At 56.4% G+C, this 113,581-nt stretch carries 109 protein-coding genes and 2 tRNA genes (2 of these 111 only partly in view); 51 read left to right on the top strand and 60 right to left on the bottom strand.

Annotation, left to right across the window (positions count from 1 at the left end):
* From MUY35_RS04125 to MUY35_RS04115, 3 genes are all read right to left on the bottom strand, one after another.
* Nucleotides 1-663 carry the 5' portion of an ABC transporter permease subunit gene (locus tag MUY35_RS04125; protein WP_248364131.1) on the bottom strand. 228 nt of this gene lie to the left of the window's left edge, so the window shows 663 of its 891 coding nt (coding positions 1-663); the start codon lies at nt 661-663; its stop codon lies beyond the left edge, outside the window.
* Nucleotides 660-1,805 (bottom strand): ABC transporter ATP-binding protein, encoded by a 1,146-nt coding sequence (locus MUY35_RS04120; RefSeq protein WP_248364129.1) that lies wholly within the window; start codon nt 1,803-1,805, stop codon nt 660-662. Before MUY35_RS04120 ends, MUY35_RS04125 begins: the two co-directional genes overlap by 4 nt.
* Nucleotides 1,806-1,877: 72 nt before the next feature.
* Entirely contained in the window at nt 1,878-2,963 is a 1,086-nt protein-coding gene (locus MUY35_RS04115; protein ID WP_248364127.1) for a polyamine ABC transporter substrate-binding protein, read from the bottom strand.
* A 164-nt stretch (nt 2,964-3,127) separates the two neighbouring features.
* Between MUY35_RS04115 and MUY35_RS04110 the strand changes: the two genes are divergently transcribed.
* The 3 genes from MUY35_RS04110 (at nt 3,128) to MUY35_RS04100 (ending at nt 6,677) form a co-directional block, all read left to right on the top strand.
* A complete protein-coding gene (locus MUY35_RS04110) occupies nt 3,128-3,787 on the top strand; it encodes a GntR family transcriptional regulator (RefSeq protein WP_248364125.1) in 660 nt (219 codons plus the stop codon).
* Nucleotides 3,788-3,917: 130 nt separating this feature from the next.
* Nucleotides 3,918-5,312, top strand: coding sequence for an aspartate aminotransferase family protein (locus MUY35_RS04105; RefSeq protein WP_248364123.1), 1,395 nt, complete (start codon nt 3,918-3,920; stop codon nt 5,310-5,312).
* A gap of 63 nt (nt 5,313-5,375) precedes the next feature.
* Nucleotides 5,376-6,677 (top strand): FAD-binding oxidoreductase, encoded by a 1,302-nt coding sequence (locus MUY35_RS04100; RefSeq protein WP_248364122.1) that lies wholly within the window; start codon nt 5,376-5,378, stop codon nt 6,675-6,677.
* Here MUY35_RS04100 and modC read toward each other — a convergent pair.
* From modC to msrB, 5 genes are all read right to left on the bottom strand, one after another.
* Nucleotides 6,674-7,774 carry a molybdenum ABC transporter ATP-binding protein gene (gene modC, locus MUY35_RS04095; protein ID WP_248364121.1) on the bottom strand — a complete coding sequence of 367 codons (1,101 nt, stop codon included), beginning with the start codon at nt 7,772-7,774 and terminating at the stop codon, nt 6,674-6,676. The genes MUY35_RS04100 and modC overlap by 4 nt on opposite strands.
* A complete protein-coding gene (gene modB, locus MUY35_RS04090; RefSeq protein ID WP_248364120.1) occupies nt 7,771-8,466 on the bottom strand; it encodes a molybdate ABC transporter permease subunit in 696 nt (231 codons plus the stop codon). Before modB ends, modC begins: the two co-directional genes overlap by 4 nt.
* Complete coding sequence (gene modA, locus MUY35_RS04085) at nt 8,463-9,281, bottom strand: molybdate ABC transporter substrate-binding protein (RefSeq protein ID WP_248364119.1); 819 nt, start codon at nt 9,279-9,281, stop codon at nt 8,463-8,465. Before modA ends, modB begins: the two co-directional genes overlap by 4 nt.
* A gap of 124 nt (nt 9,282-9,405) precedes the next feature.
* The gene (msrA, locus tag MUY35_RS04080; protein WP_248364118.1) at nt 9,406-9,915 is read right to left on the bottom strand and encodes a peptide-methionine (S)-S-oxide reductase MsrA; all 510 of its coding nucleotides are present in this window, start codon (nt 9,913-9,915) and stop codon (nt 9,406-9,408) included.
* A complete protein-coding gene (gene msrB, locus MUY35_RS04075) occupies nt 9,915-10,361 on the bottom strand; it encodes a peptide-methionine (R)-S-oxide reductase MsrB (protein ID WP_248364116.1) in 447 nt (148 codons plus the stop codon). The genes msrA and msrB overlap by 1 nt, the downstream gene beginning before the upstream one ends.
* A gap of 294 nt (nt 10,362-10,655) precedes the next feature.
* Between msrB and MUY35_RS04070 the strand changes: the two genes are divergently transcribed.
* The 8 genes from MUY35_RS04070 (at nt 10,656) to MUY35_RS04035 (ending at nt 16,819) form a co-directional block, all read left to right on the top strand.
* A complete protein-coding gene (locus tag MUY35_RS04070; protein WP_248364114.1) occupies nt 10,656-10,829 on the top strand; it encodes a hypothetical protein in 174 nt (57 codons plus the stop codon).
* Nucleotides 10,816-11,820, top strand: a complete 1,005-nt coding sequence (locus MUY35_RS04065; protein WP_248364112.1) for a tyrosine-type recombinase/integrase — start codon at nt 10,816-10,818, stop codon at nt 11,818-11,820. Before MUY35_RS04070 ends, MUY35_RS04065 begins: the two co-directional genes overlap by 14 nt.
* A gap of 520 nt (nt 11,821-12,340) precedes the next feature.
* Nucleotides 12,341-13,099, top strand: a complete 759-nt coding sequence (locus tag MUY35_RS04060; RefSeq protein WP_248364111.1) for a hypothetical protein — start codon at nt 12,341-12,343, stop codon at nt 13,097-13,099.
* Between the two features lie 211 nt (nt 13,100-13,310).
* The gene (gene mobC / locus MUY35_RS04055) at nt 13,311-13,550 is read left to right on the top strand and encodes a plasmid mobilization relaxosome protein MobC (protein WP_248364110.1); all 240 of its coding nucleotides are present in this window, start codon (nt 13,311-13,313) and stop codon (nt 13,548-13,550) included.
* Complete coding sequence (locus MUY35_RS04050) at nt 13,544-15,103, top strand: relaxase/mobilization nuclease domain-containing protein (RefSeq protein ID WP_248364109.1); 1,560 nt, start codon at nt 13,544-13,546, stop codon at nt 15,101-15,103. The genes mobC and MUY35_RS04050 overlap by 7 nt, the downstream gene beginning before the upstream one ends.
* Complete coding sequence (locus tag MUY35_RS04045; protein WP_248364108.1) at nt 15,087-15,458, top strand: hypothetical protein; 372 nt, start codon at nt 15,087-15,089, stop codon at nt 15,456-15,458. Before MUY35_RS04050 ends, MUY35_RS04045 begins: the two co-directional genes overlap by 17 nt.
* A gap of 1 nt (nt 15,459) precedes the next feature.
* Entirely contained in the window at nt 15,460-16,452 is a 993-nt protein-coding gene (locus MUY35_RS04040) for a type IV secretion system protein (protein WP_248364107.1), read from the top strand.
* A 169-nt stretch (nt 16,453-16,621) separates the two neighbouring features.
* A complete protein-coding gene (locus MUY35_RS04035; RefSeq protein WP_248364106.1) occupies nt 16,622-16,819 on the top strand; it encodes a hypothetical protein in 198 nt (65 codons plus the stop codon).
* 889 nt (nt 16,820-17,708) lie between these two features.
* Here MUY35_RS04035 and MUY35_RS04030 read toward each other — a convergent pair.
* The 10 genes from MUY35_RS04030 to MUY35_RS03985 all read right to left on the bottom strand — a co-directional run bounded on the left by MUY35_RS04030 (nt 17,709) and on the right by MUY35_RS03985 (nt 29,450).
* On the bottom strand, nt 17,709-18,113 hold the full coding sequence (locus tag MUY35_RS04030; RefSeq protein WP_248364105.1) for a hypothetical protein: 405 nt from the start codon (nt 18,111-18,113) through the stop codon (nt 17,709-17,711).
* 369 nt (nt 18,114-18,482) lie between these two features.
* Nucleotides 18,483-19,379 carry a hypothetical protein gene (locus MUY35_RS04025; protein ID WP_248364104.1) on the bottom strand — a complete coding sequence of 299 codons (897 nt, stop codon included), beginning with the start codon at nt 19,377-19,379 and terminating at the stop codon, nt 18,483-18,485.
* A 2-nt stretch (nt 19,380-19,381) separates the two neighbouring features.
* The gene (locus MUY35_RS04020) at nt 19,382-22,003 is read right to left on the bottom strand and encodes a hypothetical protein (RefSeq protein ID WP_248364102.1); all 2,622 of its coding nucleotides are present in this window, start codon (nt 22,001-22,003) and stop codon (nt 19,382-19,384) included.
* 2 nt (nt 22,004-22,005) lie between these two features.
* Nucleotides 22,006-22,395 (bottom strand): hypothetical protein, encoded by a 390-nt coding sequence (locus MUY35_RS04015; protein ID WP_248364101.1) that lies wholly within the window; start codon nt 22,393-22,395, stop codon nt 22,006-22,008.
* A 1,060-nt stretch (nt 22,396-23,455) separates the two neighbouring features.
* Nucleotides 23,456-24,493 carry a hypothetical protein gene (locus tag MUY35_RS04010; protein ID WP_248364100.1) on the bottom strand — a complete coding sequence of 346 codons (1,038 nt, stop codon included), beginning with the start codon at nt 24,491-24,493 and terminating at the stop codon, nt 23,456-23,458.
* Between the two features lie 5 nt (nt 24,494-24,498).
* Complete coding sequence (locus MUY35_RS04005) at nt 24,499-26,493, bottom strand: hypothetical protein (protein ID WP_248364099.1); 1,995 nt, start codon at nt 26,491-26,493, stop codon at nt 24,499-24,501.
* A complete protein-coding gene (locus MUY35_RS04000) occupies nt 26,493-27,443 on the bottom strand; it encodes a hypothetical protein (RefSeq protein ID WP_248364098.1) in 951 nt (316 codons plus the stop codon). Before MUY35_RS04000 ends, MUY35_RS04005 begins: the two co-directional genes overlap by 1 nt.
* Nucleotides 27,440-28,636, bottom strand: coding sequence for a DNA cytosine methyltransferase (locus MUY35_RS03995; RefSeq protein WP_248364097.1), 1,197 nt, complete (start codon nt 28,634-28,636; stop codon nt 27,440-27,442). The genes MUY35_RS04000 and MUY35_RS03995 overlap by 4 nt, the downstream gene beginning before the upstream one ends.
* Before the next feature lie 138 nt (nt 28,637-28,774).
* On the bottom strand, nt 28,775-29,017 hold the full coding sequence (locus MUY35_RS03990) for a hypothetical protein (protein ID WP_248364096.1): 243 nt from the start codon (nt 29,015-29,017) through the stop codon (nt 28,775-28,777).
* The gene (locus tag MUY35_RS03985; protein ID WP_248364095.1) at nt 29,007-29,450 is read right to left on the bottom strand and encodes a helix-turn-helix transcriptional regulator; all 444 of its coding nucleotides are present in this window, start codon (nt 29,448-29,450) and stop codon (nt 29,007-29,009) included. Before MUY35_RS03985 ends, MUY35_RS03990 begins: the two co-directional genes overlap by 11 nt.
* 611 nt (nt 29,451-30,061) lie before the next feature.
* On the opposite strand from MUY35_RS03985, the gene MUY35_RS03980 reads away from it, so the two are divergent.
* A complete protein-coding gene (locus tag MUY35_RS03980; RefSeq protein WP_248364094.1) occupies nt 30,062-31,132 on the top strand; it encodes a tyrosine-type recombinase/integrase in 1,071 nt (356 codons plus the stop codon).
* A 15-nt stretch (nt 31,133-31,147) separates the two neighbouring features.
* On the opposite strand, the gene MUY35_RS03975 is transcribed toward MUY35_RS03980, so the two are convergent.
* A tRNA-Cys gene (locus tag MUY35_RS03975) sits at nt 31,148-31,221 on the bottom strand.
* A gap of 194 nt (nt 31,222-31,415) precedes the next feature.
* On the opposite strand from MUY35_RS03975, the gene MUY35_RS03970 reads away from it, so the two are divergent.
* The 3 genes from MUY35_RS03970 (at nt 31,416) to MUY35_RS03960 (ending at nt 34,502) form a co-directional block, all read left to right on the top strand.
* On the top strand, nt 31,416-32,069 hold the full coding sequence (locus MUY35_RS03970; protein WP_248364093.1) for a protein-L-isoaspartate O-methyltransferase: 654 nt from the start codon (nt 31,416-31,418) through the stop codon (nt 32,067-32,069).
* Between the two features lie 60 nt (nt 32,070-32,129).
* A complete protein-coding gene (locus MUY35_RS03965) occupies nt 32,130-33,524 on the top strand; it encodes a TolC family outer membrane protein (protein WP_248364092.1) in 1,395 nt (464 codons plus the stop codon).
* A 99-nt stretch (nt 33,525-33,623) separates the two neighbouring features.
* Nucleotides 33,624-34,502, top strand: coding sequence for a hypothetical protein (locus MUY35_RS03960; RefSeq protein WP_248364091.1), 879 nt, complete (start codon nt 33,624-33,626; stop codon nt 34,500-34,502).
* Nucleotides 34,503-34,517: 15 nt separating this feature from the next.
* Here the strand turns inward: MUY35_RS03960 and MUY35_RS03955 are convergent, their stop codons facing one another.
* Both MUY35_RS03955 and MUY35_RS03950 read right to left on the bottom strand, forming a co-directional pair.
* A complete protein-coding gene (locus tag MUY35_RS03955) occupies nt 34,518-35,963 on the bottom strand; it encodes a cobyric acid synthase (protein ID WP_248364090.1) in 1,446 nt (481 codons plus the stop codon).
* Between the two features lie 123 nt (nt 35,964-36,086).
* On the bottom strand, nt 36,087-36,404 hold the full coding sequence (locus MUY35_RS03950) for a DUF6280 family protein (RefSeq protein ID WP_248364088.1): 318 nt from the start codon (nt 36,402-36,404) through the stop codon (nt 36,087-36,089).
* Nucleotides 36,405-36,619: 215 nt separating this feature from the next.
* On the opposite strand from MUY35_RS03950, the gene efp reads away from it, so the two are divergent.
* Both efp and MUY35_RS03940 read left to right on the top strand, forming a co-directional pair.
* Entirely contained in the window at nt 36,620-37,183 is a 564-nt protein-coding gene (gene efp / locus MUY35_RS03945; RefSeq protein ID WP_248364086.1) for an elongation factor P, read from the top strand.
* A 63-nt stretch (nt 37,184-37,246) separates the two neighbouring features.
* The gene (locus tag MUY35_RS03940; RefSeq protein WP_248364084.1) at nt 37,247-37,792 is read left to right on the top strand and encodes an rRNA large subunit pseudouridine synthase E; all 546 of its coding nucleotides are present in this window, start codon (nt 37,247-37,249) and stop codon (nt 37,790-37,792) included.
* Nucleotides 37,793-37,805: 13 nt separating this feature from the next.
* Here MUY35_RS03940 and MUY35_RS03935 read toward each other — a convergent pair whose 3' ends face one another.
* From MUY35_RS03935 to MUY35_RS03920, 4 genes are all read right to left on the bottom strand, one after another.
* The gene (locus tag MUY35_RS03935; RefSeq protein WP_248364082.1) at nt 37,806-38,549 is read right to left on the bottom strand and encodes a folate-binding protein; all 744 of its coding nucleotides are present in this window, start codon (nt 38,547-38,549) and stop codon (nt 37,806-37,808) included.
* A 53-nt stretch (nt 38,550-38,602) separates the two neighbouring features.
* Nucleotides 38,603-40,483 carry an ABC transporter ATP-binding protein gene (locus MUY35_RS03930; protein WP_248364080.1) on the bottom strand — a complete coding sequence of 627 codons (1,881 nt, stop codon included), beginning with the start codon at nt 40,481-40,483 and terminating at the stop codon, nt 38,603-38,605.
* Nucleotides 40,480-41,211, bottom strand: a complete 732-nt coding sequence (locus MUY35_RS03925; RefSeq protein WP_248364079.1) for a tyrosine-protein phosphatase — start codon at nt 41,209-41,211, stop codon at nt 40,480-40,482. The genes MUY35_RS03930 and MUY35_RS03925 overlap by 4 nt, the downstream gene beginning before the upstream one ends.
* A 172-nt stretch (nt 41,212-41,383) precedes the next feature.
* Nucleotides 41,384-42,496: a pyridoxal phosphate-dependent aminotransferase gene (locus MUY35_RS03920; protein WP_248364077.1), complete on the bottom strand. Its 1,113-nt coding sequence runs from the start codon at nt 42,494-42,496 to the stop codon at nt 41,384-41,386.
* A 96-nt stretch (nt 42,497-42,592) separates the two neighbouring features.
* Here MUY35_RS03920 and MUY35_RS03915 point away from each other — a divergent pair, with 96 nt between their 5' ends.
* Entirely contained in the window at nt 42,593-42,769 is a 177-nt protein-coding gene (locus MUY35_RS03915) for a Tat pathway signal protein (RefSeq protein WP_248364076.1), read from the top strand.
* A gap of 64 nt (nt 42,770-42,833) precedes the next feature.
* Here MUY35_RS03915 and MUY35_RS03910 read toward each other — a convergent pair whose 3' ends face one another.
* From MUY35_RS03910 to MUY35_RS03900, 3 genes are all read right to left on the bottom strand, one after another.
* Nucleotides 42,834-45,977 carry a valine--tRNA ligase gene (locus MUY35_RS03910; RefSeq protein ID WP_248364075.1) on the bottom strand — a complete coding sequence of 1,048 codons (3,144 nt, stop codon included), beginning with the start codon at nt 45,975-45,977 and terminating at the stop codon, nt 42,834-42,836.
* 127 nt (nt 45,978-46,104) lie between these two features.
* Nucleotides 46,105-48,243, bottom strand: coding sequence for an autotransporter domain-containing protein (locus MUY35_RS03905; RefSeq protein ID WP_248364074.1), 2,139 nt, complete (start codon nt 48,241-48,243; stop codon nt 46,105-46,107).
* Between the two features lie 430 nt (nt 48,244-48,673).
* A complete protein-coding gene (locus MUY35_RS03900; RefSeq protein WP_248364073.1) occupies nt 48,674-49,105 on the bottom strand; it encodes an Lrp/AsnC family transcriptional regulator in 432 nt (143 codons plus the stop codon).
* A gap of 131 nt (nt 49,106-49,236) precedes the next feature.
* Between MUY35_RS03900 and MUY35_RS03895 the strand changes: the two genes are divergently transcribed.
* Nucleotides 49,237-50,376 carry a type III PLP-dependent enzyme gene (locus tag MUY35_RS03895; protein ID WP_248364072.1) on the top strand — a complete coding sequence of 380 codons (1,140 nt, stop codon included), beginning with the start codon at nt 49,237-49,239 and terminating at the stop codon, nt 50,374-50,376.
* A 15-nt stretch (nt 50,377-50,391) separates the two neighbouring features.
* On the opposite strand, the gene metF is transcribed toward MUY35_RS03895, so the two are convergent.
* Entirely contained in the window at nt 50,392-51,258 is an 867-nt protein-coding gene (gene metF / locus MUY35_RS03890; protein WP_248364071.1) for a methylenetetrahydrofolate reductase [NAD(P)H], read from the bottom strand.
* A gap of 101 nt (nt 51,259-51,359) precedes the next feature.
* On the opposite strand from metF, the gene MUY35_RS03885 reads away from it, so the two are divergent.
* The 3 genes from MUY35_RS03885 (at nt 51,360) to MUY35_RS03875 (ending at nt 53,397) form a co-directional block, all read left to right on the top strand.
* Complete coding sequence (locus MUY35_RS03885; RefSeq protein ID WP_248364070.1) at nt 51,360-52,265, top strand: LysR family transcriptional regulator; 906 nt, start codon at nt 51,360-51,362, stop codon at nt 52,263-52,265.
* 71 nt (nt 52,266-52,336) lie between these two features.
* Entirely contained in the window at nt 52,337-53,125 is a 789-nt protein-coding gene (locus tag MUY35_RS03880; RefSeq protein WP_248364068.1) for an inositol monophosphatase family protein, read from the top strand.
* Between the two features lie 71 nt (nt 53,126-53,196).
* The gene (locus MUY35_RS03875) at nt 53,197-53,397 is read left to right on the top strand and encodes a hypothetical protein (RefSeq protein ID WP_248364066.1); all 201 of its coding nucleotides are present in this window, start codon (nt 53,197-53,199) and stop codon (nt 53,395-53,397) included.
* Between the two features lie 63 nt (nt 53,398-53,460).
* Here the strand turns inward: MUY35_RS03875 and MUY35_RS03870 are convergent, their stop codons facing one another.
* Both MUY35_RS03870 and putA read right to left on the bottom strand, forming a co-directional pair.
* Nucleotides 53,461-54,210 (bottom strand): rhomboid family intramembrane serine protease, encoded by a 750-nt coding sequence (locus MUY35_RS03870; protein WP_248364064.1) that lies wholly within the window; start codon nt 54,208-54,210, stop codon nt 53,461-53,463.
* A 44-nt stretch (nt 54,211-54,254) separates the two neighbouring features.
* The gene (gene putA, locus MUY35_RS03865; RefSeq protein WP_248364062.1) at nt 54,255-57,713 is read right to left on the bottom strand and encodes a bifunctional proline dehydrogenase/L-glutamate gamma-semialdehyde dehydrogenase PutA; all 3,459 of its coding nucleotides are present in this window, start codon (nt 57,711-57,713) and stop codon (nt 54,255-54,257) included.
* A gap of 109 nt (nt 57,714-57,822) precedes the next feature.
* Between putA and MUY35_RS03860 the strand changes: the two genes are divergently transcribed.
* From MUY35_RS03860 to MUY35_RS03850, 3 genes are all read left to right on the top strand, one after another.
* On the top strand, nt 57,823-58,302 hold the full coding sequence (locus tag MUY35_RS03860; protein WP_248364060.1) for an Lrp/AsnC ligand binding domain-containing protein: 480 nt from the start codon (nt 57,823-57,825) through the stop codon (nt 58,300-58,302).
* Nucleotides 58,303-58,388: 86 nt separating this feature from the next.
* Nucleotides 58,389-58,475, top strand: a tRNA-Leu gene (locus MUY35_RS03855).
* Nucleotides 58,476-58,727: 252 nt separating this feature from the next.
* The gene (locus MUY35_RS03850) at nt 58,728-59,018 is read left to right on the top strand and encodes a hypothetical protein (protein WP_248364058.1); all 291 of its coding nucleotides are present in this window, start codon (nt 58,728-58,730) and stop codon (nt 59,016-59,018) included.
* Between the two features lie 100 nt (nt 59,019-59,118).
* On the opposite strand, the gene ychF is transcribed toward MUY35_RS03850, so the two are convergent.
* Complete coding sequence (gene ychF / locus MUY35_RS03845) at nt 59,119-60,216, bottom strand: redox-regulated ATPase YchF (protein ID WP_248364056.1); 1,098 nt, start codon at nt 60,214-60,216, stop codon at nt 59,119-59,121.
* A gap of 99 nt (nt 60,217-60,315) precedes the next feature.
* Here ychF and MUY35_RS03840 point away from each other — a divergent pair, with 99 nt between their 5' ends.
* Together MUY35_RS03840 and trpA are read left to right on the top strand one after the other, a co-directional pair.
* Entirely contained in the window at nt 60,316-60,732 is a 417-nt protein-coding gene (locus MUY35_RS03840; RefSeq protein WP_248364055.1) for a VOC family protein, read from the top strand.
* Nucleotides 60,733-60,792: 60 nt separating this feature from the next.
* Nucleotides 60,793-61,584 (top strand): tryptophan synthase subunit alpha, encoded by a 792-nt coding sequence (gene trpA, locus MUY35_RS03835; protein WP_248364054.1) that lies wholly within the window; start codon nt 60,793-60,795, stop codon nt 61,582-61,584.
* Between the two features lie 2 nt (nt 61,585-61,586).
* Here the strand turns inward: trpA and MUY35_RS03830 are convergent, their stop codons facing one another.
* Nucleotides 61,587-62,798 carry an FAD-binding oxidoreductase gene (locus MUY35_RS03830; protein WP_248364053.1) on the bottom strand — a complete coding sequence of 404 codons (1,212 nt, stop codon included), beginning with the start codon at nt 62,796-62,798 and terminating at the stop codon, nt 61,587-61,589.
* A gap of 39 nt (nt 62,799-62,837) precedes the next feature.
* The gene (locus MUY35_RS03825; RefSeq protein WP_248364052.1) at nt 62,838-63,338 is read right to left on the bottom strand and encodes a DUF2478 domain-containing protein; all 501 of its coding nucleotides are present in this window, start codon (nt 63,336-63,338) and stop codon (nt 62,838-62,840) included.
* A gap of 141 nt (nt 63,339-63,479) precedes the next feature.
* On the opposite strand from MUY35_RS03825, the gene MUY35_RS03820 reads away from it, so the two are divergent.
* Entirely contained in the window at nt 63,480-64,343 is an 864-nt protein-coding gene (locus MUY35_RS03820) for a DUF1989 domain-containing protein (RefSeq protein WP_248364051.1), read from the top strand.
* 10 nt (nt 64,344-64,353) lie between these two features.
* Here MUY35_RS03820 and deoD read toward each other — a convergent pair whose 3' ends face one another.
* Nucleotides 64,354-65,058, bottom strand: a complete 705-nt coding sequence (deoD, locus tag MUY35_RS03815) for a purine-nucleoside phosphorylase (RefSeq protein ID WP_248364050.1) — start codon at nt 65,056-65,058, stop codon at nt 64,354-64,356.
* A 46-nt stretch (nt 65,059-65,104) separates the two neighbouring features.
* Between deoD and MUY35_RS03810 the strand changes: the two genes are divergently transcribed.
* On the top strand, nt 65,105-65,626 hold the full coding sequence (locus MUY35_RS03810; RefSeq protein WP_248364048.1) for a DUF4329 domain-containing protein: 522 nt from the start codon (nt 65,105-65,107) through the stop codon (nt 65,624-65,626).
* A gap of 6 nt (nt 65,627-65,632) precedes the next feature.
* Here MUY35_RS03810 and MUY35_RS03805 read toward each other — a convergent pair whose 3' ends face one another.
* Nucleotides 65,633-67,600 carry a protein meaA gene (locus MUY35_RS03805; RefSeq protein ID WP_248364046.1) on the bottom strand — a complete coding sequence of 656 codons (1,968 nt, stop codon included), beginning with the start codon at nt 67,598-67,600 and terminating at the stop codon, nt 65,633-65,635.
* Between the two features lie 228 nt (nt 67,601-67,828).
* On the opposite strand from MUY35_RS03805, the gene MUY35_RS03800 reads away from it, so the two are divergent.
* The 6 genes from MUY35_RS03800 to MUY35_RS03775 all read left to right on the top strand — a co-directional run bounded on the left by MUY35_RS03800 (nt 67,829) and on the right by MUY35_RS03775 (nt 74,187).
* Entirely contained in the window at nt 67,829-69,277 is a 1,449-nt protein-coding gene (locus MUY35_RS03800; protein ID WP_248364044.1) for a 1-acyl-sn-glycerol-3-phosphate acyltransferase, read from the top strand.
* A gap of 155 nt (nt 69,278-69,432) precedes the next feature.
* Nucleotides 69,433-70,722, top strand: coding sequence for a crotonyl-CoA carboxylase/reductase (gene ccrA, locus MUY35_RS03795; RefSeq protein ID WP_248364042.1), 1,290 nt, complete (start codon nt 69,433-69,435; stop codon nt 70,720-70,722).
* A gap of 244 nt (nt 70,723-70,966) precedes the next feature.
* On the top strand, nt 70,967-71,182 hold the full coding sequence (locus tag MUY35_RS03790) for a hypothetical protein (RefSeq protein ID WP_248364040.1): 216 nt from the start codon (nt 70,967-70,969) through the stop codon (nt 71,180-71,182).
* The gene (locus tag MUY35_RS03785; RefSeq protein ID WP_248364038.1) at nt 71,139-71,840 is read left to right on the top strand and encodes a LuxR family transcriptional regulator; all 702 of its coding nucleotides are present in this window, start codon (nt 71,139-71,141) and stop codon (nt 71,838-71,840) included. The genes MUY35_RS03790 and MUY35_RS03785 overlap by 44 nt, the downstream gene beginning before the upstream one ends.
* Nucleotides 71,841-71,930: 90 nt before the next feature.
* Nucleotides 71,931-72,581 (top strand): acyl-homoserine-lactone synthase, encoded by a 651-nt coding sequence (locus MUY35_RS03780; RefSeq protein ID WP_248364036.1) that lies wholly within the window; start codon nt 71,931-71,933, stop codon nt 72,579-72,581.
* Nucleotides 72,582-72,648: 67 nt separating this feature from the next.
* On the top strand, nt 72,649-74,187 hold the full coding sequence (locus MUY35_RS03775) for an AAA family ATPase (protein ID WP_248364034.1): 1,539 nt from the start codon (nt 72,649-72,651) through the stop codon (nt 74,185-74,187).
* A 12-nt stretch (nt 74,188-74,199) separates the two neighbouring features.
* Here MUY35_RS03775 and MUY35_RS03770 read toward each other — a convergent pair whose 3' ends face one another.
* The 14 genes from MUY35_RS03770 to MUY35_RS03705 form a co-directional block, all read right to left on the bottom strand.
* Nucleotides 74,200-74,967 (bottom strand): TIGR02186 family protein, encoded by a 768-nt coding sequence (locus tag MUY35_RS03770; RefSeq protein WP_248364033.1) that lies wholly within the window; start codon nt 74,965-74,967, stop codon nt 74,200-74,202.
* Nucleotides 74,967-75,884, bottom strand: coding sequence for a sulfite exporter TauE/SafE family protein (locus MUY35_RS03765; RefSeq protein ID WP_248364032.1), 918 nt, complete (start codon nt 75,882-75,884; stop codon nt 74,967-74,969). The genes MUY35_RS03770 and MUY35_RS03765 overlap by 1 nt, the downstream gene beginning before the upstream one ends.
* A gap of 65 nt (nt 75,885-75,949) precedes the next feature.
* On the bottom strand, nt 75,950-76,753 hold the full coding sequence (locus tag MUY35_RS03760) for a purine-nucleoside phosphorylase (protein ID WP_248364031.1): 804 nt from the start codon (nt 76,751-76,753) through the stop codon (nt 75,950-75,952).
* Nucleotides 76,737-77,744 carry an ABC transporter permease gene (locus MUY35_RS03755; protein ID WP_248364030.1) on the bottom strand — a complete coding sequence of 336 codons (1,008 nt, stop codon included), beginning with the start codon at nt 77,742-77,744 and terminating at the stop codon, nt 76,737-76,739. The genes MUY35_RS03760 and MUY35_RS03755 overlap by 17 nt, the downstream gene beginning before the upstream one ends.
* The gene (locus tag MUY35_RS03750; protein ID WP_248364029.1) at nt 77,744-78,841 is read right to left on the bottom strand and encodes an ABC transporter permease; all 1,098 of its coding nucleotides are present in this window, start codon (nt 78,839-78,841) and stop codon (nt 77,744-77,746) included. Before MUY35_RS03750 ends, MUY35_RS03755 begins: the two co-directional genes overlap by 1 nt.
* Nucleotides 78,841-80,412 (bottom strand): ABC transporter ATP-binding protein, encoded by a 1,572-nt coding sequence (locus tag MUY35_RS03745; protein WP_248364028.1) that lies wholly within the window; start codon nt 80,410-80,412, stop codon nt 78,841-78,843. Before MUY35_RS03745 ends, MUY35_RS03750 begins: the two co-directional genes overlap by 1 nt.
* Nucleotides 80,413-80,419: 7 nt before the next feature.
* Nucleotides 80,420-81,415 (bottom strand): BMP family ABC transporter substrate-binding protein, encoded by a 996-nt coding sequence (locus MUY35_RS03740; RefSeq protein ID WP_248364027.1) that lies wholly within the window; start codon nt 81,413-81,415, stop codon nt 80,420-80,422.
* A gap of 156 nt (nt 81,416-81,571) precedes the next feature.
* The gene (gene rimI / locus MUY35_RS03735) at nt 81,572-82,015 is read right to left on the bottom strand and encodes a ribosomal protein S18-alanine N-acetyltransferase (RefSeq protein WP_248364025.1); all 444 of its coding nucleotides are present in this window, start codon (nt 82,013-82,015) and stop codon (nt 81,572-81,574) included.
* A 10-nt stretch (nt 82,016-82,025) separates the two neighbouring features.
* On the bottom strand, nt 82,026-82,643 hold the full coding sequence (tsaB, locus tag MUY35_RS03730; RefSeq protein ID WP_248364023.1) for a tRNA (adenosine(37)-N6)-threonylcarbamoyltransferase complex dimerization subunit type 1 TsaB: 618 nt from the start codon (nt 82,641-82,643) through the stop codon (nt 82,026-82,028).
* Nucleotides 82,633-83,196: a NifU family protein gene (locus MUY35_RS03725; protein ID WP_248364021.1), complete on the bottom strand. Its 564-nt coding sequence runs from the start codon at nt 83,194-83,196 to the stop codon at nt 82,633-82,635. The genes tsaB and MUY35_RS03725 overlap by 11 nt, the downstream gene beginning before the upstream one ends.
* Before the next feature lie 70 nt (nt 83,197-83,266).
* Complete coding sequence (locus MUY35_RS03720; protein WP_248364020.1) at nt 83,267-83,722, bottom strand: universal stress protein; 456 nt, start codon at nt 83,720-83,722, stop codon at nt 83,267-83,269.
* Nucleotides 83,723-83,781: 59 nt separating this feature from the next.
* Nucleotides 83,782-84,816, bottom strand: coding sequence for an AbrB family transcriptional regulator (locus tag MUY35_RS03715; RefSeq protein WP_248364019.1), 1,035 nt, complete (start codon nt 84,814-84,816; stop codon nt 83,782-83,784).
* The gene (locus MUY35_RS03710) at nt 84,809-85,672 is read right to left on the bottom strand and encodes a branched-chain amino acid aminotransferase (protein WP_248364018.1); all 864 of its coding nucleotides are present in this window, start codon (nt 85,670-85,672) and stop codon (nt 84,809-84,811) included. The genes MUY35_RS03715 and MUY35_RS03710 overlap by 8 nt, the downstream gene beginning before the upstream one ends.
* A 79-nt stretch (nt 85,673-85,751) precedes the next feature.
* On the bottom strand, nt 85,752-86,189 hold the full coding sequence (locus MUY35_RS03705; protein ID WP_248364017.1) for a DUF1489 domain-containing protein: 438 nt from the start codon (nt 86,187-86,189) through the stop codon (nt 85,752-85,754).
* A gap of 127 nt (nt 86,190-86,316) precedes the next feature.
* Here MUY35_RS03705 and MUY35_RS03700 point away from each other — a divergent pair, with 127 nt between their 5' ends.
* Together MUY35_RS03700 and MUY35_RS03695 are read left to right on the top strand one after the other, a co-directional pair.
* Nucleotides 86,317-88,572 (top strand): adenosylcobalamin-dependent ribonucleoside-diphosphate reductase, encoded by a 2,256-nt coding sequence (locus MUY35_RS03700; RefSeq protein ID WP_248364016.1) that lies wholly within the window; start codon nt 86,317-86,319, stop codon nt 88,570-88,572.
* Between the two features lie 325 nt (nt 88,573-88,897).
* Nucleotides 88,898-89,128, top strand: a complete 231-nt coding sequence (locus tag MUY35_RS03695) for a hypothetical protein (RefSeq protein WP_248364015.1) — start codon at nt 88,898-88,900, stop codon at nt 89,126-89,128.
* A gap of 47 nt (nt 89,129-89,175) precedes the next feature.
* Here MUY35_RS03695 and MUY35_RS03690 read toward each other — a convergent pair whose 3' ends face one another.
* The 7 genes from MUY35_RS03690 to MUY35_RS03660 form a co-directional block, all read right to left on the bottom strand.
* Nucleotides 89,176-91,857 (bottom strand): HAD-IC family P-type ATPase, encoded by a 2,682-nt coding sequence (locus MUY35_RS03690; RefSeq protein WP_248364014.1) that lies wholly within the window; start codon nt 91,855-91,857, stop codon nt 89,176-89,178.
* Nucleotides 91,858-92,260: 403 nt separating this feature from the next.
* Entirely contained in the window at nt 92,261-92,962 is a 702-nt protein-coding gene (locus MUY35_RS03685; RefSeq protein WP_248364013.1) for a helix-turn-helix transcriptional regulator, read from the bottom strand.
* A gap of 12 nt (nt 92,963-92,974) precedes the next feature.
* Nucleotides 92,975-93,262 (bottom strand): AraC family transcriptional regulator ligand-binding domain-containing protein, encoded by a 288-nt coding sequence (locus tag MUY35_RS03680; protein ID WP_248364012.1) that lies wholly within the window; start codon nt 93,260-93,262, stop codon nt 92,975-92,977.
* A 91-nt stretch (nt 93,263-93,353) separates the two neighbouring features.
* Complete coding sequence (locus tag MUY35_RS03675) at nt 93,354-94,175, bottom strand: SDR family oxidoreductase (RefSeq protein WP_248364011.1); 822 nt, start codon at nt 94,173-94,175, stop codon at nt 93,354-93,356.
* Nucleotides 94,176-94,231: 56 nt separating this feature from the next.
* Nucleotides 94,232-95,590: an aldehyde dehydrogenase family protein gene (locus MUY35_RS03670; protein ID WP_248364010.1), complete on the bottom strand. Its 1,359-nt coding sequence runs from the start codon at nt 95,588-95,590 to the stop codon at nt 94,232-94,234.
* Nucleotides 95,550-95,699 (bottom strand): hypothetical protein, encoded by a 150-nt coding sequence (locus MUY35_RS03665; RefSeq protein ID WP_248364009.1) that lies wholly within the window; start codon nt 95,697-95,699, stop codon nt 95,550-95,552. Before MUY35_RS03665 ends, MUY35_RS03670 begins: the two co-directional genes overlap by 41 nt.
* A gap of 903 nt (nt 95,700-96,602) precedes the next feature.
* Nucleotides 96,603-97,250, bottom strand: a complete 648-nt coding sequence (locus MUY35_RS03660; RefSeq protein ID WP_248364008.1) for an HAD family phosphatase — start codon at nt 97,248-97,250, stop codon at nt 96,603-96,605.
* A gap of 267 nt (nt 97,251-97,517) precedes the next feature.
* Between MUY35_RS03660 and MUY35_RS03655 the strand changes: the two genes are divergently transcribed.
* From MUY35_RS03655 to MUY35_RS03645, 3 genes are read left to right on the top strand one after another with little or no spacing between them, the layout of a single operon-like run.
* A complete protein-coding gene (locus MUY35_RS03655; RefSeq protein ID WP_248364006.1) occupies nt 97,518-98,543 on the top strand; it encodes an ABC transporter substrate-binding protein in 1,026 nt (341 codons plus the stop codon).
* Nucleotides 98,544-98,546: 3 nt separating this feature from the next.
* Nucleotides 98,547-100,760: an iron ABC transporter permease gene (locus tag MUY35_RS03650; RefSeq protein WP_248364005.1), complete on the top strand. Its 2,214-nt coding sequence runs from the start codon at nt 98,547-98,549 to the stop codon at nt 100,758-100,760.
* A gap of 2 nt (nt 100,761-100,762) precedes the next feature.
* Nucleotides 100,763-101,836 (top strand): ABC transporter ATP-binding protein, encoded by a 1,074-nt coding sequence (locus MUY35_RS03645; RefSeq protein WP_248364004.1) that lies wholly within the window; start codon nt 100,763-100,765, stop codon nt 101,834-101,836.
* On the opposite strand, the gene MUY35_RS03640 is transcribed toward MUY35_RS03645, so the two are convergent.
* Nucleotides 101,833-102,621: an inositol monophosphatase family protein gene (locus tag MUY35_RS03640; RefSeq protein WP_248364003.1), complete on the bottom strand. Its 789-nt coding sequence runs from the start codon at nt 102,619-102,621 to the stop codon at nt 101,833-101,835. The genes MUY35_RS03645 and MUY35_RS03640 overlap by 4 nt on opposite strands.
* A 233-nt stretch (nt 102,622-102,854) precedes the next feature.
* Between MUY35_RS03640 and MUY35_RS03635 the strand changes: the two genes are divergently transcribed.
* The gene (locus MUY35_RS03635) at nt 102,855-103,172 is read left to right on the top strand and encodes a hypothetical protein (protein WP_248364002.1); all 318 of its coding nucleotides are present in this window, start codon (nt 102,855-102,857) and stop codon (nt 103,170-103,172) included.
* 219 nt (nt 103,173-103,391) lie between these two features.
* Here the strand turns inward: MUY35_RS03635 and MUY35_RS03630 are convergent, their stop codons facing one another.
* Nucleotides 103,392-105,011 carry an alpha/beta hydrolase gene (locus MUY35_RS03630; RefSeq protein ID WP_248364001.1) on the bottom strand — a complete coding sequence of 540 codons (1,620 nt, stop codon included), beginning with the start codon at nt 105,009-105,011 and terminating at the stop codon, nt 103,392-103,394.
* A gap of 120 nt (nt 105,012-105,131) precedes the next feature.
* Here MUY35_RS03630 and MUY35_RS03625 point away from each other — a divergent pair, with 120 nt between their 5' ends.
* From MUY35_RS03625 to MUY35_RS03580, 10 genes are all read left to right on the top strand, one after another.
* Nucleotides 105,132-106,076 (top strand): homocysteine S-methyltransferase family protein, encoded by a 945-nt coding sequence (locus MUY35_RS03625; RefSeq protein WP_248364000.1) that lies wholly within the window; start codon nt 105,132-105,134, stop codon nt 106,074-106,076.
* 16 nt (nt 106,077-106,092) lie between these two features.
* Entirely contained in the window at nt 106,093-106,251 is a 159-nt protein-coding gene (locus MUY35_RS03620; protein ID WP_248363999.1) for a hypothetical protein, read from the top strand.
* Between the two features lie 52 nt (nt 106,252-106,303).
* Entirely contained in the window at nt 106,304-106,456 is a 153-nt protein-coding gene (locus MUY35_RS03615; protein WP_248363997.1) for a DUF1127 domain-containing protein, read from the top strand.
* Nucleotides 106,457-106,539: 83 nt separating this feature from the next.
* Nucleotides 106,540-107,097, top strand: a complete 558-nt coding sequence (locus MUY35_RS03610; RefSeq protein WP_248363996.1) for a hypothetical protein — start codon at nt 106,540-106,542, stop codon at nt 107,095-107,097.
* A gap of 31 nt (nt 107,098-107,128) precedes the next feature.
* Entirely contained in the window at nt 107,129-107,509 is a 381-nt protein-coding gene (locus MUY35_RS03605; RefSeq protein WP_248363995.1) for a hypothetical protein, read from the top strand.
* Between the two features lie 63 nt (nt 107,510-107,572).
* Nucleotides 107,573-108,235, top strand: coding sequence for a methyltransferase domain-containing protein (locus tag MUY35_RS03600; RefSeq protein WP_248363994.1), 663 nt, complete (start codon nt 107,573-107,575; stop codon nt 108,233-108,235).
* Between the two features lie 29 nt (nt 108,236-108,264).
* Nucleotides 108,265-109,023: an isoprenylcysteine carboxylmethyltransferase family protein gene (locus MUY35_RS03595; protein ID WP_248363993.1), complete on the top strand. Its 759-nt coding sequence runs from the start codon at nt 108,265-108,267 to the stop codon at nt 109,021-109,023.
* A 251-nt stretch (nt 109,024-109,274) separates the two neighbouring features.
* A complete protein-coding gene (locus tag MUY35_RS03590; protein ID WP_248363992.1) occupies nt 109,275-111,929 on the top strand; it encodes a hypothetical protein in 2,655 nt (884 codons plus the stop codon).
* Between the two features lie 32 nt (nt 111,930-111,961).
* Nucleotides 111,962-113,029, top strand: a complete 1,068-nt coding sequence (locus tag MUY35_RS03585; RefSeq protein ID WP_248363991.1) for a TAXI family TRAP transporter solute-binding subunit — start codon at nt 111,962-111,964, stop codon at nt 113,027-113,029.
* A gap of 59 nt (nt 113,030-113,088) precedes the next feature.
* A complete protein-coding gene (locus MUY35_RS03580) occupies nt 113,089-113,304 on the top strand; it encodes a hypothetical protein (protein ID WP_248363989.1) in 216 nt (71 codons plus the stop codon).
* Nucleotides 113,305-113,486: 182 nt separating this feature from the next.
* On the opposite strand, the gene MUY35_RS03575 is transcribed toward MUY35_RS03580, so the two are convergent.
* Nucleotides 113,487-113,581, bottom strand: the 3' end of a protein-coding gene (locus MUY35_RS03575; protein WP_248363987.1) for an ATP-binding cassette domain-containing protein. 694 nt of this gene lie beyond the right edge of the window; 95 of the gene's 789 nt are visible here — the last part of the coding sequence; the start codon falls outside the window, past its right edge; the stop codon is at nt 113,487-113,489.

Raw genomic sequence — 113,581 nt, 5'->3', positions numbered from 1 at the left:
GATGATCCCCTGCTTGGACAGCGGCATCGTCACGAGCCAGAAGGCTTTCAGGCGGGAACATCCCAGATCCTCCGCCGCTTCCAGCAGGCTTTCGTCCAGCCGTTCCAGCGCCGAATAGATCGGTAGGACCATGAATGGCAAATAGGTGTAAACGATGCCGATATAGACGGCGATGTTGGTGTTCAGGATGACCAGAGGCTCCTGAATAACGCCCAGATACATCAAAAGCTGGTTCAACAGCCCCTCGTTCGACAGGATCGCCTTCCACGAATAAACGCGGATCAGGAAGCTGGTCCAGAATGGCAGGATGATCAACATCATCAGGGTCGGGCGCCATTCGTCCGGCGCGCGGCTCATCCCATAGGCGATGGGATAACCGACCATCAGCGTCAGGATGGTCGAGATGATGGCGATCTTCAGGCTGGACAGATAGGCCTTCCAGTAAAGATCATCCGAGGCGAGCCAGAAGTAGTTTTCCAGATCAAGCGCAATCCACCAGGCCTTGATGCCTTCCCACCCTTGCGAGATATCAAGCGTCGGGGTGTAGGGCGGAATGGCAAGTGCGGTGTCTGACAGGCTGATTTTCAGCACGATCAGGAACGGCACCAGAAACAGGGCGAGAAGCCACAGATAGGGGACAGAGATCAGGCCAAAGCGTTTCATTGGTTTAACACCACGCCGGCCGTGTCGGTGAAGCTAAGCCAGACCTTTTCTTCCCACGTGATCTGACGGCGTTGGATGCGTCTTGTGTTGGCGACCTGCGCCTTGATCGTTTCACCTGACGCAGTCTCGATCACATAAGTGGACATGTTGCCAAGATAGGCGATGTCCAGAACCTTGCCCTTGATCACGTTCGTCTGATCCTTGGGGCGTGAGGTATAGATGCTGAGTTTTTCGGGCCGCACCGCCAAGGTCGCAACCGCGCCTGCTTCTATTTCGCTGCGTGCGATACCTGTGAGTTCTGATTGCCCTTCGGCCCAACTGATGGACGCATGCCCTTCGCTGGTCTTGGTCACATTGCCCCTGATCAGGTTCACGTCGCCAATGAAGTCCGCCACATAGATGGATTTCGGTTCCTCATAAATTTTCGAAGGCGTATCCACCTGAATGATTTTGCCATGATCCATCACGGCGATCCGGCTGGCGACGGTCATCGCCTCTTCCTGGTCGTGGGTCACGATCACGAAGGTGGTGCCGGTCTTTTCCTGAATGTCCATCAGTTCAAACTGGGTGTCTTGGCGCAGCTTTTTGTCCAGCGCGCCAAGCGGTTCGTCCAAGAGCAGCAGTTTCGGAGCTTTCGCCAGTGACCGCGCAAGCGCGACGCGCTGGCGTTGACCGCCCGAGATTTGATGCGGTTTGCGGTTGGCGAATTTGTTCAATTGGACAAGAGACAGCATTTCCTCGACGCGCGCTTCGATCTTGTCTTTTGGCTGTTTGTCGCGTTTCAAGCCGAACGCGATGTTCTCAGCAACCGACAGGTGCGGAAACAGCGCATAGCTTTGAAACATCATGTTCACGGCGCGCTTGTTTGGCGGGATACGGGCCACGTCCTGCCCGTCGATCAAGATTTTCCCCTCGGTCGGCGTTTCAAATCCGGCAAGCATCCGCATCATCGTGGTCTTGCCACAGCCGGACGGGCCGAGAAGCGCAAAAAATTCTTCTGGGTAAATGTCGATGGAAAGGTCGTCAATCGCAGTGAAGTCACCCCAGCGTTTGGTGACATTCTGGAACTGGATCAAAGGCTTGGCCTGGGCGTCTTCCCATGGTGCGAAAACAGAGACCGGTGCGGTGGCGGCGTCAGACATGATAACCTCGGGAGGGGAAAAGGTGGCGCCCCCCGCAGGAGCAATCCATGCGGGAGGCGCAAAGGCTAGGGCTTAGGTGCCCGATTTGATCTTGGTCCACATACGCGTCAACACGCGCTGCACCTTCGATTCATAAGGCGATTTAGTATAGAGGTTCTTTACAGTCTCTTCACCCGGATAGATCGCCGGATCGCCAATTACGTCCTCTACAAGAAACTCTTGCGAGGCTTTGTTGCCATTCGCGTAATAGACGTAATTCGACGCTGCGGCCATGTTTTCCGCATCCATGATGAAGTTCAGGAATGTGTGCGCCGCGTCCGGATTTGGCGCGTCGGTCGGGATTGCCATCTGGTCAAACCACATCAGCGACCCTTCGGTAAACGCGTTATACGCAATCTCGACGCCATTATCGGCTTCTGCTGCGCGGTCACGTGCTTGCAGCACATCACCAGACCATCCGACGGCGACACAGATATCACCGTTGGCCAGCGCGTTGATATATTCTGAACTGTGGAACTTTTGAATATAAGGGCGGACCGCCAGCAGGACAGGTTCAACCTTTGCAATTACGTCCGGGTCGGCGCTGTCAGGATTTTCACCCAGATATTTCAGTGCCATCGGGATGATCTCGGTGGGGGCGTCCAGGAAATGCACACCGCATTCCGCCAGTTTCTCCATGTTCTCAGGGTTTAGCACCAGTTCCATGCTGTCGATTGGCGCGTCGTCCCCAAGGATTTCCTTCACCTTGCCAACGTTGATCCCAAGCCCCGTCGTGCCCCACATATAGTTGATCGAATACTCATTGCCGGGGTCGTATTGTGCGGTGCGCGCTTCAATCACGTCCCACATGTTGGCGATGTTCGGCAGCTTTGACTTGTCGAGTTTCTGGAATGCGCCTGCGGTGATTTGGCGTTGCAGGAAGTCAGCGGTCGGCACAACCACATCATACCCTGAACCACCAGCAAGCATTTTGGTTTCAAGCACTTCGTTCGAATCGAACACGTCATAGACCAAGTCGATCCCGGTCTCTTCTTCAAATTTCGCCAGCAGATCTTCGTCGATATAGTCAGACCAGTTATATACGCGCACTTCGTCGGCGGTGGCGGCACTTGCCCCCATTGCCAGTGCGACACCCAACGTTACCCAAGTCTTCTTCATTTCTTATTTCTCCCTGTTTGAGGCCAACGCCCCGATCCGCGACATTTGATCAAAAAAATACCTTCTGCGCAATATGGTAAAATTGCGGATAGCATAGTAGATTGCTTTCAAAGATTATCTTTGGTGCCTGAATTGGCAAAACATTTGTTAAGAAGGGGGCGCGCGTGTCCGAGAAACCCGCGAAATTGCCAGACCACCAACGTGTTTATCGCAAACTGCGTGAGATGATTCTGTTTGGTGAACTCGCACCTGGACAACCGGTGACCATACAAGGGCTTGTTGGCGTGCTGGATGTCGGTATGACCCCGGTGCGCGAGGCGATCCGCAGGCTGACATCGGAAGGCGCGCTGATCTTCAAGGGAAATCGCCGCGTGTCGGTGCCGCAACCGGACTTGGCGCAGTGGAATGAAATCGCCTTTGCTCGTTTGAGTATTGAGCCAGAATTAGCTCGTTTAGCTACGAAAAACATTGGTCCGTCCGATCTTGAGCGTCTGGTTGAATATGACGATCAACTGAACGCGTCCATCGATCGTGGCGACGTGCGTGGCTATTTGGAAAACAACTATCGTTTCCATGCCTATCTTTACGATTTGGCGGGCACAGAGGTGCTGTCTTCGATTGCCAATATGCTTTGGTTGCGGGCTGGCCCGTCGTTGCGTGTGGTGCTGGGGCGTTATGGAACCGCCAACCTGCCCGACAAGCACGCCGAAGCGATGGATGCGATGCGGTCCGGGGACGGCGACCGCGTTGCGGCTGCCGTTCGCGGCGACATCGAACAGGGAATCGCCCAGGTTCGCGAGACGCTTCTGGTCGAGAAGATTTGATCAGATTGTCGTCTCGCCGTTGACAGTAGATTTTTTGATCATATTCTGAGCGCAGCTTTTCGCAGGGCCGTGGCACTGACTGATTCCATGCCAACGGCCTTGCTTCGGACTGTTTCTAGGAGTTCCCGACATGAACAAGATCACCAACCACCTGCCCACCGCCGAGCTTCAGGCCATCGACGCCGCCCACCATATGCATCCTTTCACCACGGATAGTGAGTTGAAACAGAAAGGCGTGCGCGTGATCACCTCGGCCGATGGGATCTGGCTGAAAGACAGTGAAGGCGAAGAATTGCTTGATGGAATGGCGGGCCTGTGGTGCGTCAATATCGGCTATGGGCGGGATGAATTGGCAGACGTCGCCGCCCGTCAAATGCGAGAGCTGCCGTTTTACAACACGTTCTTTCAAACGACCCACGTGCCCGCCATCGCGCTGGCACAGAAACTGGCCCAACTGGCGCCGGGCGATCTGAACCACGTCTTCTTTGCCAATGGTGGGTCGGATGCGAACGACACCAACATTCGTATGGTGCGCACCTATTGGGCCGAAAAAGGCCAGCCGGATCGCGACGTGATCATCTCGCGCTGGAACGCCTATCATGGCTCGACCATTGGTGGCACATCGTTGGGCGGCATGAAGGGGATGCACGGGCAGGGCAACCTGCCGATCCCAGGTATCGAATTCATTGATCAACCCAACTGGTATGCCGAAGGCGGCGAAACAGACCCGGAGAAATTCGGTCTGGAGCGCGCCCGCCAACTGGAAGCCAAGATCAAGGAAGTTGGCCCAGAGCGCGTCGCGGCTTTCATCGGTGAGCCGATTCAAGGTGCTGGCGGCGTGATCGTGCCGCCCGCCAGCTACTGGCCCGAGATCCAGCGCATCTGCAAGAAATACGACATCCTTCTGATTGTCGACGAGGTGATCACGGCGTTTGGCCGCACCGGTAATTGGTTTGGCAGCCAGACGTTGGGCATCCAGCCGGATATCATGACGGTCGCAAAGGGTCTTAGCTCGGGCTATGTCCCGATTGGCGCGTCGATTGTGTGCGACAAGGTTGCTGACGTGCTGGCAGAGACTGAATTCAACCACGGCTATACCTATTCCGGCCATCCTGTGGCCTGCGCCGTCGCGTTGGAAAACCTGCGCATTCTGGAAGAAGAAGGCATCGTGGATCGTGTCGGGGCCGAGACAGCGCCTTATCTGGCCGAAAAGTGGAATTCGCTGGCAGACCACCCCTTCGTGGGCGAAACCAAGGTTGTCGGGATGATGGCGTCGCTTGCCCTGACGCCCGACAAGGACGCCCGCGCGCCGTTTGAGGCTGACGAAGGCACGGTTGGCTATATCACCCGCGAACGCTGTTTTGCCAACAACCTGATCATGCGTCATGTGGGCGACCGGATGATCATCTCGCCGCCGTTGGTAATCACCAAGGACGAGATTGACACCTTGGTCGAGCGTGCCCGCAAGTCCCTGGACGAAGCATACGAGATCGTCAAAGAAAAGGGCCTGCTGGTCGCAGGTTGATCAGAAAAGGGTCGGCCACAGTGACACTAACTGGGTCGGCCCCATACTTTCGCAGGGGCTTTCATGGACATTCTGACCGCCAACGACACGACCGGTAACTATCCGCAGTCGTGGTATTCAGCGACCGCTGACGCCCCCGGACCCTATCCGGCGGCCGAAGGCGATTTGTCCTGTGACGTCTGCGTTATCGGTGGCGGTTTCACAGGCTTGTCTGCGGCGCTTCATTTGGCCGAACGCGGCTATGACGTGGTGCTGTTAGAGGCGCACCGGGTCGGTTTCGGAGCCTCGGGGCGCAATGGAGGGCAGGTCGGCACCGGCCAACGTCTGGAACAAGACGAGCTGGAGGAGATGGTCGGCAAAGACGACGCCCGCAAGCTTTGGGACATGGCGCTGGAAAGTGTGCAGCTTGTTCGTGATCTCGTGGCCGCCCACGCGCCCGACGCCAATTTCGTCGACGGCATCCTGCATGCCGATCACCGCGCGCGGTTCGTGCCGCACAGCCACGACTATGCGCGCAAACTGAACGAAGACTATGGCTATGACTTGATCCGGCCCGTGGACCGGGACGAAATGCGCCACCTCTGCGGATCACCCGCTTATCACGGCGGCACGCTGGATATGGGCGCGGGGCATATCCATCCGCTGCGCTATGCGTTCGGGCTTGCACGGGCCGCCACGGCAAAAGGTGCGCGTATACATGAGGTTAGCCGCGCGAACCGCGTCACTGAGGGCGCGACTGTGCTGGTCGAAACAGACAGCGCCAAGGTGTCGGCCAAACACGTGCTTTGGGCGTGTAACGGCTATTTGGGTCACGCCGAACGACAGGTCGCCGCGCGGGTGATGCCGATCAATAATTTTATTCTGGCGACCGAGCCGCTTGGCGAAGATCTCGCGAAAGAGCTGATCCGCGAAAACCATGGCGTTGCCGACAGCAAGTTCGTGATCAACTATTTCCGGCTGTCCGAGGACAACCGGATGTTGTTTGGCGGCGCGGAAAGCTATGGCTATCGGTTCCCGAAAGACATTGTGAAGCTGGTGTCAAAGCCGATGCTAGAGATTTATCCCCAGCTGAAGGACACCAAGATCGACTATGCATGGGGCGGCACGCTTGGGATCACGTTGAACCGTATGCCGCATTTCGCACGTCTTCAGGGCAATATCCTGTCAGCCTCTGGCTATTCCGGGCATGGCGTGTCGATGGCAACGCTGGGCGGCAAACTGGCAGCCGAAGCGATTGCAGGTCAGGCGGAACGGTATGACCTGATGGCCTCGGTCCCGACGCCGCGCTTCCCCGGTGGGGTCGCAATGCGCTGGCCGTTGCTGGTGGCGGCGATGTTCTGGTTTTCACTACGCGACAAGCTTTAACGGGCAGGCCCGCCAACATCGCCCGGCGCGACGGCGACTGATTTCACCACTGCGAACACGTCTGATCCCTGCCGCAATTCCAATGAATGAACCGAGCGCTTGGTCAACCGCGCCAATACCCGCCCGGCGGCCGTGTCCAGTGACACGACAGCCCCCGGCCCGTCTCCCATGCGAATGTCAGCAATGGTGCCGGGCAGAATGTTCAGAGCTGACATCCCTTCGGGCCGGGTCTTTGACAAGATCACGTCCTGCGCCGCGATGCGCAGCCGCAGCCTGTCACCGGGCGACTGGGCCACATGGGGCAAAAGCAGTGGCAGTCCGCCCGCGTCCAGCTCGGTCAACCCATCATCGTGATGGGTTCTTACGCGCGCTTCGATCACGGCCCCCATTGCGCGATCCCCGCCGGGGGCAAAACTGGGATCTCCCAAGACTTCGGCTGCGGTGCCTTGGCGGATCACTTGGCCCGCATCCAGCGCGACGACGGTGGTGGCCAACCGCGCGACCTCGGTCGCGGCGTGGGTGACATACAGGATCGGCACATCACTTTCGTCGCGTAAGCGTTCGAAATACGGCAATATTTCTGATTTTCGCGCGTCATCCAGCGCGGCCAGTGGTTCGTCAGCCAGGATCAGCTTGGGACGGGCCAAAAGTGCGCGCCCGATGGCGACGCGTTGCTTTTCACCGCCCGAAAGACGGTTGGGGCGGCGTAACAAAAGCGGGCCGATGCCCAGCATGTCGACAACCCGATCAAACGCAACTCGGTCTTTTGGCGCGCGGGTGACCCAACGTGCGTAATCCAGATTGCGTTCAACGCTCATGTGCGGAAACAGGCGGGCATCCTGAAAGATATAACCAAGCTGTCGTTGATGCGTTGGCAGGTGCAGGCCGAGCTTTGAGTCCATCAAAACCTGATCTCCCAAAGCTACCCGCCCCATTGCCGCGCGGCTTAATCCTGCCACAGCATCAATCACCGAAGTCTTGCCCGACCCGGACGCACCAAACAGTACGGTCAGACCTGCTGGGGCGTTGAAATCCACTGCCAGCGTGAAGTTTGCCAGCGCTTGGCGCAGATGAACGGAGAGAGCTGGGGGGGTCATGCGCCCTCCATGCGGTTTTTTATGCGCCGGGCAAAGACCTCGGACAGGATCAGTGCGGCCATAGCGATGATGATCGAGATGATGACCAGCCGCATTGCTGCAGTTTCACCACCGGGCACTTGCAAAAAACTATAGATGGCCGACGGCAATGTTTGCGTTTGGCCCGGAATGTTCGACACAAAAGTAATGGTCGCTCCAAATTCGCCCATGGCTTTCGCGAAGCCAAGGATCGTGCCGGTCAGAACACCGGGCAGGGCAAGGGGCAGGGTGACGGTTGCAAAGATTTGCAGGCGGCTGGCCCCAAGGGTTGCAGCGGCGTCTTCCAACCGTTGATCGACCGCCTCGATAGACTGGCGAATGGCGCGCACCATCAGGGGAAATCCCATGATCGCGGCGGCCAAGGCGGCGCCAGTCCATTGAAACGCAATGCCCAAACCCAACGCGTCAAGCAGACGGCCACCGGGACCTGTGACACCAAAGATCAGCAACAGAAGATAACCCGTAACGACCGGCGGCAAGATCAGGGGCAGGTGGACCACACCATTGGCAATTTGCTTGCCGCGAAAGTCCCACCGCGCCAAGGCATGCGAGACAAAAATGGCAAACGGAAGCGATAGGATCGTGGCCCAGATGGCGACTTTCAATGACAAAGCAACGGCCTGCCATTCTTCGGGGCCGAGCCATCCGGTCATGATCCCTCCAACGCGGTAAAGCCGTTGTCGATGAAGGTCTGCATTGCTGCGTTTTGTTGCAGCCAATCCAGAAATGCGCCTGCCTCAAGCTGGTTTCCATTGGCTATGATGGCTGCCGGGTACTTGATTGCAGGGTGGCTGTCCGGTGCGAATGTCATAACGACTTGCACCTTTGGTTCGGCTTGCGCGTCGCTGCCATAGACGACGCCCAATGGTGTCTGCCCAAGTGCGACAAGCGCCAAAGCTGCGCGGACATTGTCGGTCTGCGCGACAAGCGGGGCCAGATCGTCCCACTGCCCAAGATGCTTTAACGCCGCCTTGCCATAGATGCCGGCTGGCACCGCTTGGACCAGCGCCATGGCGAACCGGCGAGTGTCCAGATACCCGGCTAAATCTTTCAGCTCGTCTGGCGTTGGCGGCGTCGCCGTGGCAGGGGCAATCAGAACCAGTGTATTGCCCAGAAGATCAACCCGCGTTCCAGATGCGATATGGCCGCCTTGGTCCAGAACCTCCATCCAATCCGTATTTGCCGAAATAAACAGATCCACCGGCGCCCCAAGTGAAATTTGGCGCGCCAGCACCGACGACCCGGCATAGGACAGTTGAACGTCATTGCCGCTCTGGGTCTTGTAGTCTTGTACGACCTCGTCCAACGCGCCTTTCAGACTCGCCGCCGCGAACACCGTAATCGGTTCGGCCTGTGCTGTTGGGGCGATGACGCACACAGCCAAGATCGCCGCCGGGAAGATGCTGACGCATTGCGCGACAACCGAGCGGGTGTGCCGATGGACAGGAGAGAGGGTGCGAAAGCTCATCATGATCGTTGAGCAGATAACGATATGCAGGCAAGGGCGGCAAGGCCTTTTGGTGCGACAAGAAAGGTCGCAGATAGGTCGCACCCAGCCCGCGGCACACAGGCTCGCGGGCTGGGTGGTGGCTTTACTCGGCTGCGTCGCGCTTGGGAAGAACCCAATCAGGGCGCACAAAGTGGCAGGTGTAGCCGTTGGGAACGCGCTCCAGATAATCCTGATGTTCGGGCTCAGCCTCCCAAAAATCACCCGCTGGTTCGACCTCGGTCACGACTTTGCCGGGCCACAGGCCAGATGCGTCGACATCGGCGATCGTGTCCAGCGCCTCTGCTTTCTGGGCGTCGTCGACATAATAGATGGCCGAGCGGTAAGAACTGCCCCTGTCATTGCCTTGCCGCATTGGCGTGGTTGGGTCGTGGATCTGGAAGAAAAATTCCAACAACCGGCGATAGGTGATCTTGCCGGGGTCAAACTCGATTTCGATCGCTTCGGCATGACTGCCGTGGTTGCGATAGGTCGCGTTGGGCACGTCGCCGCCGGTATATCCCACGCGGGTCGCGGTGACACCGGGCAGCTTGCGGATCAGGTCCTGCATGCCCCAAAAACACCCACCGGCAAAGACCGCTCGTTGATGTGTCATCAGATATCCTCCACTTGGTTAATGTAGTCACCATAGCCTTCGGCTTCCATGTCGTCGCGGTGCACGAAGCGAAGCGAGGCAGAGTTGATGCAATAGCGCAGACCGCCGCGATCTTTCGGCCCATCGGGGAAGACGTGTCCCAAATGGCTGTCGCCATGGGTTGACCGAACTTCAGTCCTGACCATGCCCAAAGTTGCGTCGCGCAACTCGGCCACATGAGCAGGCTCTATCGGCTTGGTAAAGCTGGGCCAGCCACAGCCGCTTTCGTATTTGTCGGATGACGCAAATAAAGGTTCGCCTGAGACGATATCAACATAAATTCCCGGCTCCTTGTTGCCAAGATACTCACCACTTCCGGGCCGCTCGGTGCCGTTTTCTTGCGTCACACGATATTGCTCGGGTGACAGCTTGGTGATGGCGTCCGCTGTTTTCTTGTAAGTGCTCAACTCAGTTCCCCCTCTGTCTTGGTGCGTCGGTCGTATATGGGGGTTCTAAGGCGAATATTCCATGGGGGCAGTAAACAGGAAAGCCAGGCGTTGTGATCAAAAGGACGCTAATCCCTGTATGTGCTTAGCGAAACAATTACAGGCTTCAGCTCAGAAAATATCTCTGGTTCTTGTAGCAAGATTCTTCCCTGACTAGACTCAGTTATCCGAACAGTTTGCATGGGCCATTTGGGCACATTCACCCTATCGGGTGCGCAAACTAATTCTAATACGGCTAAGTATGTAGGAAGAGAAATGTCGGCGAGAAGCATCGAACAGAGAGCGCTGGGCTTGCTCAAAGCATTTGAGAATGCTGGTAAGTCTGTCAGCCGTATCTCGGTCGATGGCCGAAAAATAGAGATCGTATTAACCAAAAGAGACGATGCTGACGAATTTGAGGGGATAGATATGCGCCATGGCAAAACGTGAGCTACCAAGACACGTCTACAAACAAAGGAATGGTCTATATTTCCAGCGGCGTGGATGGCCCTCTCAGAAGTTCCAAAGTGAGTTTGCGACGCCGGAGTTTTGGAGAGAGTATTCTGACATTCTGTCCTGCAAAGAGGCGCCGAAGCGGGTTGTATCGCGTAACTTTAGGGCGCTGGTGGAACATTACCGCAAGTCGCCGCGTTACAAGCGGCTTAAGCCGCGAACAGCGTTGGACTACGACAAGTATCTGGATTTTTTTGTCGGGATCATGGCGGACGCAAACCCAGCGGCGATGAAGCGCAAGGACGTGATCCGGCTTCGGGATGCGAATGCGGAGAAGCCCTATTTCGCAAACTACTCTCTGCGCGTTTTGCGCGTCCTCATGGAGCATTGCGTTGACCTCGGTTGGCGAGAGTCAAACCCGGCAAAAGGTGTCGCTGAGTTCAAAAGCGCAAAGAAGGAGCGGGAACCTTGGCCTCAGTCGCTGTTGGATGCTTTCCGTGCCAACTGTCCTGTCGGAACAAGAGAGCGTTTGCTGATGGAGCTATGCGTCGGCACTGGGCAAAGGATCGGTGATGTTCTGGAAATGCGGTGGTCCGATATTCAAGAAGGCGGGTTTGTTATTCGTCAGAATAAAACAGGCAAGGAGCTCTGGATTCCGATCTTACCTGAATTGCAATCAACGCTGGACGCTGCTAGTCGCCACTCGGTTTTCATTCTGACTAATGAGCGAGGGACCAATAGCTGGTCGTATCGTGGGGCCTCTCAGGCCATCAGGAACATTAGGCAGGCGATTGGCGCGTTGGACTACGATATTCATAGCTGGCGCTATAACGCGGCCTGTGAGTTGGTCGAGGCGGGTTGCGGGGATGATCTCGTGGCCTCGGTGACGGGACAAAGTCCCGCGATGGTTCTGCACTACACGAAAACGGTTCGTCAGAAAGTCAGAGCGTTACAGGCGCAGCAAATGCGAATTGAACAAAACCACTAATTGGCTGTTGTCGGTCACCAGCCAAAAATTCAACAAAGGCCACTGGATACCATGATCGAATTTGTATTGGTCCTAGCCGTTCTTGCGTTCTTGCTTTGGCTCTACATTCTCCTACCTGCAAGAATGGCAAATGACCGTGGTCGCAGTGTGATCATCTGGATTCTTATCTCTCTGGTCGGTAGTCCATTGCTCGCAATCTTGCTTCTTATAGCTCTTGGGGACGCAGGCGACCGATAGATTTTGCTGATAATTCGGCGAGCGTCAGAACTGTGCGAAAGAACGGAACAAAAACAGAATGTTTAGACATTTGTTTAGACGCATTTTCAAGCAAAAAAGGAAAACCGCTAAGCTATTGAAAACAAATGGAGGCGAGTACCGGAATCGAACCGGTGTACACGGATTTGCAATCCGGCTCTAAACGCTGATTTTTCACGTTTATTATGTAAACGAGCCCGTTTTGTTCACTACGAGAAATCAGTGACTTACGGGCGGAGTGTAAACGGCATTTGGCAGGTTCGCTATGTCTGAACTCCGCCCATTTAACGAAGTCAAATTGCAGTGGTTGCGACTACTATCACAAGATAAAGGTCTCAGTGCCAGGGCGGTTCAAGTCGGGCTCTATTTGGTGATGGTGCGCTACAATGTGCGGCAGAAGTTAGCAAAAACTGCGCACTCGGTGATCGCCGATGACCTCGGAATTTGTACCAAAACTGTCCAGCGCTCGATCAAGGAACTGCATGGAAAATGGTTCCTGATCGAGCCTGGAAAGAACACGAGCACGCCGACGACTTATCAAATCAGTCCCGCCTCTCATGTGGAAGCTCACAATTTAAGGGAAGAGCAGGAAGCGGGAAAGACGGACAAAATTGTCCACCTGCGCGGTGCTAGCCGTGGACAAAAATGTCTCCAAAGAAGGACAAATGTGTCCAGCGTCTCCGGACAAAAACGTCCACCAAACATAGAGAATCCAAAATTAAGAAAAGACCAGCGCACTGCGACGGATTTTCCTGATGGGGGGCAATCCGCCTTGGCGCTGGAACACGCTCCATCCGGCGGGAGCATTTTCGAACGCGAGTGGGACGACAGGCTTCGTGCTCGGGGTTTGCCGCCGTTGCATGAATGCATGTCAGAACAAGTTCACGAAGGCCGTCGAGGATATTGGCTGCCGGGGAAATGGCCAGGGCCTAAAGGAAGTACGCTTGAGCAAAATCAGATTTCGATAGTCGTGCAAATGGCTGGCCCCTTCGAAAAGCGGGAGGGTAGGTGTCGTGCAATCTGAGCAAAGAGCAAGGCGACCCATGTCATACGCTGTCGCTTCTGACACGGGACCTCGTGAGGGGCGGCAAGCCTCCCCTTCAAACCCCTCCGATGCGGCTAAGGCACGCGCAAAGGAGCCGCTGACAGAAACCTTCGTTTTCCGTTGCACAGCATCTGAAAAGTCTGAGCTTCGTACCAAGGCCGCCGCTGCCGGGATACCCGCAGCTGACCTTATGCGCGAAGCGCTTGGGCAAACCTCCGCTCGTCGACGCAAGCCCATGCCGCGTGTTGATCCGGCCCTGATGTTGGCGGTTGGCCGGATTGGCAGCAACCTCAATCAGATTGCCCGCTGTCTGAACTCGGCTGACCGCCGCGGACAAAGCGCGCAAATCGACCTGCTTGATGTCTCCGCTCGCCTCGTCACCATTGAGCGCCAGTTGGGTGCACTCATGCAGGAGCACGCCCGATGCTGATCAAGTTCTTCCGAAACGGCCAAGGCGGTGGCAACGCGCCGGTCAACTATCTAGTTGCACGTGAGGTGCTTGCTTACGATGAGAACCGCGACCTTATCCGCAAAGCATCAGGCGAGCCGGAAACTGTCATACGCGACCCGCTGCCAGAAGTTCTGCGCGGCAATCCCGGTCACATGAAAATGCTGATTGATGCTTGTCCGCATGGTTGGAGCTATAGGGCCGGTGTCATCAGCTTTGCTCCTGGTGATGATCCGACAGAGTTCCAACAGCAGGAAGTAATCGACCGTTTTGAGGATTTGGCTTTCGCGGGCCTTGATGCCGATCAATTTTCTACCTTGTGGGTCCGCCACAGCCACGAATGCCGTGTCGAACTGCATTTCTGTACGCCTCGCATGGAGTTGACGAGCGGACGGAGCCTCAATGTCGCACCACCTGGCTATGAACGTGTGTTCGATAGTTTGCGTGACATGTTTAACAAGGCCTACGGTTGGGCAGATCCAATGGATGAGACGCGCCGGCAGGAAGTGTGCCTCGTCCCCGAAGCTCCCCAAAAAGCGAAGGGGCGCGAGGCGCTACATGAATGGATCCTTGATCAGGTATCGGTGGGCATACTGACAAACCGCGACGAGATTGCCACCGCATTGAATGAAGCGGGCTTTGAACTGCCCAGGCTGGGCAAGAACTACATAACTGTCAAAGATCCGGAGAGTGGCGAGCGCTGGCGTCTCCGAGGGGAGATTTTCAATGAAAACTGGAGAACAGAAACAACGGTTGAACGAGCGACTGACCTCGGAGATCGAGGAGAGGGTCGCGGACCATCTCGCCTTGATGGATGGTCAAGTGCAGAGCTTGTCGACCGATATCGAACGTATTGTGATGCGCGCGCAGACTACAATCGCGGGCGATACGGCACAGCTCGTGAACGAGATCTCGTCGAGCTTACGGCGCCAGACCAAGCAAATTCGCCGAACCGAGATGAGGTTGCCAGCGATGATCTATTCAGCATTTGGCCTTGCGATCGTGATGATCATTGCGACGGCGTTGGCAGTGGTGGAACTGACCAAACGGACAGAATCGAACGCCCTTGGGATCACGAAGATCAACGAAGCGGAGGCAACATATCTGATTTTGGATCCTTCTCGCAGCAGAACGACTCGTTGCACGATCGAGGATCAAGTTCTTCCCTGTATTCGGATCGGGAAGGAATGAACCATGGCGAGCCTGACAGCACTCGAGCGCGAATTGCTCAGATATGTGGAGCGGTTGACCGCAGCATCCGAAACCTCAGCCAAAAGCTTGGAAAACTTGGAGAGGCAATGGGTGCAGGCGATGAACGCTCGAGTGACTGGATTGGAAGATTGCGTGAACGAGCTTCTACTTTCGCACGGTCGGTTGGTCGAAGCATTGCAGTGCTGGATGGAAGACGAGCGGAGTTGGGAGATCGTCAACGACAGGCTGAACGAGAGTATTCGGTTAACGAAGCTCGCAGAGACGCGGTTGAAGAACGCCTTGCCGAGATAGAAGGGGAGCACAACTATGATTTCGGTTTGTAAAGCGACAGCAATTTCTCTGATTGTGGCGACAGTGCCGCTATTAGGAGCGGCTTCTGAGTGTGAACCGCAAATGCCTCAACTGACGGTGTTTGAACAGCATATTGCTAATCGCGGGCAGGCGCGCAATGCCTACCAGCTGGCCGCAAAGGAAAGGGCGGTGGCAGCTCAGTCTTGCGCTTGCCCATTTGACAATTGGGGATTCGGTGCATTCATACACTTTCGCCTGGACAAGCCGGTCGGTGAACTGAACCAACAGGAAATTCGTGCACTCCGCCAATGGTCAGATGCCGAAGGTGTTGCAATTCTGCGGGCCTACGGAGAGTTTTTCTCGGCCCAATGTCATGAGGGCGAGTGACATGGGTTTCATTGAAAGCGTAATGAGCCTGATCGACGGTGCAACAGCTGCAATGGCAGCGACAGCTTTTGATGCAATTGCGAGCCAATTGATCCCTGTATTTCGTGTGATGGCTATACTTCTGATCACCCTGGTAGGGACAAATCTCGCCATTCAGGCTGTGCCGATGACACTACAAAATGGGGTCAGTCTCATTGCCCGTATTGGGCTTGTCGCCGCCTTTCTGTCGAGTTGGTCAAATTTTGATTCAGTATACGGAGTGTTGACCAATGCACCTTCTGAGGTCGGTGGAACGATCATGGCAAGCCTAGGCTTTGAAGCGGCCGTGGATGGCCTATACGCTGGTCTGGATCAACTTTACGAAGGAAGCGTGAACGCTGGCAATGCCGTTGCGCAGAATGGCAGTTTTATAGCTGGTGCGATTGCCAGTGTCGTAGTGTTTCTTGTTGCGGTGTTTTTCTCTGTCATTTGCGTCGTTGTCTTGGGAATGGCGAAGATCGTCATCGCATTGATGATTGTGCTCGCTCCCGCGGCGCTTTTGTGCACGATGTTCAAACCAACGACAGGGATCTTTGAAGGGTGGCTTCGAGCTACGATTCAGGCCGCACTCATCCCGTTGATGATGGCAGCCGCAGCCGGGGTGGTTCTTGTCATCGCCCAGGACGTCGCACCTACTGACATGGCATCGGTGAGTAACATTGGCGATCTGTTGGGGTTTATGTTTGTCATGATGCTCGGTAGCCTGGTCATCCTCAAAGTTCCCGGCATTTCGGAAACGCTCGCATCCGCAAATCTCGGGATAGATCGTGTTGCCCATTCTCTCGCGCGAATTTCGGTGTCTGGTTCGGGCCAAGTAGCCCGCTCAGTCACAGAGAAGGGCGCACATACAGCAATGGCGGCGGTGAACAGGGTAGCCCAGTCTCCGACGGTTTCCAGACGACTCAATACCGTTCAGTGGCTTGCCAGCCGCTCTACGCCGAGACCCTGGAGATGAGGTAAATGAATGAATTTCCTGAATTTACGATCACTCAGTTGCGTCGGAGGCCTAAGACCCTCTGGACAGCGGCAACCGCTTCCCCGGTTAGGATAATCAAACGAGGCAGGCGAGCGTTCATCTTGATGAGTGCAGAGGAGTTTGGAGCGTTGAAGGCTAGGGAAATGCGATGACTGATCCAGACCCTCCACAGGACGGGAGCCATCCAGATTCTCATGAACTGAATGACTGGCATCTCTTTGGCCCTAAGAATTCAGAAATTGCCGATCTGGTTTATCGCTTGGCGTACGAGAAGGGCATGCGCTTGGCCGACATTGAACGATTGATGGTGGAGGCGCTGAAGGAGCGGCTTTTCCTGCACGAGTAGCGGAGGTTGAAGAATAGAACAGAGCAGGTCAGTTGTTCCCCAATCACCTTCTTAATCCGGGTTGATTTTTCACCTATATTGACCAACGGAGGCTTTGCGCGCGACCGCATTGCCCTTTCCATTTCTTGACCTGCGGGTAACGGTCCAGGACTACCTAGAGATCATGATTGATATGTCCGGAGGGAAGCCACTGAATCATGTGCCACTGCGTGACCACACCATGTTGAACGTCAGACAAATTTGACCTTTGCGTCATGAATTGACCCAGCACCCCCATTTCAGGCTCCCGTAGGTTGTTTCGTTTGATCTGACCTTCCCTTCGGAAAATCAGGGCAGATTTGCAGGTCAGACGGCTAAGCCGCCTGTTCCTGCCAATCTGCCACGTGGCGAACGCGGGAGGGGGCGAGGCAATGATATTCGACAGGGTGGTGCGGCCCGCAGGGGCAGCCGAGGACACGGCCCTGTCTAATAGGGTTGCCCGAGGGGGAGGGCAGCGCCCTCACCCTGACGGCCAGGGGCGTTGGGCTTGTCCAAATCCCGCTGGCCCACGAAACGAAGGTGGCGGGGCCATCAGCCCCGCCACCATTACAGTCATTGGATTTCAGAAATGGAATTCACAGGATGCGGGACAAAGCCGACACTAACCCAAGGTCCGCTTTGGACACCTAGTGGCGAGACGACTCAACGGATTTGCGATCTGATGCATCGTGCTCAATTCATAGTATCGTTCTGTCATTTGAATTGTGAAACGACCGTTGAGCTACAGAGGGTTGTTCGCTTCAAGTAAAATGCCATAATCAAACTAGATGTCACTAAATACGCTTGTACCGGATATGATTTTTTGACCGGAATCAGACCTTTTAGGTGCGTTTCCAGTTCAATTGAATAATCAGTCGCAATCGAGACTGGCACAGATGCTCGCAATCAGCGCTTCGTTTGAACCACCTAAAAACGCCACGGTCCTTATCTGGTTTCCCACTAGCTCGAAGTCTAGATATCCAGAGGGCACTACATTTTGCGAGGCAACAAGCGTACCGCTACGATCATAGCATTCGATGAGTACATGATCTGCCCATGAGCCACAGCGAATGCTGATCGCGTCTGCATCAGTTGGCAAAGTTACCTTGATACCTTGATCTTCAAATCTCAATCCATTCTCGTTCGCTTCCGTCAAGACCAAAGGTTTGCTGCCGCTATTGTGGACAAAGTTCATTGACGAAAAGTTGAATGCTGGTGGTAGTTTGTGCCCACTTGGAAACAATTCGAACTTAGCGCAAATCTCAAAATTTCTCATAGCTAGATCTCCACCTTCCGCCTTCAAAGATCAATGGTTCTTGATCCAATAGCGGTACTGAGTGTCGAAAGCGTACTATGCACACCAATGACAATCAATCGACTTGAGATGATGCCTATTATTGTCGTTTTAACTTGAATCCGCACGGTCGAACTGAGTTTTCTAGGTATAGAACGGCTGCAAGGATGTATTCTCGCGTCCATCTAGAAGATTACTCGTTTTAGGAAAGATCATATGATCGACGATGCCGCCGCTTCAGATTTCTTCCCACTCATATGGTTCGGATGTAGCATTATGTAAATGTGTCGAGAATATTTGGAAGATTGCCAAATTAATACGCCAGTATATTAATGTCGTGATTTGCGGAAGTTATAGTGTGTGCGCGTCTAAGATTTGCTTTGTCTGCAGCTCGACAATGTCAGCCAGAATCGTGCCACCCGCGACATTGATAGCGACTCCGCAAGCAATCAGCCCAAAGCCACCAGTTGCAAGTCCGAAACCTAAACAAAGGAATGGCGCGGCACGAGAAACGAGCAATCCAGTGCCTGCGCCCGCTAGTGATGCGAGGGACCGCTTAAACTCTTCTTGGTCGTCTGTAGTCAAAACAGTAGCTATTTCTGGCGCGATTTGCACGGCCTCCACAAAACCACCTAGCCGCTTTAAAGATTTGGCATATCGGCGAGACGTTTGTACGTACTTTTCCGACACCGGAAGGTTTCGTCTCCCCTTCTTAACAAGGGATCGAACACTGGGGCTCGAAACAACGCCTCGTTCCGACAGAGTCTGTAGCCTCTTTGCGATTCTCTCCGTTTTTATGGCGGATTTTAGCTCTGGGTAATTGGGTTCGAATTTGAAATAAGTGCCAACTGGAGATACTCCTTTGAGTTCGCTTATCATTGTTCGGCGAGCCGCAATGATTTTTCGCCCCATCTCGGGAGTGTATTTTTGAGCGGCTTTTGCTTCGTCGGCCACTTCACGGACCGTCCTTTCGAAGCGTTTAACCGATACTTTGATTAAGTCTTCGTATAGCGCGCCAGCTTTCCCAGAGCTTTTCACTACGTCACTTGTTACGTTGAGCACATCACCATTTTTCTTCAACAGCGTAACCGCATCATCAAAGTCGATACCAGGCACAACAAAATCAAAACTATCATGACTAGATTCTTTGTACCAAGGCGCTCGACTTAATGTCGGCGCGTCCGTTGGCACATCCAATACGCTACACTGAGGATAGGCAATCGGTGGTATAACATGCTCTTTGCCCATCTTTAAATTAGGAACAGTGCTTCGTGGCCAGAGCCTAGGTGTCGAACCAACACCAAATCGGCACCAGACGGCTGCAACCAAGGTCCCGGCGTGTCAATTGTAACTTCAAAACTGACGTCGTCACCTTCATTGAACTCAAATTCACCAACTTTGGCGGCATCATGAATAATATGGTAAACTCCTACCAAAGGCTCACCCTCCAAAGTGACACGTATTTTATCGTCGCCTATAAACACTCCGAAAACTCCAAACGGGCTGTCAATCCGCCCCAACCTGGAAGCGCGGGCAACGTTGTATAGCGCACGGGTTTCGATTTCACGAACTTCGGAGTGTTGTCGACGCACTTCTGCCTCCCGCATGGCATTTGAATACGGTTCGGTTGCGTCTCTATCGCCAATGTGTGCGTCAAGGTACAGGCCTGGGGAGCCAATAAGGAACTCAGACAGTCGCTTACTTCCGTTTATTTCAGTTTCAGTGTAGAGGGGAATTTCTGCTCCTGAGTAAATCATACTCGTAAGTGATTTTGTTAGGTTAGCAATCTTTTCGTCGATATTGTCACCGCTTGGAGGGAAGTCTGGTATTAAGACTGATCTTGAGCTCGCACTGCCACTCCCGTGATACTCCATTAACGTGTCAATCAATGCGTCAAGCACCCGTTCCAACGCGGCTTCTTGAGGATCGTCTGGAAAGTCAGGTTTGTTTGGACGGATCGGCAGCCCATCAAGCGAGAATTTTCTCAACAGCTCTGGAAGCTCATCTAGGGAAAACTGTTGTGGCAAAACAATTCCTGACCCTGAGACAACTTCAATTCCTGAGAGGAAAGTAAAGGTTAATCTCTCGAGCTTCAATTGAGCACGATACACATTGTACAAATGAAAAAGTAGCAAGTTCAGCGACCTGCCGTCATTTATATTCTCAATCTCAATCTTTGTACTTTCGCGGGAAGAAGTGGTTGTTTTTCTTAGGCTAGAGCTCTGTACTTCTAGCCTAGTTTGTTTAGTAACCGACCTCGCCGCCTTTCTTGCAACTTTTGAAAGATTTCGAGCGAAATCCTTGGTGGTTTGGCTGGATGAACTAGAGCCAGACGCACTTGCCGAAAATCCACCGTAGCTCCCACCCGCGCTCGCGCTCAAGCTTTGTGTCTTAGTCGACTCCCGGGACGCCTTAGCTTCGTTCTCCAATTCGGAGGCATAGTCGGTGGCAGAGTTTTCGTTTAGATCAGAAAGAGAAGTTGCGGTTCTTCTAACTTCCAGCTCTGTTTTGGTGGATTTCTCCACCAGAATCTCTCTTCTTTCACCTGGGGCCAGATTTATTGAGCTTGCAAGCTCGCCAACTTCGGCACCTATGTACTTTGTTGAGAAGACGAGATCCTCTTCGATGTATATGCGAGGTGCATGAATTGGTTCCAAGCCACGTCTAGGTGCTCTAATAACTACATATTTTGACAGAATCTCTCCGGCAATCAGGCTCTGCTCGTATACTGGTAGAAGTACAGCGCACATTTTTCCAAAATTCGGGTCCAGTTCACATCGTTCTATGATGTCTTCAAGTTCTTCTCCAGATTGGGAGATATATTTGCTCCCAACACGGGAAAAGCGAAATACGTTGTAACCTGAGTTGGACAGTCTATTTTCTTCTTCCACCCACGGATCGAAGTCAGGAATGACTTTGCTGTACTTTGTCACTTCCTTTCGATGGTATTCAGTAACGTTGATAGTCCTCGGAATCCTTAGCAAGGGGAACATTTCTACATATTCAGTGAGCGTATATTGAGAAACCCAAGTAATCTCGGTTTCATATGGTTGGTACAACTGTCCCTTTTGGAGCACTTCTGAGGAACCATCAGGATACTTGTATTCTAATCCGTCTTCCAGAACCAGAATGTAACCCAAATCACTTGACTTGTCCCTAAGACGTTCTAAGCGCTCCTGAATGTTCAGGCCAACCGAACGCATCCGGCCATAGCTCGACACTAAATCATCGATGTCTCCTTGTGATAAGAAACCGTCAATCTGTGAAGATACAAGTTTATCCGCGGCAGCAGAAAGCGCTCCACCTACTTTCTCCAGCTCAATAAGTTCTCTGTACTGGCGATGTATGATCGCGGGCGCGAGTTCCACAACTCGCGCTTTTGATTGGGCGCTACTTCCCCAAAATTGCGCTGATTCAGCGTTGCTCCAAAAGTTCTCATAATGATCAACGTTATCAAATCGGTTCTGAGGCACGCCGATCACGCTACTAACAATCAATCTCCGGTTATACCCCGGCACCTGAAACCAAACCGCAGGCGGATCGTGAGTGGCTATGCTTTTATTGATCCTTGGCAAATCCGCCGTAGTCACAACTGGACCAACGTTCAATCGCTTTTCGAATTCTCGTTTCACATAAGAAAGTCCGTAGCCCAACTCATAAGGGTGGTTAACACTGGGCGTTTCTTCGTGATTTACTATCTTTTTCCAGTCAATTTCGGCTTCGCGGCTTCGAGAAAATGAAACGACGTCAATATCTCTTTCGTTTGCGGTAATACTTCCAAGCTTTGTGTGCTTGAGGAGTTCTGAATGTAGTTTATCCTGCGAGCTAACCTTTAACCCTTTGTCTTTGTTGTTTGTAAAAACTCCAACCATGGTTACTCTCCAAAATAACTTGAGCTTTGAGTAGCAACCATTTTCTTTTCGCCTCCGGTTTCACAGTGCACATTGTATCGCACAATATGACTTCCCTCCTTTATTTTGAGTGTTCCCGAATGCTCAATGGGATTTTGGTTCTCAGGTTCGCTTCCCAACGTACTACCAACAGTGAGCTGAACCGGCTCGTCATCGCTTGCGAGTACTTCTTCCCCTGTGAATTCCGAGCTAACTAAAATCTCGACGTCTCGTCCGGTCTCGTTCGAGACAGCGAGTATGGTATAGGCGTGGAGGAGAATGTTATCATCGATGTCTTCGAACGCTGAAGGCCAGGCAATTCTAAAGGGCTCGCTTGAGATTGTGACGCCATTGGTGAATTCGATCTCAAACATAACTCTCTCTCTTCAAATATCATTGAATATGGTCGTAAAAATAAAACTGCACGCAACGCGTCCAAAATGCGATTGCTCGTCATTTTTTTCGTGCTCAGACAAGAATATATTAGTTCATTTTGCTCGATTTGTCCATGAGATGAGGCTAGCTGACGCCCTACTTCTAGACTAAATCGGATTGACGTGCTGAGCAGATTAGGTCGTTTTAGCATCGATTTTCAGCTACTCGAGTCGAGTTCAAAGATCGATTGGCTACTGATTTATTTTACAAATTGATTCATTGAATTGTCTGGCCAGCTTTCATCTGGCGTCTCACCAATAACTGTCACGGGTGTGTCTTGAAAATGATCGTTTTAGGAGGTGAAACATGGTGTGCTGCTGGCAGAAGGACGAGGCATTACGTTCCTCTCAAAACCATCTCTCGTTACCTGATTCCGTCGATAACAGGAGGTCAATCCGGTGCTTCGAACCCAAAAACCAGACACTCTATGACCTTTGGATGACGAGCAGGTTGGGCTCTCAGTCAGCTTTCGCTACGCGGCGCATGAACGGCTGCTTCTCGATCTGGGTCAGAAATGCTTGCCGTTTGGGCCAGAATTGCATGACGTGGTTCATTGATCGGATTCAGAAAACCCGTGGCTTCGAGTCAAAGGTTTGTGACGTTCCACACACCAGCAATACTGAACGGGTCGTCAACTTTCTCCTGAAACGGGCAAACATTTGCTGTATCTGAAGAAGCTAGCAAAATTTTTAGAGACTTCTTTCTTGGAAAAATAATACCAGTTGTAGAGGGCTTGTCATGGGGCAACATCTAGGTGTTGTGCTCCGCACGAAATAATGCGTTATGCTTTGTCAAGGCTAAAAATACACTTTCCGTTGCGAACGGTTGACCAGAGTGTGATTTCCCCATAAATCATCAGCTCCAAACCGCGAAACCAGCTTTGAGGCTTGTCCGCGGGCGTTGTGGCTTCATGCCATGGCAGACATCTCATACACGTTTACCTGTGTGGGAGAGTAGCGGTTTGAACTAATTTGCAACGGCGGCCCCGAGGGGCCGCCGTCAAAGTTCGTAGACAAATTTACCATCCTTCTTCACCGCATATGCCCAGCTATCCAGGGCTCCATGTCTTAGCGCCACGTCATTCGTGTAGTTGACGGCGTACTTTTGCGGCTGCGAATAGTAGACAGGGACCTCTGCCTTTCCAGATCGTTCCGTAGCGATCGCAAATAGGCACATAGCCAACGAAAACGGTTTGGGGCCATACGGCGCCATAACTGAGGTTTTGTCTCCGCCTTCGGTTACGATCTTGATAGCATCAAACGTTTGCGACACATCAATGGAATCCAAGTGCAAATAATTTATCGGTTCCGATCCTTCGACTAAGCTGTCATCTTTTTGCACCTTCATTTCCACCTCCTGAACGAACTTCCAGTTTCGATGGATTCCTGGCGGGCCCGGAGGGAATGGAAAAAGCAATTGAAGCGACATGGCTTTGTCATCTCCAAAAAGTTGCATCATACTATGAGTGTGAAAGCCAACTCCGACGAAAGCAAAATCATGATCGTCGCGGTCGTCTTCTGACATAAATGTAGGGAGAACTCGAAGAGTTTCCGGGTTCTCCGAAAGAGCTTCAGCGTGAAAATCACCTTTGGTGTAGATGACTTGCAGATTGGTCACATCTGGATTCTGAACCAAGTACCTTACCATCGGGAAGAACCAGCGTTTCGGCAAAGAAGTAATGTCCAGAACGACGTTGCCAGACACCGCTCCAGCTCTTTCGCAAACGGCCCTGATGGTATCGAGAGACGCCTTCAACGGTTCACGAACTTGATTGATCTGCGCGGAACAATTGTTTTTCACAAAGTCAAAATTGGCGCTGTAAGCCTGTTCACGCTCACTTTGTTCCTGGGCTTGGCCTAGCAAAGGGTCGTCAATTCGAATGAAAAAAACTTCGTCTTTTTCGGTCGCAGAACCAGCCACAGATTTAGCGCTACGCTTTTCAAAGCCGTGACTGGCGATGAAGCTCCATTTGCCCGCGTCATATTTTTCTCGCAACCAGGAAGGTCGGCCCCAAGGGCGAAATTTAAAGCTCTGCATATGTGTTAAAATAACTCTTCTTGCTGCGCTTGCTGGTTTTGAGCGAGCGGAACATCATAACCTGCTTTGTAAATCCAGTCAGCAACTTCGCGAATACGCGCGTAGTATGGTTCCTTGGTTCGGACGTAAGGAAGTCCCAAAGTCGGGCAGAATATGGGGTGAAAGTAGAACTTCGTTCGCTGCCCAGCACCTGAATTCTTTGTTGTATGTCGAAGCATAAGCATGTTGGCATAATCTGCTAGTTGCTCAAGGAAGCCTCTTACTGCAGGAAGGTTGTCAAGTTCTTCGTTCATAACGGAAAAACCATTTGCCCCTGGATAACTTAGTTTTTCGTCCGACAAAATTTTGTGGCGAAGGAGATCGCCCACATTCTTTACGAATCTCGCTCTTTCAGCACTGCGACCCGATTGTTGAAAGATCATATCGTACCAAGCATTGCTCGCTCTATGAATCGCTGTAGATTGGACCCCTACGCTAATCGTGGGTAGAGAAGAGCGTGAAATCTCGGGTCTGTCATTTCTTTGTAGCCAGGTACTCCAAATGAACTGGTTGATGCCGAGGAAAACCAAGATACTTCCACCCGAAAGTTCCAGAATTTCCTTCGCACCACCCCATATTGATTTTTGTCTACTCTGGGATGCAACTAACACTGCTAGTACATTTGCTCGCTCTTTTCTCCACCAACGATTAGAGTTCCGCATCCAAGGTAGTTGTTCGTCGCGAACATCCAAATTTTCCCGATCGCCTTTCTGCCTAATCCAAAACTCACCAAGTTTTGCGGAATACAAGTCTTTCTTGGCTAGGCGGATCAACGCTTCTTTAGTCTCCTTCGACCAATTAGAATCGATTTTGACATATTTTTCAGGTTCTCGAAGACCCATCTCTTGGTTAACTTTTTGCATAGGTGTGAGGTTTGAGCCGTATACTTGCTCTAATAGATCCTCGTCTTGATCGTCTGAGAAAGTGAACTGTGCATAGCGGAGTCGTCGTGCAAACACGTCTTTTGCAAAGTCGTCGAAGACATTGTTTGCTCGCGCGCTGTCATCTTCATCTTTCTTCAAGATTTGATCGAGATCGATGTATTTGTAGTCCCTCATGAACTCCAGATTGCCGCTAGTTCCGTGAATGCGACCGTGACTTCGCCAAGAATAGCCTCTTGTGCCAATCCGATAGGATAGTTCTGGATTTCGTGACGCAAGTGCTTTGTTGATTACAGCACGATAATCCACGGTTTTGCCGGGTGTATCGCGTGAAGAAATATTTCCCAGTTCTTCGTATTGATCGATATCGACAAAGACATTTGTGTCGGTGTCCAGGGCTCCACTTGAATGGAGGAGCTCGGCCAGCGCAATTTGTGGGGCGCCGATCGGAGTCGCCGTGTCGAACATTTCACTGGAAAGCTCCAAATCTTTCCCGTGAACGAACCGGCGATATAGTTTGGCGCGACGCTGTAGCTGAAGCCTCAATTCATTGATTGAAGCGCAATCAGCTATCCAGCCTTCCCAGACAGATAAACAGGCGATTTGAGATGCAAGCTGATCCATCCTATCTTGGTCGAAGTTCAATCCAACTTCTTCCCTGATGGCCTTTGAAGCACCAAGATATACTTCGATGCTCTCTAAGAGGCTGTCGCAAATAAGGTAGTTTAGGAAATCAGCGAATAGGAGTTCCGTTTTTTGAACGTCTTTGTCGATGGCGTCACGATAGCCGAAATCGATAACGCTGCTATGAGCTAAGTTGACGGAACCGCATACAAACTTCCGCATCGATTCAGATACAGGGAATTCCCTGTTGGCCTGTTCGTATTCGATCCTTGTTTGCGGTTTTAGCAGCTTGAGCAACATGCTTTTCCCGCACCCTTGAATCCCGGTAACAACGATGTTTCCGGGCATGAACAGGGGTTCTGTGTGCGTCACAAGCATAGGGCTAAAGATGGTGACGAATTCATTTGAGCTGATCCGATCACCCACATAGAGTTCAAAGAATGGATTTGCTTTCATTATTGTCTATTCACTCTTGGGAACAGCGGCGTCCAAGTGTCCGATTCAAAATGGAAAATTGGCAGCGAGTTGTTGGGGCAGTTGGAATACATTACCACCTTAGCACCTGTTTGTTTGAACCCGAACATTTGTTTCTCTGACGGCATTCCTACCTTGTCTTTGAGACCGCAAAGAAATTTTTCAGCTTTAGTCGCTTGATTGGCCTTGATATTCTCATAGGCGTGAAACGCTGACGATGGCAGCAAAAGCGCAGGGTCGTATGTCACGTTGTCTAGTTTGCTAACCGTGTCGATCAGAGCTTCATCACCTTTTGGGCAGACGATAAGGGGGCACAACAGTATCCGGGTTTCCGGAAGCGCATGGGCAGCAAACTTAACTACACCCTTTGCCTGTGTTCCGGAGCCGACAAAGTCTTCCAAAAGTACGAGATCTCGGATTTTTTTGTCCTCAACGTAAGTCTGTATCTTTTTGACATCTCCAAACTGCCGGAGGGATCGCCAGTCTGGGCGTTTATCCAAGCTTTTGAGGCCGTTTACCTTTAAGAAGGAGTTGATACGCAAGCTATCCGATATGGGGCAAATCCAAGCCTTGTTGACCCTGTTCACGATGCTTTTCTCCAAGTCGTTCGAGAATACATCCACATCTTCCACTTCGAGCATCCAGCGGAAAATATTCCCGTGAAACACTGTGCGGTAGAGAGCTTCGAATTCACGACGGCCGACAAAGAAAACCTTCAGGAGAAGGGCAAGCAAGTGCTGTTGATCCTCTTCGGAATCAACATTGTTCAACCAGTCTAGGAGGCGCTGGCGAAACGGGTGAAATTGTGAAGGTTCGTAGTCATTGAGAACTTTCTTGCTCAGAAAGTCGATCATGGACACGGATTCTGGAGGCAAGGGGCTATCTTCAACCGGAAAGTCCCAGGAGGGGGGGATCTGAGTCAATTTGGTCACGCTAACAACTCCCTACAGGCTTCAGCGATTTGTATCGACATCGGTGGGGGAACGGCATTTCCGATTAACCTGTATGCTTCTTTCTCTTGCTCAGGAAAAACAAATTCATCAGGAAACCCTTGCAGCCTAGCAGCTTCTCTAACGGTAAGGCCTCGATTTTCTGTTGGGTGAAGAAAGAGCTGAACATCTCCAAATCTAGTGTCCACGGTTGGCGAAACATCTTCAGGATCCAACCTCCGATACTTGCCATTAAAGGTGTCCTTCAGATCATACAGGTCATCTGACGAACGCATGAAGCCTCGCTGAATCAAAGAGGTCAACTGGTCCTGTGAAACTTGAGGTATCTCCATTTTGATTTCAGATAGCGAAACAGGATCCGCATCGCCGAAATCTCTCTTCCTATTTCGTCTTCTGAGTGCTCGAATTGTTGTGAGAATTTGTTTCTCAAAACTTGAAGTTTGCCCAAACCACTCAGGAATATCCCAAGTTGGGATACTTGCGTCACCACCACGGACGTTGCAAAGTTTTTGACCTGCACCGATGCGCTTCGCGATAACTGCGTGTTTACTATTTGGTTTCGGAAATTTCGGGTTGTGGGCCTGAAGAGAACTGAAAATGCCACGAAACGCCTTCGCTACAGTTGGCATTTCAGTCTTATGAGGAATCGGACCTCGGAAAGGAGCATTTCCGAAGCGCGCCAGTATTACGGTGCGTTTTCTTCTTTGTGCCACGCCAAAGTCGGCGGCTGAGTAGACTTGTACCGAGCACCAATATCCTCCTTTGACGAGTATCTCTTGTGCTTGCGTTAGGTATTCTTGATTTCGCTTATTAGTCAAAGCAGCAACATTTTCGATGACTGCCAGTCTGGCCTTGCTTTTCACTACCAGCCTGCAAGTGGCCAATAGCAAAGAATTCCTGGGATCGTTTTCCGTGTAGCCACCCCCGGTGGAGAAGCCTTGGCAGGGCGGGCCAGCCACTATTACGTCAACAGGTGCCTCAAGGCTCCAAGACTCGTCTATAACCTGTTGTTTTGCCTTGCCGAAGTGATTGAGATTATAGCATGAGACCGCGTGTTCATCATTGTCGAATGCAGCTTGCACATTGAAACCAGCATGTGCGAAGCCATAGTCTAATCCTCCGCAGCCAGAGAACAGGCTAACCACCCGACCGATGCTGTTGTTCGTGTCAAACATCAGCGGTACTCACCTGAAACGATTGCTGCGGCAGTCGCTCGTTGAAGGCTGGAATGGCACGAATATGACTACGGCCTAGCAGCGTGACAAACCGCGCCATTCGCCAAAAATTTTGCTTGGTATATCGCAACTGAAGTCTCAAATTTTACGTGCGAAATCAAAACGCTTTTTGTCTATGCTCATCGCCATCGCGCCGATCGCAAATACCGGTACTAGAAGCGTTGAAGTTTCCAGCCATGGGGTGAGTTCGAAGAGAAAGCTTGCCCCAAATCCAGAAAGACCTAGTAAGCAGCCAGCAACCAAGAATTGCTTTACCCGTTTTTTGTCGTGGCGACGAAATTCACGTAGTTCGTTGGCAGTTTTGTTTGCTTCACTTTGCATCGTTAACCTCCACTAGTTTTAATAGTTCAAGAACATTCTCTTTGGTCATCTGATCCTGCTTGAAGGCGCTTGCCATTATCAGTGCCAGTAAGTCTGGTATTTTGTTGCGGGGGACATCGACGCCTGTTTCATCAATCTGGTCAATCAAGAGCGCCAAAGACTGCCGAGCCGTTTCTTCCGGCGGAGAGTAAAGCATGTGTCCGCGGCCCGAAACTAACCAATCACAGTTTAAGGTGTGTACGTTTGCCAAGTTGGCCATCGTTTGTGCTGAAGCCTCTCGGATACCCAATTCATAGTTTTGGTAGGAGCGCCAGACCACACCGATACTGGCGGCTAACTCCTTCTGCGACAGCCCCAAATGCTGGCGGAATTCGGCAAGTCGTTCGCCAATTTCCGCGCGTAGAGTTGATTCATGATCATTTTTTCGTATCATGTCGTTAAATGTTCGTATATAGCGTTAACCTGTCGGTATAATGCCCAAAAATGAAGTACCTTGCAACGTGGCGTGGAAAAAGGGTGTAACAAATGTCTAGTACCAAGAAGCAATTGGAATCCGATGTTCTACCAGATGTCTTAGCCAGAGGGCGGACTGTAGAGGCTTGGTGTGAAGCTCTTCGAGAGCAGCATGGTGTCAGAGTCGGAGTTAGAACGCTAAAACAGCGTGCACGTGAGCATGGAGATTTCATCATGTGTGGGAAGCGGATGCTGCTTCTCCCGGAACATGTCGACGCGTTGCTTCGTTCGTAGGAGGGAGTGCGAACATGGAGGGCATTCAGCTGATTTCCACTCAAGAACTTGCCTCTTCATTTGGATATGAAGAGCCATCAACCGCATTTTATGAGTTTTGCCGGCGCGTGGGTATCCTGCCAGTTCCTGGCCGAAGAGGCTGGTACGACCCCAAATTGGTTAGAGCTAAGCTTGATTTGGCACAGGGACTGAGCGCAGTGGGAGTTGGCCTGTCAGGCGATTGTGACTTGGTTGAGCTAAGGAGGGCGCGAATTGCCGCGAGGTAGTCTCCCTAAAGGAGTTCACCGTGTAAAGAGGGTGACAAAAGACGGCACGCGCTATCATTTTTACGCTTGGCGTGGTGGACCGAAATACTGGACATCAACGGAGCGGTTCCCGCGTGAGCCAGAATTTCTCATCGCATTTTCTGAAGCCATTAAAACACGCCATTCAAGTCAATACATGACGCATCAGATGGTTGATGAGTTTCTGAATAGTACCGCTATGCCCCCGGGGCGGCGCACACAAGACGAATATAAAATGTGGGCACTTAGATTTGCCGAGGAATTCGCGGCCGACCCAGCGGCGATGTGGGAGAACCCGAAGTCGAGGGGGGAAATGAACGAATGGCGAGCCAAATGGAAAGACTCTCCAAAGCAGCATGACTACGCAGGGACTATTGCGGTACGCATTCTCAATTGGGCACGGGGTGAAGGGAAGATCGCAGCACACTACTGTGACCGATTACATCGTATCTATACTGTAGATCGGTCTGAGATCGTCTGGACCGATGCGGACCAGCGGGTTTTCAAGGAAGTTGCCCCGCCTTGGGTACAGCGTGTGATGACACTCGCCTGCGAAACAGGGCTGCGGCCTGCAGATCTTGTGCGCTTGACGCGAGGAAGCCTTGAAAGCTTCGATGGTGTTGAACGCTTTCGAGTGCGGACTCAGAAACGAGGGCGTGTAGCGCATGTCCCGGTGACGCAAGAGCTTCGACAATTGATCGATGAAACACCGGCAGACCAGCATACTTTGTTGGCCAATGACCGAAACAACCCACTAAACTCCACGTCTGCAAGTCGAGCCATCAAACGATACCGGGATGTCGTCTCTGACAAGCTGAGTGATCCGACGCTGAGGCTTCAAGATATGCGCGGAACTGCGGCCACGCGGCTGCTACGTGCAGGCCTTGGCCTCAACCAGATCGCAAACCACATGGGCTGGGAGCTGCGTTACGCCGCCGCTGTGATCGAGCATTACGCTGCCGTTTCGCCTGCTGAAAGCGCGGAAGTCCTCGACTTACTGGAGCGCGAAAAACAGCGCCGCGAGGGCAAAACTGTAAACGCTATTGTAAACGCCCCAGATGGGGCAAAGAGAGGAGAGAGCTAAGTGCTTGAAAATAAATGGAGGCGAGTACCGGAATCGAACCGGTGTACACGGATTTGCAATCCGCTGCGTAACCACTCCGCCAACTCGCCATCCGTGGTTTCGGGATTCTCTATCGCCAATCGCAGGGGCTTGTCCAGCCCGGAACGGTGGGGGGTGGTAAATCTATGAGGACGAAAAACGGCGGACGGATGCGACACCTTCCGCCGAACCTGCCGTGCGGGATTGCCGCGTCTGGCTATCTATGGCAAGAGAAGCAAGACGTCTCTGAATAGATAGGCTAGACATGACCGATTTTGCCATGCGCCGCACGATGATGGTGGACACACAGGTCCGCCCTTCGGATGTGACCAAGTTCCCGATAATTGATGCACTGCTCTCTGTCCCGCGCGAAGACTATGTGCCTGATGCGAAACGCGAAGCGGCTTATATGGGCGAAAATATCGCGCTTGATGGTGGCCGGGTTGTGCTTGAGCCGCGCACCTTGGCCAAGATGTTGGACGCGGTGGATATTCAGCGCGACGAAATGGTGCTCGATCTGGGATGTGGGCTTGGATACAGCTCGGCTGTGATTGCGCGCATTGCGGATTTTGTGGTTGCCGTCGAAGAAGACCAGGCTATGGCGGCGGATGCGCAAGCCAACCTGTCAGAACATGGCGCGGACAACGTGGCCGTCATCGCGGGGCCGTTGGTTGAAGGAAACGCCAAGAACGGGCCGTATGATGTGGTGCTGGTTCAAGGCGCCGTTGAGGTTGTGCCGCCCGCGATCACCGATCAATTGAAAGATGGCGGCCGTATTTGCTGCATCTTTGCCGAAGGCATGCTGGGCACTGTGAAGGTGGGCTATAAGATCGACGGAAACGTTGTTTGGCGCCACAGCTTCAGCGCCGGTGCACCTTTGATCGACGGGTTTCAGAAACCCCGGGAATTCGTTCTGTAATTCTGCGCAGAATTGGCCCGTACCGGGCCATACCACATGTGATTTCAGTGAGGTGGCGAAATGGTCAGACGTTTTAGAAAGAATTATATCGGCGCTGTGCTGGCCATCGGGGTGTCTTTCGCTTCGGCACCGTTGGCGCTGGCTGAAACGCTTTCTGACGCGATGGCGTCGGCGTATAAACACAGCGGCTTGCTTGAGCAAAACCAAGCGCTTCTGCGGGCGGCGGACGAAGATGTTGCAATCGCACAAGCTGCTTTGCGCCCGACCCTAAGCTATGCCATCCAACACGGCTGGACGGATCCGAATGCCAGCATCTCTGGCAATTCTGCCTGGGGCACGTCGGCCCAGCTGACTGCCGAGTTCCTGATCTTCAATTTCGGACGGGGCAAGGCTGCGGTTGCGGCCCAGAAAGAAGTTGTACTGGCGACGCGCGACAGCCTGACCAGTGTCGAGCAGCAAATCCTGCTGCGCGCCGTGAAAGCTTATGTCGATGTCCGATCCGCGGTCGAGAACGCGCAATTGCAGTCCAACTCGGTTCGGGTGCTGACGCAAGAACTGCGGGCCGCAAATGATCGGTTTGAAGTTGGCGAAGTGACCCAAACGGATGTGGCCTTGGCACAAGCCCGTCTGGCAGCAGCCCGCGCAAGCGAGGCGTCAGCCCGCGGCGATCTTGCCATCGCGCGCGAGGAATACCGAGCAGCAACCGGCGATTTGCCAGGGTCGTTGTCAGTGCCGCCTGCGCTGCCGATGACGGCCAAGACATTGGATGCCGCTAAGGGGATCGCGCGCCAACGTCACCCCGACATTCTTGCCGCACAGCACAATGTGGCCGCGTCTGATCTGTTAACCGAGATATCGATGGCGGCGATGAAACCGGCGCTGGTCGGCAATGCGCAAACCAAATGGCAGGACGCGGGGGGGCAGGATTTCTTCTCCAACTCCGTCGGCGTGGCGCTTCAGGGCACGATCTATTCGGGTGGCAAACTGTCGGCTGAATACCGCAAAGCCATTGCTAAGGCTGAAGCCGCGCGTGCTGGATTGCATCAAGCGCGTCTGGCGGTAGATCAAGGCGTTGCCAATGCCTGGGCACAGCTTGCCATCGCAGCCGCGTCGCTGGAAGCGACTGAGCGGCAGATCCGCGCAAGCCGCGTGGCCCTGCGCGGCGCACGTGAAGAGGCGACACTGGGCTCGCGCACCACATTGGACGTTCTGAATGCCGAACAGGAGCTTTTGAACGCCGAAGCCAGCCGAATTACAGCGCAATCAAATCAGTATCTTGCAGCCTATTCGCTGTTGTCGTCGATGGGTCTGCTGACCGCCGAGCATCTGAAGCTGGGCGTGGTGACCTATGATCCCGAAGCATATTTCAATACCGTGAAATCCGCCCCGGTGCACCGCGTTAGCCCGCAAGGGAAGCGTCTGGACAGCCTGTTGGAAGCGCTTGGCAAAAATTGAAACAGTTCGTTCAGTTGTGCGAACGCGCTGCATTGGGTAATGTTCTCGCAATGAAGGCCGGATAGACCGGTCCAAGGAACAATTTGCAGGTGTTATTGCATGTCTGACCCGGTTTCAAATGCCGAGATTGAAGATGTTCTGTCGTCGATTCGCCGACTGATCTCTGAAAGCAAGGCGACAGAAGGGCGTGAAGCTTCGACAAAAACGGAAAAACTGGTCCTGACGCCAGCCTTTCGAGTTCATGACGACAGCAGCCCCAAACCTTCCGGCACCGTGCGGCGTGACGATGATCAGGTGGCAAAGCCTGCCGCCCGTGAAGCGGCGTCACAGGATGCGGCGCGCGGTGATGCCAAACCCGAGGCAGCGTCCAAGGGTGCTGATGATCACGCGGTCCCGGTCTTCTCGCACCGCGGTTATGGCGCAGGGCCGGTCGAGGATGCAGAAGAACTGCCGTCCCGCGAGCAGGCTGCGCGACGGGATGACCCAACTCTGACAGGACGGGTCGCAGAATTCGAAGATGCCGTGAACCTGAAAACCGATCTTTGGGAGCCGGATGGGGGTGAAGATACAACCCAGTCGGATGTGTTGATGTTCCACGCAGCACGGCTGCGGACCGAAGACGAAGATGGCATTGTTGGGGAAAGCGAAGCAGGCGGTTGGTCGGAAAGTGGCGATGCGCCTGAAGCCCCGTTTGTCGCCGTGAAAGACCCGGCGGATGCTGAACCTCAGCCGCCGGTTGGGACGCGCCAAACCCAGTCAGCAACCGCACCAAGTCGAGCACCTGAAGCACCCGCGCAGGACGTCGAGATAGTTGGCGATGACACCGACATCATCGACGAAGAGGTTGTTCACGCGATGGTCGCCCGACTTGTGCGCGAAGAGCTGCAAGGCGAGGTGGGTGAGAAGATCACCCAATCCATCCGCCGCTTTGTTCGGCGCGAAATCGAACGCTCCTTGACCCTGAAAGGGTTGGAGTAAGCGGACGGACCGCCGTCATTCGGCCAAGCCTAGCAGGCGATCCAAGTCCAGATGAGTCTCGATGTGCTGGGCCAAAGCGTCCAGCGTGTCGTCCACACCTGCCTCGTACCCAGCCGCGCTCGCGCGTGCGCCCAGATTTTCCAGATAGGTCTTTCTGAACCCGTCGGCTGAGAACAACCCGTGCAGATAACACCCCAGAACGCGCCCGTCCGCGCTGGCGGCCCCTTCTGGTCGGCGATCCACCGACAGCCATGCGCGTGCTGTGTCGGGGCCCGTGCTTCGGCCCAGATGGATTTCATAGCCTGAAACTTGTTCGCCCGATGCGATATGTTTGGCCCGCGATATCGCAAGCGTTTTATTAGGTTCAAGATGGGTGGTGATATCCAGATACCCCAGCCCCAAGACCTGACCCGGCTGTCCCTCGATCCCGTCTTGGTCAATGATCTTTTGGCCCAGCATCTGGTAGCCGCCGCAAATCCCCAGCACATGCCCGCCGCGTCGGATATGGGCTGCAAGGTCTATGTCCCAACCTTGCGCGCGGAAATGCGCAAGATCAGCGATGGTTGATTTTGAGCCGGGAATAAGCACCAAATTGGCGTCGCCGGGCAGGGGGCGACCGGGTTCAATGATCTCAACCGTCACATCAGGTTCGCTCACCAATGGGTCGAGATCGTCAAAATTTGCAATTCGGCTCAAACGTGGCACGGCGATTTTGAAGGCGCCACCGGCGCGGGTCGCGATATCCATGACATCCTCGGCAGGCAGCCGCCATGCATCGGCAAACCACGGTAGCGCGCCTAAGTCGTGCCAGCCAGTGCGTTTGGCAATCTCGGCAGCGCCTTCGGCGAACAAGGAGGTGTCTCCGCGAAACTTGTTTACCAAGAAGGCTTTGATCCGGTTTCGATCCGTCGGCGACAGCACGACATGGGTGCCGACTAATTGGGCGATGACACCGCCACGGTCAATGTCACCGGCCAACACGACGGGCACGTTCGCGGCCTCGGCAAAGCCCATGTTCGCGATATCGCCTGTGCGCAGGTTGGTTTCGGCGGGGCTGCCGGCCCCTTCGACGATCACCAGATCACGGCCTTGACCCAACCGGTGGAAGCTTTCCAGAACCCGCGGCAGCAGATCGCCCTTTGCCGTGCCGAAATCGCCAGCTTTCATGGTCGTAAAGCGTTGCCCTTGAACGATCACCTGCGCGCCGGTGTCAGTCTCGGGTTTCAACAGCACAGGGTTCATATCGGCTATTGGATCCAGCCCACAGGCGCGCGCCTGAAGCGCTTGTGCACGCCCGATCTCGCCCCCATCTGCTGTCACGGCGGCGTTGTTGGACATGTTTTGGGGTTTGAAAGGTGCAACATTCAAACCCCGTGCGACGCAGGCACGCGCGATCCCTGCCACAAGCAGGGACTTTCCCACATTCGAGCCCGCGCCCTGTATCATGATCGCTTTGGTCATAGGGGGTGAATAGGGGCTTTTCGCAAGCCCGCCCAGCCCCGAACCGACTCAAAGCCCCCCACAAACGAAAATCGCGCCCGTTAAGGGGCGCGGCTTTCGAAAAAACTAGGCAGCTTGGTGCGCTTACGCGGCTTCGGCCTGTGCGGCGTTGCGACGTTCGCTTTCCTCGCGGCTTAGCGCCACCGAGGTGCGGACACCTTTTGACACGAACTCCATCAGGCCCTTCACGACACGTTCGTTCGGGTCGATGCCTGCGCAGCTCAGCACTTCGCGGCCGTCGCGCGAACGCGCCCAGCGGGCAATCTGATCGGGGCCATTGCCGTATTTTTTGTCATCAGCGATCGCGTCATCCAACGCAGCCAGCACCACGGCCGCAAAAAGCTTGCGCGCGCGATTGCCCTGTTCGTTGTTGAAAGCAGTACTGTCTACGGAGTCCAGCATGGTCGTCCCTTATTGTTCTTGCTCTTGCGTTCGTCGGAGTAGCAGACAATATGGCTTTTTCTGCGTGATTCGGTATCCCCGCAGCCACATGCCTGCTATGCGTCTGATGCATATCTATGGCTCCAGACATGCGAATTCCGTCGCCTTGCCAGAACCAGACCGTCAAGATATAGGTGCAGGCCAACAGAGTTCAACCTTTTGCGAAGGTTTAAGACATGCCCAAAATCAACGGTAACGAAATCCGCCCCGGCAACGTGCTGGAGCATAATGGTGGCCTGTGGGCTGCGGTAAAGGTTGACCACGTCAAACCCGGCAAAGGCGGCGCGTTCGCTCAGGTCGAAATGCGCAACCTGCGCAATGGCTCAAAGCTGAATGAACGCTTCCGGTCGGCGGACAAGGTCGAACGCGTGCGTCTCGAGCAGAAAGACCAGCAGTTCTTGTACGAAGACGACGGGATGCTGATTTTCATGGACACCGAAACCTATGAGCAGATTCAACTGCCCGCTGACCTTCTGGGGGACCGCCGTCCGTTCCTACAAGATGGTATGACCATCGTGGTTGAATTCTACGACAGCGAGGCGCTGAACGCGACGCTGCCGCAGAAAGTGACCTGCACGATTGAAGAAACCGAGCCGGTGGTCAAAGGCCAGACTGCTGCCAACAGCTTCAAACCCGCACTTCTGGACAATGGCGTGCGCATTTCGGTGCCGCCCTTTGTCGGTCAGGGCGAGGCGATCATCGTGAACACCGAATCCATGGAATATTCCGAGCGCGCCTGACGCAGCATCGGTAAGATGAACAGGGCAGGGCGGTCGCTCTGCCCTTTTTTATGGGAACACAGCTTGACCACGATCCTGTTCAATAAGCCTTACAACGTGCTGTCACAGTTTACCGACAAGGGCAGCCAGGGGTCGCCGCGTCAGACCCTGTCAGATTTTATTGATGCGCCCGGCGTTTATGCGGCAGGCCGCCTTGATCGCGACAGCGAGGGGCTGTTGGTGCTGACGGATGACGGCAAGCTGCAAGCGCGGATTGCCGATCCACGCCACAAGCTGGCCAAGACCTATTGGGTGCAGGTCGAGGGGGTGCCGGATGACGCCGCCCTGCAAGCGCTGCGGGGTGGCGTCACGCTGAAAGACGGTATGACGCGTCCGGCCACGGTGCGGCGCATGGATGAACCCGACGCGTTATGGCAGCGTGATCCGCCTGTGCGGTTTCGAAAGTCTGTGCCAGATTGCTGGATTGAACTGACGATCCGTGAAGGTAAAAACCGACAAGTGCGCAGAATGACCGCGGCGGTGGGGCACCCGACACTGCGGTTGATCCGATATGCGGTTGGGGATTGGTCCTTGGATGGGTTGACCACAGGCCAGTGGCGACAGGTCTAGCATACGCGCCGTTTTACCCGACCCACGAGACGCTGGCGTCGCCCGCCTGCATATCAGTCCCGGCGCGGTCAAAGCGCAGATAGGCAATGGCTTGGTCACCGGATTGGGTGAACAGCGTGCCAACGGGTTTGCCGTGCGACGTGATGGGGGTGCCCACCGGGGCTGCGCCGCTGATCTGGACCACACTCAGCCCCTTCTTCAGCTCTGTCTTGTGCTTCATGCGGGCTGTGACCTCTTGCCCGACATAGCACCCTTTGCGAAAATCGACCCCGTTCAACCGATCTAAGCCAGCTTCCAGCAGATAGGTATCCGGCGTCAGCTCAACACCCGTTTCGGGGATGCAATGGCCGACGCGGATGGCGTCCCAGTCGACTTCTTCCTGCCCGGCGCGTCCGTCATAGGCGCGCCAACCCACGGCGTCATGTCGTGGGTCTGCAAAAGCGCCTTGCGGAGCATCGCCCAGACCACGGGCAGGTACAATGTCGGTGGGTGTGATCTGCACATCTGCGCGCAGTTTATACATGGTCAGGCGTTGGGTCAGCGACGGGGCAAGTTCAGTTGCGACGTCCAACAAGATCGCGCCTCCGTCCGGCGCCAGAAAGAAATCCGCCAGATACTTCCCCTGCGGCGTCAGAATGGCGGCATAGACGATCCCGTCCGCCAGCTTGTTCACGTCGTTTGTCACGAGGCCCTGAAGAAAGCTTTCGCGGTCTGCGCCGGTGATGCGCAAAACTGTGCGCGTGATGTCTGTGGTCATGATATTCTCCTGTCGCCGCACCAATATAGGGTGGCGTGATCAGAGCGAAAGGGTCAACCGCGCTTGCGCCCCAGAAGACCCCCGGTAAACAGACGGCGCACCGACCAGCGGGAGGGTTCTGCGTGTTCGACCTGAGACACGTGACGCTTGCGGCGTCTGCCTTTCGGGGCAGCTTTTGCGGCCTTACCGTCATCCTGAAACTGCAGTTTGTATAGCTGGGCATAGATGCCGCCACCGGCCAACAGCTCTTCATGGGTGCCCTGATCAACCACTTTGCCTTGATCCATCACGACGATCTTGTCCGCGTCGCGCACTGTTGCCAATCGGTGCGCGATGACCAGTGTGGTGCGGTCTTTTGACAGCTCGTCCAAAGCCTGCTGCACCAGTTTTTCGGACTTCGCATCCAACGCGGATGTGGCTTCGTCCAACAAAAGAAACGGCGCGTCGCGAAGAACCGCGCGGGCAATCGCGATACGCTGGCGCTGCCCACCCGACAGGTTCGACCCGCGCGGCCCAGCGGCGGTATCCAACCCTTTTTCCAGCTGCGGCAGGAAGTCGGAAACATGCGCCACATCCAAAGCGTGTTTTAGCTTCTTTTCGGTGATATCCGAGCGGCCCATCAAGATGTTGTCGCGCAGGGTTTCGTCGAACAACAGCGCCTCTTGACTGACAACCGAAAACAGGCCGCGCAGTTGATCCAATGGCAACTTTGTTACGTCCGCCCCACCGATCGTGACCTTGCCGGTCTTTGCATCTGCCAGACGGGTCAGCAGGTTGAACACGGTGCTCTTGCCCGCACCTGACGCGCCAACCAATGCGGTGGTCTTGCCGGCCTCGGCCGTGAAGCTGGCACCGCGCAATACGGGGGTGTCGCCGTAGGAAAAGGCGACGTCCTTCAGCTCGATCTTCGCTTTACGGGCCGGGCCGGACAGTGCCGCCGGTTTGGGCGGCGACAGGATCGAGGGGCGTTCGTCGAAAACACTTCTGATCCGCTCAAGGCTGGCCAGCGCGGCTTGCCACGCGCCGGACACTTTGCCAAGGTTTCGCAACGGATCAAAGACCAGCGCCATCGCCGTGAAAAAGCTCATAAATTCGCCAACGGTCTTGGCACCCGAATTGATTTGAATGCCGCCATAAACCAGCACGCCGAAGAAACCGAGCGCCGCGATGATGTCGACCATCGCGACGATGCCGCCCTGGTTGGCTTGGCTTTGCAAGTGGGTGCGGGCGAACGTGTCGATCTCGCGGTCCACGCGGCCTTGTTCGTGGCGTTCAGTGCCCGACAGTTTGATCGAGTTGATGCCGTGAAAAATCTCGTCCAACCGCGTCGAGATTTGGGCGGCAGAGGATCGGCTGTCAGTCGTTGTGCGACGCACCCGTTTTTGCAGGATGCTCATCGGAATGGTCAGGATCGGGGCGGCGGCAACTGCAACAACGACCCACAGCCAGTCAATCGACAGTGCCACACCCAGCAGCGCCAGAAGCGACACAACATCGCGTGCGACGGCGGCCAGAACGACCTCCCATATCGTGGCGATGGCTTGCGCGTCACCGCGCACGCGTTCGATCAACGTGCCGGGTGAATTGTCGCGAAAAAAGTTGCTGTCCAGTGCCAGCATATGGGCAATCATGTTCGATTGCAGTTTGGCCGCCACCCGTTGGCCGACATGCACCATCAAAACGCGGTGACCAAAAGCGGCGATGGCGCGCACAACAAAGATGCCTGCCACCGTCAGCGCAACGCCAATGATCGACGACGTGCTGCCCGACGAAAAGGCCACATCGAACATCGGCTTGATCATGTAGCTTAGGCCCCCCAGCGCGAGCCCTTCCAGCAGCATCAGGAACACTGCCGCAATCAGCGGCCAGCGATAAGCACGCATATAGCTTCGCCACATCCAGCGGATCATGTCAGGGTGCTTTGTCGCGCTCATCCTTTACTCCGCTTAGCTAGGAACGAGGCGGTTACGGCCTCGGGATCGTAATGGTTTGCCAGCCAGTCCCGAACAGGTATCGGGTCCGCTTCGATATGGGCGGCGTAGGTATCCAAAAGATGATCCAGAATGCCCGCCTTTGACCAGCGCTGATGCGCATATTTCAGCGAAAGTTGCGCGCGTGCCGCGTCGATGCTCGCCCCTTTTTGGTCCAACAAATACAGGGCCGCCGCAATGCCGGTGCGGTCTGCCCCTGATTTGCAGTGGATGAGCATCGGCTTTTCGACGCTGTCCATCAGGTCAAGCAATTGAAGGTACTCGTCAGGGCTGCCGAGCACGCGGGCGAAAAGTTCGTAGTCATAAAGCGTCATGTCATAATCGGCACAGGCCTCTTTTTCGAACAGGTAATAGGAAAACCTGTCTGGCCCCCGCAGATTGATCACGCTTTTGATGCCGATCTTGGCAAGCGCGGGAAAGTGAACGGGATCGGGTTGGTTCGACCGCCATGCGTCATCCGACAGCTTGTATCGGTTGGGCAGGATGCGACGCAGAAACGCATGGTCCACGATGTTGTTGTGACGACGCGCGGCCCGTCGTCCCTCGGGCGTCGAAATGTCGGTGCCAAACGAGCTTTTCCAGCTGCGCTCCCACTGTTTGATCCGGGCGTAGACCTTGGAAAACATTGTGTCTCCGGGTGGATGGCCCAGCGAATTTGCGGGCGGGTTCATGGCGGTGTAGCCTGTCCCGCAAGTCCAGACAAGCACGGCCCGGTCGGCGGTCAATCAGCGAAGCGTCATGCGGATGATTAGATTGCGGCGGTCAATCCAGTCAGTGTTGCGCCGTGGGATGGCTGCAAGGGGCAGGCGTTCCTGTCGCATTCGCGCGGGAGATTGCCAAGGCTTAACCGCGTGCTTTCTCAAGTGCGATGGGCATTGCGGCTGCGAAGGCGTCCAGTTCCTGAGGTCGACCCGCTGACACACGGATGCAGCGGTTTTGCGGGGCGGCGAAGGGCATGCGCACGAAGATGTCCTGATCGGTCAGCGCGTCCAGCACGGCTTTGGCAAAGGCGCCGTCGCGACCACAATCCACGGCCACGAAATTGGTGGCAGAGGGCAGGGTGGTCAAGCCGTTTTCGCGTGCGATCTGGTCTATCCGGGTTCTGGCGGCAGCCACATTGGCGATGGTTTGCGACAGGTGATCCTGATCGCGAAGCGCCGCCAGCGCCCCTGCTTGGCTGATCCGACACATGCCGAAATGATTGCGGATTTTGTGAAACGCGGTGATCAGGTCTTTTGCGCCAATCGCGTACCCGACCCGCGCCCCAGCCATTCCGTAAGCCTTTGAAAAGGTGCGCATACGGATGACGCGGTGGTCATCGGGGGCAAGGCGCGGGGCCGTGCCGTCCGGGGCAAACTCGACATAGGCTTCGTCAAGGATCAACAGACAGCCCTGCGGCACACTGTCGATCATGCGCTGGATGGTATCAGCGTTGTGCCATGTGCCCATCGGGTTGTCGGGATTGGCGAGATAAACAAGCTTCGCGCCCGTTTCGGTCGCCTTGGCGATCAACGCGTCGGGGTCTTCATGGTCGTCCTTGTAAGGCACGGTCTCGATCCGCCCACCAAAGCCCGCAACGTGATAATTGAAGGTCGGGTATGCGCCTTGCGACGTCACAACCACATCGCCCGGACCCACCAGCAGCCGCGCAAGATAGCCCAGCAGCCCGTCAATGCCTTCACCGACCATGATGTTGTCAGCGTCGATCTGATGATGCACGGCCAGTGCGGTGCGCAACTCGAAGTTCTCCGGGTCGCCATACATCCACACATCCTTGGCGGCACCTGCCATCGCGGCGATGGCGTGGGGCGAGGGGCCGAACGTGTTTTCATTGGCACCCAGACGCGCGGCGAAGGCACGGCCACGAGCACGTTCCTGCGTTTCGGGCCCCACAAACGGGACGGTCGCGGGAAGGCTTTCGGCAAGCGGGGTCAGGCGGGCATAGGTCTTGGTCATAGGGGTGTTAGAGCAGGGCAGATCGCAGGCGACAAGGTTGAAAATCGAGCGGCAACACCCAAATAAGACGAGTTCTTAACGAGTGGAGGGCGCGCTATGCCCAAAATGAACCGCCGACTTTTTCTGGCCAGTGCGGCCGCGGCTGGGGCGACCCGTGGGTTGCCACAGATCGCCAGCAAGGCCGTTAGTTCTCCGCCGATGCGCCGCGTTCTGACGCTTGTCTATGACAAGTCGCTTGGGATGATGCGCGCCGTGGAACGGCTGGTGCCGTAAGCCCCCAAAACTAATCAGGCCGGACATGTTGCCCGGCCTGATGTTCATTTTCTTGCGATTGGCCTTAACCGATTTCCTGAAGACGGGCGAGCGCGGTCAGCAGCGTCGCTTCTTCCTCTTCTCGGGCGGCCAGATTGGCGCGGGCCTCGGCCACAACCTCTGCCGGAGCACTTGCTGCGAATTTCGGGTTGTTCAACCGTCCACGCAATCCGCCCAATTCCTTGCCAAGCTTGCCGAGTGACTTTTCAAGGCGCGCAATTTCTTCACCGACGTCGATAATGTCGGCCAAGGGCAGGGCGAAGATGCCGCCCGCCACCGCGATGGTGATGCAACCCTTGGGCAGGTCCGCCATCTCGGTCATGCTGTCAATCCGCGCCATGCGTTTGATCATCACCTCGTTGCCCGCCCATGCGGTGCGGCCTGCGTCATCCAGCTCTTGCAGGATCAAAGGCACTTTCAGACCTGCGGGCACATGCATCTGCGCGCGCGCCGAGCGAATGTTTTCGATCAGCGAGATCACCCAGTTCATCTCGCGCGCGGCGTCGTCATCGGCCAGTTCTTCACCATAGGTCGGCCAGTCGGCATGGATCAGCATCGTGTCGCGGGCAGCAATCTGCCCCCACAGCTCTTCGGTGATGAAGGGCATGATCGGGTGCAACATGATCAAGCATTGGTCGATCACCCACGCCATGGTCGCACGGGTCTCAGCCAGCACAGCCTCGTCTTCCGAATTCAACAGAGGCTTCGAGAACTCCACATACCAGTCGCAGACCTTACCCCAGACATAGGCATAAAGCCCGTTGGCGGCGTCGTTGAAACGATAGGCGGTCAGCGCCTCGTCAACTTCAACGCGGACCCGCGCAGTTTCCGAGATGATCCAGCGGTTCACGGTCTGGGTCGGGCTTTTGGGATCGAAACCGCTGACCGGTTTGCAGTCGTTCATTTCGGCAAAGCGGGCGGCATTCCACAGCTTGGTGCCGAAATTGCGATAGCCCGCGATGCGTTCGCGCGACAGCTTCAACACGCCGCCCAGTGAGGCCATGGACGAGTTGGTGAACCTGAGCGCGTCCGCGCCGTATTCGTCAATGATTTCCAGCGGGTCGATCACGTTGCCGGTGGTCTTGGACATCTTCTTGCCCTTCTCGTCACGGACAAGACCGTGCAGATAGACCGTGTGGAACGGGTTCTTGCCCGTCACCGCTTGGCTCATCATCATCATCCGGGCGACCCAGAAGAACAGGATGTCCTGACCGGTGATCAGCACGTCACCGGGGAAGAAGCGATTGAGTTCGTCGGTGTCCTGAGGCCAGCCCAGCGTGCCGAAGGGCCAGAGGCCGGAGGAGAACCACGTGTCGAGAACGTCGGGGTCGCGCCACACGGGATAGACCAGCTTGGTTGGGTCCTGCGTGGTCTCATAGGCGGCAAGGCTTTCGGCCAGTGCATGAATTGCGGCTCCACGGTCCGCCACTTCGATCACCCGCGCATGGCTCAGGGGCGTGGGCAGGGTGACAAGCACTTCATCGAATTTCGGCGTCACCGCGTCGAAGTCATGGGCACAGTGGCTATGTTCATGGCCGGGCAGCATGTCTTGTTGCAGCAGCAGACGGCCCATTTCCACCAGATCAAGCGCGTTGTTGCCTTCGTCGTCCGTGAAGCCTTCACCCGACAGGTCAAGGCCATACCAAACAGGCACCTGATGCCCCCACCACAGCTGGCGCGAGATGCACCACGGTTCGATGTTTTCCAGCCAATGAAAGAAGACCTTCTCGCCGCTTTCCGGCATGATCTTCACGTCGCCATTGCGCACAGCGTCCAGCGCGGGGCCGGCGATTTTCTCGGCATCCACGAACCACTGGTCGGTCAGCATCGGCTCAATGACCACTTTCGAGCGGTCGCCGAAGGGCTGCATGATTGGTTTGCTCTCGACGTAGGGCACGGTTTCGGTAATCTCGACCTCATTGCCGTCCTCGTCCTTTTCAGTCCGCGTGACGTCATGCATCACAGCCAGACCCTCGGCGGTGATCTGGTCAACCACCAGCTTGCGAGCGTCAAACCGGTCCAGCCCGCGGAACTCATCCGGGACAAGGTTCATTGCGGCGATTTTCGCCTCGTCGAAGTCTTCATCACCATTGGCAATGCGCTGGGCAACCTCGGCCTCATCCGCATAGCGCTGACCATCCGCGCGCATGTGCCCGCGCGTGTCCATTAGCGAATACATCGGGATATTGCCGCGCTTGGCGACCTGATAGTCGTTGAAGTCATGCGCGCCGGTGATTTTCACTGCACCTGAGCCGAAATTCATATCCGGGTATTCGTCGGTGATGATCGGGATCAGGCGGCGATGTTCTTTCGGGCCGACCGGGATTTCACACAGCTTACCCACGATGGGCGCATAGCGTTCATCATCGGGGTGCACAGCCACGGCGCCATCCCCCAGCATGGTTTCCGGGCGGGTCGTGGCAATCGAGATATAGTCACGCTCTTCCTCAAGCGTGATTTTTCCGTCTTCGTCCTTTTCGACGTAAGTATAGGTCGCACCACCCGCCAACGGGTATTTGAAGTGCCACATATGGCCCGGCGTCTCGATATTCTCGACCTCAAGGTCTGAAATCGCGGTCTCAAAATGCGGGTCCCAGTTGACCAGACGCTTGCCGCGATAGATCAAGCCTTTGTCATACATATCCACAAACACCTTCAGAACGGCGTCATGGAAGTCGGCCGAGTTTTCGTGCCCCGTGCGCGGATCACCCGGTGCGCCAGCCATGGTGAACGCGTTGCGCGACCAGTCACAGGTGGAGCCCAAACGCTTCAACTGGTTGATGATGGTCGAGCCGGAATTGCCCTTCCATTCCCAGACCTTCTCAAGAAATGCCTCGCGGCCAAGTTCGCGACGGCCCGGCTGTTGGGTTTCCGCCAGCATCTTTTCGACTTGAAGTTGGGTGGCGATGCCCGCGTGGTCCTGACCGGGTTGCCACAGCGTGTCGAACCCCCGCATCCGGTGCCAGCGGATCAGAATGTCCTGCAAGGTGTTGTTGAACGCATGGCCCACATGCAGCGCGCCCGTGACGTTGGGCGGCGGGATCATGATTGCGAAGCTGTCGGCGCCCGGTTTGGCGTTTGCGCCCGCTTTGAAAGCGCCCGCGTCTTCCCAGGTTTGATAGATGCGCGCCTCGGCAGATGCCGCGTCGAATGTCTTGTCCATGGCCATGGTTGTCGTCCCAAGTCGTCTGAGTTCAAGACCGTTTACCCAAGACGGGCGCAAAGGGGAAGCCCGGTCCCAAAAGACAACGCCCGAGCGCTGGGCCCGGGCGTCTGATCATAGGCTTGTGTGAGGATCAGAAATCCATCTGGTATCCGATTGACGCCGTCAGCGACGGCTTCTCAGCATAGGCTGTTTGCTGCAGGCCCACGCCCAAATCATAGCTGCGCCCGTTGCCAAGGCTGTGGGTATACCGCGCCTCGGCAAAGAGCCGTTCCTCATGCTCCAGCGTTGGGGCCGCGATAGCGAAGCTGGTCATCCCCGGAATGGCGCTTGTGCCCGTGACCGCGTCGGTCGAGCGGGACAGATCCCATTCCACCCCAGCCGTCAGCCGCACGACGCCCGCATCCGAAACCGGCAGGCGCACATCGGTGCCCAGCGTGGCAAGCGTCGCGTTGACTTCGTAGTCGTTATAGGTGACCGGGAAGGCGACGGACCCGGTTTCAGAATAGCCATCACGCTGCACGGACGAACGGGCGACGCGCATGAAAGGCGTGATCAGAGCCGAACCGCGACGCATCGCATACCCCATCTCGACCGAGGCGGCGCGCGCGCTCATGTCGGTGGTCCCGGTGCCGCGCTCGGTGTTCGCCAAAGCTGTCGAGCGTGTGATCTCCACCTGTGCCGAGGTTTGCGCAGCGGCGACTTTCCAGTTCAAGCCTTCGGTGCTGGGATGGCCGCCTTGCAGATAAGCGCCGAAGGTTTGGAAGGTGCCATCAATGCCGAAGCCCGCCAGATCACCGTCGTCCTTGCCAAGACCCAGATGGCCGCCAAACGACATGTTGTCGTTCAACGCCATGGCTGCAGTCAGACCAGCGACGGCAGTGTTGTTGCCATCCGGGTTGTTTGCTGCACCCGCTGCGATCCGCAAAGAGTAGGGGCGCCCGATGCCGGCTTTGCTGCGATCACCGTCCGCGCCGCCAACCGGCAGTTCAAGTGATTGGCCAAGCGTGAATTGCACGATTTTGTCCAAGTAAAGTGCACCTGCCGCCTGCTCGGCGGCGTTGTTGGCCACTTGGGTCAGGGTGTTTATGTGATCCAGCATCGTGCCGCCGGGCTGCACGGCGTCACGCCAGATGAAGCCTCGGATATTGCCCGCGTCGTTGGAGGCGTTGCCCACAACAATCGACCCGTCTGCGCTGATGCCACTTGCGAAAGACGTTCCATCGTTGTTGGTTGTGAAATCACCTAGATCGGTCGCGACGCCTGCGCCGTCCCAACGAATGGCGCGATAGCCCGGTGTCGTGCTATAGCGGGCTGCCCCCGCGACATAAGATCCATCCTCGCTCGCGGCATTCGCCAGAGAGAACGTCACGTTCGCCTCGTCGGTTGAGTTCAGTTGCACCATGGCAGTGCCAGCGCTCCAACGAAACGCGCGTTGGCCCGTTGCGGCTGGCGCCACCGATTGCCCAACCACAACAAGGCCGTCGCCACTGACACCATTTGCTTCGCTGGAGCCTGCCGCCCCACCGATTGTGCCCAGATCGCTGATCGCGCCGCCAACGACAGCGCGGAAGGCGTGGTTTGCGGTGCCGTTATCGGCGCGGCCCACGACAATTGCACCATCATTGCTGATGTCATTGCCAAGCGTTGCGCCACCTGGGATCAAGCCAGTCAAAGTGACAATTGTGTTGGTTGCGTGCGTCCAGACGAATGCCCGGTCATATGCCGCAGGTGCGGTCGGTCCGACTGGTGGGGGGGACACTCCGTCACCGAACAATGTACCAACGATCCGCGTTCCGTCACCGCTGACGTCTTCGGCCCGGCTATAGATAGTGGGGCCTGTCGGAATTGCGACGGCTCCGGTAGCTTGCGTCCAATAGGTTGCGATTGGCCCCATGCTGTTGAATTGGTAGCCTGCAATAACCGACCCATCGAATGACGCGCCCAGTGCAGCGCTTGGATTGGCAGAGCCAAGCGGCACAAGGTTTGTTAATGTGCCACCCGCGAATGAAAACGCAATTCTACCCGCCGCGGCATCAGTCGCTGCCCCAACCACGACGGAGCCGTCACCGGAAATGCCAAGTGCGTCCGATTGGGTGAAAAACGCGCTGTCGTCAAATGTCGGTATCACCTCCATGGTCGGCATCGCGGTTTGCGCCTGGCTGGTGTTCGCGACGATTGTCAGCCCTAAGATCGCGGCAATTGGCAAGGCTTTCACAGTAAACGATAGCGTTGAGCTTTCAGGTGCCCGATCCTTGAGTGTTTTTTTCATTTGCCCCTCGCAACAGAAAAATCGCCTATCGAACTTTGTCTTTGCCTGTTTCGGCCAGTTCTCTAAAGTCGCGCTAGGCGTTTCGGTATTTCCCCAAATGTTAACAAAGACGCCCGATGCTGGCGCAATTGATTTAAAATAGTCCCAAAAAAACCGACCGTAGTCGTAATAAAACAACTAGGCGAAGCGTTGCGCGATGACAATACAGTTACGCCTCGACGCGCAAGTCTTTCACCCAAAGGTAGAATTTCATGAGTTTGTATTTGCGCTCCGACTTCCTGCGGTTGGCACAATGTTTGGTTAGTGCAATTGCTTGATGGCGTTGGCAGCCAAAAATTGATGTGATCAGGGTGCCCTGAGCAAGCACAGCATCCACCCATTCAGACCATCAACCAGCCCAGTGCGGGAACTCCGTAAGAACGGCGGTGTGCTATCCTAATCGGTTAATCCGCGTCGACAGGTGGATCAGGCTTTCCGAGCTTTTAACACCGTCGATTTCGCCAATCGCATCAAGCGTTTGATCCAGCTCTGTTGTCGATGCCGCCGCGAGTTGCAGGATCATGTCGAAACGACCGGAAGCTGTGTGCGCTGTTTCGACTGCCGCCAGGGTTTTCAATCGCGCCAGAACCGCCGGCGTCGAACGCGGCTCAATCGCGATCAATACCGTGGCGCGGATGCGGTCGCCGCGCGCAGCATCGCCAAGCCGTAAGGCATATCCGGCGATGATCCCCTTCTCCTCCAACCGCTCGATACGGGCTTGAACGGTGGATCGTGCAAGCCCCAATCGGCGGGCCAGCGTCGCCACGGGCAGGCGCGCATTCCCTTCAAGCTGGGCAAGCAATTCGCGGTCTTTTTCATCCATTTGGTCGGAATCCTCGATATTTCGCCGGAACTTACACGACATATTGTCCGAATTGCCACTGGAAATCGGCGGTCTCAGCTCAGATTCTTAACATGTAACGCAAACAGACTGATTTTTTAAGGCGAGTGTACATGAGCAGGCAACCCTCAATCTGGCAGACAGCCCTGTCGCACCTGAAAACCGAAACCCCGACCCAGCCGGTGCTGTATTTTGCCCCGGCCACGCTTCAGGCGACGGCGCAACGGTTTATTGATGGGTTCGATGGTCTTGTGACCTATGCCGTAAAAGCCAACGATTCCCGCGTCGTGTTGGAAAATCTTGTGGCCGCCGGAATTGACGCCTTTGATGTGGCAAGTCCAGCTGAAATGCATGCGCTGCGCGCCGTGTCTCCGGATGCCGTGATGCATTATAACAACCCCGTCCGGTCGCGGGCCGAGGTTGCAGAGGCCGTCGCTCTTGGGGTGCGGTCCTATTCCATCGATGCGCCGCATGAATTCGAAAAACTGCGCGCGCAGGTCGACCCAGACGGTGTCGAAGTCGCCGTGCGTTTGCGCCTTCAAGTAGAGGGTGCCGCATATAATTTCGGTGCGAAGTTTGGCGCTGATGCCGATCAGGCGGTTGCGCTGCTGCGCATGGTGAAAGAGGCTGGGTTTACACCGTCGATGACCTTCCATCCGGGCACCCAATGCGCCGCGCCCTCGGCTTGGTCCACGTATATCGCCACATGTGCAGACGTCGCAAAGGCGGCAAACGTCAGATTGGCGCGGCTGAATGTGGGTGGCGGATTTGCCGCCAACCGTGGTGTCGCACCTGATTTGGAATCGATCTTCGACGCCATTCATGATGCGGTCGAAACAGCGTTTGGCGCAGCTGCGCCTGTGCTGGTCTGCGAACCCGGCCGCGCGATGGTGGCCGAGGCGTTCACGCTGGCCACGCAGGTGAAATCCATTCGCGAAGACGGTGCGGTGTTTTTGAATGACGGGATTTATGGTGCGCTGTCTGAAGCGCCCTCGATCGGGGTGCCGGATCGCATTGTGACGGCGACATCAGACGGGGAACAGCACTGTGGGGTCAAGGCAAAGCGCGTGGTATTCGGCCCGACCTGCGATTCCATTGATCAATTGCCCCACCCCTTGGCATTGCCGTCGGATTTGGCCGAAGATGACTATGTCCTGTTTGCAGGCATGGGGGCCTATAGCCTTGCCACCGTGACGCGGTTCAATGGCTATGGGCTGCTGGATATGGTGACGGTGCAACGCGCCGGATTGTAATCCGGCGCGCGAGGCTTAGGCCACGTTCTGCAACGCCACGCGGGGCGTGATGCCAAGGGCGCGGGCCACTTCCCGGGTCAGGGCCGGTTTGTTCAGCGTGTAGAAATGCAAATCTTGAACGCCGCCATCAATCAGGTCTGAACACAGCTCACTGCACAGGGCGATGGCCAGCAAGTCCTCACGCCCGTCGCGTGTGGCTTTGTTGAAAGCATCGTCCAGCCAACCGGGAATTTCGGTGCCGCAGCGTTCAGCAAACTTGCGCGCGCCTTTCCAATTTTCAATCGGTAGGATGCCGGGGATGATTGGCACATCAATCCCGGCCTTCTCGCACTTATCGCGGAACCGGAAGAACGTGTCGTCTTCAAAGAAAAACTGCGTGATCGCCGAGCTTGCGCCGGCATCAACCTTGCGCTTTAGCCACGCGACATTTGCGTCCAGATCGGCGCTTTCCGGGTGGGGGTCGGGATAAGCTCCGACGCGAAGGTGGAAATCGCCCGTTTCGGCAAGCGCTTCAATCAACTCCACCGATGACGCAAACCCGTCATTATGCGGCACAAAGCCATCGGTCCCCTTGGGCGGATCGCCCCGCAGCGCGACAATCTCGGTCACGCCCGCTTTGGCATAGTCTTTCGCGATGGCTAGCGTTTCGTCGCGCGATGCATCGACACAGGTCAGGTGTGCCGCAACGTTCAGGCCATAATGCTTGTGGATGGTCTGTACCGCGTCATGCGTCAACTCGCGGGTCGTGCCGCCCGCACCATAGGTGACCGAGACGAAGCTGGGGTCCAACGGGGCCAGTTCACGCACCGTTTCCCACAGGCGGAAGGACGCATCAAGTGACTGGGGCGGAAAGAATTCGAACGAGATATTCGGCGTAGTCATAGCAGCCTCGGGATTCGGATAAGGTATTTGTTGACCTCTTGTGCCCATTTTCTGTTTGTGAGACAAATTCATAATTCTCACAATAAACATGAGTTTCGCACATGTATTTGGAATTCCGTCACCTGCGCACCATCCGGGCGATCCATCAGGCGGGCAGCCTGTCGCGGGCTGCCGACATTCTGCACATCACCCAATCGGCGTTGAGCCACCAGATCAAGGGCCTTGAAGATCAGGTCGGGATGGAGCTGTTCCACCGCCGCACCAAGCCCATGCGCCTTAGCCCTGCCGGTATGAAGCTTCTGCGTTTGGCCGAACAGATTTTGCCGGAAGTATCTCGTTTGGAAGAAGAATTTCGGGCGCTGCGATCAGGCCGCTCGGGTCGGTTGCATATTGCCATCGAATGCCACGCCTGTTTTGACTGGCTGTTCCCGGTACTGGATCAACTGCGCCATGCATGGCCCGAGGTTGATCTGGACATCCGTCAGCGGCTTGCGTTCGACGCCCTTGAAGCACTTCGGCGGGAAGAGGTTGATTTTGTGATCTCATCTGATCCCGTCGACATGCCGGGCATCACCTTCGCGCCGCTTTTTGATTACGAGCCACGATTTGTCGCCGCCGCTGATCATCGGCTGGCGCAGCATGACTATATCGAAGCCGAGGACTTTGAAGAGGAGTTGCTGCTGACTTACCCGGTCGAGCGGTCGAAGACGGATGTCTTCACCGCGCTGCTGACACCTGCCAGGATCGAGCCGCGCTCGGTGCGACAGGTCGAAATGACCGAGGTGATACTAATGCTCGTGGCCGGTGGACGCGGTGTTGCGGTCATGCCCGATTGGGTGCTGCGCAGCGTGAAAGACAATCCCGACTACATCACCCGGCCCCTGACCGAAAAGGGTTTGTCCAAGCGCATGTATGCCGCAACCCGCGATGAAGACGCGATGGTGCCGTATGTCGCGCATATGATCCGGCTGTGCAGGTCGGAACCGATGAAGTTGCAGCGCGGATGACACCCCTAAACGGGCTTGGCAAACAAGGCCGCTGCGCGTATACGCGCCGTCTGAGAAGATAGGAGCGCCCCATGGAAGGCAGTGCAAATCTGAACGTGATGATCAAGGCCGCCCGAATGGCGGGTCGCAGCCTTGTGAAAGACTTTCGAGAGGTTGAAAACCTGCAGGTGTCTAGGAAGGGCGCGGGCGACTTCGTGTCGAAGGCCGATATCGCGGCAGAAAAGATCATTCGCGACATTCTGATGGAGGCCCGGCCCAACTATGGCTGGCTGGCCGAAGAAAGCGACGAGGCCAAAGGCAAAGACCCCACTCGCCGCTGGATCGTTGATCCGCTGGATGGCACCACGAACTTCCTGCACGGTTTGCCGCATTGGGCGATCTCGATCGCTCTGGAACACAAGGGCGAGATCGTCGCTGGGGTTATCTTTGATGCAGCCAAAGATGAAATGTTCATCGCCGAAAAAGGCAAGGGCGCTTGGTTGAACCAAAGTCGGCTACGCGTCTCTGGCCGGTCGCGCTTGATTGAAAGCCTGTTTGCCACGGGACTGCCCTTCGCAGGTCGTGCCGATCTGCCAGACACGTTGCAAGACCTTGCGCGCATTTTGCCCAGCTGTTCGGGCGTCCGTCGGTTTGGGGCTGCGGCTCTGGACCTCGCCTATGTTGCGGCGGGGCGTTACGACGGGTTCTGGGAACGCCGCTTAAACGCTTGGGATCTGGCCGCAGGCCTGATCATCGTGCGCGAAGCCGGTGGGTTGGTTGCACCGATTGATCCGGAGGGGTCAATCCTGTCGGATGGCGAACTCATCGCGTCAAACGAGGTTATTTTTGATAAATTCTCAAGCCTCGTTCGAGACAACTGATTTTTTTTGCAAAGCCGCAAAATACCGCCTCAAGGTCATATTGCTGCCCGATTGTGGGGCAAGAAAACGTTATGAAACAATTGAAAAATATCTCCGCCCGCGTGTTTGGGCTGATCACGGACGAAGACGGTGCTGTGACCGTCGATTGGATCGTGTTGACTGCAGCGATTGTCATGCTCGGCATGGCGAGTATGTTTATTGTTGCAGGAAATATTCCTGGGCTGTCCAGTAAGGTCAGCAGTGTAGTGGCCAATCAGCCAATCGGCAGTTAGCGACCTACTTATCCTATCGCGGGTCGAAGGAAGGTGCGCGCTCGGTGCGCCCTTCGTGATCGTTTACTTCCGCCTGCGAATGATCGGAACGCTGCTTTTTTCAAGCCTATATTTAGCGTCAGGATGATCTGGGTGCCCTTCGGTGCGCGCCCAAAAACTCTGCGCGCCAAGGCTACGCCATGTCGGCAGGACAAAAAGAAAGCCCGCGATAAACCCACCTGCATGGGCCCAATAGGCAACCCCGCCGCCAACCTGTGACATGCTCAGAGCGCCATTCACCACCTGAAGTCCAAACCAGAACAAAAGCATGAGCCATGCGGGCAACGGGAACACTCTGAAGAACACGACGAAGATGAATAACACGTCGACGCGCGCACGTGGAAACAGCAAGAGATAACCGCCCATCACGCCCGCGATCGCACCGGATGCGCCCACCATGGGCACCACACTGGTCACATCTGATCCAACCTGAAGCAGTGCCGCACCAAGGCCCGAGACCAGATAGAACACAGCAAACCGCACGTGCCCCAGAATGTCTTCGAGGTTGTCGCCAAATATCCACAAAAACAGCATGTTGCCTGCAAAGTGCATGAAGCCGCCATGGATAAACATCGAGGTGATGATCGTCTCAAGCCCCTCGCCGCTCATCAAGCGCATGGGAATGGCCCCATATTGCACGAAAACACGTCCCGAAGCGGCCTCGTCGCTATAGAAGGGCAGCATCATCAAAAAGACGATCAGGTTGATCGCGATCAGTCCATAGGTGACATATGGCGTGCGTTCAGACGGGTTGTGGTCGCGGATTGGAAACATGGGGTGACTTGACCCGATGCATCGCACCGGGTCAAGCGCTGCGCTTATTCAGCAGCCAGATCAGGCGGTTGCGACAGCATCAGAAGCTCGGCATTGCCGCCCGAGGCTGTGGTGTCCACGCAAAGATGGCGTTCATGGGTGACGGCTTCAGCGGTGATCGCGCCGGTGATCAGGGGCAAGATTGCGCCCGGACGCGCCGCAAGGGCTTGTACGATGACGCGCGAAACGTCCTCACCACCCCAATAAACCGCGCCGCCAATGCCTTCGACCGAAGACAGCAGTTCGGCTGGCAGGTCAGGGGACAAGACGGCCTGCCCACCAAGGCTTTCGACCTCGGCTTTCTGACGCTCTGCCGCCGCTTTTCCGGGACCAAGGCACAAGAACGGCGCGCGCGGGTGGGTGGACAATTGGTTCAACTCTCCTGTCGGGCCGGGTAGGCGGTCGGACTCTAGGGTCGCTTCTTTCGCCACCGCGGTGATCGCACGTTCAAGCCGGGTCTTGCTTAGCGCGGGCGTGTCGCCCGGCGTGCCGGACATCGGTGCAGGTCCTGCATCGCAGAACCGATCCATATAGGACGGCCCCCCTGCCTTCGGGCCTGTGCCCGACAAGCCTTCACCGCCAAACGGTTGCGAGCCGACAATAGCGCCGATCTGGTTGCGGTTTACATAGGCGTTGCCCGCATGAATACGCTCGACCACATGCTGAACGCGGTCATCAATCCGGGTGTGCAGACCGAAGGTCAGGCCATACCCGGTTGCATTGATTGCGTCGATCACGGCATCGAGCTGGGTCGCCTTGTAGCGTGCGATGTGCAGGACGGGTCCGAATATTTCACGCTCCATTTCTTTGATACCACTGACGCGGATTAATGCAGGCGCGATGAAGTGACCGCCGCTTGGTGCAGAGAGTTCGTGAACCAGCCGGTTGTCCGCTCGGGCGGCGTCGACATAAGCGCGGATGCCCTCGTAAGCTTCATCGTCAATCACCGGGCCCAGATCAGTCGACAGATGCCACGGATCCGCCGGGTTCAGCTCGTCCATCGCGCCGATCAGCATTTCTGTCAGGCTGTCGGCAATGTCTTCCTGAACGTAAAGGCAACGCAGGGCCGAACAGCGTTGACCCGCCGACTGGAAGCTTGACGCCACAATATCGCGCACAGCCTGTTCGGGCAGCGCCGTGCTGTCGATGATCATCGCATTCAGCCCGCCGGTTTCAGCAATCAAAGGCGCGGAGGACGATAAATGTTTCGCCATGGCGCGCCGGATGATCTGTGCTGTGTCGGTTGAGCCGGTGAACGCCACGCCGCCGATCCGCGCGTCAGACGTAAGCGCGGCCCCAACGGTTGCGCCATCACCGGGCAGCAGTTGCAACACATCACGTGGCACACCTGCCTCGTGCAGCAGTTTCACCGCCTCATGGGCGATAATTCCGGTCTGTTCGGCGGGCTTTGCCAAAACACCATTGCCTGCTGCCAACGCGCCTGCGATCTGGCCAGTGAAAATCGCCAATGGGAAGTTCCACGGCGAGATGCAGGTGAACAACCCTCGCGGATCGCGGGTCAGATGCGGAATGCGGGCGGCGTAATATCGCATGAAGTCAACAGCTTCTCGCAGCTCGCCCATGCAGTCGGGCAGGGTTTTTCCAGCCTCGCGGGCAAGCAGGGCAAAGAAGACGCCAAGATTGTCCTCATATAGATCGGCGGCGCGGTTCAGAACCTTGGCGCGGGTGTCTGGGCTGGCGTCCCAGCGCTTGGCAGCATCAAGCGCTGCCGATACATCCTCGGCGCTGGCCCATGTGATCTTTCCAACGGCGTCGCCATTTGCGGGGTTCGTGACGGTCACAACCTTTCCGCCCTTGGGTTTTGATGCGATCAACGGCCCGGCGGTGAAATTTGTGTCTGCAAAGGGCGCGCGCGCCGCGTCTATCTGTTCCAGATGCGGCTCGTAGGTCAGGTCCAGCCCCATCGAGTTCTTACGCGCGCCGTACAACTCGGGTCCGGTGGGAACATGCGGTGCCGGGTGGTCGAGCGCGTCAAACGGGCAGGCGGCGACCTCCTCGGGTGTGACGCTTTCATCAACGATCTGGTTCACAAACGAGCTGTTAGCGCCGTTTTCCAACAGGCGGCGCACCAGATAGGCGAGCAGGTCGCGGTGTGCGCCGACAGGGGCGTAGATCCGGCATCGCGTTCCGTTCTCATCCATAATGATTTGGTGCAGTCGTTCGCCCATCCCGTGCAAACGTTGGAATTCGTAACCGCGCGCATCGACGCCAGACGTTTTCGCGATGTCCAGAATGGCGGCTGCAGTGTGGGCATTATGTGTGGCAAATTGCGGATAAATGCGATCGGGACACGACAACAACTTTCGCGCATTGGCGATATAACTGACATCGGTCGCCACCTTCCGGGTGAAGACGGGAAATTCGGGCAGACCTTCGACCTGCGCGCGCTTGATTTCACTGTCCCAATATGCGCCTTTGACCAGACGCACCATGATTTTGCGGTCCAGCCGTTCCGCCAAGGCGTGCAGCCAGTCGATGACTGTGCCAGCGCGGTGGCCATAGGCTTGTACGACGACGCCAAAACCATCCCATCCGGCCAATGCCTTGTCGCTTAGAACCGCTTCGATAACGTCGAGCGAGATTTGCAGACGATCTGCTTCTTCCGCGTCGATGTTAAAGCCCATCCCGGCAGACTTCGCCAGATGCGCAAGAGCTGATACGCGCGGCACCAGCGTTGCCATCACGCGGTCGCGCTGGGCGCGTTCATAACGTGGAAAAAGGGCTGACAGTTTCACGGATATGCCCGGATTGGCGCGGATGTCTTTGGATTTGCAGGCGCTCGCAATCTCGGAGATCGCCTTGGCGTATGACATTTGATAGCGGCGCGCATCGTCATCGGTCAGGGCAGCCTCGCCCAACATATCATAGGAGTAGGTGAAGCCTTTCGCTTCCATCTTCGAGCCACGCTTCATCGCAGCCCCGATGGTTTCGCCCAGCACGAACTGGCTGCCCATTTCTTTCATCGCGCGCCCAACGGCGGTGCGGATAACCGGTTCGCCCAATCGCTTGACCGCCCCGCGCAGCGCACCAGCGATACCGGGTTCGCGATCCTCAAGCACCTTGCCGGTGACCAGCAACGCCCAGGTCGAGGCATTCACAAGCGAAGATGAAGATCGCCCAAGGTGTTTGCCCCAATCGCTGGGCGCGATCTTGTCTTCGATAAGTGCATCGATGGTTTCGGCGTCCGGCACCCGCAACAGGGCTTCGGCCAGGCACATGAGCGCGATGCCCTCGTCGGTCGACAGGCCATATTCGGCCAAAAAGACCTCCATCATGCCCGGATCGGACGACGCGCGGATGGCGCGCACAAGATCGGCACCACTGGCCGAGATCCGCGCCCGATCTTCGCCGGACAGACCCGCTTCCTTAGCGAGGGCGTGGATATGCTGTTCCTCGCCTGCATAAGCGAGGTCGTCGATTTTTTGGCGTAGAGCATCGGTCATGTGCGGGTCCCCTTGGTGTTCGCATTTCCCCTATGATATGATGAAATAGCAAAGCGGTTTTCCTGATTATCGCGGTGTTGCAGTCGAAATGACCGATTTTAGGTGAGAAATGCAGGACAAAAAGCAAGTTGACCTTGATCGGTTCGATCTTAAGATTCTGGATGTGCTGTCAGGGGAGGGACGCATTTCGATCACTGATCTGGCGCAGCGCATCGGGCTATCGAAATCTCCGACCCAAGCGCGAGTGCGTCGGCTAGAGGCCGAAGGCGTCATCACAGGCTATCGTGCCGATGTTGATCCCATCCGGCTGGGCCGTGACCATGTCGCGTTTGTTGAGGTGAAACTGTCCGACACCCGCGAAGCCGCCTTGGCTGCGTTCAACAAACAGGTCGCCCGCATTCCAGAGGTCGAAGAATGCCACTTGCTGGCCGCGCATTTCGACTACCTTCTGAAGGTCCGCACACAGGATATGAGCGATTTTCGACGCGTGTTGGGTGAGGCGATTTCAACGCTACCGCATTTGGCCCAAAGCTCGACCCATGTGGTCATGCAAGCGATCAAGGATGACAGCCCGGCCATACTGACCTGAAGGTTTTGCGCGCGAACGCATCTGACCGATTGCCACCTGTTTTCAGAGAAGGTAGGGAAAGGGCAGGGGCGACACCCCTTCCCGGTGCGGGCGTGATGGAATGGTAGACATACCAGACTTAAAATCTGTTGGGCCTTGTGCCCGTGTGGGTTCGACTCCCACCGCCCGCACCAAACATCCCGTATTTGCAACGATCAACCCGCTTGTTCCGGCTTCGTTCGGCCCAGCGTTAAGGCTGGGTCTGGGGCGCGTGAATTAAGCGTCAATTCACCTGTCGGGGTATTGCTTTAAGGTCGAACTTGGCGAAACCTGAACACGGGTCAGGCACCGCAAACAACGTTTTGCAGATTTACGCCAAGTTATATTTTAGGCCTTTTTGATGACCAAATTATTTTTTTAAGTCTTTAGATCGGATGGTCGGGGATATGAGTCATTTTAGCTCATTAGACGGTTGGGAAATGGTCGGATTGTTAGGGGCGGCGATCTATTGCACGACCTACATGCTGATCGCTTTCGACGTGTTGACCAGCAAGACAACGTGCTATTACACGTTGCAATTTTCGGCGGCGAGCTTTGTCGCGCTTAGCTTGACAGTGCATTTCAACGTCGCCGCGCTGACCATCCAATTGTTTTTCATGATCGTGTCGATCATTGGGTTCGCAAACCATTTGAAGGGGCAAACCGTAACAGCTGCAAAAAGCAGCGAGGCGGTTTGACGGGAACGAGACCTCTCCCTGAGCGCGTTGTCCCACGTGCTCAACAGAAAAGCCGGGCTAGGGGTGGCCCGGCTTTTCGCTTTTATAACGGTTTGTCGGATCAGGCGTTGAACAGGAAGTGTAAAACGTCACCGTCCTTCACTTCATAGCTTTTGCCTTCGGCCCGCATTTTACCCGCTTCTTTCGCACCACCTTCGCCGCCCAAGGCGATGTAATCGTTATAGGCGATTGTCTCAGCCCGGATAAAGCCGCGTTCAAAATCGCCGTGGATGACGCCGGCCGCCTGCGGCGCGCGGGTGCCTTCGCGGATGGTCCAGGCACGCGCCTCTTTCGGGCCAACGGTGAAGTAGGTTTCCAAGTGCAGCAGTTCGTATCCAGCGCGGATCAGACGATCCAGTCCGGCTTCTTTCAGCCCCAGCTCTTCCAAAAACATTTCCATGTCGTCGGCGTCAAGCTGGCTGATCTCTTCCTCGATCTTGGCTGAGATCACGACCGAGGCCGCGCCCTGTTCTGCGGCCATCTTCTCGACCGCTTGCGAATAGGCGTTGCCGCTGGCCGCATCGCTTTCGTTGACGTTGCAGACATACAGGATTTTCTTGGAGGTCAGAAGTTGCAGCATATTCCATGCCTTGCGGTCCTCGTCGTCCACATCAACGGTGCGGGCGGGTTCGCCTTTTTCCAACACTTCCATAGCGGCGCGCAGAAGGCGTTCTTGCTGAACTGCCTCTTTGTCTCCGCCGCGCACCTTGCGCACGATGTTTTGCAGGCGTTTTTCAATGCTTTCCAGATCGGCCAGCATCAGTTCCGTTTCGATCACCGCTGCGTCTTCAACGGGGTTCACCCGGCCTTCGACATGGGTCACGTCGCCGTCGTCAAAGCAGCGCAGGACGTGGGCGATGGCATCCACCTCGCGGATGTTGGCCAGAAACTGGTTGCCCAGCCCTTCACCTTTGGAGGCGCCCTTCACCAGACCTGCGATATCAACGAAGGTCATGCGGGCCGGAATGATCTCTTTCGACCCGGCGATGGCGGCCAGTTTGTCCAACCGGTCATCCGGCACGTTCACCTCGCCCACATTGGGCTCGATCGTGCAGAACGGAAAGTTCGCCGCCTGCGCGGCTGCGGTCTTGGTCAGTGCGTTGAATAGGGTCGACTTGCCGACATTCGGCAGACCGACGATGCCCATCTTGAAACCCATCACGGCCTCCGTCATTCAGTGTTCGGGGCGTTCTAGGGCTTTGACAGGATGGGCGCAAGCGTGGTGAAGTGGCGAGACGCGCAACAGAGGAGCTTTGCCATGCAGCCCATTCCCTATGTGTTCTTTAAAGACAAATGTCGTGACGCCGTCACGCGCTACGCTGAGATTTTTGGCAGCTCGCCCGAAATCATGTCCTTCAAGGATATGCCAGAGGAAGATCGCAACCAAATGCCCGGCGTGCCGGATGATGCGGTCATGCACGCCAGCGTGGCGATCGGCGACGGTATGCTGTTTGCCAGCGACGACCCAAGCGGCGAAACACCGGAAATGGCCGGCTGCAATGTTTGCCTTTCCCTGCCGGACGAGGCCGAAACCAAGCGGGTCTTCAATGCCTTGGCCGATGGGGGTGACGTGCGGATGCCGCTTAGTCCGATGTTCTGGACGCCGCTTTTTGGCACGCTGACCGACAAGTTCGGGGTGCGTTGGATGATCATGGCGGACAGCGATTACGAGTGACCCATTGATTTTCCCGCCCGTATTCGGCACATCGGTTCTGAACATGACAAAGGACGGATGATGACCCGGATTGATGCGAAGTTTGCTGCCTTGGCCGAAAAGGGTCAGAAGGCATTTGTCAGCTACATCATGGGCGGTGATCCCGACATGGCGACCTCGCTTGAGGTGATGAAGGGGCTGCCTGCTGCGGGTGTTGATATCATCGAGCTGGGGGTGCCGTTTACCGACCCGATGGCGGACGGGCCGACCATTCAATTGGCCGGTCAGCGTGCACTTGAAAGCGGCATGACCCTGCAAAAGACGCTCGATATGGCGGCGGAGTTTCGTAAGGACGACGATACGACCCCGATTGTTCTGATGGGATATTACAACCCAATCTATAATCGCGGTGTGGAAAAGTTCTTGGTGGATGCGAAGGCGGCGGGCGTTGACGGGCTGATTGTCGTTGATCTGCCCCCCGAAGAAGATGACGAGCTTTGCATCCCGGCGCAAAAGGCGGGTTTGAATTTTATTCGGCTGGCCACGCCGACCACCGACGACAAGCGGTTGCCGAAGGTGCTGCAAAACACCTCGGGTTTTGTGTATTACGTGTCTGTCACCGGGGTCACCGGAGCAACCGAGGCGCAGGCGGCCAATGTCGGGCCAGAGGTTGCGCGGATCAAAGCGGCAACAGATATTCCGGTGATCGTCGGATTCGGTGTCAACACTCCCGAGAAGGCCGAGGCGATTGCGAGTGTCGCAGACGGGACTGTGGTCGGCAGTGCAATCGTTTCGAAAATCGCGGCGGGCGAGCCTGTGTCGGACGTGCTGGCCTTTGTAAAAACGCTGGCCGACGGAGCACATCGCGGCTGAGGCTAGATGACTGCGCTTTCGCCAAACGGGCGACTTTGGCTGATGCGGTCATAGCCGAAAGCACCAAGATCCATCGTTTGAAAAGCGCCGGTCGTGATCAACTCGGCCAGCCCACGCCCCATGGCCGGGGCTTGTTGCAGCCCGTGGCCGGAAAATCCGTTGATGAAATGGAAGTTTTCGACCGCTGAATGTGGACCAAGGATCGCGTTCTGATCCAGCGTGTTGAAGGCGTAATGCCCCGCCCATTCAGTGACGATCTTCAACTGTTCGAACTGAGGGATACGGGTCGCGACGATGGGCCAGACATGGGTTTCCCACATGCTGTGATCCATGTAGAAATCATCCGGGTCAACCGCCACGTCCGGGGCGGGGGCCGCGCCGATCATGTAGGTTTCCGGCCCGTCTTGCCGCATATGCACGCCTGATGGGTCGATGGTCAACGGCAACGGGCGATCCAGTGGATGCGCTGCCTTCACCACCCATGTGAAACGCTTGCGCGGCTCGACCGGGATTGAAAGACCAGCCAGTTGCGCGACGTGGCCCGCGCGCGGCCCGGCGGCGTTGACCAGATGGCCGCAAGTTAGCGTGTGACCTGACGACAGTGTGACAGATGTGACCTGCGTGGACGTCGCCTCGATCCCAGTGACCTCGGCATTCACATATTCAACGCCTGCCGCGACAGCTTTGCGTCGAAACCAGTCAAACAGCGCGCCGCCATCCCAATAGCCTTCGTCGCGCGTGCCGTGGCTGCCCAGAAGGATGTCGTCGAGGGCATAAAAGGGAAAAGCTTCCGCAAGCGCGTCCCGCGACAGAATACGCGTGCCGGCCCCAAGACTGTGTTGCCGTTCCTGTGCCGCGCGCAGGGCGGCGGCTTTGTCTTCAGTGTCCGCCAGATACAGATAGCCGAACGCCTGAATATCCAGGTTCGGCACGCGCGGATCGCCACCCATGTTATCGCGCAGGTTCCGGATGAACTCGGCTGTGAACTGCGAGATGCGAATATTCAGCGCCTCGCTGAACTGCTGCCGGATACAGGAATTCGTGTGGGCGGTTGAGCATTGCGCATAGGTCGGATCGCGTTCGATCACCAAGATGCGACCTTGGAAGTCGGGCGAATGGCTAAGCCACCACGCGACCGACGACCCCATCATCGCCCCACCTACGATGATCACATCATAGCTGCGGTGCGCCGGGCTGAGCGACATGATCGCCATCAGATCAGCCCCCAAGGCATTGGGGCGGTAAGATATCCGTTACCGCGTTGCATTCAGTGCCCACTCCAAGACAGCCTCGTGATCTGGGTCCAGCTGTTCTGCTTCGCCCACGAAATTCATGAAGGCCAGCCGCGCCCCTTCCGAGACGCCGATAATCGCAGGGATGTCACGGGCCAATGCCTCGCCCACGGCTTCGCGAAAACCACGGCCTTGGGCTTCTTGCTTGCCGAACTTGTTGACGATTAGAAGATCGGCCCCGGCCTTCAGCCGCTCCTCGGTCTGTCCGACGGCGGTTTCCAATGCGTCGGGGTCCAGTTTGCACCCTTGGGCATCGGCGCCAAGATACTGGCTGATGCGAATTTTGGGGCCATCGGGCAGCAGCAGAACGTCCATGTCGCAATGGTGTTCCTCGGCCCTTTCGGTGTCCAGTTGCACGGTGCCGCACAGGGTCAGGCCACGCTTGGCCAGCGCGTCTGCGACGCCTGCCAGCAACAGGTTTGTTTTGCCCCGACCGGGCGCAATGACATAGGCTAGTTTCATGGCATCCCCCCGGAACGTCCGTATCAGTTGACCAACCGGTGAGGGCTTGTCAATCGCTGCGACGCCGCCGGCGGACCCAAACGCATCCTTGCGCGGTCGCGCGCCCTGTGGCCTGATGCGATGCAGGAAGGAGGCCCCGTCATGAAACCGCAAACCCCCGCCCATCCCGCGCCAAAGGACGCCGCCCGGCGTCGCGCCGTTGCCCCGGTGATTTGCTACCCCGTCGATGGGTTGCCAGAACCGGATCTGGACCTGTATCGCGCCGCGCGCCAGACCGCGACCAAGACGGCCGAGGTCCTGGTTCCCCCGCGGGATGCGAAGGTATTTCAGGTGCCTGCTGGTCACTTTTTCCGGATCACGTCGATAGAGGGGCCGCAAGTTGGGGATCTGAACCTTTGGAATCTTCAGGATCTGGGCGAAAGGTTCTATTCCGGCAAGACACGGGCACTTCACGGTACACATTTGTCGGCTTCAGATCGGATTTGGTCAAGTCATCCGTCAATGCGCCCGATCGCGACCATCGTCGAGGATACGCTGGATTGGTATGGGTTCGACGAATTTGGCGCCTCGGTCCATGATGTGATCGGCACGCGGTGCGACCCTTATACCCACAACCTGCTGTCGGGCGGGCAGTATCACCATTGCTGCCATTCCAACCTGACCCGTGCACTGGCCGATTACCTTGGCTGCCCGACCGCCGATGCCGAGGGCCATGTTCATGACGTCCTGAACGTTTTCATGTGCACAGGCTTCACCCGCGACACCGGTCAGTATTTCATGAAAGCCAGCCCCGTGCGCCCCGGCGACTTCCTTGAGTTCTTTGCCGAGATCGACCTGCTGGGCGCGCTCAGTGCGTGTCCGGGCGGGGATTGCTCGTCCGAGCACAGCTCGGACAGTGCCGCGTGTTATCCGTTGCTGGTGGAAGTGTTCGCGCCTGCCGCAGAGGTGTTGCAGGGATGGTCACAGCCGCCCGTCAGCGGCTATGACCGGTCGCACGGGGTTTGATCCGAAACGGTCAGGCGAAGGCGGCGTCCAACGCGATTTCGATCATATCGCCAAAGGTCTTTTCGCGCTGGTCCGAGGGCAGATCCTCGCCGGTTTGCAGGTGGTCCGACACCGTCATGATCCCCAGCGCACGCACGCCATATCGTGCGGCAAGAGTATAAAGCTCGGCGGCCTCCATCTCGACCCCAAGGATGCCGTGGCGGGTCAGTTCCTCGTTCAGTTCCGGGCGTTCGGCGTAGAATGTATCCGAGCTATAGATGCCTCCCACATGCACGCCAACATCGCGCTTGCGGGTCGCGGCAACGGCGGCTTCCAACAGGCCATAATCAGCACAGGGAGAATAGTTCAACTCGCGAAAGATCGTGCTGGAGGGCGTGGCGACAGTCGTGCAGGTCATCGCAATGATGACATCGCGCAGTTTGACCTGTGGCTGCATTGCGCCGATGGACCCGACGCGGATCAACGTCTTGGCGCCATAGTCGCGGATCAGCTCGTTGGCATAGATCGACAGGCTGGGCATCCCCATACCTGACCCTTGGATGGACACTTGGTTGCCTTTGTACGTCCCGGTAAAGCCAAGCATCCCACGCACTTCATTGACCAGCTTAGCGTCGTCCAGAAAGTTTTCGGCAGCCCAGCGGGCGCGGTAGGGGTCGCCCGGCATCAGGACGGTTTCAGCGATCTCGCCGGGTGCGGCACCAATGTGGATGGTCATATTTTTCTCCTGTGGGTAAAGTCGCGAAACGAAACTGGAGTTCGCAATGCGCGCATTGATGTTTGCCCTCTTTATCATCCCACTTCCCACTTGGGCGCAAGACCCGGGCGAACTTGCCTTGGTGAAGAAAGTGTTTGCGAAACTGCAGCCGATCTCGATCAGGGCCAATCGCGAATATTGCGGTTATATCGGTTATGATCGGTCAGGAAAACTTGTGGCGTCGAAGGCTTGGCGCGGCGGAAAGGACTCGTGCCAAGCCGGTGATCCGGTCAACCTTGAGACGGTGATCGCGTCATACCACACCCACGGCGCGTTCTCGAGCCGCTACGCGAACGAGGTGCCGTCTGGCGATGATATGGAAACCGACGAGATTGAGGGGGTTGATGGGTGGGTTGCGACGCCCGGTGGTCGTCTTTGGTATATTGATACGCAGGATATGGTCACAAGCCAGATTTGCGGCATCGGCTGCCTGCCGATGGATGCCAAGTTTCGCGAGGGCGATATGGGTCGGATCGCGCCCAGCTATCACTATGACCAGTTGATCGAAAAGCTGCTGACGTTCGACTGAGACCGCTTATTCGGCTGCAACCGTTTTGGGGGCGACCAAGGTCACGATGTCGTCCATGATGGTGTTCAGCTCGAAATCCTTCGGCGTATAGACCTTGGCGACCCCCATCGCACGCAGCCGGTCTGCGTCCTCATCCGGGATGATCCCGCCCGCGACCACGGGGATGTGGCCCAGACCAGCCTCGCGCATCCGTTCGATCAGTTCTTCCAGCAGCGGGATATGGCTACCCGACAGGATCGACAGACCGACCACATGTGCGTCGGTTTCGATGGCCGAGGCGACAAGCTCTTCGGGTGTCAGGCGGATACCTTCATAGGTAATCTCCATCCCGCAATCGCGGGCGCGGGCGGCGATTTGTTCGGCACCGTTGGAATGACCATCCAGCCCCGGTTTGCCGACCAGGAAGGTCAGGCGGCGGCCAAGTGCATCTGACACCGCATCGACGCGGGCGCGGATTTCGTCCAGCCCTTCGGTGCGGTTTGATGGGTTTTTCGAAACCCCCGTGGGTGCGCGATACTGGCCGAAGGTCTGGCGCATCACTTCGCCCCATTCACCCGTTGTCACGCCCGCTTTGGCGGCTGCGATTGACGGCGGCATGATGTTGTCGCCGGATTTTGCAGCCGCGCGTAGAGCGTCCAGCGCAGCTTTGACCTTGGCTCCGTCGCGATCCGCACGCCATTGGTCCAGCCGGGCGATCTGATCGGCCTCGGCTTCCTTATCGGCGACCATGATCGCGCCATCGCCTGCGGTCAGGGGGCTTTCGGCGGCTTCTGTCCAGCGGTTCACACCGACCACAGTGGTTTCACCCGCTTCGATCTTGTTGATGCGTCGCGCGTTCGAATCCACCAAACGCGACTTCATGTATTCGATGGCAGCCACCGCACCGCCCATCCCGTCGATCTGGGCCAGTTCGGCGCGCGCGCCGTCTTTCAACTCGGCCACTTTACGTTCCACGGCGGGGTTTTCATCAAACAGGTCGTCGAATTCCAAAAGGTCCGTCTCATACGCCAAGATCTGCTGCATCCGCAGCGACCATTGCTGGTCCCACGGGCGGGGCAGGCCAAGTGCTTCGTTCCAAGCGGGCAGTTGCACCGCGCGGGCGCGGGCATTTTTAGACAGCGTGACCGCCAGCATCTCGATCAAAATGCGGTAGACGTTGTTTTCGGGCTGCTGCTCGGTCAGGCCGAGGCTATTCACCTGCACACCATAGCGGAAGCGGCGGAACTTGGGGTCTTCGACGCCATAGCGGTCGCGGGTGATTTCATCCCACAGCTCGACAAAGGCGCGCATCTTGCACAGCTCGGTGACGAACCGAATGCCCGCGTTTACGAAGAAGCTGATGCGGCCCACCATGGCCGGGAAGGCCTCGGCGGGCACTTTGTTTTTCAGATCGTCCAACACGGCGATGGCGGTGGCCAGTGCGAAGGCCAGCTCTTCTTCGGGCGTCGCGCCGGCTTCTTGCAAGTGATAGGAACACACGTTCATCGGGTTCCATTTTGGCAGATGCTCGCGCGTATAAGCGGCAACGTCGGTGATCATCCGCAGCGACGGTTCTGGCGGGCAGACATAGGTGCCGCGCGACAGGTATTCCTTGATGATGTCGTTCTGCACGGTGCCTTGCAATTTCGAGACATCCGCGCCCTGTTCTTCAGCGGCTGCAATATAAAGCGACAAGAGCCACGGCGCCGTGGCGTTGATCGTCATCGATGTGTTCATCTGCTCAAGCGGGATATCAGCGAACAGCGCGCGCATGTCACCCAGATGGCCAAGCGGCACGCCGACTTTGCCCACTTCGCCGCGCGCCAGCTTATGGTCACTGTCATAACCAGTCTGGGTTGGCAGGTCGAAAGCCACCGACAATCCGGTTTGGCCCTTGGACAGGTTCGTACGGTACAGCGCGTTTGAGGCTTTGGCGGTCGAATGACCTGCATAGGTTCGGAAAAGCCAGGGGCGGATCGTTTTTTGGCTGGACATGGCAGAGACTCATCGGTTTGTTGCGCTGCAGCATTTTTCGCAGACGCAAGATTGTTACGCAAGGGCGAAATTCACCGGAAGAAAATTACGCAAAATGGTGGGTGAGGGTGTTCCTCTGGGCCAAATAAGGGGCTCGGCTTTGCGCGCGTAGAAAACACAACAAATTATTGTTTTTGCAGCGCGACGCACGCTCTTTACCTTACTGTCATTTCCTGAAAACGTGGCGCTATGACGCGCGCAATAGAATTGCCTCTTTGGCTGCTTATTCTGATTCTGGCCTTCGCCACGGTGACATTTGCGTCGCATTTCCTGTTTCCATCCGTCCGCTGGTTTTTTCGCAAACGACTGGAGCGGGCCGTTGATCGGTTGAATGAAAAGCTGGAACGCCCGATTGAACCGTTCAAACTGGCGCGACGCTATGACATGGTCCAGCGTCTGTCATACGACCCAGAAGTCGCAACGGCGATCGCAGAACATGCCCGATCATCCGGCGTGCCCGAGCAGGTCGCGTTTGAAACGGCGCAGAGATATGCGCGTGAAATCGTGCCACGCTTCTCTGCCACCGCCTATTTCGGGTTTGGCATCTGGATCGCCAAACTGCTCAGTCGGTCATTCTATCGTGTGCGCCTTGGCGCGTTCGACGAAGCGCGCCTTAAAGAAATCGATCCAGATTCGACCGTGGTCTTTGTTATGAATCACCGGTCCAACATGGATTACGTGCTGGTCACATGGCTGGCCGCCGAACGGTCGCACTTGTCATATGCCGTCGGGGAATGGGCGCGCGTTTGGCCGTTGCGCACGTTGATACGGTCGATGGGGGCTTACTTCATTCGGCGAAAAAGCCGCAATGCGCTCTATCGTAAAGTGCTGTCGCGTTATGTGCGGCTGGCAACCGATGGCAACGTAACGCAAGCGATGTTTCCAGAAGGGGGGCTTAGCTTGAACGGAACGGTCGGCGAGCCGAAACTGGGGTTGCTCAGCTATCTTGTCCAGGATTTTAACCCCAAGGTGAACCGGAACGTGGTCTTTGTGCCGGTGGCCATGAACTATGATCGCGTGCTGGAAGACCGGGTGTTGGTTAAGGCGGACATCAAAGGAAACCGGCGGTTCGGTCTGCGGTTCAAATATGTTGCCCGCCACGTGGGTCGCCATGTTTGGCAGCGGCTGACCGGCAATTTCCACCGGTTTGGCTATGCCAGCGTTTCCTTCGGCGCACCTTTGTCATTGAGCGAATACCTTAATGACCACGGCGCCGACGACGTTCTGGAAGATCTGGGCCACGAACTGATGTCGCGCATCCGCGATGTGGTTCCGGTTCTGCCCGTGCCCGTTGTGGCCGCCATTATGCTGGAGAAAGAGACCCACACCCGCGCCGAGGTTGAGGCCCGCTTCGCGACACTTGTCTCGGACATGGAGGCCAAAGGCGCGCATGTTCATCTGCCGCGCAGCGACATGGCTTACGCGGCCGAGGTTGGCATCCGCCTCTTAACGCTGCGCAAGCTGATCACTGAAGAAGGCGAGGGCGCGCAGGCGCTATACCGCGTCAATAAGCCGGATCGTCTGATACTGGGCTATTATGCTAATTCGATTGCACATCTGTCAGACGCAATCTGCACCGTTCAGATTTCTGACCTGACCCCGGCCGAGGTTGCCGACGCTGCTGTTCTGCTGGATTGAACCGCAATATGGCGGACATGTTTGCGACATAAAATTACAAAAAAGGGCTGATTGTGGTTGCATTCTTGCGGAGCCATACGTAATGCTGCACTAGCAGCCGCATTTCTGCATTGCGGCAATAGAATCAGATAACGCGATAATAACAGGAGGCCCCGATGGCTTTGGATACGCAACCCAGCATCGCTGACTACGATGCCCCGAAGAAAGACCTTTACGAAATCGGAGAAATGCCACCTCTCGGTCATGTGCCCGAGCAGATGTATGCCTGGGCGATCCGTCGCGAACGGCATGGTGAACCCGACAAGGCGTTTCTGGTCGAGGTCGTCGATACGCCGAAACTGGACAGCCACGAAGTTCTGGTGCTCGTCATGGCGGCGGGTGTGAACTATAACGGTGTCTGGGCTGGCTTGGGTGTGCCAATTTCGCCCTTCGACGGGCATGGTGCAGATTATCACATTGCCGGGTCCGATGCGTCGGGCATCGTTTGGGCGGTCGGTGACAGGGTCAAGACCTGGAAGGTCGGTGACGAGGTCGTCATTCACTGTAACCAGGACGATGGCGATGACGAAGAATGCAACGGTGGCGACCCCATGTTTTCACCCAGCCAGCGGATTTGGGGGTACGAGACCCCAGACGGCTCGTTTGCCCAGTTCACTAATGTTCAGGCGCAGCAGCTTCTGCCGCGCCCCAAGCACCTGACCTGGGAAGAAAGTGCCTGCTACACGCTGACACTCGCCACCGCTTACCGCATGCTCTTTGGGCACGCGCCACACGAGTTGAAGCCGGGCCAGAACGTTTTGGTCTGGGGCGCATCAGGCGGTCTAGGCTCTTACGCGATCCAGCTGATCAATGCGGCCGGCGCCAATGCAATCGGCGTGATCTCAGACGAGGACAAGCGCGAGTTTGTTATGTCGCTGGGCGCCAAGGGGGTGATTAACCGCAAGGACTTCACGTGCTGGGGTCAACTGCCCACCGTGAACACGCCGGAATATGGCGAGTGGTTCAAAGAAGTGCGCAAGTTCGGCAAAGCGATCTGGGATATCACCGGCAAAGGCAACAACGTTGACATGGTGTTTGAACACCCGGGCGAGGCGACGTTCCCCGTGTCGACCTTCGTGTGCAAGAAAGGCGGCATGGTCGTGATTTGTGCAGGCACGACGGGCTTTAATTGCACGTTCGACGTTCGCTATCTGTGGATGCACCAAAAGCGCATTCAAGGCAGTCACTTTGCCCACCTCAAACAAGCGGCATCAGCCAACCGCATGATGATCGAGCGCCGGATCGACCCGTGCATGTCTGAAGTGTTCCCTTGGGACGAGATCCCGCACGCGCACATGAAAATGATGCGCAATGAACATAAGCCCGGCAACATGGCGGTTCTGGTTCAGGCGCCCAAAACAGGTCTGCGCACCTTCGAAGACGCGCTGGAAGCCGGCCCGAAGTAAACGCGCGACCGGACGAAATTGAAGCCCTCCATGCCAGTTGGCATTGGGGGGCTTTTTTTGTCCGGTTTTCGAAAAGTCAGGTGCGAATCATCGCCGCAAAAAACCGGCCAATTTGCCGGCATTTCGAAGAACAGTGGGTTACAAGAAAGACCCTCCCCATTTATGGGGAGGTCAAATGTGTGAATATTAAAACAATAAAACACATGCGACGGTTGTTTTCCAACTTGCGAGATCGAGGCTTTACATGTCTGATGAATGGATCATTGATGTTCTTACTGACCTGAAGGCCTATGCGGTTAAAAATGGTTTGAACGTCACGGCTGATCAGCTCGATGACGCACGGCTAATAGCCATGACCGAAATCGCCTCAGCCTCACGTCAACAGACGGAGAGCGCGCGCGCATATGAAAAACCGGTTGGAAGACCTTGTCTCTACGTTGCAGGCGGCGAGCTCGCTTGAAGACCTGCAAGTCGTAACCGAGGCTTTGCGCGACCACTACGACGTTACCCACACCGTGTATCATTGGGTCAATTCCGTCGGTGAACGGTTTGGCGCGGGCACCTACAGTGCCGAATGGGTGGATCGCTATCTTGAGAAAGATTATTTGCGCATCGATCCGGTAATTTTTGGATGTTTTCAAAGATTTACACCAGTTATCTGGAAGCAGCTCGACTGGTCATCCAAGGCCGCACGCGAGATGTATCAAGACGCCATGGACTATGGTCTGGGCAATCAGGGTTTCACGATTCCGATCCGCGGACCTAGCGGGCAATTTGCCTTGTTTACCATGAACGCGAGCACCGAAGATGACGCTTGGGAAACCTTTGTTGATGAGAACACGCGCGACTTGATGATTGTTTCCCACGAGCTGAATAAGAAAGCGCTGGAGTTTGAAAAATGGGGTCAGGACGGGCAGTCGCCGTCGCTGTCTCCGCGTGAGCTATCGGCAATGACTTGTTTGGCCAAGGGTTTGAACCGAGCTCAATCAGCGGCGGAATTGAACATTTCGGAGCACACTTTAAGGGTGTATATCGAATCGGCGCGTCATAAATTAGGGGCTATGAATACAACTCATGCGGTAGCGCGTGCGTTGTCGACGGGAATCATTATCGTTTAAAATACACCTAAAACGCTCAAGACATTTGCCTTATTTTAACCATAAGGCGACCATCATTTGGCTAACTTATCGGACAAAGGAGCCAAACCGATGCTGCGCTATCTCTATGGTAATGATTTGAATAACTTCCCGCTGCTTGCAGACACAATGTTTCGTGATCGTGCTGAACAGTTCTCTCGCCGGTTAGGCTGGGAAGTCCATGTGGACGATGCGGGACATGAACGCGACGAATATGACGCGATGAACCCGCTCTATGTGATCTGGGAACAGGCAGACGGTCGCCACGGTGGCTCTATGCGTTTTCTACCTACGGTCGGTCAGACCATGGTGAACGACCACTTCGACCATCTAACTGACGGTGTGCATATCGAAAGCCCGCTGATCTGGGAATGCACACGTTTCTGCCTTGCACCGGGCGCGGATCGCCGTGCATCTGCCGCTTTGGCGCTGGGTGCTGGCGAGCTGATGGCCGCCTTCAAGCTGCGCCATTACGTCGGCGTGTTTGACCCGCGGATGGAGCGGATCTATCGCCTGATGGGGCTTGAGCCTGAAGTGATTGGTAAGTCGGGTGAAGGCAAAGACCAAATCGGCGTTGGCCTGTGGTCGATGAACGAAGAGGCCTTTGCCCCGACCCTTGCCCGTGTGGGCGTGGATCGCGAGACCAGCAAAAACTGGTTGCGCTATTCGCTGGGTCTTGGCCAACGCGTCGTTACTCCAGATGCCATCCCGGCAAGTGCATAGGAAATAATCAGACTGATCTGCGCCCTACTTGCTGGCGCAGCATCAGGGCGCAGGTTAGGGTCGCGCCATGACCACAAGCGCGCCCCTAACCTATTCTGATGACCAAGCGGACGCCCATGACCGCGTGGCAGAGATGCTGCGCGGGGCAGGCGTAAATTTGGATGATGCACTGCTGACGCCGCTATCTGATGGCAAGACACAAGTGATGGCCGTTGTTGGAAAAGCAGGTTCAGGCAAAACAATGCTTCTGGCCGAGCTTTATCGCGCGCTGGAAGAGGCGGGCGTTGAAGTCGTGTCGGGCGATTGGGAAGGCAAGCGTCGCAAGGACCGCAGAACGTTGGCCATTCTGGCCCCAACCAACAAAGCGGCAAGTGTGCTGCGCAACCGGGGCGTGCCTGCGACCACGATCCACCGTATCCTCTATACTCCCGTCTACGATCCAGAATACGAAAAAATCGCGGAATGGTTGGCGGGCAGCGGTGAACGCCCTGTGGTTGAAGGGCTAACAGACGAGGCGCTGGATCGCGCCCATGCCTTTTATCAAACGCACAAGTCAATTCCGGGCGCTTTGGCGACGGCGGGCTTGCGCGGATCGGACTTCATCACAGGCTGGAAGAGGCGCGATGACCCGCTGGACATTGGCTTTGTCGACGAAAGCTCGATGCTGGACGAAAAACAGCTGAGCGACCTGCGCGAAATCTTCCCGACATTGGTTCTGTTCGGCGACCCCGCGCAACTGGCCCCCTTCGGCCAGTCGGGTGAAATGGTGTTTGATCGACTGGGTGATAACCGCAAGATGGTTTTGCATCGCATCCACCGACAAGAACAGGACAACCCGATCCTGGATTTGGCCCATGCGCTGGCCGACGATACGCTTGATTTTCCCGCATTCGAGCAAATGATCGAAGAGGCTGCGCAAACGGATGATCGTGTCGTCGTGGCACCGCGCGTGAATGCCGACCTGATGGCGCGCTCGCCGGTACTGGTCTGGCGAAACGTGACACGGGTGCGTCTGATCCGCGCGTTCCGCGGCGCGTTTGACGCACCTGAATACGAACTTTTGCCGGGTGAACCGTTGATCTGTGACGGGATCGAGCTGCCATTAAAACACCGCAAGAAACGTATCGACCTAGAGGCGCGTGGGCTGATCAAAGGCGCACAGTGCGTCTATCTTGGGCCCGGAAAGCGTCCGGGGTTTTCGCGATTGCACGTCTTGGGGGCAGAAGATCCGCAGTTGTCGGCGGCCTCGATCATCAAGATCGAAATGCCCGATGAAGAAGAACCCTTCATCCCATATGCCGCAAATATGGGGGCGGCGTTTCTTCATGGCGCGGCCGTGACCATTCACAAGGCGCAGGGGTCGCAATGGCCCGAAGTGCAAGTCTTTGCCCCAGACATCTGGGCGGCGTCGCGAGCCGGGCGCATGGAAGCAGGCTTGCCGCTGTGGAAACGCCTGGCTTATGTGGCCATCACACGGGCGGAAACGCGGCTGCATTGGGTCAAACGCTACGCCATGGCGCGCCCGGAAAGCGCTTTGTCGACCCGCGATTTGCCCAGCAAAGCTGTGGCGTTGGCGTTGGAGCCGCAAGAAGAGGGCGCGGCATAGGCAGCGAGCAGTTCAGGTGCGCAGGATGATGCGGAACAGGGCCGACGCGCCCCAGCCGGCCGCGATGGCAATCACCAACGACAGCAGGCCATAGATCAGCGGTTGTTCATGCGCGAGGTTGAAAATCCATCTTTCCAGCCCGACCTTCTGAACGTTGATCACAGTTTCATATTGTGACGCCACGCTGCCACCACGCGTCAGGTAAATCCGTGTGCGGTATTCGCCTTCTGTCACGTTGGCGGGCAGGGCGATCCTTGTGTCAAACAACGTCTCTTCCTGCAGGTTGACCGTGTTTTCCATCAGCTTGTAAAGACCCGATTTCTCGCGAATGCGTATCAGCGCGCGCGTGAAGTGACGGGGATCTTCGTTGGTGAAGGGATTGTCGCTGATGCGGATCGCACGCTCTACCGAAATAAGGTGACGCAAATCATCGAGGATGGACACGGTTTCCGTAAGCGGTGCCGAGGTTGCCACCGCGTAAAAACTTGGCGCGGCGGCCAGTTCGATCCTGTCGGTGTTGATCCAAATGCCGAAACGTTTGTCTTTCTTGCGCACCGTCACCGGATGTGCGGGACCCTCGACGACCACGATCACCTGAAGGGGGATATCTTCCGGCGGTGGGGTGTCACGTTTGACCGCGCCGAAGATCAAAATCTCGGACCCCACAAAGGTCGCGGTTATCGACACGCGGTTTTGGCTCAGCCCCGCGACAACTTTTTCTGCGCGCGCGGGCAGGGCGAATGCGAATGCCAAAGCCAGAAGGGCGATGAGGCGCAACATCAATGGCCCCCCGCTTTGCCAATTTCGTAAAGCTCGGCAGGTTGGATCAGCAGTTCCAGCCCAAGTTTACCACACACCACCAACACCATAAGCGCCAGCAGCACGCGCAGTTGTTCGGCCTTTAGTTTCACACCGATCCGTGCGCCGACCTGTGCACCGATGACGCCGCCGACCAGCAACAACACCGCCAGCCCCATATCAACGGTGAAGTTGGTGGTCGCGTGCAGAAGGGTCGTGAAAGCGGTCACGAAGATGATCTGGAACAGCGATGTCCCGACAACCACCTTGGTTGGCATGCCCAGCAGATAGATCATCGCAGGCACCATGATGAAGCCACCGCCGACGCCCATGATGGCCGCGAGGATGCCGACCAGAATGCCCACAAGGATCGGCGGAATGACCGAGATATAAAGCCCTGATGTGCGAAACTTCATCTTGAAGGGCAGGTTGTGCACCCATGTGTGCTTGCGACGGGTGGTAACGGCTGCTCCGCCCCGCGTTTTCATCAACGCACGCACACTTTCTACGAACATCAGCGATCCGATGATGCCGAGGAAAAGCACGTAAGACAGTTTGACCAACAGATCGACCTGTCCGATTGCCTTCAGCGCGTTGAACAGTTGCACACCGAAGGCGGCCCCAATCAAACCGCCTACCAACAGAACGCAGCCCATTCGCAAGTCGACCGTCTTGCGTTTCAGATGCGCGAGCACACCGGAAAACGAACTGGCAACGATTTGGTTGGCTTCGGTGGCGACGGCAACGGCTGGCGGGATACCGATGAAAAACAGAAGCGGCGTCATCAGAAAGCCGCCGCCAACCCCGAACATCCCCGAAAGCACACCCACAATGCCACCAAGTCCGAGCAGCAAGAAAGCGTTTACGGAAACCTCGGCGATTGGCAGGTAAATCTGCATTTGGAAATACTTTGCGCTGGGTATGTGTTGGCGATTGATATCTTTATTGGCCCAAGACGCGGTGGTTAGTCACGCTTTAAGTATCGTCGAACCAGTTTTTCCAGTTTTTTGGCCCCAAGTGGCGCCATTGCCTTGGTGTGTTCGTGGCTGATCGCCTCATCCGACATACCCTGCGCCATGTTGGTAATGGTCGAAAAGGCTGCGACCCGCAAATCAAGGAACCGCGCGAGAATCACCTCGGGCACGGTAGACATGCCGACGGCGTCTGCCCCCAGCGTGCGGATGGCGCGGATCTCGGCGGGTGTTTCGAACGAGGGACCGGAATACCAAGCATAGACGCCCGGCGTCAGGGTGATCCCCTCTTCCTTGGCGATGGCTGAGAATTCCGCCTGCATCTGGGCGTCATATGCACCCCCCATCGGCACGAACCGGCGGTCTGAAGGCTCGCCGATCAGCGGGTTCAAGCCCGAGAAATTGATGTGGTCCGAAATCAACATGAGTTCACCCGGCGGAATGTCAGCCCGCATCGAACCCGCTGCGTTGGTCAGGATCAGCCGCTTGGCACCAAGCGCCTTCAGAAGTTCAAGGGGCAGCCGCATCGCGTCCGCTTTGCCGTTCTCATAATAATGCGACCGGCCACCAAATATCGCAACGCGCGTGCCCTCCATCTGGCCGATGACCAGCTTTGGATTGTGGCCAGAAACATGGCCCTGCGGGAAGCCGTCAAGCTGGTCATAGGGGATAGAGACACCGTCGACCGAGTCGGCCAGATGACCCAACCCCGACCCCAGAACCAGCCCAACCTCGACCGGGTTCGACCCGGCCAGATCGCGGACTTGGGCTGCCAGTTCCTTAGCGTTCTTTGACATAGGGAACTCCACCCGCTTTCGGGCCAACGGCTTTGCCGACGAAACCAGCCAGAATAACCACGGTCAGGATATAGGGCAGCGCCTGCATAAACTGAACGGGAACGACGAAGCCGCCAAGGTCGATGCTTTGGTAACGGTTCGCGATGGCTTCCAGCAGGCCGAACAGAAAGGTTGCGCCCAAGGCAGGGACCGGTTTCCACTTGGCGAAGATCAAGGCGGCCAGTGCGATAAAGCCGCGCCCGGCACTCATTTCCTTAACGAAGCCCGCGCCCAGACCGGTGGCCAGATAGACGCCCGCCAAGCCGCAAAGAATGCCGGCGATGGCCATCGCGCTATAACGCAGGCCGATCACCGAAATGCCTGCCGTATCGACGGCCGCAGGGTTTTCGCCTACGGCACGCAGGCGCAGACCAAAGCGCGTGCGATACAGGACGAACCACGACAGCGGCACCAGAAGCAGGCCGACATAGACCAAAATGGTGTGGCCCGAGATCAGTTCAGAATAGATTTGCTGCACGGGATTGGCTTGTTCAATCATTTTCGACAAAGGCAACCCGGCGGCTTCGGCGTCGGCTTTGGTGATCGAGAAGGGCAGGTCGATGTTGGTGAAACGGCCCTTGCCAAACAGCGACGGCGTGCGCCCACCAAGCGCGAACCATGCTTCGCCAACCAGAACGGTCAGACCCGAAGCAAGGAAGTTCAGCGCAACGCCCGAGATAAGTTGATTGCCCTGAAAGGTGATCGACGCCATGCCATGCACGGCCGAAAACGCAAGTGACCCGGCAACACCGGCCAGCAAGCCAAGCCAGACAGAACCGGTCATGGCTGCGACGGCGGCCGCAAAGAAGGCCGACACAAGGATCTTGCCCTCAAGCCCAATGTCAAAGATGCCCGCGCGTTCTGAAAATAGCCCGGCAAGACAGGCAAACAGCAGCGGTATCGCAAGACGCAGGCCGCTGTCGAAGATTTGGACAATCGTGAAGAAATCCATCAGCTTGCCCTCCGTTTCGCAGCGGCAATGAAGACGCGTTCAACCGGTTTGCGCACCATGTTGTCCAGTGCGCCGGTGAACAAGATCACGAGGCCCTGTATGACAATGACAAGTTCGCGCGGGATCTTCGTCCACAACGACAATTCGCTGCCGCCTTGATACAGGAAGCCGAACAATAACGCGGCCAGCAACACGCCGAACGGATGGTTGCGGCCCATCAAGGCCACAGCAATGCCGATAAACCCAGCGCCCTCGACCGAGTTCAGGACAAGGCGTTCAGCCTCGCCCATCGTGTTGTTGATCGACATCATGCCCGACAGACCACCCGACAGCAGCATCGCGATCATGGTGATCTTGACGGGCGAGATGCCAGCGTAGACGGAAGCCTCTTGGCTATGTCCGAAGGACCGGATCTCGTATCCCAGTCGTGACCGCCAGATCAGCAGATAGACGACCACGCACGCCGCAAGGGCGATGAAAAGCGAGACATTCACCGGTGCCGACTTGGAAAATGCGATGCCAAACGGCGCCAGCATCTCGTGCAGGGTCGGCAGATGTGTCGCGTCGGGGAAGGCGGCCGTTTGCGGGTTCATCTCGCCTTTCGGGCGCAGGATATTCACCAGCATGTAGTTCAGAAGCGATGCGGCGATAAAGTTGAACATGATCGTCGTGATCACCACGTGGCTGCCGCGTTTGGCTTGCAGATAGGCCGGGATGGCCGCCCAAGCCGCACCGAACACCGCGCCGCCAATCATCGCAAAAAGGATCGCGACGGACCAGTGCGGGAAGGGGATGTAAAGGCAGACAAGCGCCACGCCCAACCCACCAATCATCGCCTGACCTTCACCACCGATGTTGAACATCGCCGCCTTGAAGGCAATCGACACGGCAAGTCCCGTGAAGATGAAATTGGTGGCGTAATACAGCGTATAGCCCCAGCCATAGGTCGACCCAAGCGCGCCCGTGATCATCATTTGCAACGCCTTGATCGGGTTTTCCCCGATGGCCAGAATGACCAATCCAGACAGCACGAAGGCAATCAGCAGGTTGAGAAACGGGATCAGGGCAACGTCGGCCCATTTTGGCATTTTTTCCATCAGGCTGCGTCCCCTTCGCCGGTGACTCCGGCCATCAGCAGGCCAAGCTCGCGTTCGTCGGTCTGATCTGGAAGGCGTTCGCCCATGATATGTCCATCAAACATGACGGCAATCCTGTCGCTGAGCGACAGGATTTCTTCCAGCTCGACCGAGACCAGCAGGATCGCCTTGCCCTGATCGCGAAGCGCGATGATTTGCTGGTGGATGAATTCGATCGCGCCGATATCGACGCCGCGTGTGGGCTGACCGACCAGCAACAGGTCGGGGTTGCGTTCGATTTCGCGGGCGACAACGATTTTCTGCTGGTTGCCGCCGGAAAAGCTTTTGGCTTCAAGCTGCGGATTTGGCGGGCGGACATCGAAGCGGTCCATCTTGTCCTGCGCGACCTCCACCATTTTCGCGTTATCCATCAAAAACCTGTTTTTCTGATATTCGGGTTCGTGGTGGTATCCGAACACCATGTTTTGCCACGCGGGAAAATCCATGATCAGCCCGTGATCCTGCCGGTCTTCTGGTACATGGGCAATGCCGCGCGCGCGACGAGATCTTCCGTCGGAAAACTTTCCTGTCAGGTCAATCGGTTGTCCGTTGACACGAATGTTGCCGGTGGCCGTGGCATAGCCGCCTAGAACTTCCAGCAATTGGGACTGCCCGTTGCCGGACACGCCCGCAATACCAAGGATTTCGCCCGCCCGCACATTCAACGAAATGCCCTTAAGGCGTTCGACGCCGTGTTCGTCGACCATGTGAAGGTTTTCGACCTCAAGCACCTTTTCGCCCGGACTGGCAGGGACTTTGTCGACCCTGAGCAGCACCTTGCGGCCCACCATCAGCTCGGCCAAATGTTCGGCGTTGGTGTCTTTTGTCTTGACCGTCGCGGTCATCTCTCCGCGTCGCATGACAGATACCGTGTCGGTGATCTCCATGATCTCGCGCAGCTTGTGGGTGATCAGAACAATTGTCTTTCCCTGATCGCGCAGCCCGTTGAGGATACGGAATAGGTGGTCGGCTTCGGCGGGGGTCAGCACGCCGGTCGGCTCGTCCAGGATCAGGATATCAGCTTCACGATACAGCGCTTTCAGAATTTCGACACGTTGCAAAACGCCTACGCCCAGATTTTCGATCAGGGCATCGGGATCGACATGCAGTTCATATTCTTCCGCAAGAGATTTCAGTGACTTGCGCGCTTTAGCTAAAGAAGGTCGCAGCATAGCGCCTTCCTCGACCCCAAGGATCACATTTTCAAGCACTGAGAAATTTTCAACCAGCTTGAAGTGCTGAAACACCATCCCGATCCCGGCGCGAATGGCGGCCTGACTGTCGGGGATCTGGGTTTCTTTGCCGTGGATGAATATCTGGCCTTCATCGGCTTTGTAAAACCCATAAAGGATGGACATCAGCGTCGATTTGCCCGCGCCGTTTTCGCCGATGATCCCGTGGATCGTCCCCGGCTGCACAGAAATCGAGATGTCCTTGTTCGCCTGCACCGGGCCAAAGGCCTTTGAGATGCCGCGAAGTTCAATGGCGGGAGCAACAGTCGCCTGTTGCCCCCCTTTGGTTAGATCAGCCATCGCCGGATCAGAAGTTAATGACAGGGCAGGTGTCATCCGACTGATAGTCGTGAACAGCGATCTCGCCCGAGATTATCTTGGCCTTGGCGTCATCCACGGCGGCCGTCATCTCGTCGGTGACAAGATCGGCGTTGTGTTCATCCATGGCGAGGCCGACCCCGTCATGGGCCAAGTCCATCACGCGCAGGCCCGGTTTTAGCGCTTCGCCCTCTTTCATTGATTCATAGACGGACACATCAACCCGCTTGACCATCGAAGTCAAAACCTTGCCGGGGTGCAGATAGTTCTGGTTGCTGTCCACACCGATTGACAGGATGCCTTCGTCAGCGGCGGTTTGCAGGACACCGATGCCAGTGCCGCCTGCCGCAGCATAGATCACGTCAGCGCCCTGGCTGATCTGGGCTTTCGTCAATTCGCCGCCCTTGACCGGGTCATTCCATGCGGTTGGGGTCGTGCCGGTCATGTTCGAAATGATCTTGGCATCTGGGTTCGTCGCCAGAACGCCCTGCGCATAGCCACAACCAAATTTGCGGATCAGCGGGATGTCCATGCCGCCGATGAAACCGACCGTGTTGGATTTGGACGCCATGGCCGCCATGATACCCGCCAGATATGAGCCTTCGTGCTCGGCAAATGCCACATTCAACACGTTGGGGGCATCGGACCAGCCATCATTGGCGACGAATGTGGTTTCCGGGAAATCCGGAGCAACCTCTGACAATGCTGCGGACATGGCGAAACCTAAGGTGACGACCGGGTTCGCACCCGTTTCAGCGAAGCGGCGCAATGCTTGTTCGCGTTGGGCTTCGGACTGAAGTTCGATCTCAAGATAATTGCCGCCGGTTTCTTCCGCCCATTTCTGCGCACCGTTATAGCCGGCTTCGTTGAACGATTTGTCGAACTTGCCGCCAAGGTCGAAAATAATCGCGGGTTCGGCCATAGCCGCACCTGCGGTCAGGGCCATTGACGCAGCAGCGCCAAGAAAGGTCTTCATCAGGGTCATTTGAATACTCCCGGTTGTTGTTGTTGGGGCGGGTAGACGTTGTGTCCGCCGATTCCCAAATTCTGCGAGCAGATCGCTGACTAGGATCATCCGGGATTTTGGGCAAAGGGCAAGGGCGCGGTCAACATTAAGTTTTAGGGCCCGGTCTGAAAACGCCTATTTTTCAGAAGGTTCACCCAAGGGAAGGTGCTTGTGCAGCAAGATTGCGTCGGCGTTTCCACTCCCACGGCGTGCATAATAGCCCGTCCTGCGTCCAGATTCGGTCCAGCCGGCCGATAAATACAGGGCGCGGGCTGTTTCGTTGTCCTGAGCAACTTCAAGAAAGGCACGCGTGGCCCCGCGCGTTTGGGCTTGCTGTTCAAACTGTTGCAACAACTGGCGACCGATGCCCTTGCCCTGCTGCTCGCGATGAACGGCGACAGTCAAAAGTTCGGCCTCATCGACGATCACGCGGCCCATGGCGAAGCCATGAGGCATGGTCACGACGAAAATATGGGGCGAGGCCAACAGCGCCTCCATCTCATCAACACTCCACGCACGGGCCGTTTGGAAGGCAGCCGCGTGCAGGCGTGCAATCGTGTCTGCGGTCGCGTCCGTCATACCAACGGGCTCAGGGAAGGATCAGCGGGGCCGGATCGCGCGGTGGGGCGGCGTCGGCTGTGCGAATGTAAAGCGGGGCAGGGCGCGGGATTGGGGCTTTGGCTGCCTTTGTAATACGGGATGCTGCGATGCGCGCGATGGCCGGGGCCGGGTCGCCCAATGCGTCGGGACCAACCCGCGCGCCATCAAGGGCGGCGGCTTCACGGGCTGACAGCAGACTGGGCGCCTCATCATCCCCATTTGGGCGCAGATATTGAGCGTAGAGGTGATCGCGGCGGGCGTCGATCAGCGACCAGACGGGACGTGCGGCATCAATGGCCTGCGCTTCAAGCGATGAAACGCCAATGGCCGGAATACCCAGTGACAGTGCCAGACCACGGGCTGCCGAAACCGAAATACGGATGCCAGTGAAATTGCCCGGCCCGATGCCGACGCCGATCGCTGACAGGTCTTTCCACGCCACACCCGCTTCAGCCAACACTTGTTCGAGCAACGGCATCAGACGTTCGGCCTGTCCACGCGCCATTTCTTCAAACCCTGTCGCAATGACCTTGTCGCCCGATAGCAAAGCGGCCGCGCAGTGCGCGGCCGATGTGTCAAACGCCAAAATCAGGGGATTATGCTGCAACGGGTCGCACCTCGATCACCTCAGGGATATAGTGCTTCAGCAGGTTTTCGATGCCCATTTTCAACGTCAGCGTCGACGAGGGGCAGCCTGCGCACGCGCCTTGCATATGCAGGTAAACGACGCCGCGATCAAAGCCGTGGAAGGTGATGTCGCCGCCATCTTGCGCAACGGCAGGGCGCACGCGCGTATCAAGCAGTTCTTTGATCTGCTCGACAATCTCGCCATCTTCGCCGTGGTGTTCGGCGTGGCCCGACGGGGCCGCAGCCTCGCCCGCCATGATCGGTTGGCCAGACTGGAAATGCTCCATGATCGCGCCAAGGATCGCCGGTTTGATGTGGTCCCATTCGGTGTCTTCGCCTTTGGTGACGGTCACAAAATCCGCGCCGAAGAAAACGCCCGCGACGCCCTGCACCTTGAAGATACGTTCGGCCAGCGGCGAACTGCCCGCCGTGTCAGGAGTGGGGAAATCAGCGGTTCCCGTGCCCAAGACGGCCTGTCCGGGCAGGAATTTCAGCGTCGCTGGGTTCGGAGTGGATTCGGTCTGGATGAACATGTTGGCGCACCTTTTTTGTCAGGTTTGATATGGGCCTCGAAAGGCGCAAAGTCAAGGTGGGCTTAGGTGTTCAGGTGATCTCTTCCAGCCGGTCCTTGGACATTTCGCCTGGCACAATGGTCATTGGCACCGCCAACGTGGATGAGGCGCGCATTAAATGGCTGATAATCGGTCCCGGTCCGTTCTTTTCCGAGCCTGCGCCAAGTACCAAAACACCAACGTCCGGGTTCTCGTTAATATGGGCGAGGATTTCTGGCATCGCATCGCCTTCGCGGATCACAAGTTCGGGATCGACCCCTTGGCGGTCACGCATCCACTTGGCATAGACTTCGAAATGCACGGTGATGCGTTCACGTGCCTCTTCGCGCATGATGTTGCCCACGCCAATCCAATGGTTGAATTCGTCCGGTGCAATGATTGAAAGCACTTGCACCCCACCGCCGGTTTTGGCGGCCCGCATGGCGGCAAAACGCATGGCGTTCAGGCACTCGCGGCTATCATCAAGGATCACAAGGAACTTGCGCATGTTGGACCTCCCAAAAACGAGGCCAGTCTGCATCGGGGGTCGGGTGCTGTCCACAGTTTTCAACGCGGCATGCGGCGGGCGATGCGGGCCGCATAGGCTGTGATCAGGACTGCCAGCAGAACCAACCGACCCACATGCGCTGCTGCGACGAAACTGGGGTCTGCGCCCATGGCAACCCCGACAATGATCATGGTTTCCAGCCCGCCGGGGGCGAAGCCGACCAGCAGATCCAGAACCGGAAGGCCAGACAGGTGCGCCGCAGGAATGGCAACGGCGGCGGCCATCGTGCCGGTCAGCGCAACAACGATCCCTCCGGCTGCGACGTTGCGTTTCAGATCGCGCCAAGTGACACCAGAAAACCGGGTGCCAATCAAGCATCCCATCATCACCAGCACCACCTGGCTGACCCATGGGGGCAGGTTGCCATCAACGGCCCCAGTCAGGTGAAAGGCGGCAGCAGCGATCATCGCGGCCAGCAAAACCGGTGCAGGTAAGCGCAAACGTATCAACAGCGGCGTAAGCGCCAGTGCAACGGCCAGTTCGGCCCCGATCATCAACCACGGGGCCGTGGCGCGCCCGACCGGAAGCCCCGGCCCAAGGTCAATACCGGACAGCCGCGCGGCCAGTGGCACGAACAGGCTCAGCGCAAGAACACGAAACGAGGCCAGAATCGCGGGACGCGCGACCGGAATGCCCAAGCTGTCTGACAGTGACACGACAAGGCTCAGATGGCCGGGGGCTGCCGACAAGAAGGCCTCGTCGCGGTCGAAATCCATCACCCGCATCAACACCCAGCGACCGGCAAATGGAGTCGCAATGGTAAGTGCCGCCAGCAGCGCGAAAGCAATGGGCCAGCGCAATACGGCCTCGATGCTGGTGGGGGTGACCATAGATCCGACTGTCAGCCCGACCAGCAAAAAAATGACGTTACGCAGCGGCGGGGCAATGTCGGTGTCCATCCCGCGCAAGCTGGCAATGGCGACCACCAGTGCGGGCCCGACCAACAGCCCCATCGGCATGTTGATCGCCCACGCCATGGCAGCGCCTACGGACCCGACCAACAGTGTCAGGGCCGTGCGGCGTGGTTCAGCCATTGGAATGGGCCCAGTCCCAATACAGTTCGCGCACCCGGCGCGTTATCGGGCCGGAGTTGTACATCGTGCCATCGAATTCGCTGACCGGCGTGACCTTCATCATGTTGCCAGACATGAATACCTCGTCCGCTTTGCGGAAGTCGTCGAAGGTCAGAACGGCTTCATGCACCTTGATCCCGTCGGCGCGCATGTTGGCCATGTGGCGCGCGCGGGTGATGCCTGCCAGAAAGCAGCCGTTCGGGATCGGGGTGAAGACTTCCCCATCACGCACCATGAAAATATTGGCCGAGGCGGTTTCAGCCACGTTGCCAAGCGCATCGGCGACCAGCGCGTTGCCATAGCCCTTGGCGCGGGCTTCGGCCAACATGCGGGCATTGTTAGGATACAGGCATCCGGCTTTCGCATTGACCACCGCATCCTCGATCACCGGGCGGCGAAAGCGAGTGGTGGTCAAAGTTGTCGTGGTCGTCGGCGGCGCCATCGGTATTTCTTCCAGCGACACGCAAAACCCAGTTGCGCCCGCCTTGGGCACGACCCCAAGGTCGCCGCCTTCCAGCGCCCAATACATTGGACGGATATAGACCGCCGCGCCTTTCGGATAGGCGGCCAAACCCTCTTTCACGATATCGACCATGGTGGAGGTTTCGACCGTTGGCGTGATCATCAGAGCTTCCGCCGACCGGTTCACGCGCGCGCAATGGGGTTCAAGATCCGGATGAATGCCCTCGAAATATCGTGCACCATCAAAGACTGTGGTTCCGAGCCACGATCCATGATCGGCAGCGTTCATCACCGGCATGTCGCCCTCGTGCCATGTGCCGTTGAAATAGGTGCGGATGTTGGTGCCGGTCGCCATCGGGGCCTCCTTGAATATGAGGCTGACAGTATCAGGCGAAAGACCGGTGTCCAGACCCATCGCGCGGCGTGCTGGGCGGTCAGCGGATGCCGATATCGGCCAGCGCCGCAGCCAGTTCGTTGGGTAAGGGCGTGTCGTCTCTGTGTGTGCTTTCGGTCGACAGATCGCGCGGTGCATCTTGTGGGTTCAGATAGCGCCAGCCCTGAAAGGCCCGGCGCGGCTGGCTTTCGGTGCGCACAATTTTCGGGTCAAGCACGATGCCACAGCGGCGAATTCCGTCGTCGCCGATCACCTCTTCCAGCCGCACAATGCGCTGTCGGGCAAGGACAAGCCCTTTGAAAACCCAGTATAGCGATCCACCGGCCAGCAGCATTTCCTCACGCTTGGGCCACATCCGCGTGACATGGCGCGGATTGGCCTGACTGCTTGTCGCCATCCGTGCTGCCTGCCACGTCTCAAGGTCTTCGACTCGCTCGGTGCCGACGCAGAGTTTTACAAGATTTATGGTGTCGGCCAATGCGGCGCCCCATATATTGTGTGATCGAGCCACTACTTTAGTTAAATTCCGGTTGGTTGGCAATTGACCTTGCCCGACCAATTGCCCTATTCTGAAAAGCCTTCCAACACGCATAGGAATCGTCTGCATGAGCCGCTTTGCTGCCCCCATCGCCGAACAAATCTGGGATATGAAATACCGCTTGAAAACGGCGAAGGGGACGCCGGACGATAAAACGGTGGAAGACACATGGCGCCGCATTGCCCGCGCCCTGTCCGAAGCAGAGCCCGCGCAAGAAGATGCCTTCTATGATGCGCTTGAAGATTTCAAGTTCCTGCCCGCTGGCCGGATCACCGCGGGGGCAGGCACTGGCCGGTCTGTGACGCTGTTCAACTGCTTTGTCATGGGCACGATCCCCGACAGCATGGGCGGCATTTTCGATATGCTGAAAGAGGCCGCGCTGACCATGCAGCAGGGCGGGGGGATCGGCTATGACTTCTCGACCATCCGCCCACGTGGCGCGGATGTGAAGGGCGTGGCGGCAGACGCCTCTGGCCCGCTGTCGTTCATGGATGTGTGGGACGCCATGTGCCGCACGATCATGTCGGCAGGCTCGCGTCGCGGCGCGATGATGGCCACGATGCGGTGTGATCACCCAGACATTGAAGACTTCATCACCGCCAAATCCGATGCCGCACGCCTGCGTATGTTCAATATGTCGGTGCTGGTCACGGATGACTTCATGCAGGCAGTCAAAGACGACGCCAGCTGGGATCTGAAATTCGACGACACCATATACCACACGGTTGAAGCGCGCGATCTTTGGAACAAGATCATGAAGGCGACTTACGATTATGCCGAACCCGGTGTGATCTTCATCGACCGCATCAACCAGATGAACAATCTGGCCTATTGCGAGACGATTGCTGCGACCAACCCCTGCGGCGAACAGCCTCTGCCGCCTTATGGCGCTTGCCTTCTTGGCTCGATCAACCTTGCGCGTCTGGTTGCGGACCCGTTCGAGGAAGCTGCCCACTTGGACGGCGACGCCCTGACTGAACTGGTCGCGACCGCCGTGCGCATGATGGACAACGTGGTCGATGCCAGCCGCTTCCCGCTGGAAGCACAGCGGCAAGAGGCCCAAGCCAAACGCCGGATCGGCCTTGGCGTCACTGGCCTTGCCGACGCGCTTCTGATGATGGGGCTGCGCTATGGCTCGGACGAAGCCGCCGCCCAAACGGAAGCGTGGATGAAACAGATCGCGCGTGCGTCTTATCTGGCGTCAGTGGAGTTGGCGAAAGAAAAAGGGCCGTTCCCGCTGTTTGACGCAGACAAATATCTGGCGTCCGGCTCGCTGACCCATATGGATGACGACGTGCGCGACGCCATCCGCAAACACGGTATCCGCAACGCGCTGCTAACCTCGATCGCGCCCACCGGCACGATCAGCCTGTATGCAGGCAACGTGTCGTCGGGGATCGAGCCGGTCTTTGCCTATGCCTACACCCGCAAAGTGCTGCAAAAAGATGGCTCGCGGACGGAAGAAGAGGTCGTGGACTACGCCGTTCAAATGTGGCGCGACAAGTTTGGCGATAAGGAGCTGCCGGATTACTTCGTGAATGCCCAGACGCTGGAGCCTTTGGCGCATGTGAAAATGCAGGCCGCCGCGCAGAAATGGATCGACAGCTCGATCTCGAAAACGATCAACTGCCCGGAAGATATCAGTTTTGAGGCGTTCAAAACGGTCTATATGGAAGCATGGGACAGCGGCTGCAAAGGTTGCACGACCTATCGACCGAACGAGGTCACGGGGTCCGTCCTGTCAGTGTCCGAGGTCAGCGAAAAGGCCCCCGAGGCCGACACCGGTGCGGATGTCGTCTATATCTCCGAGCCGCTCGACCGCCCGCAATCTCTGGAAGGCCACACCTACAAGGTCAAATGGCCCGACAGCGAGCACGCGATCTATATCACCGTGAACGATCTGGTTCTGAACGGCCATCGCCGCCCGTTCGAGGTGTTCATCAACTCGAAGAACATGGAGCATTTCGCCTGGACGGTTGCGTTGACGCGCATGATCTCGGCCGTGTTCCGGCGCGGCGGCGATGTGAGCTTTGTGGTTGAAGAGCTGAAAGCTGTATTTGACCCGCGCGGCGGCGCTTGGATGGAAGGGAAATACATCCCCTCAATCCTCGCAGCCATCGGCGGCGTGATCGAACGTCATATGGTTCTGACAGGGTTCATCGAAGGCGAGGGGATGGGCTTGAAAACGGACCCCCACGCCGAGGTCGTCAACCTTGGCAACGCCCCGCGCGGCCCTGCCTGCCCGAGCTGCGGGCAATATGACATGCGGATGATCGAAGGCTGCATGACCTGTGCGTCTTGTGGGCATTCGAAATGCGGCTAGGCCAGGGCCAGCGTCACTGTTTGTTTAACCAAGCATAACATGGCCACTCAGGGGTGTTTTTTGACCTCTCGACACAGATCAAATGACCACTGGCGGCTCGGCTGTCAGTGGTTTCTTTTATTTTCAATGACTTAGGTAAATGTCCAGTTTGAACATGCAAACTCGCTGATATTCTGTCGCACTTTGACGCGCCGCCTTGATCTGGCGGGAATCGTTGTTCCTCAAAAGTTCCACAGGTTCCGGAACCTTTCATATTATTAACCCAACCCCCTGCGGTCTGGGTGCATCGCTCGGCAAGATCGCCGCGCCATGAAAGGATTCTCACATGACCCGTTCCACCATGATGATCCCGTTCAGATCTCTCAACTTCGTCGATGACGTCCCATCGCTTCACCGGGTTGAAGAGCGTCCGAAGGAATTCTTCCGCACGATGCGCCTAGCACCAGACTCGCCAACGCGGGTTGATCCCAACGACATCCCACTCGCCCAAATCGCGGCGATCACTTATCGAGTTGCCAAGAGAAGTGGAGCGGGAAAGGCATTTCATCGAAGTTGAGCGACAGGATACTGACAGTAAACTACATTCTAAGCGTGACAATCTCCTCACCACGTCAAAAAGCGCAGCACGAAGGGGTTTCCGCGTCGCACAAAGACGCGGCGCAGTTCGTCCCCCAACAGTATTAGCAGGGCAAACGGCACGGACAGCATCAGGTGCCAGGCCTCAAGCGGTGCGGTGCCGAAAAACGTGTTGAAGGCCGGGATATAGCTGATGCAGGCCAGCAGCAGCAGTTCAAATGCGATCCCCACCAAGACCAGCTTGTTGGACAGCAGCCCGACGGTCAGCAGGCTTTGCGTTCGGGTTCGGCAGATGATCACATCCGCCACTTGGCAAATGATGATCGAGGCAAAGAACCCGGTGATTGCCGTCCGGTACAATGGGTCCGAGCTGGCCAGGTCTTGCCCCCATTCCCACCCCCCGGTGTAGAGGATGGTGAAATAGGTGAAAAACCCCGCCGCCGCCTGCAACATTCCGATAATTCCATAACTCATCAGCAGCAGGTTGCGGCTTAGCAACCGTTCACCCCGTTGTCTGGGTTTGCGTTTCATCACATCGGTTTCCGGCTTTTCCGCCCCCAGACCGAGCGCGGGCAGAATGTCCGTGCCCAAATCGATGCTGAGGATCAGGATCACCGTCAGCGGCAAAGGAATATCCAGCAACACAAAGGCGATGAAGGGCAGAATCTCGGGGATGTTGGAGGTCAGGATATAGGCGATAAACTTCTTGATGTTGTCGAAAATGGTGCGGCCTTCTTCTACGGCCGCAACGATGGTGGCGAAATTGTCGTCCATCAGCACCATATCGCTGGCCTCTTTGGCGACATCGGTTCCCATCACGCCCATGGCCACACCCATGTCGGCGTTCTTCAGCGCGGGTGCGTCGTTCACCCCGTCGCCTGTGACTGTCACGATCTCTCCGCTGGCTTGTAGGGCCTGAACGACCTGCAATTTTTGGGCCGGTGCGATGCGGGCGAAGATAATCTCTGCCTCGTCTTGCAAGACGGTCTGCAGTTCGGCGTCGGTCATCTGTGACAGCTCGTCGCCCTGTACCACGCGTCCATGCGGGCCCATCATCCCGATCTGTTGGGCGATGGTCTTTGCGGTCAGGCCGAAATCACCGGTCAGCATGATCACCCTGATGCCTGCTGACACGCAACGCTCCAAGGCGATGGGCACTTCTGGGCGGGGCGGGTCGATCATCCCCGTCAGGCCCAGAAACACGTATCCATCCTCGGGCACCCCGTCGCGGTCGCAAGCACGCGCGGCAAAGCCCAGCCCGCGTTCGCCGCGGCCTGCCAATTTGTGATACGCATCCACGATGTCGCCGTGGCGATCCGGGGTCAGCGCAAATTCTTCGCCATTCAGAGCAACCTTGTCGCACATGGCCAGCACCACCTCGGGCGCGCCCTTAAGGTAGGCTTGCGGCCCGGTCCCATCATCGGTGACCGTGATCATCCGCTTGCTGGTCGAGTTAAAGGGCTGTTCGGCGATCTCTTCGACACGCCGCAGGGCGGCTGGATCGGTGTAGTTGCGCGCGTAAAGCAGCAGCGCACCTTCGGTCGCATCGCCCGCGTAACCATCATCGGTCAGATAGGCGTTGTTGCAGACACACATGACCCGAAGCAGTCGATCAAAGGCAGCGGCATCCGCCACCTGCCTGTCATCAACGGCATAGGCGGCCCCGCCGACGACAACCGTGTTCACGCCAAGCCGGTTTTGCGTCAGTGTGCCCGTCTTGTCTGTGCAGATGACAGTGGTCGACCCAAGGGTTTCGACGCTTTCAAGGTTCTTGATCAACGCGTTCTTCTGCGCCATGCGGCGGCTGGCCATGGTCAGGCTAAGCGTAACAGTGGGCAGCAAGCCTTCGGGCACATTCGCCACAATGATGCCGATCGCGAAGATCAGGCTGCCGATCACATTGTTGCCGATGGCGACAGACACGCCAAAGAAACTCACCCCCAGAAAGATTGCGATGAAGCTGATGACCTTGATGAAGTATTTCAGTTCCTGGTGGATGGGGGTTTCCGTCGCCTCTGTGGCCTTGGTCAGTGCCACAATGCCACCAATCTGGGTGTTCATGCCGGTTTCGACTAGCAACACCTTACCTTCGCCGTTTTGCACAAGGCTGCCAGAGAAGATCATATTGGGGCTTTCCAGCATCGCCTTGGCTGATTTGCCTTGGTCCAGCAATTGCGGTTCGCTTTCACCGGTCAGGCTTGAATTGTCGACCTTCAGCTCTTTGGCCTCAATCAATCGCCCGTCGGCAGGCACCTTGTCACCTTCGTTCAGCACAATCACGTCACCGGGCACCAACTCGCCGACGGGCACCTCTTGCGGGTTGCCGTCGCGCAGGGCGGTGATCATCGAGGGCAGCATATTCTTGAAGCTGTCCATGATGCGTTCGCTTTGATGTTCCTGAAAATAGGTGAACGCCGCGTTTAGGAACACCACACCGACCAGCGCAATGGCGATATAGAGATTGCCGTTGCCCGGGTCCAATTTCTCGGCCGTCATCGCCAGCGCGCCGCCTGCGATCAGCAGGATGGCAAAGAAATTCTTGAACTGCTGAAGAAACTTGACGATTTCGGGCGTGTCCTTCGAAACCTTCAGCTCGTTGGTGCCATACCGCTCCAGCCGGTTTTTCGCTTCGTCTGTCGTCAGGCCTTCGGGCGTGCTGTCAAGCTCCTCCAAGACGTCTGTAAGCGATCTGGTGTGGTAGTCTGCCATGTTCTCCGCCCCATTTCTTGCGGGCGTAAAACATACCCAACTGTCCTAAGTATCAATCCACACGCGCCGAAAAATAATGATGTAGATCATGATCGGCGCTGTTTTTGGAAGGCTGCGTTTGGCGAAGAAAACAACTATTTCGTGGCCATCACGCAAGGATTTCGGGCTCAGACCTCGATTTCGTTCAATCAGCGGCGAACAATCCCTTTAAGGCCGTTAATGCCTCCTTTGTGAAATCTGCAGCATTCTTCACGAAGGGCCCACAGCGGCCAATCATCGCTCTTACCACCTCTTGATAGTGTCGAATGACCACTAGGAGCCCTGTGTTATTAATGCTGCGCCATGATCGAACGGCTGGTTAAGGCACTCCTGAGAACATCAGCCTCAAATTCCAAGCAAGTTTCTAGGACACGAAGTTCGCTTGTCGGAACTTCTCCGGCGTCGTATCGAACCAGTCCCGAAAGGCACGGTTGAATGAGCTTGGCTCTTTGTATCCAAGCAGGAACGAAATCTCAGATAGCGTCAATTCGGTTGATTTTAGATAGGTTCTAGTTAGCTCCGCTCTCGTCCCGTTGAGAAGTGCTTTGAAGCTCGTGCCTTCCTGCTGAAGACGACGTTGCAATGTTCGTGGGTTCATCGACAGTGTGCCCGCGATATGCACAGCATTCGCATCATCCGCCGGAATGGCGCGGTGGAGCGCGGCCTGCACACGCTCGGTTATGGAAGCGCTGCCCTGCAGCTCTGCCAGCTGTTCCTTCAGTGCAGGTTCAAAAGCGCTCCAGATCGCATCATTGCCGCTGACAAATGCCAAGTCGGCATCGCGCCCGGCGAATGTGATCGACACCTCATCCGCCCGTCTGATCGGACCGCCGATGTATTCCAGATAGGCGGCCATGCACTGCGGCAAAACGGGCATGGACACCTCGATCAGATGCACCACCATGCGCGTGCATTGTCGGGCGAGGTAAACCCAGAACAGAACTTCGCTGATCAAGAGCGGTTGGGGTGGTCGCAGATGCACGGGCCAGGACCAGGACAGCTTCAGGCGGTTTGCATCTTCCACGTTGATCGTGATCGGCCCGGTCAGCGCCTTGTATCGCGCCACGCGCCGTGCGGCCTAACGCAGATTGTGGGAACAAACCGCCGCATAGAGGGGGGGCGAAAACACCTCCACCTCGAGGGCGCTGGCCAGTGCGCGCGGGACGTCGCGCGGGCCGCTGTGACGCTCCATCGCCTCCCAGAACCGGAAGTAGCTTTCCGCGTCGAGCGTGGCGGGAAGGGTGTTGAAGAGTGTCGGCGAAAAACCGGCGTCGCGCAATGTGTCGGCGACCGGCAGGCCCATCTCGGCAAATAGGATGCGCCAGCCGGGATTGACGACGAAACTTTCCGGTCTTTCGAAGTGCATGTGAAGATCATAGGGCCTCGATCCGGATGCGAACAGCCTGTTCTAAACGCATGGGGCCACCACTACCTACTAACGGTGACCCTGGCTATTGCTAAAGTCCCATCTGGCTGCGGATCATTGCCAGATACTCGGGATCATCCATCGCTTTGCGGGCTGAGATGATTTGCTCGGCATCCCGACCTGAGACATAGCGCATTTGATCGGTGCCATCGGTCGCCGCTTGCCAGATTGTCTCTGCCACCTGAATGGGATCACCCGCACCCTCGCCACCGGCAGCCATCGCGGCCGTTACACCTGCGACAAAGTCGTCGTATTCAGTCAACGTCGGATCAAGAGTCATGTCGAAGGACGAGCCACCAAAGTTGGTTTTCATCATGCCCGGCTCGACCAGTTTGACCCTCACGCCAATGGCCGACAACTCGAAGGACAGTGCCTCGCTCAGGCCTTCCACGGCAAACTTCGACCCGTGATAAAACGTGCCCAGCGGGAACGTGATCTTACCGCCCATCGACGAGATGTTGATGATCGTGCCTGCGCCACGCTTGCGGAAATGCGGGATGATGGCCTGCATCACCAGCATCGTGCCGATCACGTTGACCTCGTATTGCATCCGCATCTTGTGTTCGGGTGTCGCTTCCAACAGACCGTAGGAACCGTAGCCTGCGTTATTCAGCACCACGTCGATTTTACCGAAGTGTTCGATCCCGGCGGCGACGGCTGCGTCGATCGTGTCTTTCTTGGTCACGACCAACGTCGTCACCAACACTTTGTCGAGCGCATTCAGCTCGGTATCGTCTTCTGGGTTCGAGCGAACGGTCGCGATGACATTCCAGCCCCGTTCCTGAAAGAGCTTGGCGGTCAATCGTCCGATGCCGCTGCTGCATCCGGTGATGAGGATCGTTTCGTTTTTCATGAGGGTTCTCCAAACCTTGAAGTGTGACGGATCGGGGGTGATCCCGATCCGATGTGTCAGAAGTCTTTCTTGCGGAAACTGTCGACGATGCCGTCACCGATAAGGCAGGCAAGGTTGCCCCAGGTCGGTTCGACCGAAAAGCGCGACATGTTCTCGGCCATGTTGTCGAAGGCTTTGCGGTTGTTGTTCATCATATGACCGGGTGACATGAAACTGGCCTCGATAATCGACTTCTCGACATTCTCGTAGTTCAGCAGGTTGCCGAAATTGCCGACGCCGGAGACAAACTCCTTGCCTTCCTCATTGCCGCCCCAAGTCAGGTAGGGACTGAGGAAGATGAACGGCGGCATGGTATTGATGGCGATGCCGCCATACTCCATATCGGTCACCGCCTGATCGAGAACCGCGCGGTGAGCCTTCGCCGTGTCGTCGTCGATCAGGATGGCGCTGCCCAGTGTGCCGAGCAGGTCTTCATTGCAGAAGGCCGCCGCTTTGGGCAGGAACTCCGCCGCATTGGCCGGCACGTCCAGCGGCACCTCGTCGATGATCAGCGTGAACGCCTCATGCGTGCAGGCATAGCCGCCCGGCTCCACGCCGGTGATCAGCATCATCTCGCTATGCGGATGTTTGCCGTGTTCCGGTTTCAGCACCTTCGCGTCAGGATAGGCTTCGCGGAACCCATCGATGACCTTGTCGGATCCGGGATGGTAAACGCCGGTTGCAGGTGTCTGTTCCTCCAACGCCTTGGCCAGTGCATCAAGAAATTCCTGCTGCTGCGGCCAGTGTTTAGATGTGACAAGCGTCTGAATACGCCCGCAGACCGCGCCGCCATTGAGCTTCGACATGGTGGCGATCTGGACCGCCTGATGCTCGATCTCTTTCTGGGTCCAGGGGCGGTCACCCGGCACGATGATGCACGGGTTGTTGCCGCCGCATTCGGAAATCAGCGGCGTGTCGGTGGCCGACAAAATCGCCTGTGCGGTGCGGGTGCCGCCGGTGAAATAGATCTTCGACAGGCGCGGATCGACCGTCAGGTCGCGACCTTGGTCGGAGGCGCAGAAGCTGAGCACACAGTGATCGACAAGCGGCTGCATGATCTTCGCCCAAACCGCGTCGGTCTCTTCATTCAGATGACGGGGTTTGTGCACCACGGCGCAGTTTTCAAAGAACATCGCCTTCATCATTTCGAGCGACGACGAATGGTTGCCCGCGCCCAGAACCGCGATGATCTTGGCGGGCTTGTCCATTGGATTCACTTGTTTTGGCGCGCCCTTGACCCGGATGCGATCAGACCGATCCGCATACATCAACTTGTCCTTGCAGCTTTGCGGGAAGACATAGATGTCGTAGAGGTCATCGCCGACCTTCTCGACCTTAATCGGCTGAAGCATCTTGCCGTCGATGATCGTCGCCATAGCGTTTCATGTTTTCACGCACTTCTTCCAGAAGTTGCAGGCGTTCAGCGGGCGTCGTCTTGGCCCATGTCTGAGGGTCAAGCTGATCAATGGCATCTTTGGCATTCATGGCAAATCCTCCTTAGGTGCAACTGTTTTGCTCCCACTGGCGGCACTGTTGTCCGGCAATGGCATGACTGAAAGGTAGAGGATATCTGGACGTCTGAAATTGACGGATCATGCCAATTGATTAGCAGAACGCGCCATTCGTCATGTCAAGCGAGGTAAACCGCAATCTATCTAGCGAAGGGAAGAACGCGGACCTTCGGGCACGAAATCGGAGGGGCAGCAATGTCCCACGCAGGCGATCTGTGTGCTTCGGAAACGCTGCGCTGAGTATGAATGGCCGCTTCCGGAACCAAGCGCATGTAGGGCGAATCTCGGCTACGCGATGGAACTTCCATGTTAAGGGGCTATAAGAAATATTCTTCCGAGGATTCAGCCGAAAATCGCGTCTGATAGCGAAATGAGCGTCTTCCCCTATCACGGGTGGTTGAACATCTGGCCCTGAAGGGACGCAAAACTGGCGGCATTTTTTCGATCTCGTCGCGACACAGATCGATGGACGGGACCTCGGATATGCGGTGCGCCCGTCGGATCGGTCAAGTCCAAGGTATTTGGGGAAACTTGCGCGCATCAAAGAACAGAAAATTTGTATGACCAGCCCGGTTTGGATCAGGTCTGCGCAGACGGCAGCATGGCGTGTGAAAGGCAGCATAGCCGAATTTTCAGTCTCGATGTGATCTACGACGTCAATAAGCATTGGGAACTTGGTGTCCCCTGGTAACTGGGGAACTTCTCGGGTGACCTGCGTGAGGAGGGGTGCTGGTTGAAATCGTTATTATTGCCGCCGCGCAGATTTCAGAACTTAAGAAAGAAAAGGCTCCTGTTGCTTGCGACAACGACCTCGGACAACACCCGTGCCGGTCATCCCGCGATCTAGACCTATTAGAAGAAACTGAAATAGCGGAGGTCAGGGCGATGTGATTTCCTTGATCTCAATCACATCCAAACCCGCGCGTTGGGCAGCAATGACACCCTGCTTAGAATCCTCGATGACCAATGTCTTCTCTCGCGAACATCCGAGCAACTCGGCGGCTCTTTCAAAAATCTCCGGTGATGGTTTGGGCTTCAACCCATCCGTTATTGAAACGATATCGTTGAAAAATCCCAACATACCGGTAGCGCCAAGGGATGCCTCGGCGACGTTTCTTTCCGCGTTCGTGCCGACCGCAAGTGGGAAATCTCGGCTGAAATCTTTAACGAGGCTTTTGGTTTCGACAATCGGTAAAACGCGATCACTTATTTCGACAAAAAGTGAAATGCTGCGAGTGACGGCGGCGTCGATATCGAAACCACTCGCAAATTGTTCAGCAAATTGCCGAAATAGAGTCAGCCGGTCTAGACCGGTACGTGCAAAATACCAGTCTCGGTCGAGACCGTACTTTTGTTCTTTGGCTGCTTCACGAAACGCCGTGAAATGAACATCAGCGCTTTCAACCAGCGTTCCGTCGCAATCGAAAATGAATGCGGTGTACCCTCTTTGCAAAATATCATCGCGCCAAGTCACTGACGTTATGGCACGTCTTCCACTCTTGGTATGCAGTGTTGCATTGATCATTTTTGGGCCACCTCACTTCGCCCAGACGCCATGCGCCTTCGACATAATTGAGTGATTTTGGATGAAATGAACAGGTTTGGTTAAACTCGCCAGGTATTCCCGACAATCGATAAGCTTCCAAAATTCTGGAAACGCGTTAGGCTAGGCCGATCTGCTGAGTCCCAAATTGTTAGAAATACTGCCGGGGCTTTTCCGACAAAGAGGCGCTTCAAGCGTCCGGAAAACAAGAATGTCGCCCAAAAATGGGTGATGCAAGGGAGGAATACCATGAATAAATTTAGCACATTTGCTTTGACTTCTGTCGTCGCGATGACGGCGAGCCTCTCGGCCGCGCAGGCTGAGAAACTGACACTTTATTGTTCAGCGCAAGAGGACTGGTGCCAGCTCATGGCGCGCAGTTTTGAAGACGCGACGGGCATTGACGTCAATATGACCCGCAAATCATCGGGCGAAACTTTCGCCCAGATCAAAGCGGAATCCGCAAACCCCAAGGGCGATGTCTGGTGGGGCGGAACGGGTGATCCACATTTGCAGGCCGCCGAAGAAAACCTGACCGCGACCTACATGTCGCCCATGCGCGATCAACTTCACGATTGGGCGATCAGTCAAGCCGAAGGTGCGGACAACAAAACCATTGGCATCTACTCTGGCGCACTTGGTTACGGCTACAACACCGAATTGTTGGCCGCGAACAATCTGCCAGAGCCGTCCTGTTGGAAAGATCTGCTGAAGCCGGAATACAAAGGCCATGTTCAAATGGCGAACCCAAATTCATCCGGCACGGCCTATACAACGCTGGCGTCGATGGTGCAGTTGTTTGGCGAGGATGAGGGCTTTGAATTCATGAAAGGGCTGCACGCCAATATCAACCAGTACACCAAATCCGGCTCTGCGCCGATTAAAGCCGCCGGGCGTGGCGAAAACACGATCGGGATCGTGTTTATGCATGATGCCGTTAAGCAGGCGGTCTCGGGCTTCCCTGTGAAAGTCGTCGCACCGTGCGAAGGGACGGGGTACGAGATCGGCTCAATGTCGATCATCGAAGGCGCGCGCAACATGGAAGAAGCGCAGAAATTCTATGATTGGGCCCTCAGCCCCGAGGCGCAGAACCTTGCGCTTCAAGTGAACGCCTTTCAGGTGCCGTCAAACAAGGGGTCGGAAACGTCCCCGTCGGCCCCGGATATGTCGACGATCAAATTGATTGACTACGACTTCAAGAAGTATGGGTCGTCGGACGAACGTAAGCGTTTGCTGCAAAAATGGGATGAAGACGTCTCAACACTGCCGCAATAAGCCTTGCGCGGAAACAAAAATGAAACCGCCGCCCATCCAGCCCTGATCTTCTGGATCGTCGCTGGGTGGGTCGGATTCCTGCTTCTGCCTTGGTACGGGGTTGAAGATGGTTTTTTCTCGTTCAAGTGGCTGCTTGATGGTTATCCATTTGATGACGATTATGCGCCTGCTGCCTTTCTGATCGCGCGGGGCGAAAAGCTGTGGCTGGCGCCTCTGTTGGCGCCGTTGGCCGCGCCCTTAATCATACTTGGCCGGAAGAAGAGTGATCCGCTTTATGCCATTGTTTTGATCCTTGCCGGGGCTGTCGGTTTCGGCTGGCTGATGGCGCAAGGATTTGGCATCGGCATTCGGGGCTTCGCCTTTGATTGGCTCACCGCACTGTTCGGGGATCTTGGGGATCGACAATACGGCATGGGATACGGCGCGCTGCTTGTCGCGTCTGCATTCCTGTTCCTGTTCACGCAAGGCATCGCTGCGCGCGGCGCGATTAACGGTGACGTTTTTGTCGTCAGCGCAATCGGTGGCGTAATCGTTATCGTGACGACCTTTGTTTTCTTCCCAATCGCCAAGATGTTGCTGGCCGCTTTTGTCACCGAAGAAGGTGGGTATTCCGCTGCTGTCTTCGCATCGAAGTTTTTCGATGATCGTCTTTGGGGGCTAGGATGTTTTTCTGGCGGCAGGTGTGGCGCCGCTTGGAATTCGCTGTTTCTGGCAATTCTCGTTGGCATTCTGACAACCGTTCTGGGGTTGGTCTTCGCACTTGTGGTCACAAGATCAGGCTTCCGCTACAAGCGGGCGTTGCGCGCGCTCACGGTTCTTCCCATCATCACACCGCCCTTCGTGATCGGGCTTGCGCTGATCCTTCTGTTTGGTTTGTCAGGGGCTGTCACACAGTTCTTTGCAGGCCTTTTCGGAATGCAGCCCACGCGATGGCTTTACGGCATGCCGGGCGTGTTAATCGCGCAGACTTTGGCCTTCACGCCGATCGCGTTTCTGGTGTTGATTGGTGTCGTTGAGGGGGTTTCACCTTCAATGGAAGAAGCCGCTCAGACCCTGCGCGCAAACCGCTGGCAGACTTTCCGCACGGTGTCGTTGCCACTTATGCGTCCCGGTCTGGCGAACGCTTTTTTGTTGGGTTTCATCGAAAGCATGGCGGATTTTGGCAATCCACTGGTGCTTGGCGGGAACTTCGATGTTTTGTCGACCGAGATCTTCTTTGCAATCGTCGGTGCGCAGTATGACCAGGGGCGCGCGGCCGTTCTGGCAATGGTCCTGCTGTTTTTCACACTTTCTGCCTTCTATGCGCAACGCATGTGGTTGGGTAAGAAAAGCTATACGACCGTGTCTGGCAAAGGGGATGCAGGCGTGCACCCGTTGATGCCAAACGGCCTTGCCGTCCCCGTTTTCATCGCCGCAGGCGTATGGGGTCTATTCACCATCATCGTCTATGGCATGATCCTTTACGGAAGCGTGGTCGAGCTTTGGGGCGTCAACAATTCACTGACATTCAAACACTATATCACTGCGTTCTCTGTTCGCATCGAAGACAGCGGCATCCGCTGGACCGGCGCGGCTTGGGATAGTTTCTGGACGACGATCTATATCGCTGCGGCTGCGGCACCCTTAACGGCCATCGTCGGTTTGATAACGGCCTATCTTTTGACCCGCCAAACCTTCGCGGGAAAGAATGCTTTTGAGTTTGGCACAATGCTCAGCTTCGCCATTCCCGGCACAGTGATCGGTGTAAGCTATATTCTGGCTTTCAATGTGCCACCCATCGAAATCACCGGGACGGGTATTATTCTGATTGTGAGTTTCATTTTCCGAAACATGCCGGTTGGTGTGCGCGCAGGTATCGCGTCCATGAGCCAACTTGATAAGTCCTTGGACGAGTCATCGCTGACGCTGGGCGCAAATTCATGGCAGACATTCCGGCGGGTCATCCTGCCCTTGCTGCGCCCTGCGATACTTGCAGCACTGGTCTATAGCTTCGTGCGCGCTATGACTGCGATCTCAGCGGTCATTTTCCTTGTGTCAGCAGAATACGACATGGCGACAAGTTACATCATCGGGCGGGTCGAAAACAACGACTACGGCCTCGCCATCGCATACTCCACGACATTGATCGTCGTAATGTTGTCCGCCGTTGGGCTTCTACAGATACTTGTCGGCCGAACCAAAATCGGACGCCGTACGCAATTCGGGGCAGGAGAGTAAACATGGTTGAAACGCTTATTACCGGTAAGGCGGCGCCCGTTCGGTTCGAGAATGTGACCAAGCGATTTGGACGTGACGTGGTTGCGGTTGATCGCATCGACCTGTTTGTTGAGGCTGGCAAACTGGTCACGCTGCTGGGCCCGTCCGGCTGCGGCAAGACGACGACCTTGCGCATGATTGCCGGGCTTGAGATGGCCACAGAAGGCCGTATCTTGATTGGCGATCGTGACGTCACAACTTTGCCCGCGACCGATCGCGACGTTTCGATGGTATTCCAGTCCTATGCTTTGTTTCCGCATATGAGCGTGCTTGAAAACGTATCCTACGGCCTGACTTTCTCTGGTTTTTCGAAGGCCGAGACGCGTGATCGCGCAATTGCCGGGCTTGACTTAGTTGGCCTGAAGGGGTTCGACAACCGCCTTCCCAGTGAGCTGTCCGGCGGCCAACAGCAAAGGGTCGCCGTGGCTCGAGCATTGGTGTTAGAGCCGCAGGTCTTGCTGTTTGACGAGCCACTTTCAAATCTGGATGCAAAGCTGCGGCGACAAGTTCGTGAAGACATCCGTGCGATCCAGCAGGACTTGGGTTTGACCGTTGTTTATGTCACCCATGACCAGGAAGAGGCCCTTGCCGTCTCGGACGAGATCGTCGTGATGCGCAACGCGTCTATCGCCCAGATCGGCTCTCCGCGGGAATTGTATGATGCGCCGGTCGACCAGTTCGTCGCGGATTTTATTGGCGAAGCCAACATTCTGCCTTGCATGATCGACAAGGTAGAAAACGATTTGGCAACGATTGCCATCGAAGACTACCGACACGTTTTGCCCGCGCGCGGGCTTGGAGTTGGTCCCGCTAAACTGGCAGTGCGGCCATCGCGATTGGTGATCGGTGCCGAAAACGGTTTTCAGGCACGCATAGCAAAGGCAACTTATGTCGGTGTCCGCATGGAATACACACTGGAAGCCAGCTTCGGCTCGATGTTCGCGGTTCAGGACGACGTAGATACGCCACTTGAAGTTGGATCGGACGTCACTGTGGGCTTCACCCAAAAGGGACCCGTTCTGTTGCCCGAAACCTAATTGCGGTTCTGAAATGCGGCCTCAGAAATCTCCAACAGTCGCTCAAATACCGCATTTGTTCCGACAACAACACGACCACCGTCACGGATCATCGCGTCGGCGTTTTGTTGCTCTACACGGCCACCTGCCTCGGCCACAATCAATTGACCTGCAAGGCAGTCCCACGCGTTCATATGCTCTTCCGAATAACCCAAGAGCCGCCCGGCTGCGACATAGGCAAGTGAAAGCGCGCCAGAGGCGTTGCGATAGAACATCGCGCCTTCGTCGATCAACCCGGAAACCAATTTCAAAACACCCTGTTCATCAACCCGGTTTGAATATCCGATCCCCACTGTGCCTTGTGACAAAAGACGCGCATCGTTCAGTTTCAACGGTGAGCCATTTAAGGTCGCCCCACGCCCAAGCGATGCGACAAAGGTTTCCTCGTTGCATGGATCGTAAATCACGCCGACTTGCGTTGCGCCATCTTGCACACCGGCGACCACCACGGTCCAAGCGGGGATGCCATTGACGAAGTTGGTGGTGCCGTCAATTGGATCAATTACCCAGGTAAAGCCAGACGTGCCGTCTGTCGGAGCGTGTTCTTCCCCCACAATTGCATCGTCTGGAAAGGATTTTGCAAGCAGCTCTCGCGTCAAAAGCTCTACATTCCGGTCGGCCTGAGACACAAAATCCTGATGCCCCTTTTGGTCAATGACCAGCTTGTCCTGTTCACCGAAATACCGGGCCGCCAGATGCCCTGCCTGATGGCAAATCTCGATCAGAGTTTTGGACTTGTCGGTCATTGCTTTCCCATCCTGTTCGCTTTGATCCAACCCGAAGTTGGTGCCCGGAGTACGAAGGATATTGGACTGACCTTTACATCATAGCAACTCTGCGCGATTTTACCGGTCGCAGCTGAGGACCGGATTGTAGATCTGTCCGCAAAGGTGGGGCAGCTTCAACGCCTTGCACCGATAGCATGACCAATTTCTATCGGTGCCCCTTAGATAAATCTGATTTTGAAAGGGAAATGACAATGAGCGCACCGGAAGCAAGTTGGCACAGAATCGAAAATAAAATTGCGTTCGTTGCCGCCATCGCTGACCGACCTCTGAAGGGGGACGGGCTTAGGTTTCAAATCCACGCGGATGGAAAAATCTCGGGCCAAGTGGGCACAGAAACCCTCGCCGGAGAGTGGCATTGGGAGAACGGGTTCTTCTGCCGTACCGCTTGGCTTGAAGGGGAAAGCCTTGGGCTGGATTGCGAAATCATCGAGATACGTGGCGCAGAGATGCGATACACAAGAAATATGGGCCGCGGTGATGCCTCCGTTGTGACCATTGGGCCTCGGTAGAAGTTAAGAGCTTTACGGGTGAGGTCTTTCAACGGCGTGCCAGCGGCCAAGCCAATACTGCCGGTCAGAAGCTGCATATTTTGTGACCGGCGAACTACGCTTCATACCGCGCCGGATCATTGCGATCATGAATCCCAGCTTAAAACAATCTGGCGCGAAGGCCGTTTGGCCAGCACGCAGTCTGCAAAACCGGTCCGTTCGATATCACGCAAGGCACGATCAGATCGAATGCTCTCGCAAGAATTCCCCTGTGCGCTCAACGCATCGTAACCACGCAGGTTCATGCCCAAGCAAAATGTGGTTCTTGCTGTCCAGGGGAACGAATTCGGAGCCGGGGATGCCGATGGCAAGTTCGCGCCCCTGATCGATTGAGATCCGCTGATCCTCGCGCGCGTGAAAAATGATTGTGGGCGCGACAACCTTCGAAAGGCTTTCACGCACGTCGATATGCCCGAACGCCTCCTGGAACCGAACGGCGTTTTTTGGAGAGGTCGTCTGACGCTGAAATTCATCGAACCACTCCAGATCTTCCGGCTTTGAGTCAGGCATGAAGGTTTGCGAGAATATGTGCCTGTAGGCCGGGTTCGACGTCCCCCAGCCGTGGCGGGTGAGCGTCAGGACGGCTTCGCGGCGCGCTTGCTCTTCTTCGCTGGCACCAATGCGCCATCCGGTGGCATACCCGCCGATCAGGACCAATCCCGAAACCCGTTCAGGATGGCGCGCTGCGTATTCGACTGACACAGCGCAACCTTGCGAAATGCCCAGAAGTGGGAACCGCTCAAGCCCAAGCGCATCCACAACGGTTTCCAGATCGCGCACGAAGGCCTCTAGACTGATATCTGCCACATCCCAGTCCGACAGCCCGTTGCCGCGCTCATCATAGCGGATGAACGTCCGGCCGTCTGCGCAGGCTGAAAATGTGGGCCCCCAAATCGGGCTGTTCCAGTCGAGTTCAAGGTGGTTTAGCCAATTGGCTGCCTTGACCAGCGGTGGGCCTTCGCCGACGGTTGCATAGGCAATTCGGGCACCATCTGGGGCGCGACAAAAGCCAATGCTTTGTTTGCGCAACATTTGGCGAGACCTGCTTTCTGCGGGGCGTTCGGCCGAAGGATCAGCCTCTGGTGGGTCGATGATTTCCGGCAATAATGAACCGCTGACCGTCAGCCCGGCCTCTTTTGCCCCGGCAAGAAAATCCGCTTCTGACTGGCGTGCCTCGTCCAGACGGCCCGATTGCGCCAGCGCCTTGATCAGCCCGCGAGCCGCGTCTTCTTCAAGCGGTGTCATGTCTTGCCACAGCCGAGCCCATTTCACCGTCTCGGGTTGGGTGAGGTCCGGGTGCAAGGCCAGACGGCGCAGGACGTTTAGATGTAGTAGATGCACGTTCTCGCGTTCAGAGGCGAGCCAAAGTTGAAAACTCTCGGTGCCGGCCTGCTCCAAACCCTCAAGAAACGGGTGCTCAAACTGCTCAGCCATCACGCGCAATTCTGGCGGCGGGATCAGAGGTGGATCATCGGCCAGTCGGTTCCAGATCTTGCGAAGCTCGACATGAGTGTTATTCAGCGAAAGGGCCACGCGTTCCCGATCGGCAATGATACGACGAACGCCGTCGCGATCGACAACCTGACGCAGTTTGCTCAGCGCCCAACGAAGCGATCCGCGCGGATCGTCGGGCAAATCCCAAAACATCTCGCACAAGCGTTCCCGGCGCACGGGCCGCCCAGTTGCCGCGAGATAGGCCAAAACCGCGCGTGCTTTGCGCGACGCGGGCAGGGCAACAGCTTCGCCGTCTGCCGAAACCGACAATTCGCCCAAAAGAGATATGTTGAGTGAACGACCCATAAAACCCGCGTTTTCCTGAAAATACCACGGAAATTGTAGGCCAATACCACGATCACGACAACGCTGGCGCACACGGTAGGGCGTCACAAACATCTTCAGTCACTCAGACAGGAGATCAAGATGACACATTCGAAACGCCAAGAGATGCCGCACCAAACCGATCAGATGTTTCTGACGGATGCCGGTTTTGAAACCTCAATGCTATTTCACAAGGGCTTTGATATGCCCCATTTCGCGTTCTTCCCGATGCTTCGCACGGCTGACGGTCGTGCCGCTATGAAGGAATATTTCGCACCATTCATGGAAACGGCTCGCCAGAACGATGCCGGTTTTATCCTCGACACAAACACCTGGAGGGCGAACCCAGATTGGGCCACGCTTTTGGGTTATGACGCGGACGATCTGGCCGCAATCAATCGCGAGGCCGTCGCCTTTGCAGGCGATCTGCGCACGGAGTTCGGCGCGGGCATGAATGTTCTGATCAACGGCGTCATCGGCCCGCGGGGCGATGGGTATAACCCGGCCGAGATCATGACCGCCGAGCAGGCCGAAGATTATCACGGCGTTCAGGTCGGCACCTTTGCCGACAGCGGTGCCGACATGGTGTCTGCGCTGACGATGACCAACGTGCCTGAAGCGGTTGGCGTTGCGCGTGCCGCCGGTGATCGGGGTCTGGCTTGCGTGATCAGCTTCACGCTGGAAACAGACGGCCGCCTGCCAACAGGCCAGACGCTTGCCGAGGCGATTGCCGGGGTTGACGCGGCCTGCCTGAAGAAGCCGGCCTATTACATGGTCAACTGTGTGCATCCCGATCATTTTGGGGACCTGCTTGAATTGGGTGGTGATTGGATCCACAGGATTCACGGGCTGCGCGCAAATGCATCGCGGATGAGCCACGCCGAACTGGACGAATGCGACGTGCTGGATGACGGCAACCCGCAGGAGCTTGGTCAGCAATATGTCTCTCTCACCCAATTGTTGCCGAACCTGAACGTCTTTGGCGGGTGTTGCGGCACGGATCATCGGCATGTGGCGCAAATCTGCGACGCACTGCACGCCGCCTGATCGCCGGAGACATGTAATGGCCCGACTGCTTAGCACCTCGCTCCGCCGCCTTCACCGCCGCTGGACCGCTCGCCGCAAAACTGCAGCGCGCACAAGGTATCTGGATGGCCAGGCCTTGTCCGAGCTGGGCGTTCCTGCGGCGGTGCCCAAAACCCGCCTGCGCGATTTGTTCTGATCAGATCGGCAGAGCTTAACCCGCTGAAACCAAATCACAAAAGGAGAGCAACATGCTCCGCATTGTAAAACACCGTTGGCGCAACTGGCGCGATGCCCGCATCAGGCAGGCTCTGTTCCTGCGGTTGGACGACCACTTGCTGAAGGACATCGGATTGTTCCGAGAGAAAGCAGCGAACATCGCCCCATACGGACCACAGCTTTAACAGCCGCTCCGTTCAGAAGAACCGTTCCGGTGGCAGCCTGCCACCGGCGCATCCCTCACCTTAATTTTTAGACTGGAAAAAACATGCTTACGAAACTTCTCCTTGCGACCGCACTCGTCTCGGTCGCGGCCTGCGACGCTTATGCGGATGAGGCCCTGACGCGCTTTGACGTGGCCGAAGACCACACCCGATTTGCCTTCGCCGACAAGCCCGTCCACGAAAGCGGGATGCCCGCCCACGGCAACCCGTTCGTGACCCAAGGCTACATCTACCCAGCAGGCACATTGACCGGGAACATCGACGGTGTCCTGGAAGACGGCAGCCCCGCCTTTCCCGACAAGGTGCTTGGCACATGGACCTGCGATGGCTGGTTCGTCGGCGAAGGCGGCGACGCCAAAACCGGTGTCTGGCTGGTCAGCCGACAGATCATGCACTTCAATGATGGCGACGTCATCATCACCCAAGGCACCGAACTGGCCGATACGGGCATTGCCAACACGCGCCCGATTACCGGCGCGACGGGTGATTACGCGGAATATGACGGTGTGATGTTCCAGACCTTGATCGGCTTCACCTCGCATATTGGCGTCAATGCCACCTTTGAAATTCCCGAAGGCGAAGAACACGCCTACGCGAACTGAACCCACCGCTGACATACGAAAGGACAAGACAATGAAAACCAAAATGATGATCGCATCCGCGCTTCTGGCGCTGACAACGGGGGTTGCGATGGCGACCCCGACAATCGACGTGAACACCGGTATCGGACCCGTGGTGGCGGACGAAGCCAGCGGCAAGACGCTTTATACCTTCCGCAAAGATCGGCGCGGGAAGTCGAACTGCACAGGTTCGTGCGCCGCATCGTGGCCGCCCTTCCTAGTTAATGGGACTGCCGCAGCAAATGACGGCTCGAAGGTCATCAAGCGCGCGGACGGAACCCTGCAATGGGCCACGGCGGCGGGACTGCCGCTGTATTTCTGGGCCGGGGATTCCGCGGCTGGTGACACCAAAGGAGATGGCGTTGGCGGTGTCTGGGACGCTGCACGCCGCTAGATCAAGGATCCCGCCGCGCGCCGTGCGGCGGGACCATCACCTCAAACGAACAGAGATACTAAGATGAAACCCCTTGCTTTCTCGCATGCCTCATCCCCCGCCCGGCAGGACACCCTGCGCGCCTATGGCCAAATTGCGCATCGCTACGATAATGCGCACCGTCGCTGGTTGCGCGGTGGTGGCCAAAAGGCTCAGGATGCGTTTGACGGTGCGACCGCCGCCATCGTTCAGCCGGGGTTGCGGGTTCTGGACGCCGGATGCGGCACGGTTTCGGTTGCCAAACGTCTGATCCGCCTTTGTCATGGGTATCTCGACATCAGTTTGCTGGACGCCTGCCCGGAAAGGTTGGCCCAGACCGGATCAGTTCACGCAAAGCGCCGTCTGGGCTGCCTTGAGGATATCCCGTTCCCACAGGATCAGTTCGATCTGGTCACCAGTGCGTGGGCTTTGGAAGCGACCCGCCGGCCAATGAACGCGCTGCGCGAATTGGTGCGCGTCACACGGCCCGGAGGCGTGGTTTGCTTCGTCTCGGGTGCGGAGTTTGGTCAAACGCCGCTGTTGCAACGATTGGTTCATCGCAACGTCCAACGCCGCGGGCTTGGCCGACTTTTGACGCAGGACGAACTCGCCCAGATTCCGCTCCTGTTTCCCACTGCAAGGGTGCAACTTCTGCAGGTCGGCCACGCGTCCGTGCTCGGGCTGATTAGACCAGCCCCCCAAAATTGACCCAAAGATTAATGAAAAAGGAACTTACGATGCCACGTATCATCATGCTCTATGCAATCCTGTCCTATTGCCTGTTTTTGGGCATTGCTGTCTGGATGGCTATGTTCCTGCAAGACGTTGCGGATCTGCGCAGCTCTGGTCCCGAAAGCCCTTGGCCGATGGCCGTTGCGATCGACATCGCTTTGATCACAATCTTCGGTTTAGCGCACAGCATCATGGCCAGACCGGCCTTCAAACAGGTGTGGACGCGGATCATCCCGCCTGCAAGCGAGCGGGCGACATATGTTCTGCAATCCTCGGCCCTTCTGGCCCTGATCTTTGTGTGTTGGAGGCCGATCCCTGTCACCATTTGGGACATCAACGGCGTGTTGGCAGCGGTCATGCTGGCGGTCTTTTCCCTGGGACTTGGATTGATCGTTCTTGCGACGTTCCTGCTGGGTCATTTCGAATTCACCGGTCTTCGACAGGCTTGGAACGGGCTGAGTCGGACAACAGAGTCCGGGTCGAAATTCCGCACGCCACTGCTTTACCGGATCGTGCGCCATCCGTTGCAACTCGGTCTTATCCTGAGCTTCTTTGCGGTGCCGCACATGACCGCCGACGGGTTGCTTTTTGCTACTGTCATGCTGGTCTATATCCTGATCGGTTTGCGGTTCGAGGAACGCGCCCTGCTGCGGGAGTTTGGCCCGGATTATGCGGCCTATCGCAGAGCTGTGCCGATGCTGGTGCCCCGGTTACCGTTCCTGCCCAAACGCCGTCCAGCACCCGGTGAAATTACGTCTCGATAGTCGCAGTGGTCGTCGTCGCTTATTCGGATAACGGCGGCTATCCATGCAGTGGTCATAACCGCTGTGACTTCGGCATCATGCCCGCTCGCAAACCTCTCTGTGACAGGATGCGTTTCTTCGTTGGTACCGCAACGCGAAAACACGGGTGCGCTGGGGCATTCCGAGGAAATTTTCAAATGGAATCGACTTTTTTGCAAATATGTGTAATGTTTTCCTACTACTGAGATAGGGGTATTTCGGGGGGGATACTGTTGGGTGTTATTTTTTTTAGGGCATTTTTTTGCCTGATTGTTTTGCTTCTGCCGCTTCCATCGATTGGTCAGACATCATCTGAGATCGAGAGCAACCAAGGCCAGTCTACGACGTCTTTGCGCCAGAGTTTGGCGCTGCTGGAAGACGAGGTTGCACAGGTTTCCAAAAAGCGCGACCAGTTGATTGAAGCCACGTCAGATACGGAAAAGAAACTTCGCGATCTTGAAAGTGAGATGCGAGAGCAGTTGGAGCGAAGACGCACGAGCCTACTGTTGGTCGCTGAAATTGAACGAACCAGGCAAGACCTTGAAGCCGAGCTTGCCGATATCCAGAAAACCCTGGCTGAGGATAAGTCCACAGCGGAAGCGGCGGCGATTGTGGTCGCCGAACGTCAAGCCGAAGCCGATCAGGCGTCGGCAGATGCGTCGGCCAGTAAGGCGCAGTTGACCGCACTGCGCTCTGAAATCGCGGAACTTGAAGGGGTAGCCAGCACGTTGCGCGCTGACAGTGAAGCCGCCGAAGCGCTGGCGGCGAAAGTCGCAACCCTTGAGGAGCAGGAGGCCCGCGCCACAACCGCATTGGATGGCCTGAATGCTGAACTCGAAGAAGGCCGCACGTCTCTCAACGACATAGAGAAAGCGGCCGCAAAGGAATCTGCTTCGCTGGCGGCAACCAAGGATGAATTCGCAGACCTGATGGCGCGATTGGAAGGCTTGCGTACGGAAATGGCATCGACTGAGCAGGAAGCCCTGCGCGCAGGTGAACTTAACAAGGCGAATGCTGCACTTGAGCTCAAGGTCGCTTCGTTGTCGGACGACATCCAAAAAGGCGAGCGCCAGTTGGATGATTTGAACAGTCAGATGCAGTCCGTCAAAAGCGATCTTTTGGATCGGAGCCGCAAAGTATCCGAAGAAAGCCAGAAACTCTCTAAGCTTCAAGCCAAGCTTTCAGAGACACAGGCGCTTTTGGATGGCCAGCAATCGGCGCTGGCAGAAGCAGAGGAAATCAAGGTTGCACTCGCGGCAAAACGTCAGGAGCTTCAGGATGCGGTTACCCAAAGTGAAAAATCAACGCAGCAGTTAGAGGCTGTGAATGCTGAATTGGTGAGCGCCCGCAATTCGCTGTCAGAAATCCAGAAGGAAGTCGACCAATCCCGCGCCGAAATCGCCCGTGCTGATGCTGAACTAGTTACGGCCAAACGGGAACTGGAGTCCACCAAGTCGGAAATTGCCAAGGCGGCACCTGTGGCACAACAATCCAAGGATGCTCGTGCCGCTTTGAATGCCCTTGTGACGGCGATTGAAGAGGCGAACGAACAAAAAAGCAGCGTGGAATCCGAGATTGCGGCCATCACCAGACAAAAGGCGTCGATCCAAGCCGAAATTGCCAGCGCCGAGGCTGATCTTTCTACGGTTCAGGATGCGGCTACCTCGCAACAAAAGCTGCAGTCGGAACTCGTTCAAAACATCAGCGCAAGCCGGGTTACTCTGAGCCACCTGGAAGAAAAGGCGGCGAGCCTAGAGCCGCTGGTTGCAGAATCCAAAAAATTGAACGCCGAGACCGGCGAGGTCAGGAATGCTCTGTCATTGATTGAAGCGCAAAGGACGGACGCGCAGGGCGAACTAAACGCCACGCTCGCCGCTTTGGATACTGCTCAGACGGAGTTGAGCTCCGTGACGAAGCTTATTGATGACCGCTCTGCTGAAATGCTGAGGTCACTGGATGTGCTCGTGACGAAAAAGGAAGCGCTTGATAACGCGATGGCGACCAAGATCGCGGACAATGAACAGTTGACTGCTGATATTCAGAAGAACAGTGATTTGCTTTTGGATCTGGAAGGTGATCTGGCCGCCGTTCGCGACGAAATTGAACGCAGCCAAGCAGAACAGGCCTCGGGTCAAGCGGCGTTGACGGCGCTGGAGCGCAAGATTTCGTCCATGAATGATGCCGACAAAAGGCTGGCAGATTTGATCGCCGAAACAGACGAAACCAATGCTCAATTGGCCGAATTGTCAAAACAACGTGATGTTGTCGCAGGCGAAGTTGAGGCGTTGCAAGGGATGGCGGCGAAAGTTCAGGACGATCAAAACAAGACGTTGCAGGAAACTGAACGTCTGTCCGCAGAGCTGTCAGAGACACAGAACGTGTTGGTAAGCACCAAGAATGAACTGATTGATTTGGAACAATCAAAGCTAGCACGGCTGGAGGAGATCAAGGAGCTCGAAGCGGAACTCGCAGCAATGAGCGTCAATAGAGAAGCGGTTCGCAGCAACATTCAGTCGATGACGAAGGCGCTCAGCGGATTGATTGGTGGTAACGCGCCGGAAATCACGGAACAAACCGAAGCGCAGCCGGTTGCTACGATACAGGCGGCAGTGAATATCGCTGCCGATGTCACGTCGGAAACGTCAGGTGACGGTGTCGCTTTGGGGGCAGGGCAGTTCAAAAAACGGGAGATTTCATTGTCGCGCCAGCAAATTCGTGTGCTGCTTGCGCAAACCCCGGGGCTTGCGGGCGCGGCGCCCACGGAATTGTCGAAGCTCACGACCGAACTGGAAAGCGGCACATGTACTGTGCAAGCTCTGCAATCCGCATTTGGGGTTGTTAACCGCCAGACACTGGTCGCTTTGATCCGGGAAATTGGCCCATGTTAGTTGAATTATTCTAAGTGAAGAAGGGAAGGCTTGTGAGACGTTTTAATTTTCAGTTTATAAATATTCTTTGTTTTGGCATTTGTCTGTTTATTGGTGGCATCAGTGGTAACTCCGCGCACGCACAGGAGTTTGGTAAAAACATCCTGACCGGTGGTCCAAACGGCACCTACATCCAGATCGGGCGCGATTTGTCAGCAGTTGCCGGTGCGTGTGGGTTGAATTACGCGGTTCAAGAAAGTGCGGGCTCGCTGGAAAATTTCCTGGGCGTGCGTAAGCGTTCCAATACCCAGTTTGGGATCGTGCAAAGTGACGTTCTTGAATACCTCAAGACATTTGCCAGCGATGATCCGAATATCGCCCGCGCGATTTTCGGCGTTCGGATCGCCTTTCCCCTGTACAACGAAGAGGTACACATACTTGCCAGCCGGGATGTCACCTCGCTTGGCGGCTTGAACGGCAAACGCGTCGCAGTAGGTGTTGAGGATAGCGGCACATTTCTGACCGCATCGCTTGTGCTTGATCTTGCGGGCGTTCAGCCATCTGAGCGTGTGATGATCAACGCCACAGATTCCATGGCGCAGCTTCTTGCCGGCGAGATCGACGCAATGTTCTATGTCGCGGGTGCACCGACCAAACTGTTTCTGTCTGACCAGATTGACCCGGCGAAGTTCCACCTCTTGCCGATCAACGATCCCACTCTCAGTTCGGTCTATGTGCCGACCAGTATCCCAGCCAGAACCTATCCGTTTCAGACTGACCCGATTGATGTCGTCGCCGTCAAGGCGGTGCTGATGACCTATGACTATAGCGCCAGCAAAAACGAATATCACAGGTTAAGCTGCAAATCGGTCTCGGATATGGCGAACCTGATACTGACCAATTTCCAACAGCTTCAGCAGGTTGGCCACCCGAAATGGAAAAGCGTGGACCTGAATGACATCCCGCCGGGTTGGGATATCGGTGAATGTGTGAATGCGGGCCTTGCCGACAACTACCAGATGCAATGTCAGGGTCAGGTTACAGCCGCGCCTCAGGACTCGCTTGAAAGCAAGGCGAACGAAGCCTACCGCACCCGCATATGTGCGGCGATCGGCTGCTGAAGATCGCAATGGGCACCGCGCTGGATGTTTGTCCAACGCGGTGCCGATCAGGATCAGCCGTGGCAGAACTTGTAGTGCGAAGCGTGCGAACATCCAAAGGCACCCAGTCCGACGATGCGCTTGAGGTAATATCCATAGATCCTGCGCTTGACGGGTCGCAATGCGCGAACGAACCGGTCCTTGAGGGCACGGTCGAATATGTCTCGGCCGATGCGATTTCAGCTTCTGCAAATGGCGTGACATGCGAAGTCTTCGTCGCCCGGCACACCAGCTGAAATGATGATCCAGACTGCCAAACGGACTTTCGCGCAATTTATTGCCCGGCCCATAATCGACAGCTGATACGGGCCTTCAAAGAGCAATAGCGAGGTCATTCACGATTTGCTCTGCGATGCGATCTTTTAGAGTGTTCCGCTGGTGCCTTCTTCAGACGCCGTCCGCTCATCATGCAGACCTGTTAAACAGTGCCGCCCAATGACCCTTCCAGCGTCGCCAGTTCTGCCCCGCCTGCCATCATATCCTGCAGCTCTTCGGGCGTGATGTTGCCACGTT

This window comes from Aliiroseovarius sp. S1339 (assembly GCF_023195695.1).
Classification (GTDB): Bacteria; Pseudomonadota; Alphaproteobacteria; order Rhodobacterales; family Rhodobacteraceae; genus Aliiroseovarius.
The sequence above is the reverse complement of the archived record's forward strand: the minus strand, read 5'-3'. Positions and strand labels throughout refer to the sequence as shown.

Excerpts from the sequence above, each read along its gene's own strand:
- MUY35_RS03860 (WP_248364060.1), top strand. The coding sequence starts at position 57,823 with ATGCAGGACAAAAAGCAAGTTGACCTTGATCGGTTCGATCTTAAGATT.
- MUY35_RS03655 (WP_248364006.1), top strand. The coding sequence starts at position 97,518 with ATGAATAAATTTAGCACATTTGCTTTGACTTCTGTCGTCGCGATGACG.
- MUY35_RS04005 (WP_248364099.1), bottom strand. The coding sequence starts at position 26,493 with ATGAAAGCAAATCCATTCTTTGAACTCTATGTGGGTGATCGGATCAGC.
- mobC (WP_248364110.1), top strand. The coding sequence starts at position 13,311 with ATGCGCGAAGCGCTTGGGCAAACCTCCGCTCGTCGACGCAAGCCCATG.
- MUY35_RS03955 (WP_248364090.1), bottom strand. The coding sequence starts at position 35,963 with ATGACCAAAGCGATCATGATACAGGGCGCGGGCTCGAATGTGGGAAAG.
- MUY35_RS03895 (WP_248364072.1), top strand. The coding sequence starts at position 49,237 with ATGAGCAGGCAACCCTCAATCTGGCAGACAGCCCTGTCGCACCTGAAA.
- ychF (WP_248364056.1), bottom strand. The coding sequence starts at position 60,216 with ATGGGTTTCAAGATGGGCATCGTCGGTCTGCCGAATGTCGGCAAGTCG.
- MUY35_RS03870 (WP_248364064.1), bottom strand. The coding sequence starts at position 54,210 with ATGTTTCCAATCCGCGACCACAACCCGTCTGAACGCACGCCATATGTC.
- MUY35_RS03960 (WP_248364091.1), top strand. The coding sequence starts at position 33,624 with ATGTCTGACCCGGTTTCAAATGCCGAGATTGAAGATGTTCTGTCGTCG.
- MUY35_RS03755 (WP_248364030.1), bottom strand. The coding sequence starts at position 77,744 with ATGGATTTCTTCACGATTGTCCAAATCTTCGACAGCGGCCTGCGTCTT.
- MUY35_RS03825 (WP_248364052.1), bottom strand. The coding sequence starts at position 63,338 with ATGAAACTAGCCTATGTCATTGCGCCCGGTCGGGGCAAAACAAACCTG.
- MUY35_RS03645 (WP_248364004.1), top strand. The coding sequence starts at position 100,763 with ATGGTTGAAACGCTTATTACCGGTAAGGCGGCGCCCGTTCGGTTCGAG.
- putA (WP_248364062.1), bottom strand. The coding sequence starts at position 57,713 with ATGACCGATGCTCTACGCCAAAAAATCGACGACCTCGCTTATGCAGGC.
- MUY35_RS04010 (WP_248364100.1), bottom strand. The coding sequence starts at position 24,493 with ATGCAGAGCTTTAAATTTCGCCCTTGGGGCCGACCTTCCTGGTTGCGA.
- MUY35_RS03770 (WP_248364033.1), bottom strand. The coding sequence starts at position 74,967 with ATGTTGCGCCTCATCGCCCTTCTGGCTTTGGCATTCGCATTCGCCCTG.
- MUY35_RS04105 (WP_248364123.1), top strand. The coding sequence starts at position 3,918 with ATGAACAAGATCACCAACCACCTGCCCACCGCCGAGCTTCAGGCCATC.
- MUY35_RS03690 (WP_248364014.1), bottom strand. The coding sequence starts at position 91,857 with ATGGCAGACTACCACACCAGATCGCTTACAGACGTCTTGGAGGAGCTT.
- MUY35_RS03805 (WP_248364046.1), bottom strand. The coding sequence starts at position 67,600 with ATGTCCAGCCAAAAAACGATCCGCCCCTGGCTTTTCCGAACCTATGCA.
- MUY35_RS03885 (WP_248364070.1), top strand. The coding sequence starts at position 51,360 with ATGTATTTGGAATTCCGTCACCTGCGCACCATCCGGGCGATCCATCAG.
- MUY35_RS03670 (WP_248364010.1), bottom strand. The coding sequence starts at position 95,590 with ATGGCGACGATCATCGACGGCAAGATGCTTCAGCCGATTAAGGTCGAG.
- rimI (WP_248364025.1), bottom strand. The coding sequence starts at position 82,015 with ATGACGGACGCGACCGCAGACACGATTGCACGCCTGCACGCGGCTGCC.
- MUY35_RS03615 (WP_248363997.1), top strand. The coding sequence starts at position 106,304 with ATGCTCCGCATTGTAAAACACCGTTGGCGCAACTGGCGCGATGCCCGC.
- MUY35_RS03630 (WP_248364001.1), bottom strand. The coding sequence starts at position 105,011 with ATGGGTCGTTCACTCAACATATCTCTTTTGGGCGAATTGTCGGTTTCG.
- MUY35_RS04030 (WP_248364105.1), bottom strand. The coding sequence starts at position 18,113 with ATGAGAAATTTTGAGATTTGCGCTAAGTTCGAATTGTTTCCAAGTGGG.
- MUY35_RS03675 (WP_248364011.1), bottom strand. The coding sequence starts at position 94,175 with ATGAAAAACGAAACGATCCTCATCACCGGATGCAGCAGCGGCATCGGA.
- efp (WP_248364086.1), top strand. The coding sequence starts at position 36,620 with ATGCCCAAAATCAACGGTAACGAAATCCGCCCCGGCAACGTGCTGGAG.
- MUY35_RS03965 (WP_248364092.1), top strand. The coding sequence starts at position 32,130 with ATGGTCAGACGTTTTAGAAAGAATTATATCGGCGCTGTGCTGGCCATC.
- MUY35_RS04065 (WP_248364112.1), top strand. The coding sequence starts at position 10,816 with ATGGCAAAACGTGAGCTACCAAGACACGTCTACAAACAAAGGAATGGT.
- MUY35_RS03990 (WP_248364096.1), bottom strand. The coding sequence starts at position 29,017 with ATGCAAAGTGAAGCAAACAAAACTGCCAACGAACTACGTGAATTTCGT.
- MUY35_RS03810 (WP_248364048.1), top strand. The coding sequence starts at position 65,105 with ATGCGCGCATTGATGTTTGCCCTCTTTATCATCCCACTTCCCACTTGG.
- MUY35_RS04120 (WP_248364129.1), bottom strand. The coding sequence starts at position 1,805 with ATGTCTGACGCCGCCACCGCACCGGTCTCTGTTTTCGCACCATGGGAA.
- MUY35_RS03930 (WP_248364080.1), bottom strand. The coding sequence starts at position 40,483 with ATGAGCGCGACAAAGCACCCTGACATGATCCGCTGGATGTGGCGAAGC.
- MUY35_RS03600 (WP_248363994.1), top strand. The coding sequence starts at position 107,573 with ATGAAACCCCTTGCTTTCTCGCATGCCTCATCCCCCGCCCGGCAGGAC.
- MUY35_RS03995 (WP_248364097.1), bottom strand. The coding sequence starts at position 28,636 with ATGTTTGACACGAACAACAGCATCGGTCGGGTGGTTAGCCTGTTCTCT.
- MUY35_RS03625 (WP_248364000.1), top strand. The coding sequence starts at position 105,132 with ATGACACATTCGAAACGCCAAGAGATGCCGCACCAAACCGATCAGATG.
- MUY35_RS03595 (WP_248363993.1), top strand. The coding sequence starts at position 108,265 with ATGCCACGTATCATCATGCTCTATGCAATCCTGTCCTATTGCCTGTTT.
- MUY35_RS03605 (WP_248363995.1), top strand. The coding sequence starts at position 107,129 with ATGAAAACCAAAATGATGATCGCATCCGCGCTTCTGGCGCTGACAACG.
- MUY35_RS03915 (WP_248364076.1), top strand. The coding sequence starts at position 42,593 with ATGCCCAAAATGAACCGCCGACTTTTTCTGGCCAGTGCGGCCGCGGCT.
- MUY35_RS03740 (WP_248364027.1), bottom strand. The coding sequence starts at position 81,415 with ATGACCCTGATGAAGACCTTTCTTGGCGCTGCTGCGTCAATGGCCCTG.
- MUY35_RS03620 (WP_248363999.1), top strand. The coding sequence starts at position 106,093 with ATGGCCCGACTGCTTAGCACCTCGCTCCGCCGCCTTCACCGCCGCTGG.
- MUY35_RS03710 (WP_248364018.1), bottom strand. The coding sequence starts at position 85,672 with ATGGCGACCGGCACCAACATCCGCACCTATTTCAACGGCACATGGCAC.
- MUY35_RS03950 (WP_248364088.1), bottom strand. The coding sequence starts at position 36,404 with ATGCTGGACTCCGTAGACAGTACTGCTTTCAACAACGAACAGGGCAAT.
- MUY35_RS03765 (WP_248364032.1), bottom strand. The coding sequence starts at position 75,884 with ATGCAGATTTACCTGCCAATCGCCGAGGTTTCCGTAAACGCTTTCTTG.
- MUY35_RS04045 (WP_248364108.1), top strand. The coding sequence starts at position 15,087 with ATGATTTCGGTTTGTAAAGCGACAGCAATTTCTCTGATTGTGGCGACA.
- MUY35_RS03635 (WP_248364002.1), top strand. The coding sequence starts at position 102,855 with ATGAGCGCACCGGAAGCAAGTTGGCACAGAATCGAAAATAAAATTGCG.
- metF (WP_248364071.1), bottom strand. The coding sequence starts at position 51,258 with ATGACTACGCCGAATATCTCGTTCGAATTCTTTCCGCCCCAGTCACTT.
- MUY35_RS03660 (WP_248364008.1), bottom strand. The coding sequence starts at position 97,250 with ATGATCAATGCAACACTGCATACCAAGAGTGGAAGACGTGCCATAACG.
- modA (WP_248364119.1), bottom strand. The coding sequence starts at position 9,281 with ATGAGCTTTCGCACCCTCTCTCCTGTCCATCGGCACACCCGCTCGGTT.
- MUY35_RS04040 (WP_248364107.1), top strand. The coding sequence starts at position 15,460 with ATGGGTTTCATTGAAAGCGTAATGAGCCTGATCGACGGTGCAACAGCT.
- trpA (WP_248364054.1), top strand. The coding sequence starts at position 60,793 with ATGACCCGGATTGATGCGAAGTTTGCTGCCTTGGCCGAAAAGGGTCAG.
- MUY35_RS03970 (WP_248364093.1), top strand. The coding sequence starts at position 31,416 with ATGACCGATTTTGCCATGCGCCGCACGATGATGGTGGACACACAGGTC.
- MUY35_RS03905 (WP_248364074.1), bottom strand. The coding sequence starts at position 48,243 with ATGAAAAAAACACTCAAGGATCGGGCACCTGAAAGCTCAACGCTATCG.
- MUY35_RS04070 (WP_248364114.1), top strand. The coding sequence starts at position 10,656 with ATGTCGGCGAGAAGCATCGAACAGAGAGCGCTGGGCTTGCTCAAAGCA.
- MUY35_RS03700 (WP_248364016.1), top strand. The coding sequence starts at position 86,317 with ATGAGCCGCTTTGCTGCCCCCATCGCCGAACAAATCTGGGATATGAAA.
- MUY35_RS03665 (WP_248364009.1), bottom strand. The coding sequence starts at position 95,699 with ATGAATGCCAAAGATGCCATTGATCAGCTTGACCCTCAGACATGGGCC.
- MUY35_RS03900 (WP_248364073.1), bottom strand. The coding sequence starts at position 49,105 with ATGGATGAAAAAGACCGCGAATTGCTTGCCCAGCTTGAAGGGAATGCG.
- MUY35_RS03760 (WP_248364031.1), bottom strand. The coding sequence starts at position 76,753 with ATGTCAAAGAACGCTAAGGAACTGGCAGCCCAAGTCCGCGATCTGGCC.
- MUY35_RS03925 (WP_248364079.1), bottom strand. The coding sequence starts at position 41,211 with ATGAACCCGCCCGCAAATTCGCTGGGCCATCCACCCGGAGACACAATG.
- deoD (WP_248364050.1), bottom strand. The coding sequence starts at position 65,058 with ATGACCATCCACATTGGTGCCGCACCCGGCGAGATCGCTGAAACCGTC.
- MUY35_RS03830 (WP_248364053.1), bottom strand. The coding sequence starts at position 62,798 with ATGGCGATCATGTCGCTCAGCCCGGCGCACCGCAGCTATGATGTGATC.
- MUY35_RS04100 (WP_248364122.1), top strand. The coding sequence starts at position 5,376 with ATGGACATTCTGACCGCCAACGACACGACCGGTAACTATCCGCAGTCG.
- MUY35_RS04025 (WP_248364104.1), bottom strand. The coding sequence starts at position 19,379 with ATGGGCAAAGAGCATGTTATACCACCGATTGCCTATCCTCAGTGTAGC.
- MUY35_RS03935 (WP_248364082.1), bottom strand. The coding sequence starts at position 38,549 with ATGACCACAGACATCACGCGCACAGTTTTGCGCATCACCGGCGCAGAC.
- MUY35_RS03880 (WP_248364068.1), top strand. The coding sequence starts at position 52,337 with ATGGAAGGCAGTGCAAATCTGAACGTGATGATCAAGGCCGCCCGAATG.
- MUY35_RS03820 (WP_248364051.1), top strand. The coding sequence starts at position 63,480 with ATGAAACCGCAAACCCCCGCCCATCCCGCGCCAAAGGACGCCGCCCGG.
- MUY35_RS03780 (WP_248364036.1), top strand. The coding sequence starts at position 71,931 with ATGCTGCGCTATCTCTATGGTAATGATTTGAATAACTTCCCGCTGCTT.
- MUY35_RS03725 (WP_248364021.1), bottom strand. The coding sequence starts at position 83,196 with ATGTTCATCCAGACCGAATCCACTCCGAACCCAGCGACGCTGAAATTC.
- MUY35_RS03790 (WP_248364040.1), top strand. The coding sequence starts at position 70,967 with ATGTCTGATGAATGGATCATTGATGTTCTTACTGACCTGAAGGCCTAT.
- ccrA (WP_248364042.1), top strand. The coding sequence starts at position 69,433 with ATGGCTTTGGATACGCAACCCAGCATCGCTGACTACGATGCCCCGAAG.
- MUY35_RS04015 (WP_248364101.1), bottom strand. The coding sequence starts at position 22,395 with ATGTTTGAGATCGAATTCACCAATGGCGTCACAATCTCAAGCGAGCCC.
- MUY35_RS03875 (WP_248364066.1), top strand. The coding sequence starts at position 53,197 with ATGAAACAATTGAAAAATATCTCCGCCCGCGTGTTTGGGCTGATCACG.
- MUY35_RS04115 (WP_248364127.1), bottom strand. The coding sequence starts at position 2,963 with ATGAAGAAGACTTGGGTAACGTTGGGTGTCGCACTGGCAATGGGGGCA.
- MUY35_RS03695 (WP_248364015.1), top strand. The coding sequence starts at position 88,898 with ATGACCCGTTCCACCATGATGATCCCGTTCAGATCTCTCAACTTCGTC.
- modC (WP_248364121.1), bottom strand. The coding sequence starts at position 7,774 with ATGACCCCCCCAGCTCTCTCCGTTCATCTGCGCCAAGCGCTGGCAAAC.
- MUY35_RS04020 (WP_248364102.1), bottom strand. The coding sequence starts at position 22,003 with ATGGTTGGAGTTTTTACAAACAACAAAGACAAAGGGTTAAAGGTTAGC.
- MUY35_RS03985 (WP_248364095.1), bottom strand. The coding sequence starts at position 29,450 with ATGATACGAAAAAATGATCATGAATCAACTCTACGCGCGGAAATTGGC.
- MUY35_RS03750 (WP_248364029.1), bottom strand. The coding sequence starts at position 78,841 with ATGGAAAAAATGCCAAAATGGGCCGACGTTGCCCTGATCCCGTTTCTC.
- MUY35_RS03775 (WP_248364034.1), top strand. The coding sequence starts at position 72,649 with ATGACCACAAGCGCGCCCCTAACCTATTCTGATGACCAAGCGGACGCC.
- msrA (WP_248364118.1), bottom strand. The coding sequence starts at position 9,915 with ATGACACATCAACGAGCGGTCTTTGCCGGTGGGTGTTTTTGGGGCATG.
- MUY35_RS03745 (WP_248364028.1), bottom strand. The coding sequence starts at position 80,412 with ATGGCTGATCTAACCAAAGGGGGGCAACAGGCGACTGTTGCTCCCGCC.
- MUY35_RS03680 (WP_248364012.1), bottom strand. The coding sequence starts at position 93,262 with ATGCACTTCGAAAGACCGGAAAGTTTCGTCGTCAATCCCGGCTGGCGC.
- MUY35_RS03800 (WP_248364044.1), top strand. The coding sequence starts at position 67,829 with ATGACGCGCGCAATAGAATTGCCTCTTTGGCTGCTTATTCTGATTCTG.
- MUY35_RS03910 (WP_248364075.1), bottom strand. The coding sequence starts at position 45,977 with ATGGCCATGGACAAGACATTCGACGCGGCATCTGCCGAGGCGCGCATC.
- MUY35_RS04050 (WP_248364109.1), top strand. The coding sequence starts at position 13,544 with ATGCTGATCAAGTTCTTCCGAAACGGCCAAGGCGGTGGCAACGCGCCG.
- MUY35_RS03720 (WP_248364020.1), bottom strand. The coding sequence starts at position 83,722 with ATGCGCAAGTTCCTTGTGATCCTTGATGATAGCCGCGAGTGCCTGAAC.
- MUY35_RS03850 (WP_248364058.1), top strand. The coding sequence starts at position 58,728 with ATGAGTCATTTTAGCTCATTAGACGGTTGGGAAATGGTCGGATTGTTA.
- MUY35_RS04035 (WP_248364106.1), top strand. The coding sequence starts at position 16,622 with ATGACTGATCCAGACCCTCCACAGGACGGGAGCCATCCAGATTCTCAT.
- MUY35_RS03715 (WP_248364019.1), bottom strand. The coding sequence starts at position 84,816 with ATGGCTGAACCACGCCGCACGGCCCTGACACTGTTGGTCGGGTCCGTA.
- MUY35_RS03610 (WP_248363996.1), top strand. The coding sequence starts at position 106,540 with ATGCTTACGAAACTTCTCCTTGCGACCGCACTCGTCTCGGTCGCGGCC.
- MUY35_RS03640 (WP_248364003.1), bottom strand. The coding sequence starts at position 102,621 with ATGACCGACAAGTCCAAAACTCTGATCGAGATTTGCCATCAGGCAGGG.
- modB (WP_248364120.1), bottom strand. The coding sequence starts at position 8,466 with ATGACCGGATGGCTCGGCCCCGAAGAATGGCAGGCCGTTGCTTTGTCA.
- MUY35_RS03920 (WP_248364077.1), bottom strand. The coding sequence starts at position 42,496 with ATGACCAAGACCTATGCCCGCCTGACCCCGCTTGCCGAAAGCCTTCCC.
- MUY35_RS04060 (WP_248364111.1), top strand. The coding sequence starts at position 12,341 with ATGTCTGAACTCCGCCCATTTAACGAAGTCAAATTGCAGTGGTTGCGA.
- MUY35_RS03840 (WP_248364055.1), top strand. The coding sequence starts at position 60,316 with ATGCAGCCCATTCCCTATGTGTTCTTTAAAGACAAATGTCGTGACGCC.